Below are 104,610 nucleotides of genomic sequence, written 5' to 3' on the forward strand. Positions count from 1 at the left end.
TCAGCGATCACGCGCAGGAAGCGCTGGGCGATGTGGTGTTCGTTGAACTGGCCGAAGTCGGCAAGGTGTTTGCTGCCGGTGAGGCTGCCGGTGTTGTCGAGTCGGTGAAGGCCGCGTCCGACATCTACTCCCCGATCGGCGGTGAAGTGATCGCGGTCAACGAAACGCTGGCTGACTCGCCGGAAGAGCTGAACAACGATCCGTACGCCGCATGGATCTTCAAGCTCAAGCCAAGCGACAAGGCCGAGCTGGACAAGCTGCTGGACGCTGCTGCCTACAAGGCTGCCATCGGCGAATAAGCAGACTGTAAGACTGCAAAAGCCCCGATCTCTCGGGGCTTTTTTGTAGGCGTCGATCAGGCGTCGCGCAATACCGCTTTCACTGCCGCCACCGAACGCTCGACGTCGTCCTTGGTCATGGTGGTGAACATCGGCAATGACACGATCAAGCGTCCAACGCGCTCGGCAACTGGCAACATGCCTTCCTTGAACCCGCGCTCGCGGTACAGGCTCAGCAAGTGGATCGGCGGGTAGTGATAGCCGATGCCGATGCCTTTGGCCTGCATCTGCTCCATGAACGTGGCGCGGGCCGGCAAGCCGTCCTTGCGCTCCGGCAGGACCAGTTGGAACAGGTGCCAGTTGCTCTGGGTAAAGTCCGCCGGTGGCAGTTGGGCGCCATAAGTCGCTTCAAAGTCATCGCCAAAACATTTGAAGTAGTGCCGGGCCAGTTCCTGACGATGGGCGGTCAGCGCCTCGATATGGGCGAATTGACCCAGACCGATGGTGGCGGCGATGTCGGTCATGTTGAACTTGCCACCGAGCACATCGACGTCCAGACCATCAAAGCCGTTGCGGGTCACGCCCTGCAGGCGGTACTTCTCCGCCAGCCGCGCCTCTTCCGGGGTGTTCAGCACCAGGCAGCCGCCCTCGGAGCAGGTGACGTTCTTGTTCGCCTGAAAGCTGAACGACACGAAATCGCCGGTGGCGCCGATGCGCTGGCCGTTCCAGCTCGAACCCAGGGCCTGAGCGGCGTCTTCGACGATACGCAGATTGTGTTTGCGCGCGATGGCATATAGCCGATCCATATCCACTGGCAGACCGGCGAGGTACACCGGAATCAGCGCTTTGGTGCGCGGGGTGATGGCCGCTTCCAACTGGTCCAGATCGATGTTGCGGGTCACCGGATCGATGTCGGCAAACACTGGTGTGGCGCCGACTTCGAGGATCACGTTGGCGGTGGCGACCCAGGAAATCGGCGTGGTGATCACTTCGTCACCCGGCCCGATGCCGGCGATGCGCAAGGCGATTTCCATGGTGCAGGTGCCGGAGTTGAAGGTGCGCACCGGGCGTCCGCCGAAGTATTCCGACAACTGTGCTTCAAAGGCCTGGACCTTCGGCCCGCTGGTGATCCAGCCGGAACGCAGCACATCGCCGACGGCGGCAATCGTGGCTTCATCAATGACAGGTTTGGAAAACGGCAGGAACGGCAGTTGGTTCATGAGGATTGGATCATCCGAAGGTTGGACGCCTGATGCAGGCGCTACAGCATGCCCCGGAACCCCCTCTGCCGCCAAGCCGTGCGCGTCGGGATCGGCTGCTATGCTGGTTTGACCGTGTTGCATTGACGCCGAGCGCCAGCCAAGAGAGAGCCCGTCATGTCCCAGTTGCCATCCTTGAGCCAGTTACGCGACCCCGAAGCCTTTCTGCGCCGCCATTTGGGCCCCGACGCCGCCGAACAACAGGCGATGCTCGACAGCCTCGGTCTGGGCAGCCGGGTCGAACTGATCGAGCAGACGGTGCCGCCGGGCATTCGCCTGAATCGGGCGCTGGACTTGCCGCCGGCCCTTGATGAGCAGGCGGCGCTGGCCAAGCTGCGCAGTTACGCCGAGCAGAATCAGGTCTGGACCAGCCTGATCGGCATGGGCTACCACGGCACGCTCACGCCGACGGTCATCCTGCGCAATGTGCTGGAAAATCCCGGTTGGTACACCGCCTACACCCCGTATCAACCGGAGATCGCCCAGGGCCGTCTCGAAGCGTTGCTGAATTTTCAGCAACTGACCATCGACCTCACCGGGCTTGAACTGGCCAACGCCTCGTTGCTCGACGAAGCCACCGCCGCTGCAGAAGCCATGGCGCTGGCCAAGCGGGTGGCGAAGTCGAAGAGCAATCTGTTTTTCGTCGATGAGAACTGTCATCCGCAAACCATCTCCGTGGTGCAGACCCGCGCCGAAGGTTTCGGCTTCGAGCTGATCATCGACGCTGTGGATAACCTCAACCAGCATCAGGTGTTCGGCGCGTTGCTGCAGTATCCCGACACTCACGGCGAGATCCGTGATCTGCGTCCGGTCATCGATCAGTTGCACGCGCAGCAGGCGTTAGCGTGTGTCGCCACCGATCTGCTGAGCCTGTTGCTGCTGACACCGCCGGGTGAACTGGGCGCGGACGTGGTGTTCGGTTCGTCCCAGCGCTTTGGCGTACCGATGGGCTACGGTGGCCCGCACGCAGCGTTTTTTGCCAGCCGTGAGGAGTACAAACGGGCGATTCCGGGACGGATCATCGGCGTGTCGAAAGACGCTCGTGGCAACGTCGCGTTGCGCATGGCCCTGCAAACCCGTGAGCAACATATTCGCCGCGAGAAGGCCAACTCGAATATCTGCACCGCGCAGGTGCTGCTGGCCAACATCGCCAGTTGCTACGCGGTGTATCACGGGCCGCAAGGCTTGAAACGCATCGCCCAGCGCGTGCACCGCTTGACCTGCATCCTGGCGGCGGGCCTTGAGCGCCATGGCATCCAAAGGATCAACGCACAGTTTTTCGACACCCTCACGCTGGAGGTTGGCGGCGCGCAGAGCGCGATCATCGACAGCGCCAAGGCTGCACAGATCAACCTGCGGATTCTCGGCCGTGGCCGAGTCGGCTTGAGCCTCGACGAGACGTGCGATGAAAACACGGTGGCCAAACTGTTCGACGTGCTGCTCGGTGCCGATCATGGTTTGAACGTCGACGACATTGACGCAGAAGCACTGGTTTCCGGCATTCCCGACCACCTGCAGCGCAACACGCCGTACCTGCGCCACCCGGTGTTCAATGCGCATCACAGCGAAACCGAGATGCTGCGCTACCTCAAGCAACTGGAGAACAAGGATCTGGCGCTTAACCAGTCGATGATCCCGCTGGGCTCCTGCACCATGAAACTCAACGCCACCAGCGAGATGATCCCGATCACCTGGCCGCAGTTCGCCAATCTGCACCCGTTCGCGCCACGGGAACAGGCGGTCGGTTACACCTTGATGATTGAAGAACTGGAGCGTTGGTTGTGCGCGATCACCGGGTTCGATGCGATCTGCATGCAGCCCAATTCCGGCGCTCAGGGCGAGTACGCCGGGCTGCTGGCGATTCGCAAATATCACGAGAGCCGGCAGCAGGGCGCGCGGGATATCTGCCTTATCCCCTCCTCGGCCCATGGCACCAACCCGGCCTCGGCGCAGATGGCCGGGATGCGCGTGGTGATCGTCGAGTGCGACGAGGCCGGCAACGTCGATCTGGACGACCTGAAAACCAAGGCTGCCGAGGCGGGGGACAAGTTGTCGTGCCTGATGGCGACCTATCCGTCGACCCATGGTGTGTACGAGGAGGGCATCAGCGAGATCTGCGAAGTTATTCACCAGCACGGCGGGCAGGTGTACATGGACGGCGCCAATCTCAATGCGCAGGTCGGGCTGGCGCGGCCGGCGGACATCGGCGCCGACGTGTCGCACATGAACCTGCACAAGACTTTCTGCATTCCCCACGGCGGTGGCGGGCCGGGCATGGGGCCGATCGGTATTCGTGCGCATCTGGCGCCGTTCGTTGCCAATCACCCGGTGGTGCCGATTGACGGCCCGCTGCCACAGAACGGCGCGGTCAGCGCGGCGCCGTGGGGCAGTGCGAGCATTTTGCCGATCAGCTGGATGTACATCGCGATGATGGGGCCGCAACTGGCGGATGCCAGCGAAGTGGCGATCCTCGCGGCGAACTATCTGGCGCAGCATTTATCCGGCGCATTCCCGGTGCTCTACACCGGGCGCAACGGGCGGGTGGCCCATGAATGCATTCTTGATCTGCGGCCGTTGAAGGCGCAGACCGGGATCAGTGAAGAGGACGTCGCCAAGCGCCTGATGGACTATGGTTTCCATGCGCCGACCATGTCATTCCCGGTGCCAGGGACGTTGATGGTCGAGCCAACCGAGAGCGAGTCCAAGGCCGAACTCGACCGGTTTATCGGCGCGATGCTGAGCATCCGCGCGGAAATCACCGAAGTGCAGAACGGCAACTGGCCGGCGGAAGACAACCCGCTCAAGCGCGCGCCGCATACCCTGGCGGATGTCACTGGAGTGTGGGAGCGGCCTTACAGCATCGAACAGGGCATCACCCCGGATGCGCACACCAAGGCGCATAAGTATTGGCCGGCGGTGAATCGGGTGGATAACGTCTATGGGGATCGCAATCTGTTTTGTGCCTGCGTCCCGGTGGACGATTACCGCTGAAGAGCAAAAGATCGCAGCCTTCGGCAGCTCCTACACTGATCCCTGTAGGAGCTGCCGAAGGCTGCGATCTTTTGATTTTTTTACTCGGAGGCCACTGCGTTCTTCGCCAGAATCGCATTCGCCAGTTCCATGTCCGTGGCCTGCAGGCCCGGATTGTCGGCGCGGACTTTCTGCATCGCTGCTTCCAGGTACGGCCCACGGATGCCGCCATCGCTGGCAACGAAGCTGCCGGCATCGTCCTGTGCGGCAACGATCAGCTTGTGATCCTTGAAGGTCAGGTAGGTCGAACCGGTGGTGGCGCCGGACGAAATGACGTTACGCCAAAAGCTGTCGGCCATCGCTGAACCAACGGGAAGGGACAGCAAGGCAAGGGTGGCGACAGCAAGTTTGAGACGCATGATTGAGTGACTCCTGGGGGTTAACTACGGCGTTGGATAACGATTCGCCAATCCGGTTCCGTAGTGGCCTATTTCTGCTCGCTTTGCGGCGTTACCCGCAGCACCTCTTCGAGGGTGGTCAGCCCCGCCGCAACTTTTTGCGCACCCGACAGGCGCAGGCTGCGCATGCCTTCCTTGAAGGCTTGCCGGCGGATGGCGGTGAGGTCGGTGTCGGGGGTGATGAGCGCTTTGAGGCTATCGCTCAACTGCATGATTTCGTAGACCCCGGCGCGTCCGCGATAACCGGTGTCGCGGCACTCCAGACAACCGATAGCACGTTGCGCATTGCCCGGCAGCGGCGCCTGCCACGGGCGGGTCAGGGTCTGCCAGTCTTCCTCTTCCAGCGTCAGCGGCGCCTTGCAGTGCGGGCACAGGGTGCGCACCAGACGCTGGGCCATGACCCCGAGCACCGTGGCTTTGATCAGATAGTGCGGCACGCCGAGTTCCAATAGCCGACTGATCGCGCTGGGGGCATCATTGGTGTGCAGGGTCGACAGCACCAGGTGGCCGGTGAGTGCCGCCTGAATCGCCATTTCTGCGGTTTCCAGGTCACGGATCTCGCCGATCATGATGATGTCCGGGTCCTGCCGCATCAGCGCACGCACGCCGGCGGCGAAACTCAGGTCGATGTTGTGCTGGACCTGCATCTGGTTGAACGCCGGCTCGACCATTTCGATCGGGTCTTCGATGGTGCAGAGGTTGATCTCCGGCGTCGCCAGTTTTTTCAGTGTGGTGTAGAGCGTGGTGGTCTTGCCCGAGCCGGTTGGTCCGGTGACCAGAATGATGCCGTTAGGCTGGCGGGTCATGTCCTGCCAGCGGCGCAGGTCGTCGGCGGAAAAGCCCAACTGATCGAAGTCCTTGAGCAGCACTTCCGGGTCGAAGATCCGCATGACCATTTTTTCGCCAAACGCGGTGGGCAGCGTTGAGAGCCGCAGCTCCACCTCGCCGCCGTCCGGGGTTTTGGTCTTGACCCGGCCGTCCTGGGGTTTGCGCTTCTCGGCGACGTTCATCCGCCCGAGGCTTTTCAGGCGGCTGACGATCGCCATGGTCACCTGCGGCGGGAATTGATAGACGTTGTGCAACACGCCATCGATGCGAAAGCGCACGGTGCCCTGTTCGCGGCGCGGTTCGATATGGATATCACTGGCGCGCTGCTGGAAGGCGTACTGGAACAGCCAGTCGACGATGTTGACGATGTGCGCGTCGTTGGCGTCCGGCTCCTGATCGCTGGCGCCGAGGTTGAGCAGTTGTTCGAAGTTGCCGAGGTTGCCGCTCTGCGCGTCGGCATTGCTGGCGCCGCTGACCGATTTGGCGAGGCGGAAGAACTCGACGCTGAAGCGCTGGATATCTGCCGGGTTGGCGACCACCCGTTTGATCGGCAGCTTCAGCACATGGGTCAGGTCAGCCTCCCAACCGGTGACGTAGGGCTGGGCGCTGGCCACGACCACCGCATCGCGGTCGACCGCCACCGCAAGAATCTTGTGGCGCTTTGCAAAGGCGTAGGACATCAGTGGAGTGATGGCCGCAACGTTGATCTTCAACGGGTCGATGCGCATGTACGGCTGGCCGGCCTGCTGCGCCAGCCACAGGGTCAGGCTTTCCAGGTCCAGATGTTTGCCCGGACGGCTGAGGTCATCCAATTGCTGGCTGGCGATGAACTCCAGCGGATGTTGCTGGCCGTGGGTCGCATGGCGGCGGCGGGCGTTGAGCGCCTGCTCCGCCGAGTCCTGGCTGATAAAACCCTGGGCGACCAGTTCACGCAACACATCGTTGAGATCCAGCCAGCGGTCCTGAGTGGCGAGTTGAACGGACATGCGGGCTCCTTTTGAACGACTGTGCGCAAAGGATAGTCGTGGCCCCGCAGACCGTTGGGCCACTACCCGACAAAGCCGTTGCCGGATTTGTCAGCCGGCCGCCTGGGCCGGCGCAGCCCACGCCGTGTCGGCGTCTTGCAGGTTCACCGAGCAGACGCTGATCAGGTTACGAAGTTTTTCCGCAATCACCTGGGCGCGATGCCAGCTCAGACCATCAATGACGATATCGATCGACAGCAGATCGTCGAGCCGCTCGACGTGGACCTGTTGCGGCGTGAGGAATTGCAGCGCAAACAGATTCAGCACCCGCACCAACAGATCCGGCTCGGCTTCGGCGAGCAACTGATAACGCGCACAGCAGTGCGCGTTGTTGACGTTCCACACATCGGCGCGGGGCGCAGGGGTATTCACGGCTTCGAGGTGAGGCATGTCCGGTCTCCAGAGTCAGTGGAGGAATTTTTACATTCGGTGTCGGGCATTTCTTGTCTAAGATGAGCGGATTCGCGGATTGCTCGACTGGAACGATTCGCAAAATGATCATTTTGAGGATTGATTATGCATAGCGAGCTGGACAGCTACGACCGGCGGATTCTCGCCCTGCTGCAAGAGGACGCGTCACTGTCCAGCGCGCAGATCGCCGAGCAGGTGGGACTGTCGCAGTCGCCGTGCTGGCGGCGGATTCAGCGGATGAAGGAGGAGGGGATCATTCGCGGGCAGGTGACCTTGCTTGATCGCAAGAAGATCGGCCTGAACACGCAGATCTTCGCCGAGATCAAACTCAACGCCCACGGGCGTTCGAACTTCACCGAATTCACCGAGGCGATTCGCGGTTTTCCGGAAGTGCTGGAGTGTTATGTGTTGATGGGCGCGGTGGATTTTTTGTTGCGGATTGTCGCGGCGGACATCGAGGCGTATGAGCGATTCTTCTTCGAAAAGCTGTCGCTGGTGCCGGGGATTCAGGAGGTGAACTCGATTGTGGCGCTGTCGGAGATCAAGTCCACAACAAGCTTGCCTGTCTGAGGTAAGGCAGATGGCCTCTTCGCGAGCAGGCTCGCTCCCACAGGGGATTGCATTCCAATGTGGGAGCGAGCCTGCTCGCGAAAGCGGTTTTACATGCGCAGCAGCATTTTCCACGCGCGATTCTGATAAACCGCAATCGCCTGCTGTTTGCGCGCATCGAGCAGTTCGTCAGTGATCGTCGGCTCGTTGGCCAGTTGCGCCAGTTTGTTCAGCTCGCCGTACAGGCGATCCATTTCCGGGATCTCCAGCACGTTACGCGCGTGGTGCAGCCAGACCTGGATGCGTTCGATGCGCGGCAGTTGCTCGGCCAGATCTTCCGGCTGCTGCTGATAGCGCTGCAGTTGCAGGGACGTGGCTTCTTCGCCGAGCATGCGCGGCAGCCAGCTGTGCAGTTGCGCGGCGCCCTGACGATTGCCGCGGGTGTTGCGCTCGGCGGCCCAGGTGCGGGCCAGCAGCCAGCGCGAAACAGTCAGCGAGAACAGGCCCCAGCGTGGGTCTTCCAGTTCTTCGAGGAATTGCTCCGGCGCGGCCTTGCGTACGTCTTCGTCTTCGATACCGACCTGAACCAGTGGGCGCCAGTCTTCCAGCAGTGCATCCAGCGCCACGCGCAGGTCGTGAGTGGCCGGACGCGGTGCGGCCTGGCCGAGGCTGCTGAGCAGGGCGCGCATTTCCGCGAGGTTCTCGACCCAGTCCTGCAGCAGGCGCCAGTGGCCGTTGAAGCGATACTGTTCGGCCAGACGCTGGCTGCTGCCGAGCAAGTGCCAGGCCAGCGCGGCGAAGGCGTCGTCGAGTTGGGTTTCCGGGGTCAGTTGCGGCGCCGGCAGGCTCAGCGAGTAGCTGTTGGCGTCGTACAGACGGTAGCCGCGTTCGGCCTTGCTGATGTCGCACGGCATCAGGGCCAGGGTTTCGGCCAGTTCGGCGGCCAATTCCAGCAACGCGGCAGGCTCACCTTCGCGCAGTTCCAGTTCCAGCTCGCAGATTTCTTCTTTCTGTTTGCCGACCACCACGTGACCGAGGTCCAGCGCGGCTTCGATCACCACTTTGGCCTTGCCGCGGCCCCAGGCGATTTCCGCGCGCTCGCGGACGAAATCGGTGGTGAAGATCGGCTTCAGGGTTTTCTTGTCGAGCTCGGCCAGCGACTCGGGCCAGCATTCGCCGTCGAGTTTCTTCACGTCGAGCTTGGCTTTGGGCAATTTCCAGTCGTACTCATTACGCTCGGACAGACCGGCAACACTCTGACCACGGGTCTTGAGGGTCTGAATTACTTCGTCACCGTCCTTGCGCAGACGCAGGGCGACTTTGGCTTGAGCCAGATCGCGCTCGGGGGTGTCGAAGTACTGGTTCATCAACTCACGGCGTTCCCAGCCATTTTTGTTGCGTTTTTTCAGTAGCGGGTGCTCGCGCAGGGCCGCGAGGGTTTCGCGGCTGACGCGGAGTTTGATTTCGGTTTCTTTCTGCATGGCCGGAAAATCCAGGATCGGGAGCGCAGCCGGGGGAATGTGTGGCTGCCAAGGCCGTGCAGTGTACAGGACTGATCCGTCCTACGCCCTGCGGCGGTTTATTCCGAGCGCCGGATGGCTCTATGATGGACTCCAAATCGGGAGTTGGAGTCAGCGATGCCTTTGCCATCCATGCAAGACCAGTTCGCTGCACTGATCGCCGCACCATCGGTCAGTTGCACCCAACCGAGCCTGGATCAGTCCAACCGGGCGGTGATCGATTTGCTTGCCGGCTGGCTGGGGGATCTGGGCTTCAGCTGCGATATCCAGCAGGTCAGCCCCGGCAAATTCAACCTGCTCGCCAGTTTTGGCAGCGGGCCCGGCGGCCTGGTGCTGGCCGGGCACAGCGATACTGTTCCTTATGACGATGCGCTGTGGCAGACCGATCCGCTGAAACTCACCGAAGTCGATGGTCGCTGGGTCGGCCTGGGCAGTTGCGACATGAAGGGCTTTTTCGCCCTGATCATCGAAGCCGTGCAGCCGCTGCTCGAGCAACCGTTCAAGCAACCGCTGCTGATCCTCGCCACCTGTGATGAAGAGAGCTCGATGTCCGGTGCCCGGGCGCTGGCCGAGGCCGGCAAGCCACTGGGCCGTGCGGCGGTGATCGGCGAGCCGACCGGGCTCAAACCGATCCGCATGCACAAGGGCATCATGATGGAGCGCATCGATATCCTTGGGCAGAGCGGCCATTCGTCGGATCCGCGTCTGGGCCACAGCGCCCTCGAAGCGATGCACGATGCCATTGGCGAACTGCGCGGTTTGCGTCTGCTATGGCAGCGTGAATTCAACAACCCGCAGTTCAGCGTTCCACAGCCGACCATGAACTTCGGCTGTATTCATGGCGGCGACAACCCGAATCGCATTTGCGGCCAGTGTTCGCTGGAGTTCGACCTGCGTCCGCTGCCGGGCATGGACCCGAAAATTTTGCGTGCGGAGATTCTGCGCAAGCTCAACCCGGTGGCCGAGCGGCATCAAGTGAAGATCGACTACCAGCCATTGTTCCCGGAAGTGCCGTCGTTTGAGCAGGCCGAAGACGCTGAATTGGTGCGCATCGCTGAAAAGCTCACCGGTCATAGTGCCGAAGCAGTAGCGTTCGGCACCGAAGCGCCTTATCTTCAGCGCCTTGGCTGCGAAACCATCGTGCTCGGCCCTGGCGACATCGCCTGTGCACACCAGCCCGGCGAATACCTTGAAATGTCACGTTTGCAGCCTACCGTGCATCTATTGCGGCAGTTGATTGAACATTATTGCCTGACAGCTGACGAACGATGATCAACCCCTGTGGGAGCGAGCCTGCTCGCGAAAGCGCCATTCCAGACACCTCAATGTCGACAGATACACCGCTTTCGCGAGCAGGCTCGCTCCCACAGGGGGGACGGTGTTTTGTCAGATCAAACGCTGTAAATTGCCAGCACCCCAACCCGTATTCATGAGGAGAGCGCGCGTGTCGCCAAGCCTGTTCCGACGATAACCATCAGCCCGCTGTGCGTTTTCCGTTTCGCCCTTTTTTCGGCTGCTATTTATTACAGGCCCAGGTTCATGCCCGAATACGTCAATTGGCTTCGTCACGCGTCCCCTTACATCAATGCCCACCGCGACTGCACCTTCGTCGTCATGCTGCCCGGCGACGGCGTGGAGCATCCGAACTTCGGCAACATCGTCCACGACCTCGTGCTGTTGCACAGCCTCGGCGTGCGCCTGGTGCTGGTCCACGGTTCGCGCCCGCAGATTGAAACCCGCCTCGCTGCGCGCGGCCTGACCCCGCACTACCACCACGGCATGCGCATCACCGATGCGGCAACGCTGGAGTGCGTGATCGACGCGGTCGGTCAGCTGCGTATCGCTATCGAAGCGCGGCTGTCGATGGACATGGCCTCGTCGCCGATGCAGGGCTCGCGCTTGCGGGTGGCCAGCGGCAACCTTGTGACCGCGCGGCCGATCGGCGTGCTCGAAGGCGTCGACTATCACCACACCGGTGAAGTGCGCCGGGTCGATCGCAAAGGCATCAATCGTCTGCTCGACGAGCGTTCGATCGTGCTGCTGTCGCCGCTGGGCTACTCGCCGACCGGGGAAATCTTCAACCTCGCCTGCGAAGACGTCGCCACCCGCGCCGCCATCGACCTCGGTGCCGACAAGCTGCTGCTGTTCGGCGCCGACCTCGGTCTGATCGACGAGAACGGCAAACTGGTGCGCGAACTGCGTCCGCAACAGGTGCCGGCGCATCTGGCGCGTCTGGGCAACAACTATCAGGCGGAGCTGCTGGATGCCGCCGCCGAGGCTTGCCGTGGCGGCGTGGCGCGCAGCCATATCGTCAGTTATGCCGAAGACGGTGCGCTGCTGACCGAACTGTTCACCCGCGACGGTGGCGGCACACTGGTCGCGCAAGAGCAATTCGAGCTGGTGCGCGAGGCGGCGATTGAAGACGTCGGTGGTTTGCTCGATTTGATCAGTCCGCTGGAAGAGCAGGGGATTCTGGTACGTCGTTCGCGCGAGGTGCTGGAGCGCGAGATCGAGCAGTTCAGCGTGGTCGAGCGCGAAGGGATGATCATCGCCTGTGCGGCGCTGTACCAGATTGCCGATTCGGATGCCGGTGAGCTGGCGTGCCTGGCGGTGAATCCGGAGTACCGTCACGGTGGTCGCGGCGATGAGCTGCTGGAGCGCATCGAGACCCGTGCCCGGGCGCAAGGGTTGAAAACCCTGTTCGTCCTCACCACCCGCACGGCGCACTGGTTCCGCGAGCGCGGGTTCGAACCCAGCAGCGTCGAGCGCCTGCCGGCGGCGCGGGCGTCGCTGTACAACTATCAGCGTAACTCGAAGATCTTCGAAAAGACCCTCTGAAGATTAGCGAAGGACTTTTGTGGCGAGGGGATTCATCCCCGATGGGCCGCGCAGCGGCCCCCGCTTCAGCAAAAGCAGGGGACTGCTGCGCAGTCCATCGGGGATGAATCCCCTCGCCACCTATTCAATTGTTTTCGGTTACAAACTTCGCACTGACGTACGGCGAGTAGTCCGGCAGCACCGTCTCGACCTTGCCTTGTTCCTTCAAAAACTTCGCCGTCTCACCAATCGCCTTCGCCGTACCGCCTTCCAGCAGTGCAGTTGATTGCTGCGCCTTGGCATCAGGGAACGCCGAACCGGCGAGCAATTCCGGCACGTCGGCGGCATTGGCACCCGTCAGTTTTGCGATTTTCTGCACCGGCGCCGAGTCCGCTGTCCAGCTGTCTTTATGGCTGGCGTAATCGGCAAACGCGTCTAGAGTGACCTTGGCAAACTTGGCCACCACCTCAGGATGCTTCTCGGCGTAATCCTTGCGCGCGACCCAGACTTCGAAGGTCGGTGCGCCCCATTGGCCGACTTGAGCGGCATCGGTCAGGGTCTTGCCGGTCTTGCGGATTTCCCCCAGCGCCGGCGACCAGACGAACGCGCCATCGATATCCCCACGCTTCCAGGCTGCTGCGATTTCCGCCGGCTGCAGGTTCACCACTTTGACTTTGCTGGTGTCCAGACCCCAGTGCTTGAGTGCGCCGAGCAAGCTGTAGTGGGAGGTGGAAACAAAGGGCGTGGCGATGGTCTTGCCGACCAGGTCCTGCGGGGTGTTGATCCCGCTGCCATTGCGCACCACCAAGGCTTCGGCGGCATTGATCTGCGCCGAAACAATAAAGGCAACAATCGGCAGGTTTCGCGAAGCCGCGGCGGCCAACGGGCTGGAACCGAGGTTGCCGATCTGCACATCGCCGGAGGCAATGGCTGTCACAACTTCCGGGCCACTATTGAAGCGTCGCCAGTCGATCTTCTGGCCGATGGTTGTTTCGTAAGTACCGTCGGCCTGGGGGACTTTGCTGGGGTCGATCCCGGTTTGATAACCGATGGTGAGGTTGGCAGCCTGCGCGGAAAAACAAATCAGCGCCGACACACAAACTGTAACAAATTGACTAGATAGTGCGCGTTTAGCCATCATGGCGTCGCCTTTTCGATAGGGTTTGACGAATTGGGGTTGCGCCAAAGCTAATCGATATAAAAAAAGGCTAACAAATACCATTTAGGAATGAGCTTAGTCGCCGATACGTTGTATCCGGGCGAGGATGGCGAGATAGTGGCCATATTCCCGAATGATATGAAAAAGAATGAATAAATTCTTTTTGGGTTTATCAGGAAATCTTTACTCTGCACGGACCAAATCACTGCGATTAGACCTTGGTCGTAGACACACAAGGTTACGATTGACTTGTCAGTCACGGTCTGGCGCTAATCGCGCATCTTAGGATCCAGGGCATCAGACCCCGGGCCAGGAACACAAGAATTAGAAACGAGAGGAGCTTTACATGAACAAGTCCACCTTGGCCCTGGCTGTGGCCGTAGGGGTTATGGCGCAGCAGGCAGGCGCCGCCGGTTTCATCGAAGACAGCAAGGCCACTCTGGGCTTGCGCAACTTCTACATCAATACTGACAACCGTGACAGCGACGTCAACGCTCCTGCCAACAAGCGTGCAGGCGTGCAGAGCAAGCAAGAAGAATGGGGCCAAGGCTTCGATCTGCGCTTCATCTCCGGTTACACCCAAGGCACTGTGGGTTTCGGTATCGATGCGATCGGCCTGTTGGGTGTGCGTCTGGATTCCGGTGGTGGCACTAACGGTGCTTCCCCGGCGACACCGACTAACTACGGTTCCTACGGCGGCACTGTTTTCCCAAGCAAATCCAATGGTGAAGCGGTTGATAACTTCTCCAGCCTGGGTCTGACCGCCAAGGCCAAGATCTCCCAGACCGAACTGAAGCTGGGTACTTTGCAGCCTAAAAACCCGGTTATCGTCACCAACGATGGTCGTCTGTTGCCGCAAACTTTCCAGGGTGGCCAGATCACTTCGGGCGAGATCAAGGATCTGACCCTTGTGGGCGGCCAGATCGAGCACGTAAAAGGTCGTAACTCCAGCAACAACGAAGAACTGTCGATCGCGGGTGCCAACGGCCGTACTGCGTCTGGCCGTGACAGCAACAAGTTCATCTATGCCGGCGGTGACTACAAGATCACCAAAGATCTGACCGCTCAGTACTACTACGGCAATCTGGACCAGTTCTACAAGCAACACTTCCTGGGCCTGGTTCACAACTGGGCAATCGGCCCGGGCGTATTGAAGTCGGACTTCCGTTACTTCAACAGCCGTGACGATGGCGCTAACGGTCACGATGCCAACTATTTCACCTCCGGTGATTACGGTACTGGCGTTACCAAAGGCAAAGTCGACAACAACCTGTACAGCGGCCTGTTCCTGTACACCGTTGAAGGTCACACCTTCGGTGGCGGTTATCAGGTCAGCAACGGTAACAGCGACTTCCCGTGGCTGAACCAGGGTGACGGTTCGTCGAACTACACCATTACCGACATGCAGATCCAGAAGTTCGGCCGTGCTGGCGAGCGCACTTGGCAGGCTCGCTACTCGTATGACTTCGCTAAAGTGGGCATCCCTGGCCTGACAGCCGGTCTGATTTACCTGCGTGGCGATAACATCGATACCACCGGCAAAGTTGGTTACAACCAAGTTACCGTCAACGCCACTGGCCGCTCCGAATGGGAACGCGACCTGACCGTTGGTTATGTCGTACCAGAAGGTCCGCTGAAGAACCTGGGCCTGATGTGGAAAAACGCTACCTGGCGCAACGATATCCCAGGTCAGCGCGACCAGGACGAAAACCGCCTGATCGTCAGCTACTCGATCCCGCTGCTGTAATAGCGCGTTCAAGCTGTTGATGTAAAAAAAGCCCCGTCCGGCATCGCGCCGGACGGGGCTTTTGCATTTTCGGGTCAGGGCTCACCCCCGTAAGCCTGGCCCGAAATTCCCCTCTTTTGCAGCTACTCAAGGCCTTCTCGAACCTTGAGAGCGATGTTCGTCGCGATGCGGGCGAGCGTCCAGTGAACGATGTTTAATATTCCTTTAGATTCTAGATATCTATTTATTTATTCTTTTTCATGATGGCGAATCACGAGCTACAGTTGAGTTCTCCAATAACTCATCAGGAGCAGCACCATGAGCCTCAGACTCGGCGACATCGCCCCCGACTTCGAACAGGATTCCAGCGCCGGCAAGATTCGTTTCCACGAGTGGCTGGGCGATAGCTGGGGCGTGCTGTTCTCCCACCCGGCCGACTTCACCCCGGTGTGCACCACCGAGCTGGGCTTCACCGCCAAGCTCAAGGATGAGTTCGCCAAGCGCGGCGTCAAAGCCATCGCGCTGTCGGTCGACCCGGTGGACTCGCACCACAGGTGGATCGAAGACATCAACGAAACCCAGAACACCATCGTCAATTTCCCGATCCTGGCCGATGCCGACCGCAAGGTGTCCGACCTCTACGACCTGATCCACCCCAACGCCAACGACACCCTGACCGTGCGCTCACTGTTCGTCATCGACCCGAACAAGAAGATTCGCCTGACCATCACCTACCCGGCGAGTACCGGGCGCAACTTCCACGAGATCCTGCGGGTGATCGATTCGCTGCAGCTCACCGACAACTACAAGGTGGCGACTCCGGCCAACTGGCAGGACGGTGAGGAGGTGGTGATCGTGCCGTCGCTCAAGGACGAGGAAGAGATCAAGCGGCGCTTCCCCAAAGGCTATCGCGCGGTGAAACCATACCTGCGCCTGACGCCGCAGCCGAACAAGTGAATCAGTGAGATTGGCGGTGTAGCCACCACCGTCATCGCGAGCAGGCTCACTCCTACATTCGAAATGCGTTCCCCTGTGGGAGCGGGCTTGCTCGCGAAGGCGTCGGCCAAGCCGACACAAAATCCAGAACCACAAAGCAGGGGATTTCAGGCCGTTTTCACGGCCTGTTTTTTTGCCCGGAACAAAGCAAATCGCATATCTCTTAAACGCATAACCAAATGAATAAATATGATTTATGGATATATAAATCAGCTGGTAAGGTCACTCCCATCGAAGCGAGATCGCAACCCGCGAATCGCCTGCAACGCTTAAGGAATTGTCTCAATGCTGGTCGTCTCACTCGGTGGCAGTCCCAGCCAGCGCTCCCGCTCAGGAGTGTTGCTTGAGCGCTCGCAACGCTGGTTGCAGGCGCAAGGGGTGGAAGTGGTGAGTTATCAGGTGCGGGACTTCCCGGCCGAAGATTTGCTCCACGCCCGCTTCGACAGCCCGAAGGTGCTCGACCTGCTGGCGCAGATTGAAAACGCTGACGGTCTGCTGATCGCCACGCCGGTGTACAAGGCGTCGTTTTCCGGGGCGCTGAAGACCGTACTCGATCTGCTGCCCGAACGCGCCTTGAACCACAAGATTGTTCTGCCGATGGCCACCGGCGGCAGCATCGCCCACATGCTGGTGGTCGATTACGCGCTCAAGCCCGTGCTGTCGGCATTGAAAGCCCAGGAAATGCTCCAGGGCATTTTCGCCGAGGACAGCCAGATCGCTTATGGCGAAGGCAGCGCCCAGGCGCAACTGGCGCCAGCGCTGGAACAGCGTCTGCATGAAGCGCTGGATCAGTTTGTCACTGCCATGGCTCGTCGGCCGAAACCGCTGGAGCCGGGCCTGTTGAATGAACGTTTATTGAGTGCTCGCTGGAGCATTTGAGCCTTACCCGAATTTGCTCCACTCACCTTACTCAGCCGCTAACGGCCAAGCAGGTGCAGCCAAAACCCAACAGCAAAAAGGAGAGCGCTATGCGCACTGTATTTTTGCGTCGTGGTCTGGTCGCTCTGTTTGCTGCGGCTGTGTCCTTCGGCGCCATTACTCAAGCTCAAGCCGAGACATTGCGGATCGGTTATCAGAAGTACGGCACGCTGGTGCTGCTCAAGGCCAAAGGCACTCTGGAAAAGCGTCTGGCCGCCCAAGGCGTGGACGTGCAATGGACTGAATTCCCCGGCGGCCCTCAGCTGCTCGAAGGCCTGAACGTCGGCTCGATCGACTTCGGCGTGACTGGCGAAACCCCACCGGTATTCGCTCAGGCTGCCGGCGCTGATCTGCTCTACGTCGCCTACGAACCGCCAGCGCCGAACAGCGAAGCGATCCTCGTACCGAAAGACTCGCCGATCAAATCGGTGGCGGATCTGAAGGGCAAGAAAGTCGCCCTGAACAAAGGCTCCAACGTGCACTACCTGCTGGTGCGCGCACTGGAAGACGCCGGTCTCAAATACTCCGATATCCAGACCGTGTTCCTGCCGCCGGCCGATGCCCGCGCTGCGTTCGAGCGTGGCAGCGTCGATGCCTGGGTGATCTGGGACCCATACCAGGCCGCTGCCGAGCAACAGTTGCAAGCGCACACCCTGCGTGACGGCAAAGGCATCGTCGACAACCATCAGTTCTACCTCGCGACCAAACCTTACGCGCAGAAAAATCCCGAGGTGATCAAGACCCTCGTCGAAGAAGTGCGCGCTGTCGGCGAGTGGTCCAAAGCCAACCCTGAAGACGTGACCCAACAGGTCGCGCCACTGCTCGGCCTGCCGGCGGACATCACCCTGACCTCGGTGAAACGCCAGGGCTACGGTGCGCTGTTCCTGACCCCGGAAGTGGTCGCCGCACAACAGAAAATCGCCGACACCTTCTACCAGCTCAAGCTGATTCCCAAGCCGTTGAGCATCAAGGATGTGATCTGGACACCTCCGGCCGCTGTGGCCCAAAGCTCGGTTAGCCAAACCCAGTAAATCGAATCCCCAAGGAGACCACTCCATGAGCCTCAACATCTTCTGGTTCCTGCCTACCCACGGCGACGGCCATTACCTTGGCACCGCCGAAGGCGCCCGCGCCGTTGACCACGGTTATCTGCAACAGGTCGCGCAAGCGGCGGATCGTCTGGGCTTTGGCGGCGTGCTGATTCCCACCGGCCGTTCCTGCGAAGACTCGTGGCTGGTCGCCGCGTCGCTGATACCGGTGACCCAGCGTCTGAAATTCCTTGTCGCCCTGCGCCCCGGGATCATTTCCCCGACGGTGGCGGCGCGACAGGCAGCGACCCTGGATCGTCTGTCCGGCGGTCGTGCGCTGTTCAACCTGGTGACCGGCGGTGACCCGGAAGAGTTGGCCGGTGATGGTCTGTTCCTCAACCACGAAGAACGCTATCAAGCCTCGGTGGAATTCACCCGCATCTGGCGTCGGGTGCTGGAAGGCGAAACCGTTGATTACGACGGCGAACACATCAGCGTGAAGGGCGCCAAGCTGCTTTATCCACCGATCCAGCAACCGCGTCCGCCGCTGTACTTCGGCGGCTCGTCGGAAGCGGCGCAGGATCTGGCTGCCGAACAGGTCGAGATGGTACTGACCTGGGGCGAACCGCCAGCCGCGGTGGCCGAGAAGATCGAACAAGTGCGCGCCAAAGCCGCCAGGCTCGGGCGTACCGTGCGCTTCGGCATTCGTCTGCATGTGATCGTGCGCGAAACCAACGCCGAAGCCTGGCAAGCAGCCGACCGGCTGATCTCGCATCTGGACGATGACACCATCAAACGTGCGCAAGCATCGCTGGCGCGCTTCGACTCGGTCGGTCAACAACGCATGGCCGCGCTGCACGGCGGCAGTCGCGACAACCTCGAAGTCAGCCCCAACCTGTGGGCGGGTGTCGGTCTGGTGCGCGGTGGTGCGGGGACGGCGCTGGTCGGTGATGGCCCGACTGTGGCCGCCCGCGTGAAGGAGTACGCGGATCTGGGTATAGACACCTTCATCTTCTCCGGTTATCCACACCTCGAAGAATCGTACCGCGTCGCTGAACTGCTGTTCCCGCACCTCGACATCGAGCGTCCGGAACTGCCGAAAAGCGCCGGTTATGTCAGCCCGTTCGGCGAGATGGTGGCCAACGACATTCTTCCCAAAGCCGCGTCGCAGAGCTGAGGCGCGCCATGAAAACATTTATCCACAGCCTCGCGCCCTGGGCGTTGCCGGTGCTCCTGCTGGCGGTGTGGCAGTTGTCGGTGTCAGCCGGTTGGTTGTCGACGCGGATTCTGCCGGCACCGGTGGCGGTGATTGAGGCCGGTGTCAGCCTGGTGCGCAGCGGCGAGATCTGGACGCACCTGGCGATCAGCGGCTGGCGCGCGGCGCTGGGCTTCACTATCGGCGGCAGCATCGGCCTGGTGCTGGGCTTCATCACCGGCCTGTCGAAGTGGGGTGAACGCCTGCTCGACAGCTCGGTGCAGATGATCCGCAACGTGCCGCACCTGGCGCTGATTCCGTTGGTAATTCTGTGGTTCGGCATCGATGAGTCGGCGAAGATTTTCCTGGTCGCATTGGGCACGTTGTTCCCGATCTACCTCAACACCTATCACGGCATCCGCAACGTCGATCCGGCGCTGGTGGAAATGGCGCGCAGTTACGGCCTGTCCCGTTTCAGCCTGTTCTGGCAAGTGATCCTGCCGGGTGCGTTGCCTTCGATTCTGGTCGGTGTGCGCTTTGCGCTGGGCTTCATGTGGCTGACGCTGATCGTTGCCGAAACCATCTCCGCCAGCTCCGGCATCGGCTATCTGGCGATGAATGCCCGCGAGTTTTTACAGACGGATGTGGTGGTGCTGGCGATCCTGCTTTACGCGGTACTCGGCAAACTCGCCGACCTCGCGGCCCGTGGACTTGAGCGCGTGTGGTTGCGTTGGCATCCGGCGTATCAGGTTGCCAAGGGAGGTGCGGCATGACCGCTCAACAACCTCCACGCTTGCTGCGCGGGATTCCGCTGGTGGTGCGCAACCTGCAGAAAACCTTTGGCGCGCGGCAGGTGTTGCGCGACATCGACCTGCACATTCCGGCGGGGCAATTCGTCGCCGTGGTCGGGCGCAGCGGGTGCGGCAAGAGCACCTTCCTGCGCTTGCTCGCCGGCCTCGATCAACCGACTGGCGGCGACCTGCTGGCCGGTGCTGCACCGCTGAGCGATGCGCGGGAAGACACCCGGTTGATGTTCCAGGAAGCCCGGCTGCTGCCGTGGAAAAAGATCATCGACAACGTCGGCCTCGGCCTTAAAGGCAACTGGCGCCCGCAAGCTCTGGAGGCGCTGGAAGCGGTGGGGCTGGCCGATCGCGCCAACGAGTGGCCAGCCGCCTTGTCCGGCGGGCAAAAGCAGCGTGTGGCGCTTGCCCGGGCGCTGATTCACCAGCCGCGCCTGTTGCTGCTCGACGAGCCGCTGGGTGCGCTGGATGCGCTGACCCGCATCGAGATGCAGCAACTGATCGAACGCCTCTGGCAGAAGCATGGGTTCACCGTGCTACTGGTGACCCATGACGTCAGCGAAGCGGTGGCGATTGCCGACCGGGTGATTCTGATCGAGGACGGCGAAGTCGGTCTCGACCTGCAAGTGGAACTGCCACGCCCGCGAGTGCGCGGATCGCATCGACTGGCGGCGCTGGAAACCGAAGTGCTCAACCGTGTTCTGTCCCTGCCCGGCGAGCCGCCGGAGCCGGAACCTGTTTCACCACTGCCTACGCAATTGCGCTGGGCTCAATAACTCAAGTTACATCCAACGACAGGAATCAAAGCCATGACTATCAAAGCCATCAACGTGCGCAACCAGTTCAAAGGCTCGATCAAGGAGATCGTTCTCGGCGACGTGCTGTCGGAAATCGACGTGCAAACCGCTTCCGGCATCGTCACTTCAGTGATCACCACCCGCTCGGTCAAGGAGCTGGAACTGGCGGTGGGCAGCGAGGTGATCGCCTTCGTGAAATCCACCGAGGTGTCGATCGCCAAGTTGTAAGCCAGTGAGTAAAAAACAACCCCGAAAGGCGTGAGCCCTTCGGGGTTTTTTGTGTCTGTCTTGAAGTTCGCGGTGCGGCCTTCGCGAGCAGGCTCGCTCCCACAGGGAACCGCATTCCAAATGTGGGAGCGAGCCTGCTCGCGAAGAGGCCGGTAAAGACGCTAGAGAATTCTTTTGGGCAGGTAAGGTGGAAGGTATAACCCGATGTAGGCATCAAACACCCGCATCCCTTCCTCGGCCATGCGCGGCGTGATCTGCCCATGCTGCTGCACCGAGCGCGCATACACGCGGTCGCCCAACTCCATCGCCAGCGCGAACACATCGACATCGCTGGGCAGGCGCGGCAATTCGAAGTGATGGTCGAACAGCTTGTGCATCAGGTCGCCGAGTTCGATGTCGTGCTGGCGGTCGGCCTGGGTCACTTCGGTCAGGCCGTGCTGGGCGAGGATCAACTGGCGGGCCGCCGCGTCTTCGTCGTAGATCTCCAGCATCCGCTCTTCGACCAGCCGCGACAGGTCACGCCAGTCGCGCAGCGCCTCGTGGTCGATCGGCGCTTGCAGGCAGGCGCGAAACGCCGCATGCACGTCGGCGGTCAGCGCTTCGAGCAGTGCCGGGACGCTGGCGAAGAAGTGATACACGGATGACGGCGGAATCTGCGCGCGTTCGGCGACGCTGTAGATCGACAGACTGGCCACACCCTCGGCGGCCAGCAGCGTACGCGCGGCTTCGAGTATCGAATCGATGCGCGCCTGGCTGCGGGCACGGGGTTTGCGGACGGGGGCGGGACGCGTCATGGAAGTCTCCTGCGGGGCAGCGGGCATTGTACGAGCCGCGCCGTGTGTTGTCTGCCGACCTGTGGCGAGGGGATTTATCCCCGATGGGTTGCGAAGCGACCCCAAACCCATTCCCCTCGGTGTGTCAGGAGTATCCGGTTCTCAGGGATTACGACTGCTGCGCAGCCGGTCGGGGATAAATCCCCTCACCACAGTGGAAAATGTTCAGGCATAAAAAAACGCTGCGGGCTGAAATGGCCGGCAGCGCTTTTTATTCCTGCAATCCGCTTAAACGGTATGCAGATACCAGTTGTACTCAAGGTCGGAGATGGAGTGTTCGAACTCCTCCAGCTCGCTTTCCTTGCAGGCGACGAAGATATCGATGTATTTCGGATCGATGTACTTGGCCATCACTTCGCTGTCGTCCAGCTCGCGCAGGGCATCGCGCAAGTTGTTCGGCAGGCTTTGTTCGTTCTGCTCATAGCTGTTGCCTTCGACCGGAGCGCCCGGTTCGATCTTGTTCACCAGACCGTGATGCACACCGGCCAGGACCGAAGCCATCAGCAGGTACGGGTTGGCGTCGGCGCCCGCTACGCGGTGTTCGATACGCACGGCATCGGCAGAGCCGGTTGGTACGCGGATCGCCACGGTGCGGTTGTCCAGGCCCCAGCACGGCGAGTTCGGCACGTAGAACTGCGCGCCGAAGCGACGGTACGAGTTGACGTTCGGGCAGAGGAAAGCCATCTGCGCCGGCAGGGTCTCGAGCACACCGCCGATCGCGTGACGCAGCGCGGCGTTCTGCTCGGGATCCTCGCTTGCAAAGATGTTCTTGCCATCTTTGTCGAGCACCGAGATGTGGACATGCAGACCATTACCCGCCTGGCCCGGATACGGCTTGGCCATGAAGGTGGTGTCCATTTCATGGTCGTAGGCGATGTTCTTGATCAGACGCTTGAGCAGGACTGCGTAGTCGCACGCCTTGATCGGGTCGGCGACGTGGTGCAGGTTCACTTCGAACTGCGCCGGGGCACTTTCCTTGACGATCGCGTCGGCCGGGATGCCTTGCTCTTTGGCGCCTTCCAGAATGTCCTGGAGGCAGTCGACGTATTCGTCGAGGTCGTCGATCAGGTAGACCTGAGTCGAGTGTGGGCGTTTGCCGGAGATCGGCGAGCGTGGCGGCTGAGGGCGGCCGTTCACGTTTTCCTGGTCGATCAGGTAGAACTCCAGCTCGAAGGCTGCGCAGATGGTCAAGCCCAGCTCGTCAAACTTTGCAACAACTTGACGGAGCACTTCGCGCGGATCGGCGAAGAACGGGTCGCCTTCGAGTTCGTGCATGGTCATCAACAGTTGCGCGGTAGGGCGCTTCTGCCATGGCTCGTTGCACAGGGTATCGGGGATTGGATAGCAGATCCGGTCGGCGTCGCCGATGTCCAAACCCAGGCCGGTGCTTTCCACCGTAGAGCCATTGATATCCAGAGCAAATAGAGAGGCCGGCAGGTTGATGCCTTTCTCGTAAACCTTGTGGAGGCTGGTGCGTTCGATGCGCTTGCCGCGCACCACACCATTCATATCCGCAATCAGAAGGTCAACGTACAGAACCTCAGGATGTTCCTTAAGGAACGCGTTCGCTTCGTTAAGCTGAACGGCACGCGGGGGTACCGACATGATGCAACACCTTTGTTGTTAAAAATATCAATCATTGATCTTTTCTGGTTTCAGTCAACCCGAACGGCCTGCCGAAGTCAAGCGAGGCCTTTTTTGCCCTAAAAAAGCGCTGCAAGGGCATTTATGGGGCACTTTGGGGCAGTTTTTTGTCCTTGGGACGCTTGGCACCCGCGGGCTTGAGCAGGCCGTGTTGTATTTTTTACGGGGGTGTTGTGTAAAAAAATGAACAAGGCTAAGCTCCGACCAAACCCATAACAGCAATAATACCGGGGTGCTTCATGTCTCGCCTGCCGTTAATCGGCATCACCGACTGCTCGCAACAGTCCGGTCTGCATGCTCATCACATCAGTGGCGACAAATCCGTCCGTGACGCGGCCAGCATGGCTCGTGGCGGGTCGACGAGGTTCTTGTGCGCATCAGGCCCAACGGCAACGTCCGATATTCTGGACGCACGGGACAGCATCCTGTTTATGGCGTCTCCTTCCAATATAGATCCCTTTGAGTCCCAAAGCCTGTGCCGCTTCCAAAGCCGTGCTCATGATTCTGCACGCCTTGAATGTGCACAGGAAATGCAACGCCAGCGTAAAGGGCAGGTAAGCTCCTCTTTCATTGTCTATGCGCGGTGCCAGGCGTAAGCCGGTACTGCGCGCAAGCAAGCCCCCTTTAACGCGACGCCACGGCGTCAAACTTTGCCTGACACGATGTCAGGAGACTCAGCCCAGAGGCATTTATGAGTAACAACCTCGACCAGCTCACCGATTGGTTGAAAGACCACAAGATCACAGAAGTCGAATGCATGATCGGCGACTTGACCGGTATCACCCGGGGCAAGATCTCGCCGACCAACAAGTTCATCGCCGAGAAGGGCATGCGCCTGCCGGAAAGCGTGCTGTTGCAGACCGTGACCGGCGACTACGTCGAAGACGACATCTATTACGAACTGCTCGACCCGGCCGACATCGACATGATCTGCCGCCCCGACCAGAACGCCGTGTACCTGGTGCCATGGGCCATCGAGCCGACTGCCCAGGTGATCCACGACACCTACGACAAGCAAGGCAACCCGATTGAGCTGTCGCCGCGCAACGTCCTCAAGAAAGTCCTCAAGCTCTATGCCGACAAGGGCTGGCAGCCGATCGTGGCGCCGGAGATGGAGTTCTACCTGACCAAGCGCAGTGACGACCCCGACTATCCGCTGCAGCCGCCAATCGGCCGCTCGGGACGTCCGGAAATCGGTCGTCAGTCGTTCTCCATCGAAGCGGCGAACGAATTCGACCCGCTGTTCGAAGACGTCTACGACTGGTGCGAACTGCAGGAGCTGGACCTCGACACGCTGATCCACGAAGACGGCACGGCGCAGATGGAAATCAACTTCCGTCACGGCGATGCACTGTCGCTGGCCGACCAGATCCTGGTGTTCAAACGCACCATGCGCGAAGCCGCGCTCAAGCATGACGTGGCCGCGACCTTTATGGCCAAGCCGATGACCGGCGAGCCGGGCAGTGCGATGCACTTGCACCAGAGCATCATCGACATCGAGACCGGCAAGAACGTGTTCTCTAATGAAGACGGGACCATGAGCCAGCTGTTCCTGCACCACATCGGTGGCCTGCAGAAACTGATCCCTGAGCTGTTGCCGCTGTTCGCGCCGAACGTCAACTCGTTCCGCCGCTTCCTGCCGGACACTTCGGCGCCGGTGAACGTGGAGTGGGGCGAAGAAAACCGCACCGTGGGCCTGCGCGTACCGGATGCCGGGCCGCAGAACCGTCGGGTGGAAAACCGCCTGCCGGGCGCCGACGCCAACCCGTACCTGGCGATTGCCGCGAGCCTGCTTTGCGGTTACATCGGCATGGTCGAGGGCCTCAATCCGAGCGCGCCAGTGGTCGGTCGTGGCTATGAACGCCGCAACCTGCGCCTGCCGCTGACCATCGAGGATGCGCTGGAGCGTATGGAGAACAGCGCGACCATCGAGAAATACCTGGGCAAGACCTTCATCACCGGCTACGTCGCGGTCAAGCGGGCCGAGCATGAAAACTTCAAGCGCGTGATCAGTTCCTGGGAGCGTGAGTACCTGCTCTTCGCCGTCTGATACGCCGGGCGCGGTGGCCAGCCGCCGCGCCTTCACCGATAACAAGGAGAATTGGCATGACCAGCAACAACCCGCAAACCCGTGAGTGGCAAGCCCTGAGCAGCGATCACCACCTGGCCCCGTTCAGCGATTTCAAGCAGCTGAAAGAGAAGGGTCCACGGATCATCACCAACGCCAAGGGCGTGTACCTGTGGGACAGCGAGGGCAACAAGATCCTCGATGGCATGGCGGGTCTGTGGTGCGTGGCGATCGGTTATGGCCGCGATGAGCTGGCTGACGCCGCCGCGAAGCAGATGCGCGAACTGCCTTACTACAACCTGTTCTTCCAGACTGCGCACCCGCCGGCACTGGAACTGGCCAAGGCCATCGCCGACGTGGCGCCGCAAGGCATGAACCACGTGTTCTTCACCGGTTCCGGCTCCGAAGGCAACGACACCATGCTGCGCATGGTTCGCCACTACTGGGCGATCAAGGGCCAGCCGAACAAGAAAGTCATCATCAGCCGCAAGAACGGTTATCACGGTTCCACCGTGGCCGGCGCTAGCCTGGGTGGCATGACCTATATGCACGAGCAGGGCGACTTGCCGATTCCGGGCATCGTCCATATCGCGCAGCCGTACTGGTTCGCCGAGGGCGGCGACATGTCGCCGGAAGAGTTCGGCATCTGGGCGGCCAATCAGCTGGAAGAGAAGATTCTCGAAGTCGGCGTGGACAACGTCGGTGCGTTCATTGCCGAGCCGATTCAGGGCGCCGGCGGCGTGATCATTCCGCCAGACACCTACTGGCCGCGCATCAAGGAAATCCTCGCCAAGTACGACATTCTGTTCGTGGCCGACGAAGTGATCTGTGGCTTCGGTCGTACCGGCCAATGGTTCGGTTCGGATTTCTACGATCTGAAGCCGGACATGATGACCATCGCCAAAGGCCTGACCTCCGGCTACATCCCGATGGGTGGTCTGATCGTGCGTGATGAAGTGGTGAAGGTGCTCAACGAGGGCGGCGATTTCAACCACGGCTTCACCTACTCCGGGCACCCGGTGGCGGCGGCGGTGGGGCTGGAAAACATCCGGATTCTGCGCGACGAGAAAATTATCGAGAACGCGCACAACGAAACGGCACCGTATTTGCAGAAACGTCTGCGCGAACTCAACGACCACCCGTTGGTGGGCGAAGTGCGCGGCGTTGGTCTGCTGGGGGCGATCGAGCTGGTGCAGGACAAGGCCACTCGCAAGCGTTACGAAGGTCGGGGCGTGGGCATGATCTGCCGGCAGTTCTGCTTCGATAACGGCCTGATCATGCGCGCCGTGGGCGACACCATGATCATTGCGCCGCCGCTGGTGATCAGCAAGGCGGAGATCGATGAGCTGGTGACCAAGGCGCGCAAGTGCCTGGACCTGACCCTCAGTGCGTTGCAGGCCTAAGTGCTAGGCTTCGAGCGGGGGAGCTGCGGCGCTCTCGCTCGAAGGTGTCAGAAAGGTTGGCCTTTTCTTGAAAGACCGCCTCCGATCTTGCCAGACTAGCCGCGGTTCCAGTTGTCCGGGTTCGGCCGCTGAACAAAGTGGTTCAAAAAAGAAAAATTTGGAGCATGACGCATGAAGGCATTAGGTAAAAAGCTTGCTGGCAAGACTCTTCTCGCGCTGTCCGTCGCGGGCATGATGGCGGGTGCGGTTCACGCGGACGACAAGGTACTGCACGTCTACAACTGGTCTGACTACATCGCTCCGGACACCATCGCCAACTTCGAAAAAGAGTCGGGGATCAAGGTGGTCTACGACGTGTTCGACAGCAACGAAACCCTGGAAGCCAAACTGCTGGCGGGCAAATCCGGTTACGACGTCGTTGTGCCGTCGAACAACTTCCTGGCCAAGCAGATCAAGGCGGGCGTTTACCAGGAGCTGGACCAGTCCAAGCTGCCTAACTGGAAGAATCTGAACCAGGACCTGCTCAAGGCCGTGTCGGTCAGCGACCCGGGCAACAAGCACGCCTTCCCGTACATGTGGGGCTCGATCGGCATCGGTTACAACCCGGAGAAGGTCAAGGCTGCGCTGGGCGTCGACACCATCGACTCGTGGGACGTGCTGCTCAAGCCTGAGAACATCGCCAAGCTCAAGGGCTGCGGCGTGAGCTTCCTCGACTCGCCGACCGAAATGCTCCCGGTCGCGCTGCACTACCTGGGCCTGCCTACAGACACCCAGAAAAAAGAAGACATCAAGAAAGCCGAGGAGCTGTTCCTCAAGATTCGTCCTTCGATCACCTACTTCCACTCCTCCAAGTACATCTCGGATCTGGCCAACGGCAACATCTGCGTAGCGGTCGGCTACTCGGGTGACGTGCAGCAGGCCAAATCCCGTGCCGCCGAGGCCGGTGACAAGGTGAAAGTCAGCTACGCCATTCCGAAGGAAGGTGCTGGCAGCTTCTTCGACATGGTCGCCATCCCTAAGGATGCCGAAAACGTTGAAGGCGCCTACAAATTCATGACCTTCCTGCAGAAGCCTGACGTCATGGCCGGCATCACCAACGCCGTACGCTTCCCGAACGGTAACGCGGCTGCAACCGCTCTGGTGGCAAAAGACATCACCAGCGATCCAGGCATCTACCCGCCAGCCGACGTGCAGGCCAAGCTGTATGCGATCGCCGATTTGCCGGCCGCTACCCAGCGTGAACTGACCCGCAGCTGGACCAAGATCAAATCCGGTAAATAAGCCGGTTTGACGCAGCAACCGCTGGCCGTCGTCGCCGCGACGGCGGCCAGCGGATCAATTAAATGACAGGAAGTTTTGCAGGAACGGTTTTTCGAGGGTAAGTTGCGCGCCGGTTTGGTTGCCGGGCAGCCATGGCTGTCATGTAACGCGGGGCAACTTGGGCCCAACTAATTTAGAGGACCTCCACTTGCCTATTTTTTCTTCTTTGCGCAAAGCCCTGCTGGCCACTGCCGGCCTGACGATCGCTGTCGGAGCCCAGGCCGCCGGTACGGTGCATATTTATAACTGGTCGGATTACATCGGCGAGACCACCCTGGCCGACTTCCAGAAAGAAACCGGAATCAAACCGGTGTACGACGTGTTCGATTCCAACGAGACCCTGGAAGGCAAGCTGCTGGCCGGGCGTACCGGTTACGACGTGGTCGTGCCGTCGAACCATTTCCTCGGCAAGCAGATCAAGGCGGGCGCGTTCCAGAAGCTCGACAAGTCGCAGTTGCCGAATTATTCGAATCTCGATCCGGTGCTGCTCAAGCGCCTGGAACAGAACGACCCGGGCAACCAGTACGCCGTGCCGTACCTGTGGGGCACCAACGGCATCGGCTACAACGTCGAGAAAGTCAAAGCGGTGCTCGGCATCGACAAGATCGACTCCTGGAGCGTGCTGTTCGAGCCGGAGAACATCAAGAAGCTGCACAGCTGTGGCGTCGCGTTCCTCGACTCGGCCGATGAAATGATGCCGACCGTGCTCAACTACATGGGCCTGAACGCCAACAGCACCAATCCGAAAGACTACGCCAAGGCCACCGACAAACTGCTGGCCGTGCGTCCTTATGTGACCTATTTCCACTCGTCGAAATACATCGGTGATCTGGCCAACGGCGACATTTGCGTGGCCATCGGTTTCTCCGGCGATATCTTCCAGGCCAAGCACCGTGCCGAAGAAGCGAAGAAGGGCGTGAACATCGCCTACTCGATCCCGAAAGAGGGCGGCGCGCTGTGGTTCGACATGCTGGCGATTCCAAAGGACTCGTCCAACGTCAAAGAGGCCCACGCCTTCATCAACTATTTGCTGAAACCTGAGGTGATCGCCCAGGTCAGTGATTACGTCGGTTACGCCAACCCCAACCCGGGGTCGGACAAGCTGATGGAACAGTCCATCCGCACCGACGAAGCGGTTTATCCACCGCAAGCAGTCCTCGACAAGACTTACGTGTCGGTCGAGTTGCCACCCAATATTCAGCGTTTGATGACCCGTAGCTGGACCAAGGTCAAGTCGGGCAAGTAAGGCACAAACTATCCTGGGTTCGTCCGCATGGGGCGAACTGCACTGTTTTTTTCTGGGAGTTTCGTAAATGGCAGTTGCCTCCGGCGCCTATAAGAAAGCCCTCGAGGGCGACCAGACACCTAAGCAGGTGTTGGTCAAAATCGACCGGGTCACGAAGAAGTTCGACGAGACGATTGCCGTGGACGATGTGTCCCTGGAAATCAAGAAAGGCGAGATCTTCGCCCTGCTCGGCGGTTCGGGATCGGGCAAATCCACGCTGCTGCGGATGCTGGCAGGGTTCGAACGGCCCACGGAGGGGCGCATTTTCCTCGACGGCGTCGACATCACCGACATGCCGCCGTACGAGCGACCGATCAACATGATGTTCCAGTCGTACGCCTTGTTCCCGCACATGACCGTGGCGCAGAACATCGCCTTCGGCCTCAAGCAGGACAAGATCCCGAACGCCGAAATCGACGCCCGTGTGGCCGAAATGCTCAAACTGGTGCAGATGAGCCAGTACGCCAAGCGCAAGCCGCATCAACTGTCCGGCGGTCAGCGTCAGCGTGTGGCACTGGCACGCTCGCTGGCCAAGCGGCCGAAACTGCTGCTGCTCGACGAGCCGATGGGCGCACTGGACAAGAAACTGCGTTCGCAGATGCAACTGGAGCTGGTAGAGATCATCGAGCGCGTCGGCGTGACCTGCGTGATGGTGACCCACGACCAGGAAGAGGCCATGACCATGGCCGAGCGCATCGCGATCATGCACCTGGGCTGGATCGCCCAGATCGGCAGCCCGATCGACATCTACGAAACCCCGACCAGCCGTCTGGTCTGTGAATTCATCGGCAACGTGAACATCTTCGAAGGCGAAGTGATCGACGACGCCGAAGGCCACGCGACCATCACCTGCAAGGACCTCGACCGGCAGATCTACGTCGGCCACGGCATCAGCACCTCGGTGCAAGACAAGTCCGTGACCTACGCGATTCGTCCGGAGAAGCTGCTGGTCACCGCCGAGATGCCGACCTGCGAATACAACTGGTCGAGCGGCAAGGTGCATGACATCGCCTACCTCGGCGGCCACTCGGTGTTCTACGTCGAATTGCCGAGCGGCAAGCTGGTGCAGTCGTTCGTTGCCAACGCCGAACGTCGCGGCCAGCGTCCGACCTGGGGCGATCAGGTTTACGTGTGGTGGGAAGACGACAGCGGCGTGGTACTTCGCTCATGAACATGCGCAAGTTCAAACGACGGCTCAACCGAATAATTCCCAATGGCCGGCAGCTGGTCATCGGGGTTCCGTTCATCTGGCTGTTTCTGTTCTTCATGCTGCCGTTCTTCATCGTCCTGAAGATCAGCTTCGCTGAAGCCGACGTGGCCATCCCGCCGTACACCGAGATCTACACCTTCGCCGAACAGAAGCTGCAACTGCTGCTGAACCTGGGCAACTACGCGATGCTCGGCGACGACGAGCTGTACATCGCTGCTTACCTAGGCTCGCTGAAGATGGCGTTCTTCAGCACGCTGTTGTGTCTGCTGATCGGTTACCCGATGGCCTACGCCATCGCCAGTGCGCGCAAAGAGCTGCAGACGGTGCTGGTGCTGCTGATCATGATGCCGACCTGGACTGCGATCCTGATCCGCGTTTACGCGTGGATGGGCATCCTCAGCAACAACGGCCTGCTCAACGGTTTCCTGATGAGCATGGGCTTTATCGACGAGCCGCTGCAGATCCTCAACACCAACCTGGCGGTGTACATCGGCGTGGTTTATTCGTACCTGCCGTTCATGATCCTGCCGCTGTACGCCAACCTGGTGAAACACGATCAGAGCCTGCTGGAAGCGGCTTCCGACCTCGGTTCGAGCACCTTCAACAGCTTCTGGAAAATCACTATTCCACTGTCCAAGAACGGGATCATTGCCGGCTGCATGCTGGTGTTCATCCCGGTGGTCGGTGAGTTCGTGATCCCGGAACTGCTCGGCGGCCCGGAAACCCTGATGATCGGTAAAGTGCTCTGGCAAGAGTTCTTCAACAACCGTGACTGGCCGGTGGCGTCTGCGCTGGCGGTGGTGATGCTGGCGATCCTGATTGTGCCGATCATCCTGTTCAACCGCAGTCAGGCCAAGGAAATGGAGGGCAAAGAATGAAGAACTTCCGTTTCTCCAGCCTGATGCTGGTACTGGGTCTGTTGTTCATCTACCTGCCGATGCTGATCCTGGTGATCTACTCGTTCAACGCCTCGAAACTGGTGACGGTGTGGGGTGGCTGGTCGATCAAGTGGTACGTCGGCCTGCTCGATAACACCCAACTGATGGGCTCGGTGGTGCGCTCGCTGGAAATCGCCTGCTACACCGCGGTTGCGGCGGTGGCGCTGGGTACGCTGGCAGCGTTCGTGCTGACCCGCATCACCCACTTCAAGGGCCGCACGCTGTTCGGTGGCCTGGTGACGGCGCCGTTGGTAATGCCGGAAGTGATCACCGGTCTGTCGCTGTTGCTGCTGTTCGTGGCCATGGCGCAGATGATCGGCTGGCCGCAGGAACGCGGCATCGTCACCATCTGGATCGCCCACACGACTTTCTGTGCAGCGTATGTGGCGGTGGTGGTGTCGGCGCGTCTGCGTGAGCTGGACCTGTCGATCGAAGAGGCAGCAATGGATCTGGGTGCGCGGCCGTGGAAGGTGTTCTTCCTGATCACCATCCCGATGATCGCACCGTCGCTGGCAGCGGGCGGCATGATGTCGTTCGCCCTGTCGCTGGACGATCTGGTACTGGCGAGCTTCGTTTCCGGCCCGGGTTCGACCACCCTGCCGATGGAAGTGTTCTCGGCGGTGCGTCTGGGCGTGAAGCCTGAGATCAACGCCGTGGCCAGCCTGATTCTGCTGGCGGTGTCGATCGTGACGTTCCTGGTGTGGTTCTTCAGCCGCCGAGCCGAAGAAGCGCGCAAGAAAGCCATCCAGCAAGCCATCGAAGAAGGCGCCGCCGATTCGTGGAAGCAACCGGACGTGCGCCGCGCGCCTGCGCCGGAAGCGGCTTAAAGCAAACTCGGGTTGGCCCCTTTATCAAGGCCAACCCAAATCCAACTGTGGGAGCGGGCTATTGTGGTGAGGGGATTTATCCCCGATGGGTTGCGAAGCGGCCCCTCTTTTGATCCTGAAAGTAGGGATTGCTACGCAGTCCATCGGGGATAAATCCCCTCACCACAGGGCACACCCCCACAGTCGGTTTTATGCAGTCCAAGGAGATTGGCGGATGACCTCAACAAAGTTCATCGGTTTGAACCCCGGCTCCTGATCCACCAGCACATCGGTCTTCACATTGCCGAACGTGGTCTGCGGACGATGGCGCAAGCCGTCGGCAAACGCGCAGATGATGCACTCCTTGAAACCTTCCCCGCGTGGATGCGCATGCACCACCGCCTCGCGCTGGGTGCTGCTGAACGCCGCGTAATCCATCCCCAATACATCCATCTCGACACCCGCCGTCACCAGCGCCACGGTCGGCCGCAAATGCTTCGGCACCCCCGGCGTGGTGTGCAGAGCAATCGACAGCCAGACCTGCTCGATGTCGTCATCGCTCAGTCCGTACGGCTTGAGAAATGCCGCTGCCGCGTTGGCGCCATCCACTTCGAAACGCTCGTCGACACTGCGATAGCCTTCGACCAGGCCGAGGTCGTGGAACATCGCGCCGACGTACAGCAGCTCCGGGTTGTAGGCCAGTTGCCGGCGCTCGCCGCTCAACGCACCGAACAGAAATACCCGGCGCGAGTGGTGGTAGAGCAAGTCGGTTTCGATGTCGCGAATGTACTCGGTGGTGGCCCGGGCGAGGGCGCTGTCGGGGATCTTGATGCCGGCAATGGTCGTGCTCATGAAGGTATCCTCATCGAAAACGCCGTCGTGGCGCTGATGGACAAAGTCTGTTCCCCGAGGCACTAAACGGACAATCAACGCATGGCTGCGATCCTTGCCAATCGACCTGCAAATCGTGCCAACCTCGCTTGTTGAACCTGGATTGGCTAGGGTTGGCTCAATCAACAAGGCAGGCACGGCCCATGTGGGAGCGGGCTTGCTCGCGAAAGGGCCCTCATATTCAACTTACCTGTTGAATGACACACCGCTTTCGCGAGCAAGCCCGCTCCCACAGGGATTTGTGTTTGCCACAGGCATTGAGGACATTGGAGGCTCATGAACAAAACCGTCGCCATCGTGGTGTTCCCCGGCGTGCAGGCGCTGGATGTCAGCGGGCCGATGGATGTGTTCGCCGAGGCCAACCGGTTTCTGCCGCCCGAGGATCACTACCAGCTGGAGGTGATCGGCCTCGAACGTGGGCCGATGGCTTGCTCCAATGGCCTGAACCTCAGCGCTCACCGACACTTCAGCGAAGCGCACGATGCTTATGACCTGCTGCTGGTGGCCGGCGGGCCGCAGTTACCGTTCATGGATTTCGGCAAGCCTTTCGACACCTGGCTGCGCGAGGCCTGCACCCGTGCCCGGCGCTTTGGCTCGATCTGCAACGGCGCGTTCATGCTGGCGCGGGCGGGACTGCTGGAAGGGCGCACCGTGACCACCCACTGGAACGATGCCGAAGCCTTGGCACAGTTGTGTCCATCGACCCGAGTCGAGGCCGATCGCCTGTACGTCGAAGACGGTGCGCTCTACACCTCGGCCGGGGTCACCGCCGGGATCGATCTGTCGTTGTACCTGTTGGCCCGCGATCACGGCGCTGAAGTGGCGCTGAGTGTGGCCAAGCGGCTGGTGGTATTCACCCAGCGTTCTGGCGGGCAATCGCAGTTCAGCCCGTTCCTCACGCCGCACGCGGAGCCGACGTCGGCGGTGGCGATGGTGCAGTTATATGTGCTGGCCAACCTCACCGGGGATCTGACGATTGCCGATCTGGCGAATGCGGCGAACATGAGTGCGCGCAACTTCTCCCGGGTGTTCGCTCGCGAAGCCCGGGTCACCCCGGCGGAGTTCGTCGAAAGTGCGCGAGTGGATGCGGCGCGGGTGCTGCTGGAAAGCACCACGGCGCCACTGAAAACCGTGGCCTATCAGTGCGGGTTTCGCGATGCGCAGCATATGCGCAGTGTGTTCAATCGGCGGTTGGGGGTGACACCACAGCAGTTTCGGCTGAATTTTGCGTTGATGCTCTGAGAGATGTGTTGAGTTGGCGGGCCCGATCGCGAGCAGGCTCACTCCTACAATTGGAATGCGTTACCTGTAGGAGTGAGCCTGCTCGCGATAGGGCCCGTCCGGCTAACCGAGAACTATTGCGCAGACCTTGCCGGCAACAGCTTCAAGGTACTGCGAGTATTGGCCGTCACCTCTTCCTCGCTGAAGTGCGCCTGCACATACATCCCCTCGACGTACTCTTCGGCCTGATCGTCATAGTGGCTGTCGAACGGCACGCCGCTCTGGCCGACCGGGTTGATGGTCAGGCTGTGCGCCGGGTCGGCGAAATCCACCAGGCGCCGCGTCGAAGGCCCATAGGTCACCGGCCACGGCGCCGGGCCGAGCTTGGCCGAGAGATTGTTCGGCACTTCATGACTGCCGGGCGCAGCGAACGGCCCGACATTGACGATGCGGTCCAGCGGCTTCTGCTGACCCAGCGGATGACCGTGGGTCAGGGTGTGCGCCGTGCCCCATTGCCAGTCGGACGGATTGTCGCCGAGGGTCTGTTTCAGGTGCGTCATGCTCGCCTGCCACGCCGCTTTGACTACGTCGGCGCGGGTTTCCTTGTTCGGCGTGTTGCGGTTGTCCCACCACGGTGAGTCCGCGTTCGCCGCCAGGCGCGGCAGGGCCGCGTCGATCACCCGGGTCGACAACAGCGTTTCGAAGAAATCGTTGCCCAGCTCATCACGCATCGCCGCATCGGCGAGATCGTAGAGGAACTGGTTGAACACTGTGGCGTTGACCGAATCCAGCGGATAGTCGCCTTGCCACTGCGCCAGTTGCTCGACCAGTTTCAGTTGCGCCGGATCACTCACCACTTCACGCAACACCGGCAGCAACGGCGCCAGGGTGCGCGGGCCGTAGGCGGTGGTGGTGCCCAGTTGCAGCTTCTGGTTGGCCTCGTTGCTCCACTTCAGGCTCTTGTCGCTGAGCTGGCGGTTGAGCTGCTGGCCGCGATCGGCGAGGTTGTAGTAACCGGGGATTTCCATCCCGGTCGGCGACAGCGGCTGGAAGTTGGCCGAGACGATGTAGCCGCGCGCCGGATTTTCTTCCTGCGGGTTGGCGCTGAACGGGTAGTAGCCGTCCTTGTCCGCCTGATTGCCGCTGCCGTCGAGAATGAACTCCGGGCGCACGCCCGTCGGGCGTTTCGGCAACAGCGCCGAGGCCCACCATGCAATGTCACCCTTGGCGTTGGCGTAGACGATGTTCAGCCCCGGCGCCTGCACCTTGGCTGCCGCCGCACGGGCCTTGGCCAGGGTGTCGGCGCGGTTGAGCTGGTAGAAACCTTCGAGGATCGGGTTCGGCGTTTCGAGAAACGCCCACCACATGGCGATCGGCGTTTTACCGGCGGCAGTGCCGAGGACGTCGTTGACGATCGGGCCGTGGGGCGACTGGCGCAAGGTCAGCGTCACCGGCGCCTGGCCCTTCACCGCGATCTGCTGCTGGGTGCTGACCAGATCGGTCCACTGGCCGTGATACCAGACCTGATTCGGGTTGTCCGGGTTGACCTTCTCGGCGATCAGATCCAGATCGTCGTTCTGGAACATGGTCAGGCTCCAGCCGAAATCCAGGTTGTGCCCCAGGAATGCGAACGGCACCAGCGCCTGATGATGGCCGTAGAGCTCAAAGCCCGGTGCCGACAGTTGCGCCTCGTACCACACCGACGGCACCGAGAAGCGAATGTGCGGGTCACCAGCCAACAGCGGTTTGCCGCTCTGGCTACGGCTGCCGGCGATCACCCAGGCGTTGCTGCCTTCGAATTGCGGCAGGCCGTTTTCAATCAGCGCCTGCTCGCTGAGGCGGGCGAGGGCGTTGAGGTCTTGCCAGTCACCGGCGGCGAGGGTCGGCGACTTCTTGGCCTGACCTTTGACGAGCACGCCTTTGGGCTGCCAGTCGAGGTCGAAAACATTGAGGTAATCAGCGCCGAGTTGATCGCGCACGTAGGTCAGCAGTGGCTCGGTGCGAAACGCCGCGGCGAAGCTGTAGGCCATGTAACCGGCGACGCTGATGCTGTCTTCGGCGGTGAACGGCCGCTTGGGGATGCCCAGCACGTCGAACTCGATCGGCGCGACGTGGCTGTCCTGATATTGGTTGATGCCGTCCAGATAGGCTTGCAGGGCCTTCCACGCGGGTGACTGTTTATCGAGACTGGAGACATAACGGGCGGCGCGTTCACGGATGCGCAGGCTGCGAAACAGTTTGTCGGTGTCGAGCAGCTTCGGCCCGAGCACTTCTGCCAGTTCGCCACGCGCGAGGCGGCGCATGGCTTCCATCTGGAACAGTCGGTCTTGAGCGTGCACGTAGCCGAGGGCGCGATACAGATCGGTTTCGTTCTCGGCACGAATATGCGGCACCCCGCGTTCGTCATAGCGCACGGTCACCGAACCTTGCAGATTGCGCAGCTCTACCTGGCCCTGACGCGTCGGTTGCTTGCTATAGACGTACCCGCCGACTCCGGCGAGCAGGACAACGATGAGCAAGGCAAGAACGGTGAAGACGCGTTTCATGGTGACTCCTTGTGCATGCGGGATTGCCGCCCGTCGGGCTGCAAACAATTAGCACAGACCTTCCGTGCCGTGCATCGCTGTCCTCGAAAAGTCCGGAATGCCTTACTGCGCCAGCACCGGCCACGGGCAATAACAACCGACCGCCAGGGTGTGCGTGGCGTTGACCGGGCGATCTTCGGTCAGGGCATTGAGGATCGGTTCGATAAAACTGTTGCTGGAGTTGCAGGTCAGCCCTTCGCTGTAGGGGCCGAAGTACGCCAGTTTGCCGCTGCGATCCCAGATCGCCACGGCGGGGCTGGCCGGGATCTGCTCGGAACCGGGCAATACCGCGATGGTTTTCAGATTGCTCAGGGTGGCGGGTAACTGGCCGTGGGAGCCGGCGCGCTGCACGGCGAAGAATTCCACACCGCGCGCGCCGTACTGCTCGACCATCTCGGTCAGGTGCTGTTGATTGCCGACGTTGCACGGGCAGGCCGGGTCCCAGAAGTGCACGAGACGGATTTTGCCGGGGCCGGCCAGCTCATCCGGCAGGCGCAACGGATCACCGGAAAACACCGCGGTGTGCTGACTGAACGCGCGCAGATAGCGTCCCTGAAACCAGTCGTACGCCGCCCACAGCACCCCGGCACACACAAGCGCGAGCAGGCTGGCAAACAGTGCGGTGCGGTAGGGCGAGCGCATGGTTTTTCGATCCTCGAAGGTGGGCTAGCTTGCCATGCTTGCCGCAACAGATGAATATCGCAGGCCGATAAAGTCTGTTTACCGCTTTGGAATACCTGCATGCCTGACACTTTCGATGCCGATCATTTACGCGCCAGCCTCAAGCCTTTGGCCCAGTGGCAGCCGTTGTCGGACGAAGCCAAGGCGTATCAGCGGTTCTATCAGACCGACTTCCCCGAGCGCGATGTCTGGCGCGGCATGGGCCGGTTCGAAGTGGACGGTTATGAGCTGGTCAGCCATTGCTGGTGGCCGGAGAAGGTCAAGGGCACGCTGTTTCTGCTGCACGGTTTTTACGATCACACCGGGCTGTATCGACATGTGATCGAGTGGGCGCTGGATCAGGATTTTGCCGTCATCGCCTGCGACTTGCCGGGTCATGGTTTGTCGAGTGGGCCGCGGGCGAGCATTCGCGACTTCTCCGAATACCAGGACGCCTTGCAGGCGTTGTTCGCTGAAGCCCGTTCGATTGCCCTGCCGCAGCCCTGGCACCTGTGCGGGCAAAGCACTGGCGGCGCGATCGTCGTCGACCACGTGCTCAATCATGGCGAGAACAGTCCGGCGCAGGGTCAGTTGATTCTGCTGGCGCCGCTGGTGCGTCCGCGCGCCTGGGGCTGGTCGCAGCTCAGTTATTACCTGCTGAGGCCTTTCGTGCGGGGCATCGCCCGGCGCTTCAGCGAGAACTCCAACGACCCGGATTTCCTGCCGTTCCTGCAGACCGATCCGTTACAGCCCAAACGCTTGCCGACCGCGTGGGTCGGTGCGCTGTCGCGCTGGATCATCCGTGTGGAACACGCGAAAAAAAGTCCGCGACGGCCGCTGATCATTCAGGGGCAGGCGGACATGACCGTGGACTGGCAGCATAACTTGCAGGTGCTGAAGTGGAAGTTCGACCGGCCACAGATTCTGCTGCTGCCAGAGGCGCGGCATCATCTGGCGAACGAGACGCTGGAAATGCGCGAGGAGTATTTCGAGTTTCTGAACAAGCGGATCAGGGGGCGGAATCTCTAGCGTCTTCGAGGGCCTTATCGCGAGCAGGCTCACTCCTACAATTGATCGCGGTCTCCTGTAGGAGTGAGCCTGCTCGCGATGGCGGTCTGAAAGGCGATAAAGATTACTGGCTGTGGTTCGAGGAGCTTTGCCCCACCGCCAACCCCGCCCGGATCGCCGCCAGCGCCGCCTGGTAATACGCCTTGCCCTCGCTGGACTCGGCGAAGGTCGCGAACTGCTCCAGTTCGGCATCCGACAGATCGCGATAAACGTAGAGCAGCGTGTTGTTCAAATCGGCGCCGATCTGCTCCATCAAACGCTGGCGCTGACCGTTCAACATGCCTTGCGCCTGACCGCCGCCGAGCAGGCCGGGGATCATCGAACTCAGACTGTCCGCCGCCACCCCGGCAATCGCCAGGCTGACTTCCGCGCCGGCCTCGCGGGCGGGCAGGGCCTGGGCCAGATGGCCGATGATCAGCAGGCGGCTGTCGCTGGCCTGCATCTTCGGCAGGCCCTTGGCGTTCTTCGCCAGTTGATCGCGACGGGTGGCGAGTAATTCAGCGGCGACGATTTTCTTGCCCAGCGGTGACTGGAAGAAAGTCAGCGCCGGTTGTGGATCGGCAAGGTGCTGGCGCAGTTGCGCTTCGGCACGCTGATCCATCGCCTGGGGGGCGAAGCGCTGGTTGCTGTTGTTGACCAGGGCTTGAAACACCGCCGGCGGCAGGTTGTTCTGGTAGCGCTGCTGCGCGGCACTCAGGGCATCATTGAAATGCGCACGTTGATCTGGCCAGCCGGCGATCTTGTACAACTGATCGTGGCCGTCCGCCCAGGCGGGCAAAACGCAGAACATCAACAGTGAAAAAAGCAAACGGCGCATAGGGACTCCTGTCAGCAGCGGACTATTCTCCGTGCGGTGCCGGTACTTGTCGAGAATTCGTAGCAAGCCGCTGCGTGGCTCTGTCGGATTTCCTGCCGCCGGCATACTATGCGCGCCATGCAAATATCCTCTGAACACCCGCTGCTGTTACGCATCGTCGACGACCTGGCCGAACACGGCTGGTCGCAGCAGAACATTTTCCTGCCCGCAGGTTTGACCCGTGAGCTGGCGGCCGAGTGCCGCAAACGTGAGGCCGAGGGTGAACTGGCGCCGGCGGCGGTAGGCCGTGGGCCGTTTTCAGAGATTCGCGAGGGTATTCGTGGCGACCACATCCAGTGGATCGACCCGGGCCAGGCCGAAGCCAGCGACCGTTATCTGAACCTGATGGAAAGCCTGCGCGAGGCGCTCAATCGCGGGCTGTTCCTCGGGCTCGAGGATTTCGAGTGCCACTTCGCCCTGTATCCGCCGGGCGCGTTTTACCGCAAGCACGTCGACCGTTTTCGCGACGATGACCGGCGCATGGTTTCGGCGGTGGTCTATCTCAATGACGCGTGGCTGCCGGAAGACGGCGGTCAGTTGCGCATGTATCTGGACGAAGACCGGGTCCACGATGTGCAACCCACCGGCGGCTGTCTGGTGGTGTTCCTCTCCGGTGAGGTGCCGCATGAAGTGCTGCCGGCGCACCGCGAACGCCTGTCGCTGACCGGCTGGTTCCGCCGCCGTGGCAACGAGCCGTTCTGATATGCAGAAGATTCTGGTCAGCCGCTGCCTGTTGGGCCACCACGTGCGTTACGACGGCGGGGCCAGCGGGCCGTTCGATCTGCTCGAACAGTGGATCGCCGAGGGCCGCGTGGTACCGCTGTGTCCAGAGGTAGCTGGCGGTTTGCCAACCCCGCGTGCTGCGGCGGAAATCCCCGGCGGGCAGGGCGCCGAAGTGCTCGATGGCAAGGCGGCGGTGATCACCACCGAGGGCGAGGACGTCAGCGCGCAGTTTCTCGATGGTGCGCGGCAGGCGCTGGCGCTGGTGCAAAAGCACGGCATCCGCGTGGCGGTGCTCAAGGCCAACAGTCCTTCTTGCGGGAATTTGCTGACCTATGACGGGACGTTCAGTGGCGTCAAAGTCTCTGGCGAAGGCGTGACGGCAGCATTGCTCAAGCGCCATGGTGTGCAGGTCTTCAGCGAGCTCGAATTGTCTGAGGCCGCAATCGCCCTGACCCACCTCAACTGAAAGCCAACCGTAGACCCCTGTAGGAGTGAGCCTGCTCGCGATAGCGGTCTATCAGCACATGAGTGAATGACTGACAGACCGCTATCGCGAGCAGGCTCACTCCTACAGGGTTTGTGTGTTCATTTAGGTTCGGTGAACCACTTCTCGGACAACGCCGCCAACCGCCCATCCGCCTTGATCCGCTGCAATGCACCCGCAAGGCTCGCCTGAAACGCCGGATTACCCTTCTGAAACGGAATCGCCAACTCCACCGGCACCGCCGTCTTCGGCTTCTCCTCGGTCAGCGCCTGTACCAGCACCATCGGTCGAGGCTGCTCATCCTTCTTCGCCAGCAGCTGCGAATCGACCTTGCCGTAAGGCTCGCTGACGTCGAAACGATCCTTGAGTTCAGGTGTCAGTGCTATGTGGTTGAGCGCAACGTCGTACTTGCCGCTTTCAACGCCCTGGAGCAGGTCGGCTTCGTCGGTGACGATGAAGTCGGCGCGCACATCCAGCTCGTTGGCCAGCAGTTGCCCAAGCTCGACCTCGAACCCCGTGAGTGTGTCGCCATCCTTGAAATTGAAGGGCGGTGTATTAGCCTCAAGGGCAATGCGCAACTCGCCACGGTCGTTGACGTCATCAATCAGTTCGGCGTGAGCCAGAGGGCTCAGAAGGGGTAGCAGGCAGATCAGGCCAGGCAGAAAGCGCATGGTCACTCCTTTGAAATCATTATTGCGATGCTCTGAGTCAGGCTCGCTTTGCTATGGTTGTCGAGTGCCTTCGACAACGAATGGTCATGAAGTTGTCATGACCGCGCGGATTTTACGGAAAAACTGGAGAAGAGAATGAAAACGTTTATGTCACGAGCAGCCTTGGCTGGCCTGTTGATGGGTGTTTCAGTGCTGGCCAGTGCAGCGACCCCGGCACCCAAGGGCGCCGAAGTGTTCATCGTTTCTCCCGAAGACGGGGCCACGGTTTCTCAGGAGTTCAAGGTCAAGTTCGGGGTCAAGGACGTTGCGCTGGCACCCGCCGGTGACGTCACCAAGAACACCGGGCACCATCACCTGCTGATTGATGCCAAGGAAATCGTTCCGGCCGGTTCCGTCGTGCCGACCGACGCCAACCATATGCACTTCGGCAAGGCGCAAACCGAGGCCACAATCAAACTGGCCCCGGGCAAGCACACCTTGCAACTGGAGCTGGGCGACAGCGGCCACATGGCGTTCGATCCGCCGATCGTGTCGAAAAAGATCACCGTCAACGTCGAATGACGTTTTCGCACGCATGAAAAAGGGAGCCCGAAGGCTCCCTTTTTTTGTCGCTCAGCGTCGGGTCAGAACAACACGCGGCTACGGATAGTACCGTTGACGTGTTGCAGCTTCTCTTGCGCCAGCTCCGAGTACTCGGCGTCGACGTCGATCACCACGTAACCGACTTTCTCGTTGGTCTGCAGGAACTGACCGGAGATGTTGATACCGTTTTCGGCGAAGACCTTGTTGATCTCGCTCATCACACCCGGGATGTTCTCGTGGATGTGCAGCAGGCGGTGCTTGCCAGGGTGGGCCGGCAGGGCCACTTCCGGGAAGTTTACCGACGACACCGAAGTACCGTTGTCGCTGTACTTGACCAGTTTTTCCGCCACTTCCAGACCGATGTTGGCTTGTGCTTCGGCAGTCGAACCACCGATGTGCGGGGTCAGGATCACGTTGTCCAGGCCACGCAGCGGGCTTTCGAACTCTTCGTCGTTGGAGCGAGGCTCCACCGGGAACACGTCGATGGCCGCGCCGATCAGGTGCTTGTCCTTGATCGCGTCCGCCAGGGCGTCCAGCTCGACCACGGTGCCGCGCGCGGCGTTGATCAGGATGCCGCCCTTCTTGATGGCGCGGATTTCCTTCTCGCCGATCATCCACTGGGTCGCAGCGGTTTCCGGAACGTGCAGGGTGACGATGTCGGACATGCCCAGCAGCTCGTGCAGGTTGCCGACCTGAGTGGCGTTGCCCAGCGGCAGCTTGGTCACGGTGTCGTAGAAGAACACCTGCATCCCTAAGCCTTCCGCCAGAACCGACAGCTGAGTACCGATCGAGCCGTAGCCGACGATGCCGAGTTTCTTGCCACGGATCTCGAAGGAGTTGGCTGCGGACTTGATCCAGCCGCCACGGTGGCAGGAAGCGTTTTTCTCAGGGATGCCGCGCAGCAGCAGGATCGCTTCGGCCAGCACCAGTTCCGCGACGGAGCGGGTGTTGGAGTACGGCGCGTTGAACACGGCGATACCGCGCTCGCGGGCAGCACTCAGGTCAACCTGGTTGGTGCCGATGCAGAAACAGCCGACCGCGACCAGCTTCTTCGCGTGATCGAAGATCTCTTCGGTCAGTTGGGTGCGCGAACGAATGCCGATGAAGTGAGCGTCAGCGATCTTTTCCTTGAGCTCGGCTTCCGGCAAGGAGCCTGTCAGGTATTCGATGCTGGTGTAGCCCGCCGCCTTGAGGACGTCGACAGCCGATTGGTGGACGCCTTCGAGAAGAAGGAACTTGATCTTGCTCTTATCGAGAGAAGTCTTGCTCATCTGCGTAAACCTGTATCCCGGAGAAAAATGGCAGGAAATGGTCAACAGACATTGACCTGGACGACAAGAAAGCCGTCACCGCAGAACTGGCCTTGGGCACTGGCCTGCGGGGTCGGTATGCTAGCATAGCCACCCCGCTAAACACTCATTCCTGCGACGTGAAGCGTCTTCAGGATGACCATGAATTGTTCGAGAGTTCTGTCGATGACCAATCCTGCCCTGATTGATGAACTGAAGACCCTGGTCGAGCTTGGCAAGGTCCTGACCGACGCCGACTCCCTGAACGCGTACGGCAAGGATTGGACCAAGCACTTCGCGCCCGCGCCGTGCGCCATTGTATTCCCCAAGACCATCGAACAGGTGCAGGCGATCGTCCGTTGGGCCAATACCCACAAAGTGGCGCTGGTACCGTCGGGCGGGCGCACCGGGCTGTCCGCCGCCGCCGTCGCCGCGAATGGCGAAGTGGTCGTCTCGTTCGACTACATGAACCAGATTCTCGACGTGAACCTCACTGACCGCACCGCCGTGTGTCAGCCGGGCGTGGTCACCGAGCAGTTGCAGAACGTCGCCGAAGAAAACGGCCTGTATTACCCAGTGGACTTCGCTTCCGCCGGTTCCAGTCAGATTGGCGGCAATATCGGCACCAATGCCGGCGGGATCAAGGTGATTCGCTACGGCATGACCCGTAACTGGGTCGCCGGCCTGAAAGTGGTTACCGGCAAGGGCGATGTGCTGGAGCTGAACAAGGACCTGATCAAGAACGCTACCGGTTACGACCTGCGCCAGTTGTTCATCGGCGCCGAAGGCACCCTCGGCTTTGTGGTCGAAGCGACCATGCGTCTGGATCGCGCGCCGAAAAACCTCACCGCCATGGTGCTCGGCACTGCCGACTTCGACTCGATCATGCCGGTGCTGCACGCCTTCCAGGGCAAGCTTGATCTGACCGCGTTCGAATTCTTCTCCGACAAGGCCCTGGCCAAAGTACTGGGCCGTGGCGATGTGCCGGCGCCGTTCGACACCGAGTGCCCGTTCTACGCGCTGCTGGAATTCGAGGCGACCAGCGAAGAAGTAGCCAACACGGCGCTGGAAACCTTCGAGCACTGCGTTGAGCAGGGTTGGGTGCTGGACGGTGTGATGAGCCAGAGCGAAACCCAGCTGCAGAACCTGTGGAAGCTGCGCGAGTACATCTCCGAGACCATCTCGCACTGGACGCCGTACAAGAACGACATCTCGGTCACCGTGTCGAAAGTCCCGGCATTCCTGCAGGAAATCGACGCGATCGTCGGCGAATACTACCCGGACTTCGAAATCGTCTGGTTCGGCCATATCGGCGACGGCAACCTGCACCTGAACATTCTCAAGCCGGATAATCTGAGCAAGGACGAGTTCTTCGCCAAGTGCGCGACCGTCAACAAGTGGGTGTTCGAAACCGTCGAGAAGTACAACGGTTCGATCTCCGCCGAGCACGGCGTGGGCATGACCAAGCGCGACTACTTGACCTACAGCCGTTCTCCGGTCGAAATCGAGTACATGAAAGCGGTCAAAGCGGTGTTCGACCCGAACGGCATCATGAACCCGGGCAAGATCTTCGCGGTTTGATTGGCAATCCCCTGAATCAATGAAGGCAGGAGTCGGTAAATGAGCTATCAGCACCAGTACGTCGACGGCACGCGCATTCACTTCCCGATCGGGAAAGTGGTGTGCATTGGCCGTAATTACGCCGAACACGCCAAGGAACTGGACAACCCGGTGCCTACCGAGCCGTTGCTGTTCATCAAACCGGGCAGTTGCGTGGTGCCGCTGGAAGGCGGTTTCAGCATTCCGACCGAGCGCGGTTCGGTGCACTACGAAGCGGAAATCGCCGTGTTGATCGGCAAGCCGCTGTCGACCAAGCCGAGCCGCGAAGAAGTGCTGGATGCGATCTCCGGTTTCGCCCCGGCGCTGGATCTGACCTTGCGCGACAAGCAGGCCGAACTCAAGTCCAAGGGCCTGCCATGGGAAATCGCCAAGTCGTTCGACGGCGCGGCGGTGATTGCCCCGTTCGTGGTTGGCAGCACTTTCTCTGATCTGACCGACATCGGCATTCGCCTGACCATCAACGGTGAAGTGCGCCAGGACGGCAACAGCAGCGCCATGCTCAACCCGATCGTGCCGATGATCCAGCACATGGCCGGCTGCTTCTCGCTGCAGGCCGGCGACGTGATCCTCACCGGCACGCCAGTGGGCGTCGGTCCGCTGAATGTCGGCGATGACATCGTGCTGGAACTGGTTGGCGCGAGCAGCTTCAGCAGCAGCGTTCGCTAACCGCGAAACCGTAACACCCTGTGGCAGCGAGCCTGTTGTGGTGAGGGGATTTATCCCCGATGGCCTGCGCAGCAGTCCCAGTTTTTGGGGCCGCTTCGCAGCCCATCGGGGATAAATCCCCTCACCACAGTGCCCGCTCCCACCTCGCTTTGTGGTGTCCTGAAGAAGGTTGGCGGCACACGCCAATCCCGCCATTTGCCGTTTTTTTCACATCCTGTCCGGATAATTCCTCGCATTCTGGCGTCTGAGCCGGCCTCTTTGTGCTATTACCCTTAGCCTGAATTTTCGGAACGCGCCCCTGATGTCAGCTCACACTCAGCTCAATCCTCCTCGTCGCTCACGTTTCGCCCTGCGCTGGTATGTCTGGCTGTTGCTGGTGCTTGCCGCCGCGTATGGCCTGGCGTTTGCCATGCACTGGGACGACCGTGGCCTGCTGTGGCTGCGCGAGCGCTTCGAGAGCCAGACCGAGCAAAAGGCGAGTATCTGGCTGCCGGACTATCGGGCGGTGATCGACGGCAAACTGCTGCCGGGCATGGAAAAGGACGAGGCCTCGGACCTGTCCTACAACCCGCAGACCAAAACCCTGTTTTCGGTGATGGGCAAGAATCCGTTTCTGGTCGAACTGACCCTGAAGGGTGATGTGCTGCGCAAGATGCCGCTGGTGGGCTGGAGCAATCCGGAGGGCGTGACCGTGATGGAAAACGGCCTGATGGCGATCGTCGATGAGCGCGAACACCTGCTGACCATCGTCAAGGTCGATGCCAACACCCGCGAGCTGAATATCGCCGACTTCCCGAAATACGATCTCGGTCCGTCGAAAAACCAGAACAAGGCATTCGAAGCAATCACTTGGGATCCGCACAATCAACAGCTACTGCTGGGCGAAGAGCGTCCGCCGGCGCTGTTTACCTGGAAGAGCGACGGCAGCCAGATCCTCAAGGGCGACAAGCAGAAGCTGGCCAGCGATGAACTGGATATCCGCAACCTGTCGGCGCTGGCGATCGACCCGCGTACCGGCCACACCCTGGTGCTATCGGCCGACTCGCACCTGTTGCTGGAACTGGACGAGAAGGGCGAGCAGGTCAGCTTCATGACCCTGCTTGGCGGCTTCAATGGTTTGAAGGACACCATCCCCCGCGCCGAAGGCGTGACCATGGACGACGCCGGTACGCTGTACATGGTCAGCGAGCCGAACCTGTTCTATCGCTTCGAAAAGCAGAAATAACCACCTTTCACTAATCCTCATGTAGGAGCTGCCGCAGGGTTGTCTTGTGGCCTGAGGCAAGTGGCCATTAAGCTTCAGTTCAGACAGGCGTGATATTTCATCCGCCTGTTTTGATCCCGAGCCTGCCTGAATGCGTCGACTTGCCCGCCCCAAGCCCCTGTTTATCATCCTGTCGGTTGTTGTCCTGATCGTGTTGATCGCGATCGGCCAATACCTGCGCCTGTTCGAGCGCGCCTGGTTCAATCTGCATACCTTGTGGCAGCCGTTGAGCAGCGAGGCCATTGGTCTGGATCAATACCGGGTCGAGGTCGAGGCCAGGGTCATCGACGGCCTGAACGACGATGTCTCGGCGCTGACCTACGATCCGGTGCGCAAAAGCCTGTTCACCGTGACCAACAAGAATGCCGAGCTGGTCGAGTTGTCCCTCGACGGCAAAATCCTGCGGCGCATCGCGCTGATCGGCTTCGGCGATCCTGAAGCGGTGGAGTTCATCAGCGCCGACACCTATGTGATCACCGACGAGCGCCAGCAACGCCTGATCAAGGTTCATCTTGAGCGGGACACCACGTTCCTTGATGCGGCGGACGCTGAACAGATGACTCTGGGCGTGCACATGAGCGGCAACAAGGGCTTCGAAGGCCTGGCGTACGACTCAGTGGGCAAGCGTCTGTTCGTCGCCAAGGAGCGCGATCCGATGCTGATTTATGAAGTGCACGGATTTCCGCACTTCAATCCGGAAAAGTCCTACGCGGTGCACGTGATCAACAACCCCAAGCGCGATGCCGGGATGTTCGTGCGCGATCTGTCGAGCCTGCAATACGACGAGCGCAGCGGCCATTTGCTGGCGCTGTCCGACGAGTCGGGGCTGATTCTGGAACTGGACGTGGACGGGCGGCCGTTGAGCACGCTGTCGCTGAACAAAGGTCGCCAGGGTTTGCAGAAGCGCGTGCCGCAGGCCGAAGGCATTGCGATGGATGACGACGGGACGTTGTATCTGGTGAGTGAGCCGAATCTGTTTTACGTCTTCAAAAAGCCAACCCAGCCCTGACCTACACCTCAAATCAATGTAGGAGTGAGCCTGCTCGCGATAGCGGTGTGTCAGTCGACATCAATATCAACTGACAGGCCGCTATCGCGAGCAGGCTCACTCCTACAAGGGTATTTCATCTACCCACATAATGTGGGTGATCGGGCTTACTCAGCCTTCAGCGTCTTCACACCTTCGCTGGTCCCCAACAACAGCAGATCCGCCGGACGCGCCGCGAACAGGCCATTGGTGACCACGCCGACGATCGCATTGATCTGCGCTTCCAGCTCCACCGGGTTGGTGATCTGCAGGTTGAACACGTCGAGGATGATGTTGCCGTTGTCGGTCAGCACGCCTTCGCGGTACACCGGGTCGCCGCCCAGTTTCACCAGTTGGCGGGCGACGTGGCTGCGGGCCATCGGGATCACTTCGACCGGCAGCGGGAATTCGCCCAGCACCGGCACCAGTTTGCTGGCGTCGGCGATGCAGATGAAGGTCTTGGCCACGGCCGCGACGATCTTCTCGCGGGTCAGGGCCGCGCCGCCGCCCTTGATCAGGTTCAGGTGCGCGTCGCTCTCGTCGGCGCCGTCGACGTAGAACTCCAGGTCGCTGACGGTGTTCAGCTCATACACCGGAATCCCGTGGCCCTTGAGGCGCGCCGCAGTGGCTTCGGAGCTGGCAACCGCGCCATCGAATGCGCCCTTGTGCTGGGCCAGTGCATCGATGAAGCAGTTGGCGGTGGAGCCGGTGCCGACCCCGACGATGCTCTTGTCGTCGAGTTTCGGAAGGATGAAGTCGACGGCGGCCTGAGCCACTGCCTGTTTGAGTTGATCCTGGGTCATGCGGGCTCCGGAAGCGGGCAAGGTGAGTTCGGAAAGGCCGGCATTATAGCCGCAAGCCGGGCTAAAACCTCCTGATTCGTGTGGTCGCACGGGCAAAAGCCGGGTTAGACTCGTCGGCCCCGCCCAATCGCCAGTGATGCTTTCCGATGCTCGAACAGTACGTCAAAAAGATCCTCACCTCGCGCGTTTATGACGTTGCCGTAGAAACCCCGCTGCAGAACGCTCGCCAGCTCTCCGAGCGGCTGGGCAATGACATCTGGCTCAAGCGCGAAGACTTGCAGCCGGTGTTCTCGTTCAAGATTCGCGGCGCGTACAACAAGTTGACCCAGCTGACTGACGAAGAGCGCGCCCGTGGCGTGGTCACCGCGTCGGCGGGCAACCATGCGCAGGGTCTGGCGCTGGCGGCGAAAGTGCTGGGCGTGAAAGCGACCATCGTGATGCCCAAGACTACTCCGGAGATCAAGGTCGAAGGCGTGCGTTCGCGCGGCGGCAAAGTCGTGCTGCACGGTGATTCGTTCCCGGAAGCCTTGGCGTACTCGCTGAAACTGGTCGATGAAAAGGGCTACGTCTACATCCACCCGTACGACGATCCCCACACCATTGCCGGGCAGGGCACCGTGGCGATGGAAATTCTGCGTCAGCACCCGCAACCTCTGGACGCGATCTTCGTGCCGGTCGGCGGCGGCGGGCTGATTGCCGGTATTGCGGCGTACGTGAAATACCTGCGTCCGGACATCAAGGTCATCGGCGTCGAGCCGGACGACTCCAACTGCCTGCAAGCGGCCATGGCCGCCGGCGTGCGCGTGGTGCTGCCGACCGTAGGCATCTTCGCCGACGGCGTGGCCGTGGCGCAGATCGGCCAGCACACCTTCGACATCTGCAAGGATTACGTCGACGAAGTGATCACCGTCAGCACCGACGAGATCTGCGCGGCCATCAAGGATATTTACGACGATACCCGCTCGATCACCGAACCTGCCGGCGCCTTGGGCGTGGCCGGGATCAAGAAGTACGTCGAGTTGCGCGGCGTCAGTGGCCAGACCTTCGTCGCCATCGACTCCGGGGCCAACGTCAACTTCGATCGCCTGCGCCACGTCGCCGAGCGCGCCGAGCTGGGCGAGGGTCGCGAAGCGATCATCGCCGTGACCATCCCGGAGCAGGCCGGCAGCTTCAAGGCGTTTTGCGAAGCGATCGGCAAGCGCCAGATCACCGAATTCAACTACCGCTACAACACCGGCAGCGAAGCGCACATCTTCGTCGGCGTGCAGACTCACCCGGAAAACGACCCGCGCAGCGCACTGCTGGCGAGCCTGACCGAGCAGGGCTTCCCGGTACTCGACCTGACCGATAACGAATTGGCCAAGTTGCACATCCGCCACATGGTCGGCGGCCACGCGGCGCACGTGATCGACGAAGTGGTGTTTCGCTTCGAATTCCCGGAACGTCCGGGCGCGCTGTTCAACTTTCTCAACAAGCTCGGCGGGCGCTGGAACATCTCGATGTTCCACTATCGCAATCATGGCGCGGCGGATGGTCGTGTCGTCGCAGGCCTGCAAGTACCGCATGACGAGCGTCATCTGGTGCCGGCGGCACTTGAAGAAATCGGCTACCCGTACTGGGATGAAAGCGAGAACCCGGCCTATCAGCTGTTTCTTGGCTGAGCGGCTACGCTGATGGGCAGGCCCTGAGGAAATCGAACAATGGAAACGTTAACTGCCCTGAAAGCCGCGCACATGGTCGCCACTGTAGTATTGCTGGCTGGTGCGCTCGGGTTGGGAGTCTGGGTTTTTCTGGCGCGCCGCAAAGGTGATGCAACGGCTGGCAGCCGCACCTTGCAACGGCCACGGGTGTTCATCTGGCTGTTGATGGGCCTGGCGTTGTTGAGCATGCCGTTCACCGGCTGGGGCATGGTGCATCTGGTCGGCTGGCCGCTGGGGCAGACCTGGCTGCTGGCCTCCAGCGTGCTGTACACCGTGGCGGCGCTGGCGTGGTTCTGGTTGCTGGTGCGGTTGAATCGCTTGCGCAAGGCGCCGGGCGGCGTTGGCAGGTTCACTTTTGCCTTGGCGTTGTTCAGTGTTGTCTGCTTTATCGCCATTGCCGGGTTGATGGGCGCCAAGCCTGTTTAAGGCTTGAGACCGCGTCGACCCCATCGCGAGCAGGCCCCCTCCCACATTGGATTTGTGTTGTGAACACCATCCCCTGTGGGAGCGAGCCTGCTCGCGAAGGCGTAATCAGCCGCGCAACGAAATCACCGGCCAGCCCCGCTTCTCGGCCTCGGCCCGCAGATTCGGATCCGGGTCAACCGCCACCGGGTTCGCCACCTGCTCCAGCAGCGGCAGGTCATTCATCGAGTCGCTGTAGAAATAGCTGTCATCCAGCGAATGCCCGGTTTCCTCCAGCCAGCGATTCAGGCGCGTCACCTTGCCTTCGCGGAAGCACGGAATGTCGGTGCTGCGCCCGGTGTAGCGGCCATCGATCATCTCGCACTCGGTGGCGATCAGGGTTTCGACGCCCAGGCGCACCGCAATCGGCGCGGTGACGAAGCGGTTGGTGGCGGTGATGATCACCAGTTTGTCGCCGGCGTCGCGGTGCTGTTTGAGCAGTTCCAGCGCCTTGGGCAGCATGATCGGCTCAATGCAGTCGCGCATGTAATCGTTATGCCACTGCTCAAGCACGGCCATTTCGGTGCGACCGAGGATTTCCAGGCAAAAGTTCAGGTACGCGGCGTTATCCAGTTGGCCGGCCAGGTAATCCTGGTAGAACTCGTCGTTGCGCTGCTTGTATGCAACCGGGTCGAGGAAGCCGCGTTCGCACAGATAGTCGCCCCAGGCGTGATCGCTGTCGCCGCCCAGAAGGGTGTTGTCCAAATCGAATAGAGCCAGGCGCATTGCAGTTACCCGCTGAAAAGTCAGTAAAAAGGCGACAAGAATACGGTCTTTTCACAAGAGTGCACATAAGGTAGGAACCTTCGTTGCCGCCTTATCAAGCTTTGTGGAACAATGCGGCGACATGCGTTTGCGAGGTTGTTGCCGTGATCGACCCCGATGGTTTCCGCCCCAATGTCGGGATCATTCTGACGAATGACGCCGGCCAGGTGCTATGGGCTCGCCGTATCAATCAAGATGCCTGGCAGTTTCCACAAGGGGGAATCAACCCCGAGGAGACGCCGGAAGACGCCTTGTACCGCGAGCTGAACGAAGAAGTTGGCCTGGAACGTGAAGATGTTGAAATACTGGCCTGTACCCGGGGCTGGTTGCGCTATCGTTTGCCGCAACGTCTGGTGCGTACCCACAGCCAACCGCTGTGCATCGGCCAGAAGCAGAAATGGTTTCTCCTGCGCCTGATCTCCAACGAGCAGCGGGTGCGGATGGATTTGACCGGTAAACCGGAGTTCGATGGCTGGCGCTGGGTCAGTTATTGGTATCCGTTGGGCCAGGTGGTGACATTCAAGCGCGAGGTGTATCGACGCGCCCTCAAAGAGCTTGCCCCGCGCCTTTTAGCGCGCGACTGACGACGGAGTTCGACCCCGAGCCATGCTCAATACGCTGCGCAAGATCGTCCAGGAAGTTAACTCCGCCAAGGATCTCAAGGCGGCGTTGGGGATTATTGTGTTGCGCGTCAAAGAGGCCATGGGCAGCCAGGTCTGCTCGGTCTACCTGCTTGATCCCGAGACCAACCGCTTCGTCCTGATGGCCACCGAGGGCTTGAACAAGCGCTCGATCGGCAAGGTCAGCATGGCACCCAACGAAGGTCTGGTGGGTCTGGTCGGCACGCGTGAAGAACCCCTGAACCTCGAAAACGCCGCGGATCACCCGCGCTACCGCTACTTCGCCGAAACCGGCGAGGAGCGCTACGCCTCGTTCCTCGGGGCGCCGATCATTCACCACCGCCGCGTTGTCGGCGTGTTGGTCATCCAGCAGAAAGAACGCCGCCAGTTCGATGAAGGTGAAGAAGCCTTCCTCGTGACCATGAGCGCGCAGCTCGCCGGCGTAATCGCCCACGCCGAGGCCACCGGGTCGATCCGTGGCCTGGGCCGTCAGGGCAAGGGCATTCAGGAAGCCAAGTTCGTCGGCGTACCGGGTTCGCCGGGTGCGGCGGTCGGTACTGCGGTGGTCATGCTGCCGCCGGCGGATCTGGACGTGGTGCCAGATAAAACCATCACCGACATCGACGCCGAGCTGGCGCTGTTCAAGACCGCCATCGAAGGCGTGCGCGCCGACATGCGCGCGTTGTCCGCCAAGCTTGCGACCCAGCTGCGCCCGGAAGAGCGTGCGCTGTTCGACGTCTACCTGATGATGCTTGACGATGCCTCGCTGGGCAGCGAAATCACCACCGTGATCAAGACCGGCCAGTGGGCCCAGGGCGCGCTGCGTCAGGTGGTCACTGAGCACGTCAACCGTTTCGAACTGATGGACGACGCCTACCTGCGCGAGCGTGCGTCGGACGTCAAAGACCTCGGTCGGCGCCTGCTGGCCTACCTGCAGGAAGAGCGTCAGCAGAATCTGGTCTACCCGGAAAAAACCATTCTGGTCAGCGAAGAACTGACGCCGGCGATGCTCGGCGAGGTGCCGGAAGGCACGCTGGTCGGTCTGGTGTCGGTCCTCGGTTCGGGTAACTCCCACGTCGCGATCCTGGCCCGGGCCATGGGCATTCCGACGGTGATGGGCCTGGTTGACCTGCCGTACGCCAAGGTTGACGGCATCGAAGTGATCGTCGATGGCACCCGCGGCGAGGTCTACACCAACCCCAGCGATGTGCTGCGCAAGCAGTTCGCCGAGGTGGTCGAAGAAGAGAAACAGCTGGCGCTGGGCCTCGACACCCTGCGTGATCTGCCATGCGTGACCCTCGATGGCCATCGCATGCCGTTGTGGGTCAACACCGGTCTGCTGGCCGATGTGGCGCGGGCGCAGAAGCGCGGCGCCGAGGGTGTCGGCCTGTACCGCACCGAAGTGCCGTTCATGATCAACCAGCGTTTCCCGAGCGAAAAGGAACAACTGGCGATCTACCGCGAGCAACTCGCCGCGTTCCACCCGCAACCGGTAACCATGCGCAGCCTGGACATCGGCGGTGACAAGTCGCTGTCGTACTTCCCGATCAAGGAAGACAACCCGTTCCTCGGCTGGCGCGGGATTCGCGTGACCCTCGACCACCCGGAAATCTTCCTGGTGCAGACCCGCGCGATGCTCAAGGCCAGCGAAGGCCTGAACAACCTGCGGATCCTGCTGCCGATGATCTCCGGCACCCACGAACTCGAAGAAGCCCTGCACTTGATCCACCGGGCCTGGGGCGAAGTGCGTGACGAAGGCACCGACGTGCCGATGCCGCCAATCGGGGTGATGATTGAAATTCCGGCTGCGGTGTACCAGACCAAGGAGCTGGCGCGGCAGGTGGACTTCCTGTCGGTCGGCTCCAACGACCTCACCCAGTACCTGCTGGCGGTGGATCGCAACAACCCGCGAGTGGCCGACCTCTACGACTACCTGCACCCGGCGGTGCTGCAAGCCCTGCAAACCGTGGTCCGCGACGCGCATGCCGAAGGCAAACCGGTGAGCATCTGCGGCGAAATGGCCGGTGATCCGGCAGCGGCGGTGCTGTTGATGGCGATGGGCTTCGACAGCTTGTCGATGAACGCCACCAACTTGCCGAAAGTGAAGTGGATGCTGCGTCAGATCAACCTGAGCAAGGCCAAGGATCTGCTGGCGGAGCTGATGAAGATCGATAACCCGCAAGTGATCCACAGCTCGCTGCAACTGGCGCTGAAGAATCTCGGGTTGTCGAAGATGAATCCGCCGGCGGTCAACAAGGCCCTCTGAAAGGCTGATGGCCCCTTCGCGAGCAAGCCCGCTCCCACAGGGATTTGTGTCGATCACAGAACCAATGTGGGAGCGGGCTTGCTCGCGAAGGCGTCAGTCCCGCTACCGCTAAACCTGAACCTCCACCTCACCCAAATGCCCGCCATACGGCCCGAAACTGCGCTCGACCATTCGCCGCGTGCCGTCCGCCTGCACGATCAACGCCGTACTCGCCCGTGTCCCGTAACTTTGACTGGCAATAAACACACTCGACAGTAACGATTCAGTCGCCAGCCCGACCCCGGTGTCCGGCAATTCATTAAACGGCGCGGTCTGCGCATCGCTCAGTAACCCCAGCAGTCGCGCAGGCTGCGGATCATCCAAGACCGCGCTCAGGGCCGCCTTGGCCTTGAGCAACTTCGGCCATGGGGTATCCAGCCCGGCATTCGATAGCCCGTAAACCCCGGGCTCGAGCATCACCGGTTCAGACGTCCGCGCATTGAAGTGCCACAGCTCGTGGGCATTGCCCAGCAGCAGGTTGAACCCGGCGTACTCCGGCGCGCGACCGGCCACATCTCGCAAATAATCATCAATCGAAGCATCACCCGTGAGAAAACGCGCCACCAGCTCTCCCCGCGACTTGCGCGCCGGCGGCTGGTGCGGATCGCGGATATTGGTCAGCGCGGCGAAGCGCCCGTTGGCGCCGATCCCCAACCAGGTGCCGCCAGCCTCAAGATCGCGCCCGGCATGCACGTGCGGCGCGTCGGCCCATGGCGCCAGCGGCAGGCTCGGGCGGGCGTAGAACTCGTCACGGTTGGCCGCGACGATCAGCGGCTGGGCATGGCCCGGGCGCCAGGCGAAAACGATCAGGCACATAAGGTGGTCCTTGTGTGTTTTCTGCTCACTCTACGCAGTCGGCGTCCGTGCATCCATCGTCAGTGGAGCCAAAGGGCATGCATCCGTTACCATGCCGCTCCGGTTTTGGGGATGCGTCTGGGAGACGGTCATGGAATTTCTGCTCTATCTGGCGTTGGGCGCCTGTGCGGGCGTGCTGGCCGGGCTGTTCGGGGTGGGCGGCGGGATCATTATTGTCCCGGTGCTGGTATTCAGTTTTACCTTGCAGGGATTCGATCAGTCGATCCTCACGCACCTGGCTGTTGGCACTTCCCTGGCTACGATCATCTTCACCTCGGTCAATGCCGTGCGTGAACATCATCGACGTGGTGCGGTGCGCTGGCCGATCTTCATGTGGATGACCGTCGGCATTCTGCTAGGCGCCGGTTTTGGTGCGCTGACGGCGGAGGCGATTTCCGGGCCGAACCTGCAGAAGATCATCGGCGTGTTCGCCTTGGTCATTGCTGTGCAACTGGCGCTGGAGGTCAAACCCAAGGCCAGTCGAACGGTGCCGGGCAAACTCGGTCTGACCGTGGCCGGCAGTGTAATCGGCTGGGCCTCGGCGATTTTCGGAATCGGCGGCGGCTCGCTGACCGTGCCGTTCCTGACCTGGCGCAGCGTGCCGATGCAGCAGGCGGTGGCAACGTCGTCGGCCTGTGGCTTGCCGATTGCTGTGGCGAGTGCGTTAAGTTTCATGATTCTGGGCTGGCATGATCCGCTGTTGCCGCCGCATAGTCTCGGTTTTGTCTATTTGCCGGCGCTGCTGGGCATTGCCCTGACCAGCATGGTGTTCGCCCGTCTCGGCGCGCGCCTGGCACACAGATTGTCACCGCGCTTGCTGAAACGGCTGTTCGCCGCTTTGCTGTTCTGCGTGGGCCTGAATTTCCTGCTCTGACCTGCTGGGTCAGAACGGGCCGCAATCCTGGCTTAATCCTGAGGTGGCAGCGTCGCCCGGGAATTTTGGTTTCAACTCTAACGAGGAGTCGCAATGCTGCCTTACCCGCAGATCGACCCGGTGGCCCTGGCCATCGGTCCGCTGAAAATCCACTGGTACGGCCTGATGTACCTCGTCGGCATCGGCGGCGCATGGCTGCTGGCGTCGAGCCGGCTCAACCGTTTCGACCCGACCTGGACCAAGGAGAAGCTCTCCGATCTGGTGTTCTGGCTGTCGATGGGGGTGATTGTCGGTGGACGTCTGGGTTACGTGCTGTTCTATGATCTGAGCGCCTACATCGCCAACCCGACGCTGATTTTCGAAGTGTGGAAGGGCGGCATGTCGTTCCATGGCGGATTCATCGGGGTGATGCTCGCCGCGCTGTGGTTCGGCAAGCGTAACGGCAAGACCTTCTTCCAACTGATGGACTTTGTTGCGCCGATGGTGCCGATCGGTCTGGGTGCCGGGCGTATCGGCAACTTCATCAACGCCGAGCTGTGGGGCAAGCCGACCGACGTGCCGTGGGCGATGATCTTCCCGCCGTTCAGCGATCCGGCGCAGCTGCCGCGTCACCCGTCGCAGCTGTATCAGTTCGCGCTCGAAGGCGTGGCGCTGTTCCTGATCCTGTGGCTGTTCTCGCGCAAGCCGCGTCCGACCATGGCGGTATCGGGCATGTTCGCGCTTTTTTACGGCATTTTCCGTTTTATTGTCGAGTTCGTCCGCGTTCCGGACGCTCAACTGGGCTACCTGGCCTGGAACTGGCTGACCATGGGTCAGGTGCTGTGCGTACCGATGATCGTCGGCGGGCTGTTCCTGATCTGGCTGGCCTATCGTCGTGCGCCGGCAGCGCCGCTCGCGCCGACCGCTTAAACTACGAACCCCGGCGCGCGACGCCGGGGCTCAAAGGACACAGGTAACTCATGAAGCAATATCTCGAACTGGTCTCGCACGTCATCCAGAACGGCACCAAACAGGCCAACCGCACCGGCATCAACACCATCAGCTTCCCGGGTGCGATGCTGCGTTTCGATCTGCAGGAAGGTTTCCCGGCGATCACCACCCGCAAGATGGCCTTCAAGTCGGCCATCGGCGAGATGTGCGGTTTTCTGCGTGGCGTGAACAACGCCGCTGAATTCCGTGCGCTGGGCTGCAAGGTCTGGGACCAGAACGCCAACGAAAATGCGCAATGGCTGGCCAACCCTTTCCGTCAGGGCGAAGACGACCTCGGTGAAATCTACGGCGTGCAATGGCGCAAATGGCCGGCGTACAAGCAGATCCCGCTGAGCAACACCGCCGCTATCGAACAAACCCTGAGCAACGGCTACAAGCAGATCGCTCAAGGCGAAGAAGACGGCCAGGCCTATGTGGTGCTGTACAAAGCCATCGACCAGGTGCGCCAGTGCGTCGACACGATCATCAACGATCCGGGCAGCCGCCGTATTCTGTTCCACGGCTGGAACGTCGCCCAGCTCGATGAAATGGCCCTGCCGCCATGCCATCTGCTGTACCAGTTCCACCCGAACGTCGAGACCAAAGAGATCTCCCTGACCCTGTACATCCGCTCCAACGACCTGGGCCTGGGCACACCGTTCAACCTCACCGAGGGCGCCGCCCTGCTAAGCCTGATCGGGCGCCTGACCGGTTACACGCCGCGCTGGTTCACCTATTTCATCGGTGATGCGCACGTCTACGAGAACCACCTGGACATGCTCAACGAACAGCTCAAGCGCGAGCCGTTTGCCATGCCGAAACTGAAAATTTCGGATCGCGTGCCGGAGTTTGCCAAGACGGGTGTGTATCAGCCGGAGTGGCTGGAGTTGGTCGAGCCGAGCGATTTCTCGCTGGAAGGCTATGAGCACCATGCGCCAATGACCGCGCCGATGGCGGTCTAAAAGCTTCACGTAATACCCTGTGGGAGCGGGCTTGCTCGCGAAAGCGGTGTATCAGTTAACGATGATGTCGACTGACACTCCGCCTTCGCGAGCAAGCCCGCTCCCACATTGGGTTCTGTGTAAGGCTCAGTGGCCGTGGCTGCGGCCCACATGGGAGTGTTCAACCTCCGTCGCCACAACCCCGCCACTCACCTCCAGCCGCTGCAAAATCCCGCACTGATCCGCCCCCGGCCCTTCGCCACAGCGTTGGCGCAGGTCGAGCAGTTGTGTCTGCAACGCCAGCAACCCGTCAATCCGCGCTTTCACATGCTGGATGTGCTCGTCGATCAGCGTATTGACGCTTGCACACTGATCCTGCGGGCTGTCGCGCATGGCCAGCAGGCTGCGGATTTCTTCGAGGGTCATGTCGAGGGTGCGGCAGTTGCGGATGAAGGTCAGGCGTTCGGCGTGGGCCTGGGTGTAAACGCGGTAGTTACCGTCGCTGCGCGCCGGCTCCGGCAGCAGGTTTTCGCGCTCGTAATAGCGGATGGTTTCCACGGCGCAGTCGGTGAGTTTGGCCAGTTCTCCGATCTTCATGACGGCAATCTCCAAAAGGGTGCTTGACCCTATAGTGGCTACAGGGTCTTTACTTGGCAACAGGCACCTTCATGGACGCGACCAATGAGCGATTCCCAGCACACCCACAAGCCCGGCGACGGGCACGATCATAGCCACAGCCATAAATTGCAGCCTGTGCATAAGCACGAACATGGCGGCGATTCCTGCTGCGGGTCGAAAGCCGCAGCACCGGCACCGGTTCATTCGCACGAAGATTCTTGCGGCTCATCGACAGTCGCCGCGCCTGCGTTGGTGCAACTGAGCGAAAAGACCAGCGCTGACGCCCGCCTGAGCAGTTTCCGCATCGAAGCGATGGACTGCCCGACCGAGCAGACGCTGATCCAGAACAAACTCTGCAAGCTGGCCGGTGTGCAGCAACTGGAATTCAACCTGATCAACCGCGTGCTCGGCGTGACCCACAATCTGCCGGACACCGCGCCGATCACCGAGGCGATCACCTCGCTGGGCATGCACGCCGAGCCGCTGGAGGCGGGCGTCGAAGCCCCGGCCCCGGCGCCAGTAAAAAAACACTGGTGGCCGTTGGCGCTGTCCGGCGTCGGCGCGCTGGCGGCGGAAGTTATCCACTTCACCAACGCCGCGCCAACCTGGGTGGTGGCGATCATTGCGCTGGTGTCGATCCTCAGCGGCGGCCTGACCACCTATAAAAAGGGCTGGATCGCCCTGAAGAACCGTAACCTCAACATCAATGCGCTGATGAGCATCGCGGTGACCGGTGCGGTGCTGATCGGGCAGTGGCCGGAAGCGGCGATGGTGATGTTCCTGTTCACCGTGGCCGAGCTGATCGAGGCGCGCTCGCTGGATCGTGCGCGCAATGCCATCAGCGGCCTGATGCAGATGACCCCGGAACAGGCCACGGTGCAGCAAGCCGACGGCAACTGGATCGAACAAGAGGTTAAAAGCGTCGAACTCGGCGCCCGCGTGCGGGTAAAACCCGGCGAGCGCATTGCGCTGGACGGCGAGGTCGTCAGCGGCAGTTCGACCATCGATCAGGCGCCGATCACCGGTGAAAGCCTGCCGGTGGAGAAAACCGTGGGCGACAAAGTCTTCGCCGGCACCATCAACCAGGCCGGTTCGCTGGAATACTCGGTGACTGCGGCGGCGAACAACTCGACCCTGGCGCGGATCATCCACGCCGTCGAGCAGGCTCAGGGTGCGCGGGCGCCGACGCAGCGCTTCGTCGATCAGTTCTCGAAAATCTACACCCCGGTGGTGTTCGTGCTGGCGCTGGCGGTGGCGATCATTCCGCCGCTGTTTATGGGCGCGTTGTGGTTCGACTGGATCTACCGTGCGCTGGTGTTGCTGGTGGTTGCCTGTCCTTGTGCGCTGGTGATCTCCACCCCAGTGACCATCGTCAGCGGCCTCGCGGCAGCGGCGCGCAAAGGCATTCTGGTCAAGGGTGGCGTGTACCTGGAGGGCGGCTTCAAGCTCGACTATCTGGCGCTGGATAAGACCGGCACGATCACCCACGGCAAACCGGTGCAGACCGATTACCTGTCGCTCGATCCGACCGCCGACGCCACAGCCCCGGCGATTGCCGCCGCGCTGGCCGGGCGCTCCGATCACCCGGTGTCGCTGGCCATCGCCAATGCGGCTGTGGATAAAAACCTCGCCGTGCTGACTGTGGATAACTTCGAAGCGCTGGCCGGTCGTGGCGTGAAGGGACAGGTCAACGGCCAGACCTATCACTTGGGCAACCATCGTCTGGTCGAGGAGCTGGGCCTGTGCTCGCCGCAACTGGAAGAGAAGCTGTTTGCGCTGGAGAAACAGGGCAAATCCGTGGTGTTGCTGCTCGACAGTTCTGGTCCGCTGGCGCTGTTCGCCGTGGCCGACACGGTCAAGGAGTCCAGCCGCGAAGCGATCCGCCAGTTGCACGCGCTGGGCGTGAAAACCATGATGCTCACCGGTGACAACGTGCACACCGCGCAGGCGATTGCCGCGCAGGTCGGCATCGATCAGGCCAAGGGCGACTTGCTGCCAACCGACAAGCTGCAAGCCATCGAAGCGCTTTATGCACAGGGTCATCGGGTGGGCATGGTTGGCGACGGCATCAACGACGCCCCGGCACTGGCCCGCGCCGAGATCGGTTTTGCCATGGCCGCTGCGGGTACCGACACCGCGATTGAAACCGCCGATGTCGCCCTGATGGACGACGATCTGCGCAAGATTCCCGCGTTCATCAGCCTGTCGCGTGACACCGCGAGCATCCTGAAACAGAACATCGCCTTGGCCCTGGTGATCAAGGCTATCTTTCTTGGGGTAACCTTCGCCGGACTCGCCACCATGTGGATGGCGGTGTTCGCCGACATGGGCGTGAGCCTGCTGGTGGTGTTCAACGGTTTGCGCCTGCTGCGTAAATAAACGATGAGGGATGGTTGTGCTGAGTGCCGAGCTGAAAGCGTTTTATATGGTCGCCCGCCTGGGCAGCATTACGCTGGCGGCGAAAAAGCTCGGCCTCAGCCAACCCACCGTGACCACGCAGATTCGTAATCTGGAAAGTCAGTACTCGGTGGAGCTGTTCTACCGTGGCGGCCGACGCTTGAGTGTCAGCGACGAAGGCGCGCGGTTGCTGCCGATGGTCAAGGCGCTGTTGCAGCAGGAGGCCGACATCGAGTTCTTCCTGCGCAACAGCGGTCAGGTGCAGGGCACGTTGCGCATCGCTGCCACTGCGCCGTATTACATCCTCGATCTGGTGAAGACCTTCCGCGAGCGCCTGCCGCAGGTGGAAGTATCGGTGGAGATCGGCAACTCGCAGCAGGTGCTCGAAGCGCTGGAGGATTACCGGGTCGATGTCGCGGCGTCGTCGCAGTTGCTAGAGGATGCGCGGTTGATTCGCCGGGTATTGGGTAGCGATCCGCTGGTGCTGGCGGTGCATCGCAACCATCCGCTGGCGGCGCAGGAGCATGTGGCGTTGAGTGCGCTGGCCGGGCATACCTTGCTGATGCGCGAGTCGGGTTCGACCACCCGCCGTTTGACCGAGGAGTTGCTGGAAAGCGCCGGGGTCAGTTTCGGGCCGCTGCTGGAAATTGGCAGCCGCGAGTCGATCCGCGAGGCGGTGCTGCGCAATATCGGCATCAGCATCATTGCCCGCCAGGAAGTCCCGCACGATCCGCAGTTGCGGGTGCTGACCATCGAGAATGCACCGCAGATTCCCGAGTACCTTTACTGCTTGAAAGAAAGGAAGGGCGCGCGGTTGCCAGCGGCATTTCTTGGCCTGGCCCAAGAGATGTCCCCGGCCTGAGATCTCCATCTATCTTGCTGGCCTCTTCGCGAGCAGGTTCGCTCCCACATTGGAATGCGTTCCCCTGTAGGAGTGAGCCTGCTCGCGATGGCGCCAGTCCAGACACCGAATGACCTGAACCAAAATCCCCGAATACCACTATCGGCCGTTTTTGCCCTACTGCCACATGACGGACGCATTACAACTCTAGGATTGGCCCCATCAGCTTGATGAGGTCTGTCCATGAATCCTGCAATCGCAACTGCCCTGACCAACCCCGGTGCGCCGATGAAAGTGCGCGGCGTGCAGAAACGCTTCGGCGCGTTCACCGCGCTGGATAACGTCTCCCTCGATGTCGCCGCCGGTGAGCTGGTGTGCCTGCTCGGCCCGTCGGGTTGCGGCAAGACCACGCTGCTGCGCTGCATCGCCGGGCTGGAGAAGCAGGACAGCGGCGAGTTGTACCTCGGCGACCGCGATGTTTCGCACCTCGCGCCGCAGGCCCGGGATTACGGCATTCTGTTCCAGTCCTACGCGCTGTTCCCCAATCTGACCGTCGAAGCGAACATTGCCTACGGCCTCGCCGGCAGTGGTCGCGACGAAGTACGCCGTCGAGTCGGGCAGATGCTGGAACTGGTCGGCCTCAGCGGCAGTGAGAAAAAGTACCCGGGCCAGTTGTCCGGCGGTCAGCAACAGCGGGTTGCCCTGGCTCGTGCCCTGGCCCCGGCGCCGTCGCTGCTGTTGCTCGATGAACCGATGTCGGCGCTGGACGCCCGGGTACGTGAGCATCTGTGCACCGAACTGCGCCAACTGCAGCGCAACCTCGGCATCACCACCCTGATGGTCACCCACAATCAGGACGAAGCCATGCTGATGGCCGACCGCATCGCCGTGATGAACAACGGCCGGGTCGAGCAGTACGCCACCCCGCAGGAAATCTACAACCGCCCGGCCACGCCGTTTGTCGCCGAGTTTGTCGGGCAGGGCAACTGGCTGCCGTTCCAGCGCAGCAGCGCCAGTCACGCCCGGGTTGGCGGGATGGATGTGCGTCTGGCCGATGGTAGCGTCAGCGGCGCCTCGGGCCGACTGTTCTGCCGTCCAGAAGCAATCAGCGTCAATCCGTTGGTGCACGAAGAAAACCTGTTTCCGGCGAAAGTCCGTGAGATCACCTTCCTCGGCAACCGCTGCCGCATGAGCTTCGAACTCGACCAATTGCCGGGCCACGCGCTGCTTGCTGAACTGGCGCCGGAAGCCATGCCACGCCTTGGCGCCCAGCAGATCATGGTCGCCTTGCCACCGCGCAGCCTGCAGGTGTTTGCCTGATGAGCGCGAACATCGCACTGCCGCTACCGCACAAGCAAGCGCGGCGAGTGTCCGGGGCCGAGGTCGGTGACCGGATCTTCGTCCTCGGCGGCAAACTCCTGCTGCTGTTGCTGCTCGGTATCGCCGTGCTGCTGCCGTTGCTGGCGATCTTCTGGCGTGGCTTCAGCAGTGAGGCCGGGCAGGGCGGTGGCTGGCTCGCCGCTAAGGAGTTGGTCAGCAGCGAGAATTTCCACTGGCTGCTCGGCAACAGTCTGAAAGTTTCCCTCAGCGTCGCGGCCATCGTCGTACCGCTGGCCTACCTGTTTGCCTACGCCCTGCAACGCACGATGATTCCGGCCAAGGGCCTCTGGCGCGGAATTTCTCTGCTGCCATTGATGGCGCCGTCGATGCTGCCGGGGATCGCACTGGTCTATCTGTTCGGCAATCAGGGCATGTTGCGCGGGCTGCTCTCGGACAACATCTACGGCTTCTGGGGGATTGTGTTGGGCGAGGTGATTTACACCTTTCCCCATGCGTTGATGATTTTGTTGTCGGCGCTGTCGCTGGCCGATGCGCGGCTGTTCGATGCGGCGTCGAGCATGGGTGCCAGTCCGGCGAAAGCCTTTCGCAGCATCACCTGGCCGGCGACGCGCCAAGCGGTATTCGCCGCGTTCTGTCTGGTGTTCACCCTGACCATCACCGATTTCGGCGTGCCAGTGGTGGTCGGTGGCGACTATCAAGTGCTGGCGCTGGAGGCTTACAAAGCCGTGGTCGGCCAGCAGCAATTCGGTCGCGGCGCGTTGATCGGCATGGTGCTGTTGCTGCCGGCGCTGTTCAGCTTCGGCGTCGATGCCTGGCTGCGTCGGCGTCACGGTGATTCCATGAGTGGCCGTGCGCAAGTGTTCAAACCGGCGCCGTCGAAATTACGTGATGGCTGCTACATGGCGATTGTTTTGTTGATCAGTGCGGCGCTGCTGCTGGTATTCGGCATGGCGTTGTTTTCCTCGCTGGTGAAGTTCTGGCCGTACAACCTGTCGCTGTCGCTCAATCACTACCAGTTCAACGAGACCGCCGGCGGTGGCTGGCTGGCGTACAGCAACAGCTTGAAGATGGCGCTGGGCACGGCGCTGATTGGCAGCGTGCTGATCTTCACGGGCGCTTACCTGATGGAGAAAACCCGCAGCCAACGCGGCCTCAACCTGACGTTGCGCATGCTCAGTTTCGTGCCGATGGCAGTGCCGGGGCTGGTGCTCGGTCTGGGTTACGTCTTCTTCTTCAACCTCACAGGCAACCCGCTGCACGTGCTGTACGGCACGATGACCCTGCTGATCGTCTGCACCATTGCTCACTATTTGACCACCGCCCAAATGACCGCGACCACCGCGCTGCGCCAGCTCGACGCCGAGTTCGAGGCCGCCGCGCTGTCGCTCAAGGCCCCGCTGTACCGCCACTACCTGCGCGTCACCGTGCCGATCTGCCTGCCGGCGCTGCTGGACATCGTGCGCTACCTGTTCGTCTCGGCGATGACCACGGTGTCGGCGGCGATCTTCCTCTACAGCCCCGACACCATCCTCGCGGCGGTGGCGGTGCTGAACATGGACGACGCCGGCAACGTCGGCGGCGCGGCAGCGATGTCGACCCTGATTCTGTTCACCTCGGCGGGCGTGTCCTTGCTGCTGGCTTGGACTTCGCGCGGCTTGCTGCGCCGTTCCCAGGCCTGGCGGCAAACCGCGCCCGGTCACTGATTGACGACTTATCCCTACAGCCTCAACTCACCGACAGGAAAACGATCATGTTCAAGCCTATGGCTCTGGCCGCTGCTGTGCTCGCTACTTTCAGCCTGAATGCCTTCGCGGCAAAAACCGAGTTGACGGTGTACACCGCCCTCGAAGCCGAGCAACTGACCGCTTACAAAGCCGCGTTCGAAAAGGCCAACCCGGACGTCGAAATCAAGTGGGTGCGTGATTCCACCGGGATCATCACTGCCAAACTGCTGGCCGAAAAGGCCCGTCCGCAGGCTGACGCGGTGTGGGGCCTGGCCGCTTCGAGCCTGGCGATCCTCGATCAGCAGGGCATGCTGCAAAGCTACGCACCGAAGGATCTGGGCAAGATCGGCGCGAACTACCGCGATGCTGCCAACCCGCCAGCCTGGGTCGGCATGGACGTGTGGGCCGCGACTATTTGCTTCAACACCGTGGAAGCCGAGAAGCAGGGCTTGAGCAAACCGGTGAGCTGGCAGGATCTGACCAAGCCTGAGTACAAGGGCAAGATCGTCATGCCGAATCCGGCGTCGTCCGGCACCGGTTTCCTCGACGTCAGCGCATGGCTGCAAACCTTCGGTGAGAAACAGGGCTGGGCCTACATGGACGGTCTTCACCAGAACATCGGCCAGTATGTTCACTCCGGTTCCAAGCCTTGCAAACTGGCTGCTGCGGGCGAATTCCCGATCGGCATTTCCTTCGAATACCCGGCCGTACAGCTGAAACGCCAGGGCGCGCCGCTGGACATCATCCTGCCGAAGGAAGGCCTGGGCTGGGAGATCGAAGCCACTGCGGTAATCAAAGGCACGCCGCATGAAGACGCGGCGAAAAAACTCGCAGACTTCTCCGCCAGCGCCGAGGCGATGGATCTGTACAAGGAGAACTTTGCGGTTCTTGCGCAGCCGGGCATCGCCAAGCCGCAGACCGAACTGCCGGCCGACTACGAGCAGCGCCTGATCAAGAACGACTTTGCCTGGGCCTCGAAGAATCGCGACGAGATCCTGACCGAATGGCGCAAGCGGTATGACGGCAAGTCCGAGAAAGTTGTCGCCAAGTAAGATCTTTATCGACTGACAGGGCCTCTTCGCGAGCAAGCCCGCTCCCACATTCGACCGAGTTCCACCGGAAGGAATGCGATCAAACTGTGGGAGCGGGCTTGCTCGCGAAGGCGGTCTCCCATTCAGGGAAAATCTCCATGACTCAACACAAAGACCTGCTGATCGTCGGCGCCGGCATCCTCGGCCTGTCCCACGCTTACGCCGCCGCCAAACGCGGCCTCAAGGTCAGCGTTTTCGAACGCACCGCCACGCCCCTCGGCGCTTCGGTGCGTAACTTCGGTCAGGCGCTGGTCACCGGTCAGCCACCGGGGCCGATGCTTGAACTGGCCAAGACCAGCCGCGAGATCTGGGGTGACTGGGCGCAACTCGCCGGTCTGCAGATCAAGCGAAACGGCTCGTACCTGTTCGCCCGCAGTGAAGGCGAAGAACACTTGCTCGAAGCTTTCTGCAACGGCCGCGCCGTGGAGCACGGGTACAACGTCGCCTTGCTGCGTGGCGCTGCCCTGCGTGATCTGTACCAGGGTCAGTTCAGTCATCACCGCGCGGCGTTGCACGGCTTGGACGATCAACAGCTGTACTCGCGTGAAGCGATTCCGGCGTTGATCGACTATCTGCGCCGCGACCTCGGCGTCGAGTTTCACTTCAGTACGCTGGTGCGCGACGTCGAACCAGGGCACCTGCACAGTACTGCCGGCAGCTTCACGGCAAAGCAAATCATCGTCTGCTCCGGCCACGATTATCAGACCCTGCTGGCCGAACCGATTGCCGCGCTCGATCCGCAGATCTGCCGCCTGCAAATGCTTCGCGCCAAACCGCAGATCGAGCTGAATCTGCAACACGCCTTGCTCACCGGTTTGAGCTGCGTGCACTACGGCGCCTTCGCTGATTTGCCAGAAGCGGCGGCGGTGCAGGCGCAGATCCTGCGCGAACAACCGCACTTGCACGACAACGGCATTCACCTGCTGATCAGTCCGACGCCGTATGGCGAGCTGATCATCGGCGACTCGCACCATTACGGCAGCGATCCGTCGCCGTTCAATACCGAGCAGGTCGACAACTGGATGTTGGAGCTGGCCGAACAAACGCTGGGCTGCAAGGTGCAAGTGGTCGAGCGCTGGCAGGGCGTCTACGGTGCCCGTGGGCCGGGACCGTTTTCGTTGCTGCGCCCGGCACCGGGGCTGAGTGTGGCGCTGATGCACACCGGCGTCGGCATGAGCGTCGGCCCGGCACTGGCCGAGCGCAATGTCGCGCAGTGGCTGGAGGAAATGTGATGGCGGGGCATGCGCAAGTCGTTGACCGGGTGTTTGCGCTGTATGAACGCTTTGGCACCCGCGATTACATCGGCGAGCCGGTGTCGCAGATCGAGCACATGTCTCAGGCAGCGCAGTTGGCGATGGCTGAAGGCTTTGATGATGAAGTGGTGCTGGCGGCGTTCTTTCATGACATCGGCCACCTGTGCGCCGAAGGTGCCGAGAACATGGGCGGTTATGGCGTGGTCAGCCATGAGCGGCTGGGGGCGAATTATTTGCGTGAGGCCGGTTTCAGTGAGCGCCTGGCGCGGCTGGTGGAATATCACGTGCAGGCCAAACGTTATCTGACCTTGCGCGAGCCTGGGTATTTCGAGCGGTTGAGTGACGCGAGTCGCCGGACCCTGGAGTATCAGGGCGGGGTGATGAGCGAGGCTGAGGCGGATGTGTTTGAGCGGGATCCGTTGTGTGCCGTCAGCTTGCGCATGCGCCAGTGGGACGAGCTGGCCAAGGAGAGGGCGGTGCCGGTGATGGACCTTGGTTTGCTGAAGGAGAAAGCGGCGCGGCTGCTGGCTGCGTAATCCATGTCACCGAATTGCGCCATTCGCGAGCAGGCTCGCTCCCACAGGGTTTTGTGTTCTGACCACGATCCAATGTGGGAGCGAGCCTGCTCGCGAAGAGGCCAGATCAGGCGCTACAAATCTGCAGCCAGAAACTCAATCTGCTCCTGCCGCTCCGCCTGATTCAACTTCGCATGCGGATTGAGTGAAGACCACTGCGGATGCGCCCGCGCCTTGCTCAGCGCATCCGGCAACTTGCCTTCACGCCAGGTCTTGTCCTGCGGGGTGGCGACCTGAACCGCGTCCATCGCCGCATGCCCGCGCTGATCCAGCGCCAGCAACAGTTGGCGCTGACGCAACGCCAGCAGCCGCAACACCCCGTCATCCACGGTCAACTCCCGCTGGCCCCTGATCTTGCCGAGCAGGCGGCTGCCATAACTGCGCGCGGTTTGCAGCGCACCACCGGCAATCGCACCGGCCAAAGCCGCCGCACCGAGGGTAATCCCGCCCACCAGCAAATCCACGCCAGCCCCTGCCGCAGCGCCTGCCGCAATCCCTCCGCCGACACGCACGCCGAGTTGCTTCAGGGTTTCCGGGTTGAACAGATCATCGCCCCAACGCCCATCGAGCAACGGCAGATCACTGGCCGCCGCATCCTGCGGGCGAAACGCATAGAGCTTGAGCAACGCTTCGACGCATTTCTGTTCACGCTGGCGCACGGCTTTGCGCAGTTCGCTGATCGCTTGCTGTTCCTGCTCGGCCTCGCTGACCACGCTGCGTCGGCAGGCGGCGCAGTCGATCAGCAATTCGGCGATCAAACGCGCCGCACTTTGTTGGCGGGCGAGGCGCTGGGCCTGTTGATCGGCGATCAAGCGCTCCAGTTGCGGACGGGCGTTTTCCAGCAGCAGCGCAAGGCTTTCGTACAGTCGCCGCTCGCCATCTTCCGGCGGCGCCACGCTGTCGAAGCGCACCAGCGCATGCAGGCCGAGACGCTTCAACGCTTCGCGCCAGTCCGGCTCGCGATGGTTGGCGCTGCTGACGAAATTCAGCACCGGCAGCAGCGGTTTACCGCAACTGGCCAGCACTTCGAGTTCGTCACGATACTTGGCCAGCACCGGTTCGCGGGCGTCGATCACATACAGACCGGCGTCGGACGCGAGTAGCTGTCGCAGGACTTTCGCCTCCTGTTCGAAACGCTGACGTGCTTCGCTGCCGTCGAGAAAACGCGCCAGTCGCGCCGGGCCGTCGAGACGTTCGCCGGGGCGCTCCAGACGCTCAAGGAAATCCAGCAGGGCGATGGCGTCTTCCAGCCCCGGCGTGTCGTAGAGATCGAGCAACGGCTCGCCGTCCACCGACAACCGCGCACCCTCGACATGTCGAGTGGTGCTCGGCCGGTGCGAGACTTCGCCGAAGCCGACGTCGCGGGTCAGGGTGCGCAGCAGCGAAGTCTTGCCGACGTTGGTGTGGCCGACCACCGCGAGTTTCAGCGGCGCTTTCCGGGCATCAGTCATGACCGCTCTCCAGCCAGTTCATCGGCGCGCAATCGGCGAACGGCAACTCCAGTTGTTGCAGCGCAACGTGCCAGTCGCCGAGACGGGCACTGTCCAGCGCTTCGCCGGGCGGTGCTTGCAGCAGCCAGACCCGGGTGGCGTTGGCGTTGCGCGCCAGTTCGGCGATCAGCGCGAGGCTGCCGCGATCCGGCGAGCGTCGCGGGTCGCAGGCGATCAGCAGGCGCGCCGGAGGGAAACGGCTGAGCTGTTCGAGCAGTTTGTGCCGTGATTCGCGGCTGTCGAGGATTCCGGCGTTGCTCACGGTTTTCGGCAGGGCCGGTGGCCACGGGCGCTGATCGTCGAGTTCGATGGCGACCAGCAAAGCACCCTCGCTGGTCTGTTCGCTGACGCTGCTTTCGACCCGATGCAACTGCGCAGGCGCGGCGTCGTTGATGCCGAGGCGTTCGCTGGTCGGCATCAGCCGTTCACGCAACTGGGCGTAACCGGGCAGGTTCAGGTCCAGGGTCAGCGCGGCTTTGCCGTGACTCCAGCGCCAGAAACACAACAGCGCCAGCAGCAGACGCGGCAGTACGCCGTAGACCACCAGCACGCCGACCAGCCAGGTTGCCCAGGCCTGTCGCGCGCTTTCGATATCCAGCGCTGCGCCGCCGCTGGCGCGGATCATTTCTACGGTCGGCACGTTGAAGCCGAGCAGCGCCGGCAGCGCGCCGAGGGCTTGGGTCAGGTTGATGAAGGTGTCGGCGCCGAGAATCGTGGTTTCCCAGACGAAGCCGTAGCGCCGGGTCGCCATCAGTGTCAGCAGCAACAGCAGGGCGCTGAGCATCGCCAGCAACCACAGACCGTTGACCAATGTGCCGAGCGCCCAGCGATTGAGTTTTTTGCGTTGCAGCATCAGCAGCAGGGCCGGCGCGAGTTGCGCGGCTTTGGCATCGCGAGCGAGTTTTTCGCTGAGCCACAGCCACAAGCGCCCGAGGGTGGCGCCGTGTTCTCCGGCAAAGATCAGCCCCAGCGCCCAGCTCAGTAGCAGAATCAGGTTCAACCCGAGCAGGCTGCCCAAGGCCCAGAACACATTCACCGGCGTCTGGCTCAGTGCGGCGAAGGCCAGACCGGCACCGCTCAGCAGCGCGAAAATCACCAGCAGCACCAGCGCCAGACGCGCGCCCTGCAGCCAGTGCTTGAGTGCCGTGCTCAGCCCGTCGCGCTCGGCCAGCCACGCCGCCCGGCGCTGAATACGGCCCGGCAGATCGCCGCCGGCCGCGCGGGCCAGACGATTGGCTTCCAGATCTTCCAGGGGGCCTGCGTGTTCTTCGCGCAGGCGGATGGTTTCAGTCAGCCAGAGGTTTTGCAGTGGAGTCAGTTCAGTCACGCGCCATTCCGTTGCTCGATTGAGCAGTGAGCATAACCGCTGTGGCGCTTATCGGGTCAAGCGAGGCTCTGGTATCCTCGCCGGCATGACTAAATCACTCCCCCTCAGCCTGATCGCAGCCCTCGGTGAAAACCGCGTGATCGGCGTCGACAACAGCATGCCCTGGCACCTGCCGGGGGACTTCAAATACTTCAAGGCCACGACCCTCGGCAAGCCGATCATCATGGGCCGTAAGACCTGGGACTCCCTCGGCCGTCCGCTGCCGGGCCGCTTGAACATCGTGGTCAGCCGTCAGCCGGATCTGCTGCTGGAAGGGGCGGAGGTGTATCCGTCGCTGGAAGCCGCGGTGGTTCGCGCCGAGGAATGGGCGAAAGCGCAGGGTGTCGATGAGTTGATGCTGATTGGCGGCGCGCAGTTGTATGCGCAAGGGCTGGCGCAGGCCGATCGTCTGTATCTGACCCGAGTGGCGCTGAGCCCGGAAGGCGATGCGTGGTTTCCGGAGTTCGATCTGAACCAGTGGAAGCTGGTGTCGAACGTGTCGAATCCGGCTGAGGGCGATAAGCCCGCGTACAACTTCGAAGTCTGGGAAAAAGCTTAAGAGCTTCGCGAGCAAGCCCGCTCCCACATTGGATTTGTGTCGATCACAGATCCAATGTGGGAGCGGGCTTGCTCGCGAAGAGGGCAGGTCAGGCAAAGAAGAATTTAAGCCTGAGCAAGCCCCGCATGCTCATCCGCATCCAGCAGTGCTTTATCGGTCTGCTGCATCACTTGGCTGGTAATCGCACCGGCGGTGATCGAACCACTTACGTTCAACGCCGTACGACCCATGTCGATCAGCGGCTCAACCGAAATCAGCAGCGCCACCAGTGACACCGGCAAGCCCATCGCCGGCAGCACGATCAGTGCCGCGAACGTCGCGCCGCCACCGACCCCGGCCACACCGGCCGAGCTCAGAGTGACAATCGCCACCAGGGTCGCGATCCACAGCGGATCCAGCGGGTTGATGCCGACCGTTGGCGCAACCATCACCGCCAACATCGCCGGGTACAGACCGGCGCAACCGTTCTGGCCGATGGTCGCACCGAACGAGGCGGCGAAACTGGCGATCGACTGCGGAATGCCCAGACGACGGGTCTGCGCTTCGATGCTCAACGGAATGCTCGCCGCGCTGGAGCGGCTGGTGAACGCGAACGTCAGCACCGGCCAGATCTTGCGGAAGAAGCGCAGCGGGTTGATCCCGGCCGCCGACACCAGCAGGCCATGCACCACAAACATCAGGCCCAGGCCGAGGTACGAGACCACGACGAAACTGCCGAGCTTGATGATGTCCTGCAGGTTGGAACCGGCGACCACTTTGGTCATCAGCGCCAGCACGCCGTACGGGGTCAGCTTCATCACCAGACGCACCAGACGCATCACCCAGGCTTGCAGGGTGTCGATGGCGTTGATCACTTTCTGACCTTTCTCGGCATCATCCTTGAGCAGTTGCAGCGCCGCGACCCCGAGGAACGCGGCGAAGATCACCACGCTGATGATCGAGGTCGGCTTGGCGCGGGCCAGGTCGGCGAACGGGTTCTGCGGAATGAACGACAGCAGCAGCTGCGGCACATTCAGGTCGGCGACCTTGCCGGCGTAGTCGGTCTGGATGGTTTGCAGGCGGGCCATTTCCTGCGTGCCGGCGACCAGGCCTTCGGCGGTGAGGCCGAACAGGTTGGTCAGGCCGATACCGATCAGCGCCGCAATCGCGGTGGTAAACAGCAGGGTGCCGATGGTCAGGAAGCTGATCTTGCCCAGCGACGAGGCGTTGTGCAGACGCGCAACCGCGCTGAGGATCGAGGCGAACACCAGCGGGATCACGATCATTTGTAGCAGCTGCACGTAGCCGTTGCCGACCAGATCGAACCAGCCGATCGAGGCTTTCAGTACCGGGTTGCCGGCACCGTAAACAGTGTGCAGGGCAACACCGAAGGCTACGCCGAGCACCAGCGCGAGCAGGACTTTTTTCGCCAGGCTCCACGTCGTGTGGCGGGTTTGCGCCAGACCGAAGAGCAGGGCGAGGAACACCAGCAGATTGAGGATCAGCGGCAGATTCATGAAGACTCCGATAAGACTTGTGCCAGTCGCATTCTTGGGCAACTGCGAACCGGCAAGCCTAACAGTTTGATTTCCAATGAATTAATACCGAAATCGCAGGTCATCCGTCGTTTTTGGAATAAGCGCTTGTCGCTCTCGGCAATGCAACTGGCGTTGAGGAGACGTAAGCGGTCGCTGACAGACGAGGACTGTCACACTTATTTGTTAGCGTCGATGTCTTTCAGTCAGGGAGAAAATGCCGATGAAGTACGCACCGAAAATGCTCGCTGTGGTTCTTGGATTGGGCTTGGCCGCTCACGCATTCGCCACCGACCTGAAGCACTGGCCGGCGGATCAGGCCAAGGCACTCGACGCGATGATCGCGGCCAACGCCAACAAGGGTAACTACGCGGTGTTCGACATGGACAACACCAGCTACCGATACGACCTTGAAGAGTCTTTGCTGCCGTTCATGGAAAACAAGGGCCTGATCACCCGCGACAAGCTCGATCCCTCCCTGAAACTGATGCCGTTCAAGGACACCGCTGACCATAAGGAAAGCCTGTTCAGTTACTACTATCGCCTGTGCGAAGTCGACGACATGGTCTGCTACCCGTGGGTAGCGCAGGTGTTCTCCGGCTTCACTCTCAAGGAACTCAAGGGCTACGTCGATGAGCTGATGGCGTCGGGCAAACCGGTGCCGGCCACTTACTACGAAGGCGATGTGGTGAAGAAACTCGACGTCAACCCGCCGAAGATCTTCACCGGCCAGCAAGAGCTGTACAACAAGCTGATGGAGAACGGCATCGAGGTCTACGTGATGACCGCCGCTTCCGAAGAACTGGTGCGCATGGTCGCGGCTGATCCGAAGTACGGCTACAACGTCAAACCGCAGAATGTGATCGGCGTGACCACGTTGCTGAAGAACCGCGAAACCGGCGAGCTGACGACTGCGCGCAAGCAGATCACCGCCGGCAAGTATGACGAGAAGGCCAACCTCGGCCTCGAACTGACCCCGTACCTGTGGACCCCGGCGACCTGGATGGCCGGCAAACACGCGGCGATCCTGACCTACATTGATGAGTGGAAAAAACCGGTACTGGTGGGCGGCGACACCCCGAGCAGCGACGGCTACATGCTGTTCCACGATGTGGATGTGGCCAAGGGCGGCATTCACTTGTGGGTCAACCGCAAGGACAAATACATGACCCAGCTCAACGGCATGATGGCCAAACACGCAGCGGCGCAGGCCAAGGAAGGGTTGCCGGTGACGGCGGACAAAAACTGGGTGATCGTCAAGCCTGAAGAAATCCAGTAAGCCCCCAATCCCTGTTGGAACTCAGATTCCAGAATCACTGACAGTCCCTTGTGGGAGCGGGCTTGCTCGCGAAGAGGGAGTGTCAGGCGGGAGATTTTTTGACCGGTAGAACGCTTTCGCGAGCAAGCCCGCTCCCACAGTTTTGATCTTCATTGTTTTTGGATCAGGCAAAAAAATGCCCCGCACTTTGGCAGGGCATTTTTGTTTTTGCGATTGACGCTTACAGCCCGTCGAGCATCGCCTTGTTACGCACCGCACCCTTGTCGGCGCTGGTCGCCAGCAGGGCGTAGGCCTTCAGGGCGGTGGTCACTTTGCGTGGACGCTGCTCGACCGGTTTCCAGCCTTTCTTGTCCTGTTCGACCCGGCGTGCAGCCAGTTCTTCATCGCTGACCAACAGGTTGATCGAGCGGTTCGGGATGTCGATCAGCACTTTGTCGCCGTCCTGCACCAGACCGATCGCGCCACCGGCCGCAGCCTCTGGCGAAGCGTGGCCGATCGACAGGCCGGAAGTACCGCCAGAGAAACGACCGTCGGTGAGCAACGCACAGGCTTTGCCCAGACCTTTGGACTTCAGGTACGAGGTCGGGTAGAGCATTTCCTGCATGCCCGGGCCGCCTTTCGGGCCTTCGTAGCGAATGATGACGATGTCGCCTTCCTTCACTTCGTCGGCGAGGATGCCGCGCACCGCGCTGTCCTGGCTTTCGAAGATCTTCGCGTTGCCTTCGAAGACGTGGATCGACTCGTCGACGCCGGCGGTTTTCACCACGCAGCCGTCGAGAGCGATGTTGCCGTACAGCACGGCCAGGCCGCCTTCTTTCGAATAGGCGTGTTCGAAGCTGCGGATGCAGCCGTTTTCACGGTCGTCGTCGAGGGTTTCCCAACGGGTCGACTGGCTGAACGCGGTCTGGGTCGGGATGCCCGCCGGGCCGGCCTTGAAGAAGTGATGCACGGCTTCATCGGTGGTCTGGGTGATGTCCCACTTGGCGATGGCTTCTTCCATGCTGCGGCTGTGCACGGTCGGCAGGTCGGTGTGCAGCAGGCCGCCACGGGCCAGCGAACCGAGGATGCTGAAGATGCCGCCAGCGCGGTGCACGTCTTCCATGTGGTACTTCTGGATGTTCGGCGCGACCTTGCACAGTTGCGGCACGCTGCGCGAGAGACGGTCGATGTCGCGCAGGTCGAAATCGATCTCGGCTTCCTGGGCGGCAGCCAGCAGGTGCAGGATGGTGTTGGTAGAACCGCCCATGGCGATGTCGAGCATCATCGCGTTCTCGAACGCCTTGAAGTTGGCGATGTTGCGCGGCAGCACGGACTCGTCGTTTTCGCCGTAGTAACGCTTGCACAGCTCGACGATGGTGCGGCCGGCCTGCAGGAACAGTTGTTCGCGGTCGCTGTGGGTCGCGAGGGTCGAACCGTTGCCCGGCAATGCCAGGCCCAGCGCTTCGGTCAGGCAGTTCATCGAGTTGGCGGTGAACATGCCGGAGCACGAGCCGCAGGTCGGGCAGGCGCTGCGCTCGTACTCGGCAACCTTCTCGTCAGAAGCGCTGGAGTCGGCGGCGATCACCATGGCGTCGACGAGGTCGAGGCCGTGGGAAGCGAGTTTGGTCTTGCCAGCTTCCATCGGGCCGCCGGAAACGAAGATCACCGGAATGTTCAGGCGCAAAGCGGCCATCAACATGCCCGGGGTGATCTTGTCGCAGTTGGAGATGCAGACGATGGCGTCGGCGCAGTGGGCGTTGACCATGTACTCGACGGAGTCGGCGATGATCTCGCGGCTCGGCAGCGAATAGAGCATGCCGTCGTGACCCATGGCGATGCCGTCATCCACGGCGATGGTGTTGAATTCTTTCGCTACGCCACCGGCGCGTTCGATTTCCCGGGCAACCAGTTGACCGAGGTCTTTGAGGTGCACGTGGCCCGGCACGAACTGGGTGAAGGAGTTGGCAATGGCGATGATCGGCTTCTTGAAGTCGTCATCTTTCATCCCGGTGGCGCGCCACAGTGCGCGGGCGCCGGCCATGTTGCGGCCGTGGGTGGATGTTTTCGAGCGGTAATCTGGCATGGAGCACTCCGGGCGGCTAATCAGGTATCAAAAGGGAGTGAGCTTCTATTGACGTCTGGAACACTCAGAAATGGCCGTGTGTCCTGGATGTTGCCGATGACTTTGCGGGATCGCCGCTTGCCTCAGCCTGAGCTCATAAACCCGCCGGGGGATGAATGGCGATGAATCAGCCGATTCTACACCGCTGGCGTCTGGAGGGAATGGCGCAAAGTGTTGTTCCAGTGCCGACGGTGCGTATGGCATGACGACCGGCAGGCTCAATCGCTGCCAGAGGGCGTGACGGCGCCGTTCTCGATAATACTGGCGCGATGGCTGATCCTCTTGTTCAGCGCCAGCGCGATGCAACTCAGCAGGACAAAACAGTAGCCGAGGGTGGCCTGCAGGTTGCCCGGACTCAGGCTGATCAGCGCACTGATCAACCCGCCGCAAATGAAGATGATCGTGCTACCGGCCGAGGCCGAAGTACCGGCGTTCTCCGGAAACAGGCCCATGGCGCGTGAGGTGGCGGCCGGGCGTGCAATGGTGGTGCCGGCGGTGCAGATCAGCATCGGGATCAATACCGTGACGGGCGAGAGTGCGAAGTACTGCGACAGTAATAGCATCACCAGCCCTGCCAGCAGAATCAGGCCCAACCCGGCCACGATCTGTTGCGCAGAGCTGATGCGCCGGCTCAACAGCGTGGCGGCAATCCCGCCGGTCACATACGCCGCACCGTAGATCAGCAGGATCAGTGAGAAGTCATAGGCTGAGAGCTGTAACTGATCCATGAAGATCAACGGCGAAATGACGATGAACGAGAAGTGGCAGGCGAACGCGAAAGCCGAAATCAGCCAGTAGCCGACGAACTCGAAATCCCCCAGCACCCGTCGATAGGCGCTGAGAAAGTTGAGCGGTGTGCCCTTGGCGACTGGCCGACCGCCGTCCAGAAACAGCCAGGCCTTGAGCAACACCACCGCCGCCAGTGCGATGAACAGCCAGAAGCTGCCACGCCAGCCCAGGGTCGCCTGCAGAAAGGTTCCGGCCAGCGGTGATATGGAGATGAAGATCCCGGTGGCGGTCACCATCAGGATCCGCAGGCGATCGCGCTCTGCGCCCTCGAACAGATCCTGCACCAGCGCCTGTGACAGGACGAAACAGCCACAACCGATGGCCTGCACGATGCGAAAGGTCATGAACAATGTGTAGTCGCTGGTCATTACGCAGCCGATAGCGCCGAGGATTGAGACAGCCATGCCGGCGAGCAGCAAGCCCTTGCGCCCGATGACGTCGGACAACGGCCCGATCAGCAGTTGGGCAAAGGCGATGCCCACCGCGAACAGGCTGATCGACAGGGCGATGTCGGTCGGAGTGCTGGCGAAGTGTTCGGCCAGCGCCGGGAACGACGGCAGCAGGACGTCCAGCGGAAACACCCCCAGCAGCACCATGGCCAAAAGCAGGCTGATCGCCCCGCGTCGTTGTCGGGTCGTTACCACCGTTCTTCCTTCAAGCATCGATCAGTCCTGCCTTGGCGAAAAGTTTGCGGTTGTTGGGTAGCGCGAAGAATCCGGCTTTTTCGAGTGCAGCAAGCGTAGCCGTCGCTCCGGATCGGGCACGCTGGCGGCTGGCCTGTTCGTTGGTCAGGCTGTCGAGGATTTCCTTGATTGCACCTTCGCCAATGCCGGCGCGGCGCAGGCTTTGGTGCAGCCATTGCTCGTCGACTTCGAAGAAGGTCGCCAGGGTCTCCAGCAAGGTTCTGGCCGCAAAGGCGCGCTGGCGGCTGTTCAGGGTCAACCAGAGGTAGTGGAAGACTTCGGAAAAAAACCGGCTGTGGCGCGCTTCGTCAGCGAGGTGGTCGCGCAACATGTCGTTAACGCTGCTGACCAGCGTTTCCCGACACACATCCAGCAACTCCCGGGCAATGATGGTTTCGGAGACGAAGCCGAGCAGAAACCATGCCAGCGGGCGTTTGCTCTCCGGCGTTCGGGCGATCTGACCGGTCAGGCGGGTGATGCGCAGCGGCATCTGTGGACGACCGGTGAAACCATGCAGTTCGGCGATCTGTTCGGCCAGATGATGGGAGAACAATGCGTGATAACCCTCGTCGGTATAGAGCTGCAGCGCGGCGGTTTTCATCCTTGACGGAATGTGCGCGGGCAACTCACCGTGGACGATGGTTTCCACGGCGCGGTTGACGATGCGGTGTTCCAGCAGCGTGGTGTAGTCGAGAAAGTGCACCAGGTGGTTGGCAGCCAGCCGATGCATGACCTTGCCGCCTGCGGCTTCGATCGCCGGGTGGGACAGATACGGCAGGAATGCCGGCGGAAACCAGAAGCGGGTTTGCAGTTGCAACTGCAGGTCTGCCGGCAACTGGTAGTCGTGCCGGCTGGTGCGTACCGAAGCGTGGTTGTTCCAGTCGCCGAGGGTGAATCGAAGTGCCCAGGACTCTGGCGCTTCGGGCTGATCCACGGTTGATGTGCTCATTTGCGCGTCTCCTGCAACAGGTCGCGCATTTCCTGACACATCGCCTGACCGTCGCTGGCGCCGCAGCCGACAAAGAACAACGGTTGTTCAGCGCTGCCTTCGAGTTTGAGCAGGGCTTCGACCTGGCGGTCGGCGAATGCCCCGGTCAGCCACGTTCCCAGGCCCAGCGCTGTGGCCACCAGTTGAAAGGTTTGCGACAGATGACCCGCCTCGACAAACGCCATGCGATAGGCGCGTGAGTGTTCATACTTCCACCAGAGCTTGTCGAAACGAGCGGTGATGAACAGACCCAGTGGCAGGTTATTGATGAAGTGCTGACCCGCCAGCAAATGGCCGAGCGCGGGTTCGGGCAATGGATTGACCCGGCTGAGTGCATGTTCTGCCGGGTGATAGGCATAAATGCCCGGTTCCAGGCCCTCGATATTGCGTGCCAGGAGAAACCCTTCACAGGCATTCAACCCGCCACCCGACGGACTGCTGCGACGGGCGCCGAGGCCTTGGGCGATGCTCTCGTCGCGGTCATTGTCGCGATGGCGAAGAAAGCCCAGCGAGAGGTAAAGCAGTGTACCGACGTCATTGAGGGTGATCGCTGCGCCAGTGAAAGAGCGGCAGGTTTTTCTCAGGCGCAGGACATTGCCCAAGCTGGCAACGGTCAGGGCCGCAGAGGCGGGCAGGGTGATCAGAGGTTTGTCTTGATGGATCGGGCGATCTTGCGCGGGTGCCGGTGTGGTCAGCACGGCGCTGCAATGGTTCAGGTATTGCCTGGACCACTCGTGAATATTCTGGGGTATCTGTTCGCAGGGAATGTTCTGGGTGCCAATATGATAAATCTTCGACAATTCATCCCAGCCCCATGGCGGACTGTCTATTTTTGCAACGGTTAATATGCCCGCGTTCAGAAGTTGTGAGTCTATGATATTGCGTCTGTCGAACTGTTCCGGATTGTTGATAAGTTGTGCAAGTCGACAGGAGTAAGTCAGGTCCAGTTCATGCTGAGTGTGATCTTTATAGTTCCAGACTATTTGTCCGGGTGTGCGCGGCAATATGAATAAGTAAGGATTGATGTGCATGTTGTATTCATCGCTCTGGAAATAGTCGAAAGAACGCTGGGGTGCCGGCACTCCCCAGCGTTCTGGCTAACTTAGCGGGCTTTAGGCGCAACCAGGAAGGCCAGGTTTGCGATTTGGTTGGTTTCCAGAGTAATTGCTTTCATAAGTATGAACTCCTTGTTCATTGAGAGTGAATGTCACCGTCGTGGTGACAACTTAATAATAGGTTGTAATGAATTATTGGCAAGTGATACTTGGGTAGGAAATTTCTATTAATTTTGTCGGAGTGGGCGTGCTGCAAGGGCAAACTTGTAAGTATTAGATGTTGAAATGTAATTCGCAGGGAAATGTCCTGCATGCATGTAGGAAGTTAGTTGTAGGAAAGAGGAAGAAATTCGACGACATTGCATCGCCGTAAAGCCAACGGGAAGCCCGCAGGCTCCCCGTTTCATGGGCCGATCAGCTGTTAGGCAGCAGGCGGCAGGTGATGCTCTTGATGTAGCGAGTCTCGGCGATGGCCGGGTGTACCGGGTGGTCCGGGCCCTGACCGCCGCGCTCGAGCATCTGGATGTTGCGGTCCAGGTGACGGGCGCTGGTCAGCAGGATGTTTTGCAGATCGTCCTCTGGCAGGTGCATGGAGCACGAAGCGCTGACCAGAATGCCGTCCTTGGTCAGCAGGCGCATGGCTTGCTCGTTCAGACGACGGTAGGCGCCTTCACCGTTCTTCATGTCTTTCTTGCGCTTGATGAACGCTGGCGGGTCGGCAACGATCACGTCGAAACGCTCTTCGCTGGCCTTGAGTTCCTTCAGCGCTTCGAAGACGTCGCCTTCGATGCAGGTCATCTTGTCGGCGAAGCCGTTCAGCGCGGCGTTACGCTCGACGCCGTCGAGGGCGAAGCCCGATGCGTCGACGCAGAATACTTCGCTGGCACCGAACGCCGCAGCCTGCACGCCCCAGCCACCGATGTAGCTATAGAGGTCGAGGACGCGTTTGCCTTTGGCGTAAGGGGCGAGGCGGGCGCGGTTCATGCGGTGGTCGTAGAACCAGCCGGTTTTCTGGCCACCAATGACCGGCGCTTCGAATTTCACGCCGTTCTCTTCCAGGGCCACCCACTCCGGCACCAGACCGAACACGGTTTCGACGTAGCGGTTGAGGCCTTCGGCGTCACGGGCGGCAGAATCGTTCTTGAACAGGATGCCGCTTGGCTTGAGCACTTGGGTCAGTGCAGCGATCACGTCATCTTTATGCGCTTCCATGGTCGCCGAGGCGATCTGCACCACGAGGATGTCGCCGAAACGGTCGACCACCAGACCCGGCAGCAGGTCGGAGTCGCCGTAGACCAGGCGGTAGAACGGCTTGTCGAACAGGCGCTCGCGCAGCGACAGGGCCACGTTCAGGCGGTGTACCAGCAGCGACTTGTCCAGTGCCAGTTTGATGTCACGCGACAGCAGGCGCGCGCAGATCAGGTTGTTCGGGCTCATCGCGACGATGCCCAGCGGCTTGCCGCCCGCGGCTTCGAGGATCGCCTGATCGCCGGCCTTGAAGCCGTGCAGTGGCGTGGCGGCCACATCGATTTCGTTGCTGTAGACCCACAAGTGGCCGTTGCGCAGGCGACGGTCGGCGTTGGCTTTGAGGCGCAGGCTAGGCAGGGACATGACGTCGCTCCGGAAAAAAGAGCGGGAGTATACCGTGTTGCTCGGCCCGATTGGCTGGTGAGTGGACATGTGGCAAGTCATTGCCGGTGGAAGACATTACCTGTGGCGAGGGGATTTATCCCCGATCGGCTGCGCAGCAGCCGCAAACCCCCAACGCAGTTTTCTGACTGACCGCGTAAGTCGATCTGGGACAGCTGCGCTGTCCATCGGGGATAAACCTCCTCACCACATAAACTCACAAGCCCACAGATCAGGCAGAGAGCGCGTCGATCAACTCACGGTTGAACGCTGGAATATCGTCCGGCTGACGGCTGCTGATCAGATGACCGTCCTTGACCACTTCCTTGTCGACCCAGTTGGCCCCGGCATTCACCAGATCATCCTTGAGCGTCTTGTAGCTGGTCAGGGTCTTGCCATTGACCAGCCCGGCGGAAATCAGCAGCCAGCTGCCGTGGCAGATCACCGCGATTGGTTTGCCGGCGGAGGCGCCGGTTTTGACCAGATGCTGGGCATCCTGATCGATGCGGATGGTGTCGGAGTTCTGCACGCCACCCGGCAGGACGATCGCGTCGTACTGCTCGCTGCTGGCGCCTTGAAAGGTCTGATCGACCTTGAAGTCATCCGCCGGCTTGTCGTGGTTCCAGCCTTTGACCTTGCCGGCCTCGGCGGAAAGGATGTCGACCTGGGCGCCGGCCTGTTCCAGTGCTTGCTTGGGCCCGGTCAGTTCGACCTGTTCGAAACCGTCTGTTACTAAAATGGCGACGCGTTTGCCAGTGAGGGAAGTAGCCATCGATAAGCTCCTGAGTCTGCGGGAAAATACCGCCGAGCCGGTGCTTGATTGTCCGGTCGGCCTTACAAAGTCCGAAGCCTGAGCGTGAATGAAAGTTCCTGACAATTGCCCACTGGTGTGTCGTCCTGCGGTTTTTAGAGGTTAGAATCGCCGCCTGTCCCAGAGTGTGTACTTATGTCCCAAGAGCTGACCACCGAACAGATTCAACAATCCCTGCAAGGCATCAGCGTGCCGGCGCAGCCGCAGATCATGGTGGATCTGCAGATGGAGCAGTACATGCCCGACCCGGACCTGGAGGTGATCGCCAAGCTGATCGCCCAGGATCCCGGCCTGTCCGGTTCTCTGCTGAAAATCGTCAACTCGCCGTATTACGGCCTGAGCAACAAGATCACTTCGATCCAGCGTGCGGTGAATCTGTTGGGCAGCCGTTCGATCATCAACCTGATCAACGCGCAGTCGATCAAGGGCGAGATGAACGATGACACCATCGTCACCCTCAACCGTTTCTGGGACACCGCCCAGGACGTGGCGATGACCTGCCTGACCCTGGCCAAGCGCATCGGCACCCAGGCCGGCGACGAAGCTTATGCCTTGGGGCTGTTCCACGACTGCGGCGTGCCGTTGATGCTGCAGCGCTTCCCCAACTACATGTCGGTACTGGAAAAGGCTTACGCCAATGCCAGCGCCGAATGCCGGGTGGTGGACACCGAGAACGCCGAGTTCAATACCAACCACGCCGTGGTCGGCTACTACACCGCCAAGTCGTGGCGCCTGCCGGAACACGTCAGCACGGCGATCGCCAATCACCACAATGCGCTGGCGATCTTCAGCGACGAATCCTCGCGCAACAGCCAGATGAAGAATCTGCTGGCGATCCTGAAGATGGCCGAGCACATCTGTGCGTCTTACCGGGTACTGGGCAATCAGACCGAAGACCACGAGTGGAACAGCATCGGCCCGCTTATTCTCGATTACGTCGGTCTGTCGGACTACGATTTCGAAACCCTCAAACAGACGATCCGCGACCTCGGCGCGCATTGATTCGAGGACACCATGCCTGAATTGCCGGAAGTCGAAACCACCCGCCGGGGCATTGCTCCGCACCTGGAAGGCCAGCGCGTCAGCCGGGTGATCGTGCGGGATCGCCGGCTGCGCTGGCCGATCCCCGAAGACCTCGATGTGCGCCTGTCCGGGCAGCGCATCGTGCTGGTCGAGCGGCGGGCCAAGTATTTGTTGATCAATGCCGAAGTCGGCACGTTGATCAGCCACCTGGGCATGTCGGGCAACTTGCGGCTGGTGGAAGTCGGGTTGCCGGCGCTCAAGCATGAGCACGTCGATATCGAACTGGAATCCGGTCTGGCGTTGCGCTACACCGATCCGCGCCGCTTCGGTGCGATGCTGTGGAGTACCGATCCGCTCAATCACGAACTGCTGATTCGCCTCGGGCCGGAGCCGTTGACCGATCTGTTCGACGGCGAGCGCCTGTTCCAGCTGTCGCGTGGGCGTTCGATGGCGGTCAAGCCGTTCATCATGGACAACGCGGTGGTGGTAGGCGTCGGCAATATTTACGCGACCGAAGCGCTGTTCGCCGCCGGGATCGATCCGCGCCGCGAAGCCAAGAGCATCTCCCGCGCGCGGTATCTGAAGCTGGCGATCGAGATCAAACGCATCCTCGCCGCAGCCATCGAACGCGGCGGCACTACGTTGCGGGATTTCATCGGCGGTGACGGGCAGCCCGGCTACTTCCAGCAGGAACTGTTTGTCTATGGTCGCGGTGGTGAGCACTGCAAGGTCTGCGGTACTGGCCTGCGGGAAGTGAAGCTGGGGCAACGGGCCAGTGTGTTCTGTCCGCGCTGCCAGACCTGAGGCAAAAATCTGAAAAAGTCCTACGGTCTATAGTGAGTGGTCTCACTGTTCAGCCCGAAGGATCGTGCCATGAAGTCCTTGCAAGTCCTGTTTGCAACACTGCTGCTGTGTTCCAGCCTGGCCGTTCAGGCCACGGAGCACGGCAGCGGTGATCCGCGCTACACCATCCAGAACCCTCCCGCCTACGCCATGATTGGCGATTTGCTGATTGCCCGACCTTTATTGGTGGTGGCAACGGTGCTGGGTGCGGGGGTGTTTGTGGTGTCATTGCCGTTTACCGCGCTGGGTGGCGGGATTGGCGATGCGGGGCAGGCGTTGGTTGTTGATCCGGCGAAAGCTGCTTTTGTGCGGTGTCTGGGGTGTACGGGGGAGGGGTTTGAGCAGCGTGAGTGAGCTGATCAGGGTTTTGCGCTGCTGCTGATGGCCCTTTCGCGAGCAAGCTCGCTCCCACATTGGAGCGCATTTCAAATGTGGGAGCGGGCTTGCTCGCGAAGAGGCCCGGAAGAGCGCTACAAAACGTTCAGATCAGGCCTTGCCGGTGATCTTGCGGTATTTCTCCATCAACTGTTCTTCAGTCTCCGGATGCGCCTCGTCCAGCGGAATGCAATCCACCGGGCAGACCTGTTGGCACTGCGGTTCGTCGTAATGGCCGACGCACTGGGTGCACAGGTTCGGGTCGATCACATAGATCTCTTCGCCTTGAGAAATGGCGGCGTTCGGGCACTCGGGTTCGCAGACGTCGCAGTTGATGCAATCGTCGGTGATGATCAGGGACATGCTAACTCCAGCCGGGGCGGCAGGCCCGGGCGCAATAAATCAATGCGCGCAATTGTGCCGCATTGGCGCCCGCAGTGCACGCGGGCGCCGTTTGAACGGTCGTTACTTCTTGAAGCGCAGGGTCAGGGCATCGGCCACGGCCGGGTGCACGAACTTGCTGATATCGCCGCCCAGCGCGGCGATTTCCCGCACCAGCGTCGAGGAAATGAACGAATAACGCTCGGACGGGGTGAGAAACAGACTCTCGACGTCCGGGGCCAACTGGCGGTTCATGTTGGCCAGCTGGAATTCGTATTCGAAGTCCGACACCGCACGCAGGCCACGCAGGAACACATTGGCGTTCTGTTCCTTGGCGAAATGCGCCAGCAGCGTCGAGAAGCCGACCACTTCGACGTTGGGCAGGTGTTTGGTGACCTCGCGAGCCAGCTCAACCCGTTGTTCCAGCGGGAACAGCGGGTTTTTCTTCGGGCTGGCGGCGACCGCAATGATCACGTGATCGAACAGGCGCGAGGCGCGTTCGACCAGATCGCCATGCCCTTTGGTAATAGGGTCGAAGGTACCTGGGTACAACACTCGGTTCATCGCGTCGTCCTGGCGGGAGTCCGTTGGGGAGTCGGATGGTATCGCAGCCGTCCCGGTCGGCCAAGTCGCCTGTTGGGTAAGAAAGCACTATAGACGACGCGATAAACCGGTTTTTTCACGGATTTCTCAGCCGATCGGCGAGGGCTGTCGCCAGCTGCGCGGTCAGGCCATACACCGACAATTGCGGGTTGGCGCCAATGCTGGTGGGGAACAGCGAGCCATCGTGAATCGACAGATTGCTCAGTTGATGATGCCGGCCAAGGCTGTCGGTGACTGCGTTTTTCGGGTCTTCACCCATTGCGCAACCGCCCATCACGTGGGCACTGCCCAGCCGCGTGCGATACAGCTCAAGGCTCAGACCGTTGATCAGCGTGCGCGCTTCGGCCAGGGTTTTCACGTAGCGCGCATCGGCGTGCATCGGCATCACGGCTTTGGCGCCGCCGGCAAACTGGATCTCGGCCATGCTGTGAAAGGCGCGGCGCAGGCCCTCCCAGGCATAAGGCGAGACTTGATAGTCGAGCACCGGCGAGCCATCACCGCGCAGTTCGACACTGCCGCCGGGGCTGTCCGGGTGGAAACCGTCGCGCAGCAACGCGAGCATCGCGTGGGTGTGCGGCAGGTCGGCCATGTGTTCGGCATTCTGCTGGCCGAAACCGCCGAGCAAGGTCGCGGCCAGTGCCGGTTGCAGTGGTGGCACTTCGAGTTTGTAGCCCATCGGCCCACTGGTGCCGTCCTTCCACTGGAAATGATCCGAGTAGATCGACTGCGGCGCGCCGTAGAACGGGTTGATCACCTCGTCGAAACGCCCGGCGGACATGTTCACCAGATGCAGGAACGTGCGTTTGCCGAGGCGCTGATGCGGATCCGGTGCATCCGAGCGCAGCAGCAGTGCCGGGCTGTTGATGCCACCGCCGGCCAGCACGTAATGCCGGGCCTTGACCGTGATTTTGCGTCCGGTCGGCGCGACGCAGCGCTCGTCCATCGCCACGCATTGCAGGCCAGTGATCTTGTCGCCACTGATCAGTAGTTTTTCCGCGCGGGCCAGGTACAGCAACTCGCCGCCCTTTTCCAGCGTCGCCGGGATGGTGGTGACCAGCATCGACTGCTTGGCGTTGGTCGGGCAGCCCATGCCGCAATAACCGAGGTTCCAGCAGCCACGCACGTTGCGCGGGATCACGTGCCAGCTGTAGCCGAGATGCTCGCAGCCCTTGCGGATCACGTCGTTGTTGGCATTGGGCGGGACCATCCACGGCGCGACGCCGAGGCGCTGTTCCATTTTTTCGAACCACGGCGCCATCTCGGCCGGGCTGTGACCTTTGACGTTGTGCTCCCTGGCCCAGTGCTCGAGCGTCGGCTCGGGCGTGCGGAAACTCGACGTCCAGTTGATCAGCGTGGTGCCGCCCACCGCGCGGCCCTGGAGGATGGTGATCGCGCCGTCCTTGCTCATGCGGCCGATGCCTTCCTGATAGAGGCTGCTGTAGGCCTGGTCTTCGAGCATTTTGAAGTCGGAACTGGTCTTGAGCGGGCCTTCTTCGATCAGCAGCACTTTGTAACCGGCGGCGCTGAGGATTTCTGCCGTGGTGCCGCCACCGGCACCGCTGCCGATGATCGCCACATCGGCTTGCAGCGTCAGGTCGGCGGTCAGCTGTGCGCCGTTGTAGGTTTTCCAGCCACGGGCGAGGCCTTCGCGGAACGGGTCGGGTACGGGCATTGATCAGGTTCTCTTGTTCTTGTTGTTCTTGCGGGTCCCTTCGCGAGCAGGCTCGCTCCCACATTTGCACCGCAGCCCCCTGTGGGAGCGAGCCTGCTCGCGAAGGGCGCGACTCGGTTTCAAACAGTAGGCGGGCCGGGGTAGCCGCAATGGCCCCAGGACTCGGCGCGGGTGTACCAGGCCATCATCACCATCTGCTGCAATGAGCTGTGGCCCATGCGCAGCAGGCTCAATGAACTGTTCTGCCAGCGCTCGAGGAAGTGGCGCATTGCCTCGGGGCTGGCGTTTTCCCAACTGCCCCAAATGCCCGTGAGCGGCCCGCGGGTGACCGCCATGGCCAGCACGTCGAACAATTGCCGGGTGAGTTTGAGCATCTCCGGCGACAGGTGATCGAGGCTGTAATCCAGCGATTTGAGGGTGCCATCGACGGCGCCGGGCATTTTTTCGCTCGCCACGGCGCCTTCGAGCATCACCGGAATCAGTGCGCGCAGAAACAGCAGGTCGCCGTCGCGCAAAGTGACGAAGCCATTGGCCGCGACACTTGATGAACAACCACTGAGGCTGGCGCCGAGGCCGGCGGTGGCGAGAAATGCTGTGGCACCAAGGCTGAACTTCAGCAGGCCACGGCGCGACAGGGCAGGTGTATCGGTCAGGCTTGGGTGCATTGTTGTTATTACCCGGCGGTGACGATGATTAGCGGATGAACAGCTTCTGGATCAGCTTCTGAATCGATTTGCCGTAAGGCGGGTAAATCAGCCTGGCGGCATTGAAGCGCTGTTTGATCAGCACGCCTTTGGCCTTGCTGAAGGTCAGGAAACCTTCGTGGCCGTGATAGTGGCCCATGCCCGACGGGCCGATGCCGCCGAACGGCATGTCGTCCTGCGCCACGTGCAGCAGGGTGTCGTTCAGGCACACGCCGCCGGAGTGGGTTTCGTGCAGCACGCGATCCTGCTCGCGCTTGTCGTAGCCAAAGTAGTAAAGCGCCAGAGGACGCGGGCGCTGATTGATGTAGGCAAACGCCTGATCGAGATCCTGATACGGCACGATCGGCAGCAACGGGCCGAAGATTTCGTCCTGCATCACGGTCATCTCGTCAGTGACATTGAGCAGCAGGCTGTGCGGCATGCGCCGGCCCTGGCCCTGTTCGAACAGCGGGATCAGCAGCGCGCCCTTGCTCGTGGCGTCGCTGACATAACCGTTGAGCCGGGCCAGTTGGCGCTCGTTGATGATCGCGGTGTAGTCCGGGTTGTCGGCGAGGGTTGGATAGAAACTGTTGACCACCTGACGATAGGCCTCGACGAACGCGCCGACGCGGTCTTGCGGCACCAGCACGTAATCGGGGGCGACGCAGGTCTGCCCGGCATTCAGGGTTTTACCGAAGGCGATGCGTTCGGCGGCGTCCTTGAGCGGCACGTCGCGGGAGACGATGGCCGGGGACTTGCCGCCGAGTTCGAGGGTCACCGGGGTCAGGTTTTCCGCTGCGGCGCGCATCACGTGTTTGCCGATGCTGGTGGCGCCGGTGAACAGCAGGTGATCAAAGCGCAGACGGGAAAACGCCACGCCGACATCGGCCTCGCCAAGCACCACGCAGACCAGATCTTCGGGGAAAATTCGCCCCAGCAGGGTTTTGAGCAACTGGCCGGTGGCCGGGGTCGATTCGCTGAGCTTGAGCATCACCCGGTTACCCGCCGCCAGTGCGCCGACCAGCGGGCCGATGGCCAGGTACAACGGGTAGTTCCACGGGACGATGATGCCGATTACGCCGAGCGGCTGATACACGACTTTCGCCGACGCCGGTTGAAAGGCCATGCCGACTTTGCGTCGCGACGACTTCATCCAGCCCTTGAGATGGCGGCTGGCGTAATGAATGCCGTGCAGGCTGGGCATCAGTTCGGCGAGCAGGGTTTCATCGGCACTGCGATGACTGAAATCTGCGCTGATAGCGTCAATCAGGGCCTGGCGCTCATCGCTGAGCAACTCGCGCAACGCCTTGAGCCACTGCTGGCGCTGGTCTGCCGCTGGCATCGGGTTGGCGGCATAGGCGGCGCGCTGTGCCGCGAACAGCCGATCCAGCTCTTCCAGGGGCTGTTGCAGTGTTTGCAGATAAGCAATGTCGGCAGTCATCGTCGGCTCCGGATTTATTGTAGTGATGACTTTCTAGAGTCTATGCTCTAGAAAGTCAAATGACTTCCCGACACAGCTTTGTTTTATCCAGTTCCGGTTAGGTCGTAAGATGCCCCTCACCGCACTCTGAATTAAAGCTCAAGCCATGGCCCCACGAATAAAAACCAGCGAGCGCATCGTGCAGAACAGCCTTGAACTGTTCAATCAGCAGGGCGAGCGCAGCATCAGCACCAATCACATAGCCGCGCACATGGAGATTTCTCCGGGCAATCTGTACTACCACTTCCCGAACAAGCAGGCGATCATCGCCGTGCTGTTCAGTGAGTACGAGACGCTTGTGGACAGCTTTCTGCGCCCGCCGCAGGGGCGTGCCGCCACCGTCGAAGACAAGCGCTATTACCTCAAGGAGCTGCTGTCGGCGATGTGGGGCTACCGCTTTCTGCATCGCGATCTCGAACACCTGCTCGACAGCGACCCTGATCTGGCCGCGCGCTACCGACGTTTTTCCCAGCGCTGCGTGATTCAGGGCATGGCGATCTACGAAGGCTTCGTCGCCGCCGGCATTCTCAAGATGGATCGGGTGCAGATCGAATCCCTGACGATCAATGCCTGGATCATCCTCACCTCGTGGGTGCGCTTTCTGTGCACCACCCGGGAAAACTCCAACCACCTCAGCGAACAGGCCATCAAGCGTGGCGTGTATCAGGTGCTGGTGCTGGAGGCCGGATTCGTCACCGATCAGGCCCGCGAAGAGGTGAATGCCTTGTTCGACGAGTTCTACGTGCCGCTGGCCCAGGCCCTCGAGGAAGGGCGCTAAACCATTTCGAAGTCGCTCACAGGAGTCCGTTATGCCGATTGCGCAACTGCTCAGCCCGAATGCACTGGATGCCCGCAAGGAGCAGCCGGGGCTGGTGATTCTCGATTGCCGTTTTGCCCTTGAAGACCCGGATTACGGGCAGCGCAGCTACGCCGAAGGGCACATTGCCGGCGCCCGTTTCGCCGACCTTGAGCGTGACCTCAGTGGCAAGGTGGTCAAAGGCGTGACCGGGCGCCACCCGCTGCCCGAGCCGGCGGCATTGATCGAGCGCCTACAGGCCTGGGGCATCAATGCCGACAGCGATGTGGTTTTGTACGACGACGGCCCCGGTGCCTATGCGGCTCGCGCCTGGTGGTTGCTGGCGTGGCTGGGCAAGCGCGATGGCGTATTCATTCTCGACGGCGGGCTCAAGGCCTGGCACGCGGCGGGTCTGCCGCTGAGCCTGGATGCGCCATCGGTCACCCGGGGCAACTTCAGCGGCAAACCGGACATGGGCCTTCTGCTGAGCGCCGAGCAATTGCAGAAGCGCCTTGATCAGCCATCGCTGACGTTGCTCGACGCCCGGGCCTTGCCGCGCTTCAAGGGTGAGGTGGAGCCGATCGATCCGATTGCCGGGCACATTCCCGGCGCGCAATGCGCAGCGTTTACCGAGAATCTCGGCAGCGACGGGCGATTCCTGCCGGCGGAGCAGCTCAAGCAGCGCTTTGCCGCGAAACTCGGCGAGCGTTCGCCTTCGGAGCTGGTCGCCTATTGCGGCTCCGGGGTGACGGCTTGTCACAACCTGTTTGCGTTGTGCCTGGCGGGGTATCCGCTGGGTTCGCTGTATGCCGGGTCGTGGAGTGAGTGGATCAACGAGCCTTCCCGAGTCATCGCCACGGGCGAATAAAGTCACCATACCCCCAATGTGGGAGCGAGCAAGCCCGCTCCCACAGGGGTTAATCGTCGCTGACAGGTTGTCGGGCACTGCGATACGCCGCCGGCCCCACGCCATACACCTGCTTGAACTGCCGGCTCAGATGACTCTGGTCGGCAAAACCCAACTGCATGGCGACTTCCACCGGCAGGCAACCGTGCTGCAATAAACCCCGGGCCGTGGCGATGCGCTGCTGCATCAGCCAGGTGTGCGGCGGCATGCCGGTGGCGCGGCGGAACACCCGGGCGAAGTGAAAGGGCGACAGGTTGACCGCGGCCGCCAGTTCTTCCAGCGACGGCGGCGCAGCGAGTTGGGCATGCAGCAGCTCCTTGGCCATCACCACCGCGCGGTGTTCTTTTCCCGGTTTGCCGTTGATCTGCACCGCCGCATGCCGCTGCAACAGCAGCATCATCATCTCGCGCCATACCGTTTGCTGTTGCAGCGCGGTGGCGGGGCTTTCCAGCAAGCGATGCAACTGACAGAAACCGTTGACCAGATCCGGGTCGCGGTACAGCGTCGCGCCGAAGGCCGGCATCGGCGCGGTGGGCAGTTCCAGTTCTTCGAGCAGTGAAACGATCTGTCCGGTATCGGGATAAAACGCCCGGTACAGCCAGCCGTCCTCGGTGCCCTTGTGCCCCGTGTGCAATTCGTCCGGGTTGATCAGCACCAGGGTGCCGCTGCCAGCCAGGTGTTCGGCACCGCGATAGCGATAACGCTGGGCACCGGCCATGATCATGCCGATCACATAACCGTCGTGGACGTGCGGGGCGAAGCGATGCTCGATGTAGCGCGCCGACAGCAACTCGACCCCGGCCAGCGGCGCGGTTTGCCAGAACCGGATCGACTCGCCCTGATCGCTCATGACGTCACACGGGCCAGCCATTGCGGGATGCGCCGTTCCAGGTAGTAACCGGGCTGGCGCAACGTGCCATCGACAAAGCCGACATGCCCACCCTTGGCCTGCAGCTCGAACTGCGTGGTGGCGGACAACTCCTCGGCCGTCGGCAGGCTGTGGGTGAACACGAACGGATCGTCGGCGGCTTGAATGATCAGGGTCGGGGTGCGGATCTCGCCGAGAAAGTAGCGACTCGACGCCCGGCGATAGTAATCCTCGGCATCGGTAAAACCGTGCAGCGGCGCAGTGATCCGGCCATCGAAGTCCCAGAAGGTGCGCATGTTCTCCAGCGAACCGAGCGCCGCCAGAGCCGCCAGGCCATCCTCGCGTCCGTCATGCTGGAACTGGCGTTGCTTGTTCTTGATGTAGGCGACCATCTCGCGCATGAAGTGCGCCTGATAGACCTTGGAGAAGCCTTGGCCAATGCGGTCTGCACACTGATCAAGACGAAACGGCACCGACACCGCCACTGCCCCGAGCACGCCGCTGTCGCTGCCGGTCTCGCCCAGATGCTTGAGCAACACATTGCCGCCGAGGGAATAGCCGACTGCATATAGCGGCGCCAGTGGCCGCTTGGCGCGCAGGTGTCTGATGGCTTCGGCGAGGTCTTCGCTGGCGCCGGAGTGGTAGCTGCGTGGCAGCAGGTTGGGTTCGCCGGAGCAGCCGCGCCAGTTCAGCGCGACACTGGCCCAGCCTTGCGCGGCGAGTGCTGCCTGAATCCCGGCAACGTAAGGCGAATTCGAAGAACCGGTCAGCCCATGCAGCACCAGTACCAGCGGCGCCTCGGCGCTGTGCGGGCCGTGCCAGTCGAGATCGAGGAAATCCCCGTCGTCCAGCCACAGGCGTTCACGCTCGCGATCCAGGTGGACGGTTTTGCGCCATAGCGGCCCCCACAAGGTTTGCAGGTGCGGATTGCCGAGGCCGAAGGCGGGGGTGAAGCGTTCTGAGGAAGCGGGCACGATGGTTCTCGATGCAGCTTTGTGGGCAGAGTACGCACGCTTTTGTGGTGAGGGAGCTTGCTCCCGCTGGACTGCGCAGCAGGCCTCGCTGCTGAAAAAGGGGCCGCTACGCGACCCAGCGGGAGCAAGCTCCCTCGTCACAGATTTAGCGCAAACTTTCAGTTAACCGGCGATCTCTGCCATACGTTGCCACAACGCGTAGTACACCCGCCCGGATTTCTGCTCGCGGTGCAGGCGCCAGTTGCCCGGCAGACCCAGCGTCGAAGGCGCGGTCTCGCTTTCAGTGTAGATCCACGAATCCGGCGCCAGCCATTGGCGCTCTTCCAGCAGGGTGCAGACGGCCGGAAGCAGGTTCTGGTTGAACGGTGGATCGAGGAACACCAGGTCGAACGGCGTGGCGACCTGGGTTTCCAGATAACGCAGCGCGTCCGCGGTTTGCACCTGGCCGTTGGTGCAGCGCAGGGTACCGAGGTGTTCTTTCAGGCTCGAAACAGCAACGTGGCTGGCATCCAGCGCCTGACCCATGGCCGCGCCACGCGACAGTGCTTCAAGAAACAGCGCGCCGCTGCCGGCGAACGGGTCCAGCACCTTGGCCCCGGCCACATACGGTGCGAGCCAGTTGAACAGGGTCTCACGCACGCGATCCGGTGTCGGGCGCAGGCCGGGTGCATCGGGGAAGCTCAGTTTACGGCTGCGCCATTCGCCGCCGATGATGCGCAACTGGTTCACGCCGTTGTGAACGTTCTGCGCAGGTTTTTTAGGACGAGTAGCCATTAATGCTCCGGAACCCCGAGCGGTTGCTCGGCGGGTTTATCAGATGGGGCCGGTAACGGCTTTTGCGGCACGGTCGGGCCAGCGCTGACGATGACCAGTTTGTCCGTGCTCAGGTGTTTGTTCATCGCGTCTTTGACCTGCTCGACAGTCAGGCTCTGGGACTGACGCATGAAGTCGTCCAGATAGCTCAACGGCAGATTATAGAAGCCCATGGCGCCCAGTTGGCCGACGATATCGGCGTTGCTTGCGGTGGACAGCGGGAAGCTGCCGGCCAGCTCGCGCTTGGCGTCGTCGAGTTCTTTCTGGGTCGGGCCGGTCTTCAGATAATCGGCGAGCACGTCCTGCACCAGTTTCAGCGTGCCTTCGCTCATTTCCGCGCGGGTTTGCAGGTTGATCATGAACGGGCCGCGAGCCTGCATCGGGCTGAAACCCGAGTACACGCCGTAGGTCAGGCCACGCTTCTCGCGCACTTCGCTCATCAGGCGGGTGCCGAAACCGCCGCCACCGAGGATCTGGTTGCCCATCGACAGCGCCGCGTAATCCGGGTCGTTACGGTCGATGCCCAGCTGCGCGAGCAGCAGGTTGGTCTGCTTCGACGGGAACTCGATGTGATTGACGCTGGCTTTCGGTTCCTGCGGCTGGGCGATTTTCGTCAGCGCCGGGCCTTTAGGCAGGGCGCCGGAGACCTGATTGGCAATCGCCTCGGCTTCGGCGCGAGACAAGTCACCGACCAGCGCGATCACCACGTTGCCGGCCGCGTAGGCCTTGGCGTGGAATTCACGCAGTTGCGCCAGAGTGATCTTCGGCACGCTCTGCGCATTGCCGTCACTGGAGTGCGCGTATGGGTGATCGCCGTACAAACGCTTCATCAGCTCGAGGCTGGCGAGTTTGCCGGGGTTCTGTTTCTGGTATTCGAAACCGGCGAGCATCTGGTTCTTGATGCGCGCGAAGGAGTCGGCCGGAAAGGTCGGTTTGCCCACCACTTCGGAGAACAGCTTCAGCGCCGGTTCACGTTGCTCGGCGGCACTCAGGCTGCGCAGCGAAGCCAGCGCCATGTCCTTGTAGGCGCCGTTGCCGAAATCCGCACCGAGGCCTTCGAAGCCTTGGGCGATGGCGCCGACGTCTTTGCCGGCCACGCCTTCGTTGAGCATGGCGTTGGTCAGGACTGCCAGGCCCGGTGCATTGCCGTCCTGACTGCTGCCGGCGGCGAAGATCAGGCGCATGTCGAACATCGGCAGCTCATGGGCTTCGACGAACAGCACCTTGGCGCCTTCGGCGGTGTTCCAGGTCTGCACGTCGAGCTTGCGGCTGGCCGGGGCCTTGCCATCGAGTTCGGCCAGCGATTGCAGCTTCTGGGTGGTCTTGGCGTTGTCCAGTGCTTCGCTGGCGCCGGTTTTGACACCGGGCATCAGATAGAACGCGGCGGAGCCGATGACCGCCACGGCGATCAGGCCGAGCAACAGGCGTGGGGATTTGCGCTCACTCATGAGTCGTCTCCAGTGGCAGGACGTGGGCGACGCTGAGACGTTCGCGGGTGAAATACAGCTTGGCGGCGTTCTGGATGTCTTGCGGGGTCACGCTTTCCAGGTCAGCAAGTTCGGTATCCATCAACTTCCACGACAGTCCGACCGTTTCCAGTTGGCCGATGGCGGTGGCCTGACTGGTGATCGAATCACGTTCGAACACCAGACCGGCAATCACTTGTGCCCGCACGCGCTCGAGTTCTTCGGCGGACGGTGCGGTGGTTTTCAGCTGTTCCAGCAGTTTCCACAGACCGGCTTCAGCTTGCGCCATGGTCTTTTTCTTCTGGGTGTTCGGCGTCGCCGACAGGGTGAACAGGCTGTCGCCACGGGTGTAGGCGTCGTAGCTCGACGAACCGCCCGAGACCAACTCTTCACCGCGCTCCAGTTGCGTCGGGATGCGCCCGCTGTAACCGCCGTCGAGCAGCGCCGAGATCAGGCGCAGGGCGTTGACCGAGCGCTTGTCTTCAGCAGTGGCAATGCTTGGCACGTTGAAGCCGAGCATCAGGCTGGGAAGTTGGGTCTGCACATGCAGGGTGATCTGGCGCTCACCCGGCTCGGCCAGTTCCAGCGGTTTCTTCGCCGGTGGCACGTCGCGCTTGGCAATCGGCCCGAAGTAGCGTTGGGCGAGGGTCTTCACTTCATCGGGGGTGACGTCGCCGACCACTACCAGCGTGGCGTTGTTTGGCACATACCAGGACTGATACCAGTGGCGCAGCTCTTCGACCTTCATCCGGTCCAGGTCGGCCATCCAGCCGATGGTCGGTGTGTGGTAGCCGCTGGCCGGGTAAGCCATCGCCTTGTAACGCTCGTAAGCCTTGGACATCGGCTTATCGTCAGTGCGCAGGCGACGCTCTTCCTTGATGACTTCGATTTCCTTGGCGAACTCCTCAGCCGGCAGGCGCAGATTGGCCATGCGGTCGGCTTCCAGTTCGAACGCTACGCCCAGACGGTCGCGGGCCAGCACTTGGTAATAAGCGGTGAAATCGTCGCTGGTGAAGGCGTTTTCTTCGGCGCCCAGGTCGCGCAGGATCAGCGAGGCTTCGCCGGGACCGACTTTCTCGCTGCCCTTGAACATCATGTGCTCAAGCGCGTGGGACAGGCCGGTCTGGCCCGGAGTTTCGTAGCTGGAACCGACCTTGTACCAGACCTGCGACACCACCACCGGCGCGCGATGGTCTTCGCGCACGACGACCTTCAGGCCATTGTCGAGGGTGAATTCGTGGGTCGGTTGCGGGTCGGCCGCCAGGGCCGAAAGGGGCAGGCAGACTGTGCTGAGCAGCAGGCCTGCAGCGCGGCGGGCTAGAGCATTCATTCGTTTTTTAACCTGTTGGGCTGCCCGCTTGGTCTTAGCGTCGGCGGGCGAGAGGGTGCTAGGATACTGATCCGTTTTACCGGCGACCACGCCTATCAGGTTTTCAGGCCTGATGCGGTTGTATAGGTTGGCGGCAGAAAGCTGCGGTTTATCGACTAGACTTCGCTTTTTCGCCGATTTTGCCGGTTTAGTCCTTCGTTAATACGAATCTTTGGGGTGCCGCTGGCGCCTCGACAAAATGTTGCGCGTGAACAAGCTGGATGAAACACAGTCTGTTCTGCATCGAATATTTATTTGCCGGGGCGCCCTTATGGCGCGTCGCTACCGTGAGATAGCCGTCCTCCATGTTTGGTTCCAACGACGACAAGAAGACCCCAGCTGCGGCTGGCGAGAAGAAAAGCCTGTTCGGATGGCTGCGTAAGAAACCGCAGGAACCCGTCGTCGAACAGCCGCCCGCGATTCCTGAACCGGCTCCGACGCCAGCGCCTGCTATAGAAGAAGAGCCGGCGCCGATCGTGCTGCCGATTGCCGAGCCGGTGCTGCAACCGGTCGAGCCCGAGCCAGAACCTGAAACCCCGGTAGCGGCCGAGCTGCCACTGACTCCGGCGGCCGAGCCGTGGCTGACCTTGCCGGTGGCGGAAGAGCCGGTGGCCTTGGTCGAAGAGGCTGCGCCGCATGTGACGCCGCCGATTCCTGCACCTGCCGCGTTCGTCCCTGAAGTCGCTCCGGCGCCATTGGTTGAGCCGGTTGTCGAGCCTGCGCCGGTTGTTCCCGAGCCAGTGACCCCGGTGGTCGTCGCCCCTGTTGCGCCGGTCGTTCAGCAGCTCGAGCCTGCACCTGCACCTGCACCGGTCGTCGCTGCTCCGGTGGTGCCGGTAGACGTGGTTGCTGAAACGCCAGTCGAAGCCCCGCGCAGCGAAGAAACCAAAGTCGGCTTCTTCGCCCGCCTCAAGCAAGGCCTGTCGAAAACCAGCGCCAGCATCGGCGAGGGCATGGCCAGCCTGTTTCTCGGCCGTAAAACCATTGATGACGACCTGCTCGATGAGCTGGAGACCCGACTGCTGACCGCCGACGTCGGTGTCGAAGCCACCACGCAGATCATCCAGCGCCTGACCCAGAAGGTCGCCCGCAAAGAGCTGGCCGACGCCGACGCGCTGTACAAGTCGTTGCAGGCCGAGCTGGCGTCAATGCTCAAGCCGGTCGAGCAGCCGCTGAAAATTGCCTCGCAGAGCAAGCCGTTCGTGATTCTGGTGGTCGGCGTCAATGGCGCTGGCAAGACCACCACCATCGGCAAACTGGCGAAGAAGCTGCAACTGGAAGGCAAGAAAGTCATGCTCGCCGCCGGTGACACCTTCCGCGCCGCTGCCGTTGAGCAGCTGCAGGTCTGGGGCGAGCGCAACAAGATCCCGGTGATCGCCCAGCACACCGGCGCCGACTCTGCTTCGGTGATCTTCGACGCCGTGCAAGCCGCCAAGGCCCGTGGCATCGACGTGTTGATCGCCGACACCGCCGGTCGTCTGCACACCAAAGACAACCTGATGGAAGAGCTGAAGAAAGTTCGCCGGGTGATCGGCAAGCTCGACGCCGACGCACCGCACGAAGTGCTGCTGGTACTTGATGCCGGCACCGGTCAGAACGCGATCAACCAGGCCAAGCAATTCAACCAGACCGTCGAACTGACCGGCCTGGCGCTGACCAAGCTCGACGGTACCGCCAAGGGCGGGGTGATTTTCGCCCTGGCCAAGCAGTTTGGTTTGCCGATCCGCTACATCGGTGTCGGTGAAGGCATCGACGATCTGCGTACCTTTGAAGCCGAACCCTTTGTCCAGGCACTGTTTGCCGAACGGGAGCGTTCATGATTCGTTTCGAACAGGTCGGTAAACGCTACCCGAACGGTCACGTCGGCTTGCATGAGCTGAGCTTTCGAGTCCGTCGTGGCGAGTTTCTGTTTGTCACCGGTCACTCCGGTGCCGGTAAGTCCACGCTGTTGCGCCTGTTGCTGGCGATGGAGCGTCCGACCAGCGGCAAACTGCTGCTGGCCGGGCAGGACCTGAGCACCATCAGCAACGCGCAGATTCCGTTCCTGCGTCGGCAGATCGGCGTGGTGTTCCAGAATCACCAGTTGCTGTTTGATCGCACGGTGTTCAACAACGTCGCGCTGCCGCTGCAGATTCTCGGCTTGTCCAAGGCCGAAATCGCCAAGCGCGTCGATTCGGCGCTGGAGCGCGTGGCGTTGTCGGATAAAACCGATTTGTACCCGGGCGACCTGTCCACCGGTCAGCAACAGCGCGTCGGCATCGCCCGCGCCATCGTGCACCGTCCGGCCCTGCTGCTGGCGGACGAACCGACCGGTAACCTCGACCCGCGTCTGGCGGCCGAGATCATGGGCGTGTTCGAAGACATCAACCGCTTGGGCACCAGCGTGCTGATCGCCAGTCACGACCTGGCCCTGATTGCGCGCATGCGCCACCGCATGCTGACTCTGCAACGCGGCCGACTGATCGGCGACGGGGAGGCCGGCGTATGAGTGCGACACGCAGTCCGAAGGTTTCCGAGCGCGTGGCCCCGAAAGCCGCCGACCCGCAACCGCCAAAGAAGAAAAAACACGACGATGACGACGGCCCGGACTTTTCCACGCTGTTGCGTTCGTGGATCGAAAGTCACCGTGCCAGCCTGCTCGACAGCCTGCGGCGCCTCGGCAAGCAGCCGATCGGCAGTTTCTTCACCTGCATGGTGATGGCCGTGGCGCTGAGCCTGCCGATGGGCTTGTCACTGCTGATCAACAACGTCGAGCGTCTGGGCGGTTCGTGGCAGCGTGCGGCGCAGATTTCGCTATACCTGCAGCTGGATGCCACGCCCGCGCAGGGTGAATCGTTGCGCGAGCAGATCAAAGGCATGCCCGGCGTCGCTGATGCCGAATATGTCGGTCGTGATCAGGCGCTGGAAGAGTTTCAGCAGCAGTCCGGTCTGGGCGAAGCCCTGCGCGAGCTGCCGGAGAACCCGCTGCCGGGCGTGGTGCTGGTGACCCCGAACGAGGTCGACAAGCCGACTCTGGAAGCATTAAGACAAAAACTTTCCGAGCTGCCGAAGGTACAACAGGCGCAACTTGATCTAGTCTGGGTCGAGCGTCTGGCCGCCATCCTCAAGCTCGGTGACCGTTTTGTCTTCGGTCTGACGGTGCTTTTGGTGTCTGCATTACTTTTGGTGATAGGCAATACCATTCGTCTTCATATTGAAAACCGCCGCACAGAGATAGAAGTGATTAAACTCGTCGGCGGCACTGACAGCTATGTACGTCGCCCCTTCCTTTATATGGGTGCGTTGTATGGCTTCGGTGCGGGGGTTCTGTCCTGGGGTGTGCTGGCGTTCGGCCTGAACTGGCTGAACGACGCGGTGGTTGGACTGGCCGGCTTGTACGGCAGTGATTTCGCGCTGGCCGGAGTGCCAGTTGCCGACGGTCTGTCGCTCTTGCTTGGCGCGGTGCTGTTGGGTTATATCGGTGCATGGATTGCAGTCGCACGTCATCTCAGGGAGCTGGCGCCGAAGTAGAATCTTTTTTGCGCGTGATTGACCTTGCGGTTTTTTTGGGAACTTGTACTTGAATTCCCGGTCAATTTTTCGCAGTGCCGAGAGGCACGAGTATGTAAGTGGGAGGTTTTTTCGCATGACCAATTCTTTGCAACCTGCGTACGCGTTGGTTCCGGGTGCGAACCTGGAAGCCTATGTGCACACCGTCAACAGCATTCCATTGCTGACGCCGGAGCAGGAGCGTGAACTGGCCGAGAGTCTCTACTATGAGCAGGATTTGGGGGCGGCTCGGCAGATGGTGCTCGCCCACCTGCGATTTGTCGTACACATTGCCCGTAGCTATTCCGGCTACGGTCTGGCTCAGGCTGACCTGATCCAGGAAGGCAACGTCGGTCTGATGAAGGCGGTAAAACGCTTTAACCCGGAAATGGGTGTGCGTCTGGTGTCGTTCGCCGTGCACTGGATCAAGGCGGAAATTCACGAGTTCATCCTGCGCAACTGGCGCATTGTGAAGGTCGCGACCACCAAGGCCCAGCGCAAGCTGTTCTTCAACCTGCGCAGCCAGAAGAAACGTCTGGCGTGGCTGAACAACGAGGAAGTCCACCGTGTGGCGGAAAGCCTTGGCGTCGAACCACGTGAAGTGCGCGAGATGGAAAGTCGCCTGACTGGCCATGACATGGCCTTCGACCCGGCTGCAGAGGCCGATGACGAAAGCGCTTTCCAGTCGCCGGCCAACTACCTGGAAGACCACCGGTACGACCCGGCGCGTCAACTGGAAGATGCCGACTGGAGCGACAACTCCAACCACAACCTGCACGAAGCGCTGGAAGTGCTGGACGAGCGTAGCCGCGACATCCTCTACCAGCGCTGGCTGGCAGAAGAGAAAGCCACGCTGCACGACCTGGCGCAGAAGTACAACGTGTCGGCCGAGCGGATCCGTCAGCTCGAGAAGAGCGCGATGAACAAGCTCAAGTTGTCGATCGCCGCATAACCGGCGCTCAGGCAAACAAAAACGCCCCGATCAGCGATGATCGGGGCGTTTTCATTTCTGTTTCAACACAAATCCCTGTGGGAGCGGGCTTGCTCGCGAAGGCGTCGTGTCAGTCACCGACAATGCTGGCTGACCCACCGCCTTCGCGAGCAAGCCCGCTCCCACAGTGATTGATGGTGTCTGAATGATTGAATGTGGTTATTCGGCCCAAGGCGCCCGGCGCGAATCATCAAGCCCCAGCAGGTAACTGGTCCCACCCAGCTGGCTCATCTGCTGGCGAATCCACCCGGCCCGGCGCGATACATAAGCCGTCGGATGGCTGGCGCTCCACACGCGCGGGTTAGGCAGCACCGCCGCCAGATAACTCGCCTGCTGCCGCGACAGTGACTTGGCGCTCACACCAAAGTGATGACGTGCTGCGGCTTCGGCACCAAACACCCCGTCATCCCACTCGACGCTGTTCAGGTAAACCTCAAGAATCCGCTGCTTGGGCCACAGCACCTCGATCAGCGCGGTAAACCACGCTTCCAGACCCTTGCGCAGATAACTGCGACCGGACCACAGAAACAGGTTCTTCGACACTTGCTGGCTCAAGGTGCTGGCACCGCGAATCGAACCGCCGAGTTCGTTGTGGGCCAGCGCAGCCTGAATCGCGCCGAAGTCAAAACCCCAGTGCTCGGGAAACTTCTGATCTTCGCCGGCCATGACCGCGACCTTGAGGTCGTCGGAGATTTCGTCCCACGGTTTCCAGGTGCGCTGCAGGTCGATCGGTTCGCCGTCGACCCAGGATTCGACCTTGCGCTCGACCATCAGCGCCGTACCCGGCGGCGGCACGAAGCGAAACAGCAACACCAGCAATACGCTGCCGCCCGCGAACCAGAGCAGGGCCTTCGTGAGACGACGCAAAAGTGAACGCAGCATAGAGATGGCTTGGCCGAACCGATAGAGCGGGCCATTATACAGACCCTGCCGAACGAGTCTGACTGGAGTTCCACATGCTGCGTGGCTTTCTGATGCTGGCCGCTTTCTTTGGTTTTACCGGTGTGGGCCTTGGCGCCTTCGCCGCTCATGGCCTGAAGAGCCGCCTGACCCCCGAGTATCTGGCGATTTTCCATACCGGCGTGACCTATCAACTGGTGCACACCCTGGCGCTGTTCGGCGTGGCGCTGCTGGCCACGCAGATTCAGGGGCGATTGGTGACCTGGGCTGGTATCTCGTTCGCCGTCGGCATCCTGTTGTTCTCGGGCAGTCTGTATGTGCTGACCACCACCGGCATCAGCAAGCTCGGCATCATCACTCCGTTCGGCGGTCTGGCGTTTCTGGTTGGCTGGCTGTGTCTTGGACTTGCCGCCTGGCGCCTGCAGTAAACCGCTTGACGCTTGGTGCTGACCTTTAGGTCATGATCGGGCTAGAATGCCACCCCCTAAAAATGATGGCGGCCAGGCGCATGCGCATTCAGTTGAACGGCGAATCCCTTGAACTGCCCGACGGTGAAACCGTTGCGGCCCTGATTGCCCGTATGGACCTGACCGGTCGCCGGGTGGCAGTCGAACTCAATCTGGATATCGTCCCGCGCAGCCAGCATGCCGACACCACCCTGAACGACGGCGACAACGTCGAAGTGGTGCATGCCATCGGCGGCGGCTGATCGCCGGCCCGCAAGGGCACAGAATTCTGCAAGACCCTCACCCCTAAAGAGGATTCCCCATGAGCATCGTTCGCAGCGACAAGCCTTTTGTTCTGGCCGGTCGTACTTACCAGTCGCGTTTGCTGGTTGGTACCGGCAAGTACCGTGACATGGAAGAAACCCGTCAGGCCATCGAAGCCTCGGGTGCCGAGATCGTCACCTTCGCCGTGCGCCGTACCAACCTCGGCCAGATCGAAGGCGAGCCGAACCTGCTCGAAGTGCTGTCGCCCGATCGCTACACCTTCCTGCCGAACACCGCCGGTTGCTACGACGCCATCGAAGCCGTGCGCACCTGCCGCCTGGCCCGTGAGCTGCTCGATGGTCACAACCTGGTGAAGCTGGAAGTGCTGGCTGATCAGAAAACCCTGTTCCCCAACGTGATCGAAACCCTCAAGGCCGCCGAAACGCTGGTCAAGGAAGGCTTCGACGTGATGGTTTACACCAGTGATGACCCGATCATCGCTCGCCAACTGGCGGAAATCGGCTGCATCGCGGTCATGCCGCTGGCCGGTCTGATCGGTTCCGGTCTGGGGATCTGCAACCCGTACAACCTGCAGATCATCCTCGAAGAGGCCAAGATTCCGGTGCTGGTGGATGCCGGTGTCGGTACCGCCTCCGACGCCACCATCGCCATGGAACTGGGCTGTGACGCGGTGCTGATGAACTCGGCCATCGCCCATGCTCAGCAACCGGTGATGATGGCCCAAGCCATGCAACACGCGATCGTCGCAGGCCGCTTGGCCTACCTCGCCGGCCGCATGCCGAAAAAACTCTATGCCAGCGCCTCTTCGCCGCTGGATGGTCTGATCAAGTAAGAGCCATTGATGACTGAATCGAACGACACGCCTATCCAGACGGAAGAGGGCGACGAGCGCCAACACCGCCGCATCAAGAGCTTCGTGATGCGCGCCGGGCGCATGACCGAAGGCCAGCAACGGGGTCTGGACCAGGGCGCGCCGCTGTACGTGCTGCCGCTGGCCGACGCGCCGGTGGATTACGATCAGGTGTTCGGCCGTTCGGCACCGCGCTCGCTGGAGATCGGTTTCGGCATGGGCCACTCGCTGCTGGAAATGGCCGCGGCGGCACCGGATCAGGACTTCATCGGTGTTGAAGTGCACCGTCCGGGTGTCGGCGCGCTGCTCAACGGCGTGCTGACTCAGGGCCTGACCAACCTGCGGGTCTACGATTGCGACGCGATTGAAGTGCTCAACCGCTGCATCGCCGACAACAGCCTCGATCGCCTGATGCTGTTCTTCCCGGATCCATGGCACAAGAGCCGTCACCACAAGCGTCGTATCGTTCAGGCGTCCTTCGCCGAACTGGTGCGCAGTAAGCTGAAGGTTGGCGGCATCCTGCACATGGCCACCGACTGGGAGCCGTACGCCGAGTACATGCTGGAAGTGATGAACGTCGCCCCGGGCTACCGCAACCTCGCCGAAGACGGCAAATGCGTACCACGCCCGGCCGAACGCCCGATCACCAAGTTCGAACGCCGCGGCGAACGTCTTGGGCATGGCGTGTGGGATCTGAAGTTCGAGAAAATCGCTTAAACATCACGCAAAACCCAATGTGGGAGCAACTGTCTTACTGCCACCATTCGTCACCGCCACTCTGTGCCGTCTCGCAGCATGGCATTCAATCTGATCAGCAGTATTCGCATACAGGCGATGAGCGCGACTTTCGCGCTCTTGCCCCGTTCTCTTAAGGATTCATAAC

The 104,610-nt window shown here is 61.3% G+C and carries 96 protein-coding genes and 1 pseudogene (1 of these 97 cut by a window edge); 58 read left to right on the forward strand and 39 right to left on the reverse strand.

Annotated elements, in window-relative coordinates; all coding sequences use genetic code 11:
• A protein-coding gene (gene gcvH, locus AC3WMV_RS19775) for a glycine cleavage system protein GcvH (protein WP_027610498.1) crosses the window boundary here: on the forward strand, positions 1 to 299 show its 3' portion. The gene continues 85 nt to the left of window position 1, outside the view; only the last 299 of its 384 coding nucleotides appear in the window; the start codon falls outside the window, past its left edge; the stop codon is at positions 297 to 299.
• A gap of 56 nt (positions 300 to 355) precedes the next feature.
• Here gcvH and AC3WMV_RS19780 read toward each other — a convergent pair whose 3' ends face one another.
• On the reverse strand, positions 356 to 1,498 hold the full coding sequence (locus AC3WMV_RS19780; protein WP_096796140.1) for a DegT/DnrJ/EryC1/StrS family aminotransferase: 1,143 nt from the start codon (positions 1,496 to 1,498) through the stop codon (positions 356 to 358).
• Between the two features lie 156 nt (positions 1,499 to 1,654).
• Here AC3WMV_RS19780 and gcvP point away from each other — a divergent pair, with 156 nt between their 5' ends.
• Positions 1,655 to 4,528: an aminomethyl-transferring glycine dehydrogenase gene (gcvP, locus tag AC3WMV_RS19785; protein WP_103368198.1), complete on the forward strand. Its 2,874-nt coding sequence runs from the start codon at positions 1,655 to 1,657 to the stop codon at positions 4,526 to 4,528.
• An 80-nt stretch (positions 4,529 to 4,608) separates the two neighbouring features.
• On the opposite strand, the gene AC3WMV_RS19790 is transcribed toward gcvP, so the two are convergent.
• From AC3WMV_RS19790 to AC3WMV_RS19800, 3 genes are all read right to left on the reverse strand, one after another.
• A complete protein-coding gene (locus tag AC3WMV_RS19790) occupies positions 4,609 to 4,929 on the reverse strand; it encodes a DUF2388 domain-containing protein (RefSeq protein ID WP_169843014.1) in 321 nt (106 codons plus the stop codon).
• 65 nt (positions 4,930 to 4,994) lie between these two features.
• Positions 4,995 to 6,779 (reverse strand): type IV pilus assembly ATPase TfpB, encoded by a 1,785-nt coding sequence (gene tfpB, locus AC3WMV_RS19795; protein WP_103368199.1) that lies wholly within the window; start codon positions 6,777 to 6,779, stop codon positions 4,995 to 4,997.
• A gap of 90 nt (positions 6,780 to 6,869) precedes the next feature.
• Entirely contained in the window at positions 6,870 to 7,208 is a 339-nt protein-coding gene (locus AC3WMV_RS19800) for an ACT-like domain-containing protein (RefSeq protein ID WP_103368200.1), read from the reverse strand.
• 126 nt (positions 7,209 to 7,334) lie between these two features.
• Between AC3WMV_RS19800 and AC3WMV_RS19805 the strand changes: the two genes are divergently transcribed.
• A complete protein-coding gene (locus AC3WMV_RS19805) occupies positions 7,335 to 7,799 on the forward strand; it encodes an Lrp/AsnC family transcriptional regulator (protein WP_027610503.1) in 465 nt (154 codons plus the stop codon).
• A gap of 89 nt (positions 7,800 to 7,888) precedes the next feature.
• Here AC3WMV_RS19805 and AC3WMV_RS19810 read toward each other — a convergent pair whose 3' ends face one another.
• Positions 7,889 to 9,259, reverse strand: coding sequence for a CYTH domain-containing protein (locus tag AC3WMV_RS19810; RefSeq protein ID WP_103368201.1), 1,371 nt, complete (start codon positions 9,257 to 9,259; stop codon positions 7,889 to 7,891).
• Between the two features lie 156 nt (positions 9,260 to 9,415).
• Between AC3WMV_RS19810 and argE the strand changes: the two genes are divergently transcribed.
• Together argE and argA are read left to right on the forward strand one after the other, a co-directional pair.
• Positions 9,416 to 10,570, forward strand: a complete 1,155-nt coding sequence (argE, locus tag AC3WMV_RS19815) for an acetylornithine deacetylase (protein ID WP_103368202.1) — start codon at positions 9,416 to 9,418, stop codon at positions 10,568 to 10,570.
• Between the two features lie 267 nt (positions 10,571 to 10,837).
• A complete protein-coding gene (gene argA, locus AC3WMV_RS19820) occupies positions 10,838 to 12,136 on the forward strand; it encodes an amino-acid N-acetyltransferase (protein ID WP_007967974.1) in 1,299 nt (432 codons plus the stop codon).
• A gap of 124 nt (positions 12,137 to 12,260) precedes the next feature.
• Here argA and tauA read toward each other — a convergent pair whose 3' ends face one another.
• Positions 12,261 to 13,256 (reverse strand): taurine ABC transporter substrate-binding protein, encoded by a 996-nt coding sequence (tauA, locus tag AC3WMV_RS19825; protein ID WP_103368204.1) that lies wholly within the window; start codon positions 13,254 to 13,256, stop codon positions 12,261 to 12,263.
• 364 nt (positions 13,257 to 13,620) lie between these two features.
• On the opposite strand from tauA, the gene AC3WMV_RS19830 reads away from it, so the two are divergent.
• The 8 genes from AC3WMV_RS19830 (at position 13,621) to AC3WMV_RS19865 (ending at position 20,962) form a co-directional block, all read left to right on the forward strand.
• Positions 13,621 to 15,021, forward strand: coding sequence for an OprD family porin (locus AC3WMV_RS19830; RefSeq protein ID WP_103368205.1), 1,401 nt, complete (start codon positions 13,621 to 13,623; stop codon positions 15,019 to 15,021).
• A 297-nt stretch (positions 15,022 to 15,318) separates the two neighbouring features.
• A complete protein-coding gene (locus AC3WMV_RS19835) occupies positions 15,319 to 15,957 on the forward strand; it encodes a peroxiredoxin (protein WP_103368206.1) in 639 nt (212 codons plus the stop codon).
• A gap of 324 nt (positions 15,958 to 16,281) precedes the next feature.
• Positions 16,282 to 16,875 carry an NADPH-dependent FMN reductase gene (gene ssuE / locus AC3WMV_RS19840; RefSeq protein WP_098966158.1) on the forward strand — a complete coding sequence of 198 codons (594 nt, stop codon included), beginning with the start codon at positions 16,282 to 16,284 and terminating at the stop codon, positions 16,873 to 16,875.
• 89 nt (positions 16,876 to 16,964) lie between these two features.
• The gene (locus tag AC3WMV_RS19845; protein WP_103368207.1) at positions 16,965 to 17,945 is read left to right on the forward strand and encodes a sulfonate ABC transporter substrate-binding protein; all 981 of its coding nucleotides are present in this window, start codon (positions 16,965 to 16,967) and stop codon (positions 17,943 to 17,945) included.
• Between the two features lie 25 nt (positions 17,946 to 17,970).
• A complete protein-coding gene (gene ssuD, locus AC3WMV_RS19850) occupies positions 17,971 to 19,119 on the forward strand; it encodes an FMNH2-dependent alkanesulfonate monooxygenase (protein WP_047596660.1) in 1,149 nt (382 codons plus the stop codon).
• A gap of 8 nt (positions 19,120 to 19,127) precedes the next feature.
• The gene (gene ssuC / locus AC3WMV_RS19855) at positions 19,128 to 19,910 is read left to right on the forward strand and encodes an aliphatic sulfonate ABC transporter permease SsuC (RefSeq protein WP_103368208.1); all 783 of its coding nucleotides are present in this window, start codon (positions 19,128 to 19,130) and stop codon (positions 19,908 to 19,910) included.
• Complete coding sequence (ssuB, locus tag AC3WMV_RS19860) at positions 19,907 to 20,713, forward strand: aliphatic sulfonates ABC transporter ATP-binding protein (protein ID WP_095137604.1); 807 nt, start codon at positions 19,907 to 19,909, stop codon at positions 20,711 to 20,713. The genes ssuC and ssuB overlap by 4 nt, the downstream gene beginning before the upstream one ends.
• A gap of 33 nt (positions 20,714 to 20,746) precedes the next feature.
• A complete protein-coding gene (locus tag AC3WMV_RS19865; protein WP_007967989.1) occupies positions 20,747 to 20,962 on the forward strand; it encodes a TOBE domain-containing protein in 216 nt (71 codons plus the stop codon).
• Positions 20,963 to 21,123: 161 nt separating this feature from the next.
• Here the strand turns inward: AC3WMV_RS19865 and AC3WMV_RS19870 are convergent, their stop codons facing one another.
• Together AC3WMV_RS19870 and AC3WMV_RS19875 are read right to left on the reverse strand one after the other, a co-directional pair.
• On the reverse strand, positions 21,124 to 21,756 hold the full coding sequence (locus AC3WMV_RS19870) for a TetR/AcrR family transcriptional regulator (protein ID WP_103368209.1): 633 nt from the start codon (positions 21,754 to 21,756) through the stop codon (positions 21,124 to 21,126).
• 267 nt (positions 21,757 to 22,023) lie between these two features.
• Positions 22,024 to 23,400: a glutamine synthetase family protein gene (locus tag AC3WMV_RS19875; protein WP_003229254.1), complete on the reverse strand. Its 1,377-nt coding sequence runs from the start codon at positions 23,398 to 23,400 to the stop codon at positions 22,024 to 22,026.
• A 730-nt stretch (positions 23,401 to 24,130) separates the two neighbouring features.
• Here AC3WMV_RS19875 and AC3WMV_RS19880 point away from each other — a divergent pair.
• The 7 genes from AC3WMV_RS19880 to AC3WMV_RS19910 all read left to right on the forward strand — a co-directional run bounded on the left by AC3WMV_RS19880 (position 24,131) and on the right by AC3WMV_RS19910 (position 32,490).
• Positions 24,131 to 25,489, forward strand: a complete 1,359-nt coding sequence (locus AC3WMV_RS19880) for a glutamine synthetase family protein (RefSeq protein ID WP_007967993.1) — start codon at positions 24,131 to 24,133, stop codon at positions 25,487 to 25,489.
• Positions 25,490 to 25,545: 56 nt separating this feature from the next.
• Entirely contained in the window at positions 25,546 to 26,910 is a 1,365-nt protein-coding gene (locus AC3WMV_RS19885) for an aspartate aminotransferase family protein (protein ID WP_096797600.1), read from the forward strand.
• Positions 26,911 to 27,081: 171 nt separating this feature from the next.
• Complete coding sequence (locus tag AC3WMV_RS19890; protein WP_097089597.1) at positions 27,082 to 28,191, forward strand: polyamine ABC transporter substrate-binding protein; 1,110 nt, start codon at positions 27,082 to 27,084, stop codon at positions 28,189 to 28,191.
• Between the two features lie 187 nt (positions 28,192 to 28,378).
• Positions 28,379 to 29,476 (forward strand): polyamine ABC transporter substrate-binding protein, encoded by a 1,098-nt coding sequence (locus tag AC3WMV_RS19895; RefSeq protein WP_027610516.1) that lies wholly within the window; start codon positions 28,379 to 28,381, stop codon positions 29,474 to 29,476.
• Positions 29,477 to 29,543: 67 nt separating this feature from the next.
• The gene (locus AC3WMV_RS19900; RefSeq protein WP_003229245.1) at positions 29,544 to 30,686 is read left to right on the forward strand and encodes an ABC transporter ATP-binding protein; all 1,143 of its coding nucleotides are present in this window, start codon (positions 29,544 to 29,546) and stop codon (positions 30,684 to 30,686) included.
• 35 nt (positions 30,687 to 30,721) lie between these two features.
• Positions 30,722 to 31,603: an ABC transporter permease subunit gene (locus tag AC3WMV_RS19905; RefSeq protein ID WP_171061891.1), complete on the forward strand. Its 882-nt coding sequence runs from the start codon at positions 30,722 to 30,724 to the stop codon at positions 31,601 to 31,603.
• Positions 31,600 to 32,490 carry an ABC transporter permease subunit gene (locus tag AC3WMV_RS19910; RefSeq protein ID WP_103369647.1) on the forward strand — a complete coding sequence of 297 codons (891 nt, stop codon included), beginning with the start codon at positions 31,600 to 31,602 and terminating at the stop codon, positions 32,488 to 32,490. The genes AC3WMV_RS19905 and AC3WMV_RS19910 overlap by 4 nt, the downstream gene beginning before the upstream one ends.
• Before the next feature lie 189 nt (positions 32,491 to 32,679).
• Here AC3WMV_RS19910 and AC3WMV_RS19915 read toward each other — a convergent pair whose 3' ends face one another.
• Positions 32,680 to 33,321 carry an HD domain-containing protein gene (locus AC3WMV_RS19915; protein ID WP_103369648.1) on the reverse strand — a complete coding sequence of 214 codons (642 nt, stop codon included), beginning with the start codon at positions 33,319 to 33,321 and terminating at the stop codon, positions 32,680 to 32,682.
• A 315-nt stretch (positions 33,322 to 33,636) separates the two neighbouring features.
• Here AC3WMV_RS19915 and AC3WMV_RS19920 point away from each other — a divergent pair, with 315 nt between their 5' ends.
• Positions 33,637 to 34,602, forward strand: a complete 966-nt coding sequence (locus AC3WMV_RS19920) for a GlxA family transcriptional regulator (protein ID WP_103369649.1) — start codon at positions 33,637 to 33,639, stop codon at positions 34,600 to 34,602.
• Between the two features lie 113 nt (positions 34,603 to 34,715).
• Here AC3WMV_RS19920 and AC3WMV_RS19925 read toward each other — a convergent pair whose 3' ends face one another.
• The gene (locus AC3WMV_RS19925) at positions 34,716 to 37,127 is read right to left on the reverse strand and encodes a penicillin acylase family protein (RefSeq protein ID WP_103369650.1); all 2,412 of its coding nucleotides are present in this window, start codon (positions 37,125 to 37,127) and stop codon (positions 34,716 to 34,718) included.
• 102 nt (positions 37,128 to 37,229) lie between these two features.
• Positions 37,230 to 37,808, reverse strand: a complete 579-nt coding sequence (locus tag AC3WMV_RS19930) for a DUF6436 domain-containing protein (RefSeq protein ID WP_097088900.1) — start codon at positions 37,806 to 37,808, stop codon at positions 37,230 to 37,232.
• A gap of 99 nt (positions 37,809 to 37,907) precedes the next feature.
• On the opposite strand from AC3WMV_RS19930, the gene bipL reads away from it, so the two are divergent.
• Entirely contained in the window at positions 37,908 to 38,855 is a 948-nt protein-coding gene (gene bipL / locus AC3WMV_RS19935; protein ID WP_103369651.1) for a phospholipase BipL, read from the forward strand.
• Between the two features lie 103 nt (positions 38,856 to 38,958).
• Here bipL and AC3WMV_RS19940 read toward each other — a convergent pair whose 3' ends face one another.
• Complete coding sequence (locus tag AC3WMV_RS19940) at positions 38,959 to 39,711, reverse strand: DUF2059 domain-containing protein (RefSeq protein ID WP_103369652.1); 753 nt, start codon at positions 39,709 to 39,711, stop codon at positions 38,959 to 38,961.
• A 108-nt stretch (positions 39,712 to 39,819) separates the two neighbouring features.
• Here AC3WMV_RS19940 and AC3WMV_RS19945 point away from each other — a divergent pair, with 108 nt between their 5' ends.
• Positions 39,820 to 40,452 carry a 2OG-Fe(II) oxygenase gene (locus tag AC3WMV_RS19945; RefSeq protein ID WP_103369653.1) on the forward strand — a complete coding sequence of 211 codons (633 nt, stop codon included), beginning with the start codon at positions 39,820 to 39,822 and terminating at the stop codon, positions 40,450 to 40,452.
• A gap of 1 nt (position 40,453) precedes the next feature.
• A complete protein-coding gene (locus AC3WMV_RS19950) occupies positions 40,454 to 40,939 on the forward strand; it encodes a 2-thiouracil desulfurase family protein (protein WP_103369654.1) in 486 nt (161 codons plus the stop codon).
• 119 nt (positions 40,940 to 41,058) lie between these two features.
• On the opposite strand, the gene AC3WMV_RS19955 is transcribed toward AC3WMV_RS19950, so the two are convergent.
• Positions 41,059 to 41,628: a transporter substrate-binding domain-containing protein gene (locus AC3WMV_RS19955; RefSeq protein WP_103369655.1), complete on the reverse strand. Its 570-nt coding sequence runs from the start codon at positions 41,626 to 41,628 to the stop codon at positions 41,059 to 41,061.
• A 135-nt stretch (positions 41,629 to 41,763) separates the two neighbouring features.
• Here AC3WMV_RS19955 and AC3WMV_RS19960 point away from each other — a divergent pair, with 135 nt between their 5' ends.
• Positions 41,764 to 42,189, forward strand: a complete 426-nt coding sequence (locus AC3WMV_RS19960) for a DUF4399 domain-containing protein (protein ID WP_027610528.1) — start codon at positions 41,764 to 41,766, stop codon at positions 42,187 to 42,189.
• A gap of 62 nt (positions 42,190 to 42,251) precedes the next feature.
• On the opposite strand, the gene serA is transcribed toward AC3WMV_RS19960, so the two are convergent.
• The gene (gene serA, locus AC3WMV_RS19965) at positions 42,252 to 43,481 is read right to left on the reverse strand and encodes a phosphoglycerate dehydrogenase (RefSeq protein WP_003229219.1); all 1,230 of its coding nucleotides are present in this window, start codon (positions 43,479 to 43,481) and stop codon (positions 42,252 to 42,254) included.
• Positions 43,482 to 43,685: 204 nt separating this feature from the next.
• Here serA and AC3WMV_RS19970 point away from each other — a divergent pair, with 204 nt between their 5' ends.
• The 4 genes from AC3WMV_RS19970 to AC3WMV_RS19985 all read left to right on the forward strand — a co-directional run bounded on the left by AC3WMV_RS19970 (position 43,686) and on the right by AC3WMV_RS19985 (position 48,058).
• Entirely contained in the window at positions 43,686 to 45,080 is a 1,395-nt protein-coding gene (locus AC3WMV_RS19970) for an FAD-binding oxidoreductase (RefSeq protein WP_103369656.1), read from the forward strand.
• A 39-nt stretch (positions 45,081 to 45,119) separates the two neighbouring features.
• Positions 45,120 to 45,785, forward strand: a complete 666-nt coding sequence (locus AC3WMV_RS19975; RefSeq protein ID WP_103369657.1) for a fumarylacetoacetate hydrolase family protein — start codon at positions 45,120 to 45,122, stop codon at positions 45,783 to 45,785.
• Between the two features lie 301 nt (positions 45,786 to 46,086).
• The gene (locus AC3WMV_RS19980) at positions 46,087 to 47,010 is read left to right on the forward strand and encodes an SdiA-regulated domain-containing protein (protein WP_103369658.1); all 924 of its coding nucleotides are present in this window, start codon (positions 46,087 to 46,089) and stop codon (positions 47,008 to 47,010) included.
• 130 nt (positions 47,011 to 47,140) lie between these two features.
• Complete coding sequence (locus tag AC3WMV_RS19985) at positions 47,141 to 48,058, forward strand: SdiA-regulated domain-containing protein (RefSeq protein WP_103369659.1); 918 nt, start codon at positions 47,141 to 47,143, stop codon at positions 48,056 to 48,058.
• A gap of 146 nt (positions 48,059 to 48,204) precedes the next feature.
• On the opposite strand, the gene rpiA is transcribed toward AC3WMV_RS19985, so the two are convergent.
• Positions 48,205 to 48,879: a ribose-5-phosphate isomerase RpiA gene (gene rpiA, locus AC3WMV_RS19990; protein WP_007913886.1), complete on the reverse strand. Its 675-nt coding sequence runs from the start codon at positions 48,877 to 48,879 to the stop codon at positions 48,205 to 48,207.
• Positions 48,880 to 49,025: 146 nt separating this feature from the next.
• Here rpiA and ilvA point away from each other — a divergent pair, with 146 nt between their 5' ends.
• Positions 49,026 to 50,540, forward strand: a complete 1,515-nt coding sequence (gene ilvA / locus AC3WMV_RS19995) for a threonine ammonia-lyase, biosynthetic (RefSeq protein ID WP_103369660.1) — start codon at positions 49,026 to 49,028, stop codon at positions 50,538 to 50,540.
• A gap of 39 nt (positions 50,541 to 50,579) precedes the next feature.
• Entirely contained in the window at positions 50,580 to 51,005 is a 426-nt protein-coding gene (locus AC3WMV_RS20000) for a DUF2269 domain-containing protein (RefSeq protein ID WP_097088915.1), read from the forward strand.
• Between the two features lie 105 nt (positions 51,006 to 51,110).
• Here the strand turns inward: AC3WMV_RS20000 and AC3WMV_RS20005 are convergent, their stop codons facing one another.
• Positions 51,111 to 51,767, reverse strand: coding sequence for a histidinol-phosphatase (locus tag AC3WMV_RS20005; RefSeq protein WP_103369661.1), 657 nt, complete (start codon positions 51,765 to 51,767; stop codon positions 51,111 to 51,113).
• 143 nt (positions 51,768 to 51,910) lie between these two features.
• Between AC3WMV_RS20005 and AC3WMV_RS20010 the strand changes: the two genes are divergently transcribed.
• Both AC3WMV_RS20010 and ptsP read left to right on the forward strand, forming a co-directional pair.
• The gene (locus AC3WMV_RS20010) at positions 51,911 to 52,390 is read left to right on the forward strand and encodes an RNA pyrophosphohydrolase (protein ID WP_003229203.1); all 480 of its coding nucleotides are present in this window, start codon (positions 51,911 to 51,913) and stop codon (positions 52,388 to 52,390) included.
• A gap of 22 nt (positions 52,391 to 52,412) precedes the next feature.
• Positions 52,413 to 54,692 carry a phosphoenolpyruvate--protein phosphotransferase gene (gene ptsP / locus AC3WMV_RS20015; RefSeq protein ID WP_047596633.1) on the forward strand — a complete coding sequence of 760 codons (2,280 nt, stop codon included), beginning with the start codon at positions 52,413 to 52,415 and terminating at the stop codon, positions 54,690 to 54,692.
• Between the two features lie 108 nt (positions 54,693 to 54,800).
• On the opposite strand, the gene AC3WMV_RS20020 is transcribed toward ptsP, so the two are convergent.
• Positions 54,801 to 55,547 (reverse strand): NRDE family protein, encoded by a 747-nt coding sequence (locus AC3WMV_RS20020; protein ID WP_103369662.1) that lies wholly within the window; start codon positions 55,545 to 55,547, stop codon positions 54,801 to 54,803.
• A 130-nt stretch (positions 55,548 to 55,677) separates the two neighbouring features.
• Here AC3WMV_RS20020 and AC3WMV_RS20025 point away from each other — a divergent pair, with 130 nt between their 5' ends.
• From AC3WMV_RS20025 to AC3WMV_RS20035, 3 genes are all read left to right on the forward strand, one after another.
• Positions 55,678 to 56,460, forward strand: a complete 783-nt coding sequence (locus AC3WMV_RS20025; protein WP_027610537.1) for a sulfite exporter TauE/SafE family protein — start codon at positions 55,678 to 55,680, stop codon at positions 56,458 to 56,460.
• A gap of 93 nt (positions 56,461 to 56,553) precedes the next feature.
• On the forward strand, positions 56,554 to 57,369 hold the full coding sequence (gene lgt, locus AC3WMV_RS20030; RefSeq protein WP_007965581.1) for a prolipoprotein diacylglyceryl transferase: 816 nt from the start codon (positions 56,554 to 56,556) through the stop codon (positions 57,367 to 57,369).
• A gap of 50 nt (positions 57,370 to 57,419) precedes the next feature.
• A complete protein-coding gene (locus tag AC3WMV_RS20035) occupies positions 57,420 to 58,391 on the forward strand; it encodes a thymidylate synthase (RefSeq protein WP_027610539.1) in 972 nt (323 codons plus the stop codon).
• A gap of 126 nt (positions 58,392 to 58,517) precedes the next feature.
• Here the strand turns inward: AC3WMV_RS20035 and cadR are convergent, their stop codons facing one another.
• Positions 58,518 to 58,967, reverse strand: coding sequence for a Cd(II)/Pb(II)-responsive transcriptional regulator (gene cadR / locus AC3WMV_RS20040; protein WP_007964189.1), 450 nt, complete (start codon positions 58,965 to 58,967; stop codon positions 58,518 to 58,520).
• Positions 58,968 to 59,051: 84 nt separating this feature from the next.
• Between cadR and AC3WMV_RS20045 the strand changes: the two genes are divergently transcribed.
• The 7 genes from AC3WMV_RS20045 (at position 59,052) to AC3WMV_RS20075 (ending at position 68,171) form a co-directional block, all read left to right on the forward strand.
• Entirely contained in the window at positions 59,052 to 61,367 is a 2,316-nt protein-coding gene (locus AC3WMV_RS20045) for a heavy metal translocating P-type ATPase (protein WP_103368035.1), read from the forward strand.
• Positions 61,368 to 61,383: 16 nt separating this feature from the next.
• Entirely contained in the window at positions 61,384 to 62,247 is an 864-nt protein-coding gene (locus AC3WMV_RS20050) for a LysR family transcriptional regulator (protein WP_041072184.1), read from the forward strand.
• Positions 62,248 to 62,469: 222 nt separating this feature from the next.
• Positions 62,470 to 63,546: a putative 2-aminoethylphosphonate ABC transporter ATP-binding protein gene (locus AC3WMV_RS20055; protein ID WP_103368034.1), complete on the forward strand. Its 1,077-nt coding sequence runs from the start codon at positions 62,470 to 62,472 to the stop codon at positions 63,544 to 63,546.
• Complete coding sequence (locus AC3WMV_RS20060) at positions 63,546 to 65,270, forward strand: putative 2-aminoethylphosphonate ABC transporter permease subunit (protein WP_103368033.1); 1,725 nt, start codon at positions 63,546 to 63,548, stop codon at positions 65,268 to 65,270. Before AC3WMV_RS20055 ends, AC3WMV_RS20060 begins: the two co-directional genes overlap by 1 nt.
• A gap of 47 nt (positions 65,271 to 65,317) precedes the next feature.
• Positions 65,318 to 66,343 carry a putative 2-aminoethylphosphonate ABC transporter substrate-binding protein gene (locus tag AC3WMV_RS20065; protein WP_003229178.1) on the forward strand — a complete coding sequence of 342 codons (1,026 nt, stop codon included), beginning with the start codon at positions 65,318 to 65,320 and terminating at the stop codon, positions 66,341 to 66,343.
• A gap of 137 nt (positions 66,344 to 66,480) precedes the next feature.
• Positions 66,481 to 67,614, forward strand: a complete 1,134-nt coding sequence (locus tag AC3WMV_RS20070; RefSeq protein WP_103368032.1) for a TIGR03364 family FAD-dependent oxidoreductase — start codon at positions 66,481 to 66,483, stop codon at positions 67,612 to 67,614.
• Positions 67,614 to 68,171, forward strand: coding sequence for a phosphonate degradation HD-domain oxygenase (locus AC3WMV_RS20075; RefSeq protein ID WP_103368031.1), 558 nt, complete (start codon positions 67,614 to 67,616; stop codon positions 68,169 to 68,171). The genes AC3WMV_RS20070 and AC3WMV_RS20075 overlap by 1 nt, the downstream gene beginning before the upstream one ends.
• A gap of 113 nt (positions 68,172 to 68,284) precedes the next feature.
• Here AC3WMV_RS20075 and AC3WMV_RS20080 read toward each other — a convergent pair whose 3' ends face one another.
• The gene (locus tag AC3WMV_RS20080) at positions 68,285 to 69,661 is read right to left on the reverse strand and encodes a GTPase/DUF3482 domain-containing protein (protein ID WP_103368030.1); all 1,377 of its coding nucleotides are present in this window, start codon (positions 69,659 to 69,661) and stop codon (positions 68,285 to 68,287) included.
• A complete protein-coding gene (locus AC3WMV_RS20085) occupies positions 69,654 to 71,027 on the reverse strand; it encodes a DUF2868 domain-containing protein (protein WP_103368029.1) in 1,374 nt (457 codons plus the stop codon). The genes AC3WMV_RS20080 and AC3WMV_RS20085 overlap by 8 nt, the downstream gene beginning before the upstream one ends.
• An 85-nt stretch (positions 71,028 to 71,112) precedes the next feature.
• Here AC3WMV_RS20085 and AC3WMV_RS20090 point away from each other — a divergent pair, with 85 nt between their 5' ends.
• A complete protein-coding gene (locus tag AC3WMV_RS20090; RefSeq protein ID WP_097088936.1) occupies positions 71,113 to 71,625 on the forward strand; it encodes a dihydrofolate reductase in 513 nt (170 codons plus the stop codon).
• A 104-nt stretch (positions 71,626 to 71,729) separates the two neighbouring features.
• Here AC3WMV_RS20090 and AC3WMV_RS20095 read toward each other — a convergent pair whose 3' ends face one another.
• The gene (locus AC3WMV_RS20095) at positions 71,730 to 73,121 is read right to left on the reverse strand and encodes an L-cystine transporter (protein ID WP_492561398.1); all 1,392 of its coding nucleotides are present in this window, start codon (positions 73,119 to 73,121) and stop codon (positions 71,730 to 71,732) included.
• 241 nt (positions 73,122 to 73,362) lie between these two features.
• Here AC3WMV_RS20095 and AC3WMV_RS20100 point away from each other — a divergent pair, with 241 nt between their 5' ends.
• Entirely contained in the window at positions 73,363 to 74,418 is a 1,056-nt protein-coding gene (locus AC3WMV_RS20100) for an HAD family hydrolase (protein ID WP_103368028.1), read from the forward strand.
• A 220-nt stretch (positions 74,419 to 74,638) separates the two neighbouring features.
• Here AC3WMV_RS20100 and ilvD read toward each other — a convergent pair whose 3' ends face one another.
• From ilvD to AC3WMV_RS20130, 6 genes are all read right to left on the reverse strand, one after another.
• Positions 74,639 to 76,480, reverse strand: a complete 1,842-nt coding sequence (gene ilvD / locus AC3WMV_RS20105; RefSeq protein ID WP_007964170.1) for a dihydroxy-acid dehydratase — start codon at positions 76,478 to 76,480, stop codon at positions 74,639 to 74,641.
• A 257-nt stretch (positions 76,481 to 76,737) separates the two neighbouring features.
• Complete coding sequence (locus AC3WMV_RS20110) at positions 76,738 to 77,970, reverse strand: MFS transporter (protein WP_103368027.1); 1,233 nt, start codon at positions 77,968 to 77,970, stop codon at positions 76,738 to 76,740.
• A complete protein-coding gene (locus AC3WMV_RS20115) occupies positions 77,963 to 78,940 on the reverse strand; it encodes a diiron oxygenase (RefSeq protein ID WP_103368026.1) in 978 nt (325 codons plus the stop codon). Before AC3WMV_RS20115 ends, AC3WMV_RS20110 begins: the two co-directional genes overlap by 8 nt.
• Positions 78,937 to 80,010 (reverse strand): SagB family peptide dehydrogenase, encoded by a 1,074-nt coding sequence (locus AC3WMV_RS20120; protein ID WP_103368089.1) that lies wholly within the window; start codon positions 80,008 to 80,010, stop codon positions 78,937 to 78,939. Before AC3WMV_RS20120 ends, AC3WMV_RS20115 begins: the two co-directional genes overlap by 4 nt.
• A gap of 438 nt (positions 80,011 to 80,448) precedes the next feature.
• Positions 80,449 to 81,645, reverse strand: coding sequence for a class I SAM-dependent rRNA methyltransferase (locus AC3WMV_RS20125; RefSeq protein WP_047596614.1), 1,197 nt, complete (start codon positions 81,643 to 81,645; stop codon positions 80,449 to 80,451).
• A gap of 250 nt (positions 81,646 to 81,895) precedes the next feature.
• The gene (locus tag AC3WMV_RS20130) at positions 81,896 to 82,435 is read right to left on the reverse strand and encodes a type 1 glutamine amidotransferase domain-containing protein (protein ID WP_103368025.1); all 540 of its coding nucleotides are present in this window, start codon (positions 82,433 to 82,435) and stop codon (positions 81,896 to 81,898) included.
• A gap of 228 nt (positions 82,436 to 82,663) precedes the next feature.
• Between AC3WMV_RS20130 and AC3WMV_RS20135 the strand changes: the two genes are divergently transcribed.
• The 3 genes from AC3WMV_RS20135 (at position 82,664) to AC3WMV_RS20145 (ending at position 84,694) form a co-directional block, all read left to right on the forward strand.
• On the forward strand, positions 82,664 to 83,476 hold the full coding sequence (locus AC3WMV_RS20135) for an HDOD domain-containing protein (RefSeq protein ID WP_171061892.1): 813 nt from the start codon (positions 82,664 to 82,666) through the stop codon (positions 83,474 to 83,476).
• A gap of 12 nt (positions 83,477 to 83,488) precedes the next feature.
• Positions 83,489 to 84,301, forward strand: a complete 813-nt coding sequence (gene mutM / locus AC3WMV_RS20140; protein WP_003229159.1) for a bifunctional DNA-formamidopyrimidine glycosylase/DNA-(apurinic or apyrimidinic site) lyase — start codon at positions 83,489 to 83,491, stop codon at positions 84,299 to 84,301.
• Positions 84,302 to 84,370: 69 nt separating this feature from the next.
• Positions 84,371 to 84,694 (forward strand): multidrug transporter, encoded by a 324-nt coding sequence (locus AC3WMV_RS20145; protein WP_103368024.1) that lies wholly within the window; start codon positions 84,371 to 84,373, stop codon positions 84,692 to 84,694.
• Between the two features lie 132 nt (positions 84,695 to 84,826).
• Here AC3WMV_RS20145 and AC3WMV_RS20150 read toward each other — a convergent pair whose 3' ends face one another.
• The 5 genes from AC3WMV_RS20150 to AC3WMV_RS20170 form a co-directional block, all read right to left on the reverse strand.
• The gene (locus AC3WMV_RS20150; RefSeq protein ID WP_003195146.1) at positions 84,827 to 85,078 is read right to left on the reverse strand and encodes a YfhL family 4Fe-4S dicluster ferredoxin; all 252 of its coding nucleotides are present in this window, start codon (positions 85,076 to 85,078) and stop codon (positions 84,827 to 84,829) included.
• Positions 85,079 to 85,180: 102 nt separating this feature from the next.
• Positions 85,181 to 85,660, reverse strand: a complete 480-nt coding sequence (gene coaD / locus AC3WMV_RS20155; protein ID WP_003229157.1) for a pantetheine-phosphate adenylyltransferase — start codon at positions 85,658 to 85,660, stop codon at positions 85,181 to 85,183.
• A 115-nt stretch (positions 85,661 to 85,775) separates the two neighbouring features.
• Positions 85,776 to 87,371, reverse strand: a complete 1,596-nt coding sequence (locus AC3WMV_RS20160; RefSeq protein ID WP_103368023.1) for a GMC family oxidoreductase — start codon at positions 87,369 to 87,371, stop codon at positions 85,776 to 85,778.
• 119 nt (positions 87,372 to 87,490) lie between these two features.
• Complete coding sequence (locus tag AC3WMV_RS20165) at positions 87,491 to 88,036, reverse strand: hypothetical protein (protein ID WP_027610560.1); 546 nt, start codon at positions 88,034 to 88,036, stop codon at positions 87,491 to 87,493.
• Positions 88,037 to 88,064: 28 nt separating this feature from the next.
• Positions 88,065 to 89,495: a coniferyl aldehyde dehydrogenase gene (locus AC3WMV_RS20170; RefSeq protein ID WP_027610561.1), complete on the reverse strand. Its 1,431-nt coding sequence runs from the start codon at positions 89,493 to 89,495 to the stop codon at positions 88,065 to 88,067.
• Between the two features lie 145 nt (positions 89,496 to 89,640).
• On the opposite strand from AC3WMV_RS20170, the gene AC3WMV_RS20175 reads away from it, so the two are divergent.
• Both AC3WMV_RS20175 and AC3WMV_RS20180 read left to right on the forward strand, forming a co-directional pair.
• Positions 89,641 to 90,312, forward strand: a complete 672-nt coding sequence (locus AC3WMV_RS20175) for a TetR/AcrR family transcriptional regulator (protein ID WP_027610562.1) — start codon at positions 89,641 to 89,643, stop codon at positions 90,310 to 90,312.
• A gap of 31 nt (positions 90,313 to 90,343) precedes the next feature.
• A complete protein-coding gene (locus tag AC3WMV_RS20180) occupies positions 90,344 to 91,198 on the forward strand; it encodes a sulfurtransferase (RefSeq protein ID WP_103368022.1) in 855 nt (284 codons plus the stop codon).
• Between the two features lie 49 nt (positions 91,199 to 91,247).
• Here AC3WMV_RS20180 and AC3WMV_RS20185 read toward each other — a convergent pair whose 3' ends face one another.
• The 5 genes from AC3WMV_RS20185 to AC3WMV_RS20205 form a co-directional block, all read right to left on the reverse strand.
• Entirely contained in the window at positions 91,248 to 92,087 is an 840-nt protein-coding gene (locus AC3WMV_RS20185) for an AraC family transcriptional regulator (protein ID WP_103368021.1), read from the reverse strand.
• On the reverse strand, positions 92,084 to 93,079 hold the full coding sequence (locus AC3WMV_RS20190; protein WP_103368020.1) for a hydrolase: 996 nt from the start codon (positions 93,077 to 93,079) through the stop codon (positions 92,084 to 92,086). Before AC3WMV_RS20190 ends, AC3WMV_RS20185 begins: the two co-directional genes overlap by 4 nt.
• Before the next feature lie 162 nt (positions 93,080 to 93,241).
• On the reverse strand, positions 93,242 to 93,853 hold the full coding sequence (gene rsmD, locus AC3WMV_RS20195; protein ID WP_027610566.1) for a 16S rRNA (guanine(966)-N(2))-methyltransferase RsmD: 612 nt from the start codon (positions 93,851 to 93,853) through the stop codon (positions 93,242 to 93,244).
• Complete coding sequence (locus AC3WMV_RS20200) at positions 93,853 to 95,340, reverse strand: M16 family metallopeptidase (RefSeq protein WP_027610567.1); 1,488 nt, start codon at positions 95,338 to 95,340, stop codon at positions 93,853 to 93,855. Before AC3WMV_RS20200 ends, rsmD begins: the two co-directional genes overlap by 1 nt.
• Positions 95,333 to 96,688, reverse strand: coding sequence for a M16 family metallopeptidase (locus AC3WMV_RS20205; protein ID WP_027610568.1), 1,356 nt, complete (start codon positions 96,686 to 96,688; stop codon positions 95,333 to 95,335). Before AC3WMV_RS20205 ends, AC3WMV_RS20200 begins: the two co-directional genes overlap by 8 nt.
• A 344-nt stretch (positions 96,689 to 97,032) precedes the next feature.
• On the opposite strand from AC3WMV_RS20205, the gene ftsY reads away from it, so the two are divergent.
• From ftsY to rpoH, 4 genes are all read left to right on the forward strand, one after another.
• On the forward strand, positions 97,033 to 98,547 hold the full coding sequence (gene ftsY, locus AC3WMV_RS20210; RefSeq protein ID WP_103368019.1) for a signal recognition particle-docking protein FtsY: 1,515 nt from the start codon (positions 97,033 to 97,035) through the stop codon (positions 98,545 to 98,547).
• Entirely contained in the window at positions 98,544 to 99,215 is a 672-nt protein-coding gene (gene ftsE / locus AC3WMV_RS20215) for a cell division ATP-binding protein FtsE (RefSeq protein WP_003229148.1), read from the forward strand. The genes ftsY and ftsE overlap by 4 nt, the downstream gene beginning before the upstream one ends.
• Entirely contained in the window at positions 99,212 to 100,237 is a 1,026-nt protein-coding gene (gene ftsX / locus AC3WMV_RS20220; RefSeq protein WP_007964135.1) for a permease-like cell division protein FtsX, read from the forward strand. Before ftsE ends, ftsX begins: the two co-directional genes overlap by 4 nt.
• A 115-nt stretch (positions 100,238 to 100,352) precedes the next feature.
• Positions 100,353 to 101,207: an RNA polymerase sigma factor RpoH gene (gene rpoH, locus AC3WMV_RS20225; RefSeq protein WP_103368018.1), complete on the forward strand. Its 855-nt coding sequence runs from the start codon at positions 100,353 to 100,355 to the stop codon at positions 101,205 to 101,207.
• 198 nt (positions 101,208 to 101,405) lie between these two features.
• Here rpoH and mtgA read toward each other — a convergent pair whose 3' ends face one another.
• Entirely contained in the window at positions 101,406 to 102,128 is a 723-nt protein-coding gene (gene mtgA / locus AC3WMV_RS20230; RefSeq protein WP_103368017.1) for a monofunctional biosynthetic peptidoglycan transglycosylase, read from the reverse strand.
• 74 nt (positions 102,129 to 102,202) lie between these two features.
• Here mtgA and AC3WMV_RS20235 point away from each other — a divergent pair, with 74 nt between their 5' ends.
• The 4 genes from AC3WMV_RS20235 (at position 102,203) to trmB (ending at position 104,444) form a co-directional block, all read left to right on the forward strand.
• Positions 102,203 to 102,574 carry a DUF423 domain-containing protein gene (locus tag AC3WMV_RS20235; RefSeq protein WP_003229144.1) on the forward strand — a complete coding sequence of 124 codons (372 nt, stop codon included), beginning with the start codon at positions 102,203 to 102,205 and terminating at the stop codon, positions 102,572 to 102,574.
• Positions 102,575 to 102,654: 80 nt separating this feature from the next.
• Positions 102,655 to 102,855 carry a sulfur carrier protein ThiS gene (gene thiS, locus AC3WMV_RS20240; RefSeq protein WP_178085238.1) on the forward strand — a complete coding sequence of 67 codons (201 nt, stop codon included), beginning with the start codon at positions 102,655 to 102,657 and terminating at the stop codon, positions 102,853 to 102,855.
• Positions 102,856 to 102,914: 59 nt separating this feature from the next.
• Positions 102,915 to 103,709 (forward strand): thiazole synthase, encoded by a 795-nt coding sequence (locus AC3WMV_RS20245; protein ID WP_007964131.1) that lies wholly within the window; start codon positions 102,915 to 102,917, stop codon positions 103,707 to 103,709.
• Positions 103,710 to 103,718: 9 nt separating this feature from the next.
• The gene (gene trmB, locus AC3WMV_RS20250) at positions 103,719 to 104,444 is read left to right on the forward strand and encodes a tRNA (guanosine(46)-N7)-methyltransferase TrmB (protein ID WP_027610572.1); all 726 of its coding nucleotides are present in this window, start codon (positions 103,719 to 103,721) and stop codon (positions 104,442 to 104,444) included.
• A gap of 50 nt (positions 104,445 to 104,494) precedes the next feature.
• On the opposite strand, the pseudogene AC3WMV_RS20255 reads toward trmB, so the two are convergent.
• Positions 104,495 to 104,610: pseudogene (locus tag AC3WMV_RS20255) on the reverse strand (IS110 family transposase); the annotation flags it as partial.

The organism is Pseudomonas sp. FW305-3-2-15-E-TSA4 (genome assembly GCF_058787295.1).

What these genes read in the sequence shown, in the direction of transcription:
- ssuC (WP_103368208.1), top strand. Translation starts at nt 19,128, where the DNA reads ATGAAAACATTTATCCACAGCCTCGCGCCCTGGGCGTTGCCGGTGCTC.
- AC3WMV_RS19835 (WP_103368206.1), top strand. Translation starts at nt 15,319, where the DNA reads ATGAGCCTCAGACTCGGCGACATCGCCCCCGACTTCGAACAGGATTCC.
- AC3WMV_RS20095 (WP_492561398.1), bottom strand. Translation starts at nt 73,121, where the DNA reads ATGAATCTGCCGCTGATCCTCAATCTGCTGGTGTTCCTCGCCCTGCTC.
- AC3WMV_RS19865 (WP_007967989.1), top strand. Translation starts at nt 20,747, where the DNA reads ATGACTATCAAAGCCATCAACGTGCGCAACCAGTTCAAAGGCTCGATC.
- AC3WMV_RS20065 (WP_003229178.1), top strand. Translation starts at nt 65,318, where the DNA reads ATGTTCAAGCCTATGGCTCTGGCCGCTGCTGTGCTCGCTACTTTCAGC.
- AC3WMV_RS20175 (WP_027610562.1), top strand. Translation starts at nt 89,641, where the DNA reads ATGGCCCCACGAATAAAAACCAGCGAGCGCATCGTGCAGAACAGCCTT.
- AC3WMV_RS20045 (WP_103368035.1), top strand. Translation starts at nt 59,052, where the DNA reads ATGAGCGATTCCCAGCACACCCACAAGCCCGGCGACGGGCACGATCAT.
- AC3WMV_RS20005 (WP_103369661.1), bottom strand. Translation starts at nt 51,767, where the DNA reads ATGCGCCTGGCTCTATTCGATTTGGACAACACCCTTCTGGGCGGCGAC.
- AC3WMV_RS19870 (WP_103368209.1), bottom strand. Translation starts at nt 21,756, where the DNA reads ATGACGCGTCCCGCCCCCGTCCGCAAACCCCGTGCCCGCAGCCAGGCG.
- ssuB (WP_095137604.1), top strand. Translation starts at nt 19,907, where the DNA reads ATGACCGCTCAACAACCTCCACGCTTGCTGCGCGGGATTCCGCTGGTG.
- argE (WP_103368202.1), top strand. Translation starts at nt 9,416, where the DNA reads ATGCCTTTGCCATCCATGCAAGACCAGTTCGCTGCACTGATCGCCGCA.
- lgt (WP_007965581.1), top strand. Translation starts at nt 56,554, where the DNA reads ATGCTGCCTTACCCGCAGATCGACCCGGTGGCCCTGGCCATCGGTCCG.
- AC3WMV_RS20110 (WP_103368027.1), bottom strand. Translation starts at nt 77,970, where the DNA reads ATGCTTGAAGGAAGAACGGTGGTAACGACCCGACAACGACGCGGGGCG.
- AC3WMV_RS20000 (WP_097088915.1), top strand. Translation starts at nt 50,580, where the DNA reads ATGGAAACGTTAACTGCCCTGAAAGCCGCGCACATGGTCGCCACTGTA.
- coaD (WP_003229157.1), bottom strand. Translation starts at nt 85,660, where the DNA reads ATGAACCGAGTGTTGTACCCAGGTACCTTCGACCCTATTACCAAAGGG.
- AC3WMV_RS19805 (WP_027610503.1), top strand. Translation starts at nt 7,335, where the DNA reads ATGCATAGCGAGCTGGACAGCTACGACCGGCGGATTCTCGCCCTGCTG.
- AC3WMV_RS19830 (WP_103368205.1), top strand. Translation starts at nt 13,621, where the DNA reads ATGAACAAGTCCACCTTGGCCCTGGCTGTGGCCGTAGGGGTTATGGCG.
- ilvA (WP_103369660.1), top strand. Translation starts at nt 49,026, where the DNA reads ATGCTCGAACAGTACGTCAAAAAGATCCTCACCTCGCGCGTTTATGAC.
- AC3WMV_RS20100 (WP_103368028.1), top strand. Translation starts at nt 73,363, where the DNA reads ATGAAGTACGCACCGAAAATGCTCGCTGTGGTTCTTGGATTGGGCTTG.
- ftsE (WP_003229148.1), top strand. Translation starts at nt 98,544, where the DNA reads ATGATTCGTTTCGAACAGGTCGGTAAACGCTACCCGAACGGTCACGTC.
- AC3WMV_RS20185 (WP_103368021.1), bottom strand. Translation starts at nt 92,087, where the DNA reads ATGAGCGATCAGGGCGAGTCGATCCGGTTCTGGCAAACCGCGCCGCTG.
- AC3WMV_RS19955 (WP_103369655.1), bottom strand. Translation starts at nt 41,628, where the DNA reads ATGCGCTTTCTGCCTGGCCTGATCTGCCTGCTACCCCTTCTGAGCCCT.
- rsmD (WP_027610566.1), bottom strand. Translation starts at nt 93,853, where the DNA reads ATGGCTACTCGTCCTAAAAAACCTGCGCAGAACGTTCACAACGGCGTG.
- AC3WMV_RS19975 (WP_103369657.1), top strand. Translation starts at nt 45,120, where the DNA reads ATGAGCTATCAGCACCAGTACGTCGACGGCACGCGCATTCACTTCCCG.
- argA (WP_007967974.1), top strand. Translation starts at nt 10,838, where the DNA reads ATGCCCGAATACGTCAATTGGCTTCGTCACGCGTCCCCTTACATCAAT.
- ptsP (WP_047596633.1), top strand. Translation starts at nt 52,413, where the DNA reads ATGCTCAATACGCTGCGCAAGATCGTCCAGGAAGTTAACTCCGCCAAG.
- AC3WMV_RS19810 (WP_103368201.1), bottom strand. Translation starts at nt 9,259, where the DNA reads ATGCAGAAAGAAACCGAAATCAAACTCCGCGTCAGCCGCGAAACCCTC.
- AC3WMV_RS19980 (WP_103369658.1), top strand. Translation starts at nt 46,087, where the DNA reads ATGTCAGCTCACACTCAGCTCAATCCTCCTCGTCGCTCACGTTTCGCC.
- AC3WMV_RS19910 (WP_103369647.1), top strand. Translation starts at nt 31,600, where the DNA reads ATGAAGAACTTCCGTTTCTCCAGCCTGATGCTGGTACTGGGTCTGTTG.
- rpiA (WP_007913886.1), bottom strand. Translation starts at nt 48,879, where the DNA reads ATGACCCAGGATCAACTCAAACAGGCAGTGGCTCAGGCCGCCGTCGAC.
- AC3WMV_RS19970 (WP_103369656.1), top strand. Translation starts at nt 43,686, where the DNA reads ATGACCAATCCTGCCCTGATTGATGAACTGAAGACCCTGGTCGAGCTT.
- AC3WMV_RS19915 (WP_103369648.1), bottom strand. Translation starts at nt 33,321, where the DNA reads ATGAGCACGACCATTGCCGGCATCAAGATCCCCGACAGCGCCCTCGCC.
- AC3WMV_RS19985 (WP_103369659.1), top strand. Translation starts at nt 47,141, where the DNA reads ATGCGTCGACTTGCCCGCCCCAAGCCCCTGTTTATCATCCTGTCGGTT.
- tauA (WP_103368204.1), bottom strand. Translation starts at nt 13,256, where the DNA reads ATGATGGCTAAACGCGCACTATCTAGTCAATTTGTTACAGTTTGTGTG.
- AC3WMV_RS19940 (WP_103369652.1), bottom strand. Translation starts at nt 39,711, where the DNA reads ATGCGCCGTTTGCTTTTTTCACTGTTGATGTTCTGCGTTTTGCCCGCC.
- AC3WMV_RS20020 (WP_103369662.1), bottom strand. Translation starts at nt 55,547, where the DNA reads ATGTGCCTGATCGTTTTCGCCTGGCGCCCGGGCCATGCCCAGCCGCTG.
- ilvD (WP_007964170.1), bottom strand. Translation starts at nt 76,480, where the DNA reads ATGCCAGATTACCGCTCGAAAACATCCACCCACGGCCGCAACATGGCC.
- tfpB (WP_103368199.1), bottom strand. Translation starts at nt 6,779, where the DNA reads ATGTCCGTTCAACTCGCCACTCAGGACCGCTGGCTGGATCTCAACGAT.
- AC3WMV_RS19800 (WP_103368200.1), bottom strand. Translation starts at nt 7,208, where the DNA reads ATGCCTCACCTCGAAGCCGTGAATACCCCTGCGCCCCGCGCCGATGTG.
- AC3WMV_RS20180 (WP_103368022.1), top strand. Translation starts at nt 90,344, where the DNA reads ATGCCGATTGCGCAACTGCTCAGCCCGAATGCACTGGATGCCCGCAAG.
- AC3WMV_RS20035 (WP_027610539.1), top strand. Translation starts at nt 57,420, where the DNA reads ATGAAGCAATATCTCGAACTGGTCTCGCACGTCATCCAGAACGGCACC.
- ssuE (WP_098966158.1), top strand. Translation starts at nt 16,282, where the DNA reads ATGCTGGTCGTCTCACTCGGTGGCAGTCCCAGCCAGCGCTCCCGCTCA.
- mutM (WP_003229159.1), top strand. Translation starts at nt 83,489, where the DNA reads ATGCCTGAATTGCCGGAAGTCGAAACCACCCGCCGGGGCATTGCTCCG.
- AC3WMV_RS19880 (WP_007967993.1), top strand. Translation starts at nt 24,131, where the DNA reads ATGAGTAACAACCTCGACCAGCTCACCGATTGGTTGAAAGACCACAAG.
- trmB (WP_027610572.1), top strand. Translation starts at nt 103,719, where the DNA reads ATGACTGAATCGAACGACACGCCTATCCAGACGGAAGAGGGCGACGAG.
- AC3WMV_RS20090 (WP_097088936.1), top strand. Translation starts at nt 71,113, where the DNA reads ATGACTAAATCACTCCCCCTCAGCCTGATCGCAGCCCTCGGTGAAAAC.
- AC3WMV_RS20130 (WP_103368025.1), bottom strand. Translation starts at nt 82,435, where the DNA reads ATGGCTACTTCCCTCACTGGCAAACGCGTCGCCATTTTAGTAACAGAC.
- AC3WMV_RS20070 (WP_103368032.1), top strand. Translation starts at nt 66,481, where the DNA reads ATGACTCAACACAAAGACCTGCTGATCGTCGGCGCCGGCATCCTCGGC.
- AC3WMV_RS20160 (WP_103368023.1), bottom strand. Translation starts at nt 87,371, where the DNA reads ATGCCCGTACCCGACCCGTTCCGCGAAGGCCTCGCCCGTGGCTGGAAA.
- AC3WMV_RS19925 (WP_103369650.1), bottom strand. Translation starts at nt 37,127, where the DNA reads ATGAAACGCGTCTTCACCGTTCTTGCCTTGCTCATCGTTGTCCTGCTC.
- ssuD (WP_047596660.1), top strand. Translation starts at nt 17,971, where the DNA reads ATGAGCCTCAACATCTTCTGGTTCCTGCCTACCCACGGCGACGGCCAT.
- AC3WMV_RS19930 (WP_097088900.1), bottom strand. Translation starts at nt 37,808, where the DNA reads ATGCGCTCGCCCTACCGCACCGCACTGTTTGCCAGCCTGCTCGCGCTT.
- AC3WMV_RS20115 (WP_103368026.1), bottom strand. Translation starts at nt 78,940, where the DNA reads ATGAGCACATCAACCGTGGATCAGCCCGAAGCGCCAGAGTCCTGGGCA.
- AC3WMV_RS19845 (WP_103368207.1), top strand. Translation starts at nt 16,965, where the DNA reads ATGCGCACTGTATTTTTGCGTCGTGGTCTGGTCGCTCTGTTTGCTGCG.
- AC3WMV_RS20170 (WP_027610561.1), bottom strand. Translation starts at nt 89,495, where the DNA reads ATGACTGCCGACATTGCTTATCTGCAAACACTGCAACAGCCCCTGGAA.
- AC3WMV_RS20060 (WP_103368033.1), top strand. Translation starts at nt 63,546, where the DNA reads ATGAGCGCGAACATCGCACTGCCGCTACCGCACAAGCAAGCGCGGCGA.
- AC3WMV_RS19900 (WP_003229245.1), top strand. Translation starts at nt 29,544, where the DNA reads ATGGCAGTTGCCTCCGGCGCCTATAAGAAAGCCCTCGAGGGCGACCAG.
- bipL (WP_103369651.1), top strand. Translation starts at nt 37,908, where the DNA reads ATGCCTGACACTTTCGATGCCGATCATTTACGCGCCAGCCTCAAGCCT.
- serA (WP_003229219.1), bottom strand. Translation starts at nt 43,481, where the DNA reads ATGAGCAAGACTTCTCTCGATAAGAGCAAGATCAAGTTCCTTCTTCTC.
- AC3WMV_RS20025 (WP_027610537.1), top strand. Translation starts at nt 55,678, where the DNA reads ATGGAATTTCTGCTCTATCTGGCGTTGGGCGCCTGTGCGGGCGTGCTG.
- AC3WMV_RS20125 (WP_047596614.1), bottom strand. Translation starts at nt 81,645, where the DNA reads ATGTCCCTGCCTAGCCTGCGCCTCAAAGCCAACGCCGACCGTCGCCTG.
- AC3WMV_RS19885 (WP_096797600.1), top strand. Translation starts at nt 25,546, where the DNA reads ATGACCAGCAACAACCCGCAAACCCGTGAGTGGCAAGCCCTGAGCAGC.
- AC3WMV_RS20200 (WP_027610567.1), bottom strand. Translation starts at nt 95,340, where the DNA reads ATGAGTGAGCGCAAATCCCCACGCCTGTTGCTCGGCCTGATCGCCGTG.
- AC3WMV_RS20205 (WP_027610568.1), bottom strand. Translation starts at nt 96,688, where the DNA reads ATGAATGCTCTAGCCCGCCGCGCTGCAGGCCTGCTGCTCAGCACAGTC.
- AC3WMV_RS20145 (WP_103368024.1), top strand. Translation starts at nt 84,371, where the DNA reads ATGAAGTCCTTGCAAGTCCTGTTTGCAACACTGCTGCTGTGTTCCAGC.
- AC3WMV_RS20080 (WP_103368030.1), bottom strand. Translation starts at nt 69,661, where the DNA reads ATGACTGATGCCCGGAAAGCGCCGCTGAAACTCGCGGTGGTCGGCCAC.
- AC3WMV_RS20075 (WP_103368031.1), top strand. Translation starts at nt 67,614, where the DNA reads ATGGCGGGGCATGCGCAAGTCGTTGACCGGGTGTTTGCGCTGTATGAA.
- AC3WMV_RS19960 (WP_027610528.1), top strand. Translation starts at nt 41,764, where the DNA reads ATGAAAACGTTTATGTCACGAGCAGCCTTGGCTGGCCTGTTGATGGGT.
- AC3WMV_RS20245 (WP_007964131.1), top strand. Translation starts at nt 102,915, where the DNA reads ATGAGCATCGTTCGCAGCGACAAGCCTTTTGTTCTGGCCGGTCGTACT.
- mtgA (WP_103368017.1), bottom strand. Translation starts at nt 102,128, where the DNA reads ATGCTGCGTTCACTTTTGCGTCGTCTCACGAAGGCCCTGCTCTGGTTC.
- AC3WMV_RS20165 (WP_027610560.1), bottom strand. Translation starts at nt 88,036, where the DNA reads ATGCACCCAAGCCTGACCGATACACCTGCCCTGTCGCGCCGTGGCCTG.
- AC3WMV_RS20150 (WP_003195146.1), bottom strand. Translation starts at nt 85,078, where the DNA reads ATGTCCCTGATCATCACCGACGATTGCATCAACTGCGACGTCTGCGAA.
- rpoH (WP_103368018.1), top strand. Translation starts at nt 100,353, where the DNA reads ATGACCAATTCTTTGCAACCTGCGTACGCGTTGGTTCCGGGTGCGAAC.
- thiS (WP_178085238.1), top strand. Translation starts at nt 102,655, where the DNA reads ATGCGCATTCAGTTGAACGGCGAATCCCTTGAACTGCCCGACGGTGAA.
- AC3WMV_RS19875 (WP_003229254.1), bottom strand. Translation starts at nt 23,400, where the DNA reads ATGTCGGTACCCCCGCGTGCCGTTCAGCTTAACGAAGCGAACGCGTTC.
- AC3WMV_RS19920 (WP_103369649.1), top strand. Translation starts at nt 33,637, where the DNA reads ATGAACAAAACCGTCGCCATCGTGGTGTTCCCCGGCGTGCAGGCGCTG.
- AC3WMV_RS20120 (WP_103368089.1), bottom strand. Translation starts at nt 80,010, where the DNA reads ATGCACATCAATCCTTACTTATTCATATTGCCGCGCACACCCGGACAA.
- cadR (WP_007964189.1), bottom strand. Translation starts at nt 58,967, where the DNA reads ATGAAGATCGGAGAACTGGCCAAACTCACCGACTGCGCCGTGGAAACC.
- AC3WMV_RS19890 (WP_097089597.1), top strand. Translation starts at nt 27,082, where the DNA reads ATGAAGGCATTAGGTAAAAAGCTTGCTGGCAAGACTCTTCTCGCGCTG.
- AC3WMV_RS20055 (WP_103368034.1), top strand. Translation starts at nt 62,470, where the DNA reads ATGAATCCTGCAATCGCAACTGCCCTGACCAACCCCGGTGCGCCGATG.
- AC3WMV_RS19950 (WP_103369654.1), top strand. Translation starts at nt 40,454, where the DNA reads ATGCAGAAGATTCTGGTCAGCCGCTGCCTGTTGGGCCACCACGTGCGT.
- ftsY (WP_103368019.1), top strand. Translation starts at nt 97,033, where the DNA reads ATGTTTGGTTCCAACGACGACAAGAAGACCCCAGCTGCGGCTGGCGAG.
- AC3WMV_RS19780 (WP_096796140.1), bottom strand. Translation starts at nt 1,498, where the DNA reads ATGAACCAACTGCCGTTCCTGCCGTTTTCCAAACCTGTCATTGATGAA.
- gcvP (WP_103368198.1), top strand. Translation starts at nt 1,655, where the DNA reads ATGTCCCAGTTGCCATCCTTGAGCCAGTTACGCGACCCCGAAGCCTTT.
- ftsX (WP_007964135.1), top strand. Translation starts at nt 99,212, where the DNA reads ATGAGTGCGACACGCAGTCCGAAGGTTTCCGAGCGCGTGGCCCCGAAA.
- AC3WMV_RS20235 (WP_003229144.1), top strand. Translation starts at nt 102,203, where the DNA reads ATGCTGCGTGGCTTTCTGATGCTGGCCGCTTTCTTTGGTTTTACCGGT.
- AC3WMV_RS19945 (WP_103369653.1), top strand. Translation starts at nt 39,820, where the DNA reads ATGCGCGCCATGCAAATATCCTCTGAACACCCGCTGCTGTTACGCATC.